The organism is Polaromonas sp. P1_F2 (assembly GCF_056405735.1).
Genome location: NZ_JBFUBN010000006.1, coordinates 165,514 through 278,781, shown reverse-complemented (window position 1 = coordinate 278,781; position 113,268 = coordinate 165,514). Strand labels below are relative to the sequence as shown.

Genomic DNA, 113,268 nt, shown 5'->3' with positions numbered 1-113,268 from the left:
GCGACCGGTTCCAGCCCGCGCTGGGCGCACAGCGCGCGGTACCAGTGGTTGCCGATGGCGACATGGCCTATCTCGTCGCGCAGGATGATGTCCAGGATATCCACGGCCCGCAGCGCCTCGGGCGTGCCGACCTTGCGCAGCTTGGCCTGCATGGGCGGGGTGGCGTCCAGGCCGCGGGCTTCCAGGGTGCGCGGCACCAGGGCCATGCGCGCCAGCAGGTCGCCCTCGGTCTTGCGGGTCATGTCCCAGAGGCCGGTATGGGCCGGGAAATCGCCGTAGTCGTAGCCCATGGACTGCAAGTGGGCGCGCAGCAGGCTGAAGTGCCGAGCCTCCTCGGCGGCGACCTTGAGCCAGTCCAGGTAGTAGGCGCGCGGCATGCCGGGAAAGCGCCAGACGGCGTCCAGGGCCAGGTTGATCGCGTTGAACTCGATATGTGTCACGGCGTGGAGCAGGGCGGCCAGGCCTTCCGGAGTGAAGGGCGAGCGCTTGGGCACGTTGAGGTGGGAGCGCAGCTCGGGCCGTTCAGGGCAGCCGGGCAGGCCGGGCGGGGCCTGGAGCGCCAGTTCGGCCGCTACCTCCAGCGTCTCTGCCTGGGCCATGGCTTGCTCGGCCAGGCGGACTTTTTGCGTGGGATCGGTTTCCAGCAGCGCCCGCAGCGCTTGCTGGCGCAGTTCGGCGGGAGGCGGCTCTGGGGTCATGGGGGAATTGTCGGCGATACGCCTGGGGGCCTCCTTACAATCGGGGTAGACGGGCAGCCTCGGGCTGGCCTTGGCTCCCGACCGTGTCCCCCTGAATAAAAGCGCAAAACCATGGCCCTCTACCAACTGGACAAGCTGACCCCCACCGTTCATGAATCCGCCTGGGTGGCCGACAACGCCCAGGTCATGGGCAATGTGCACCTCGCCGAGGACAGCAGCGTCTGGTTCGGCGTGGTGATACGAGGTGACACCGAAACCATTTCCGTGGGCCGGGGCTCCAACATCCAGGACAACAGCGTGCTGCACGCCGACATGGGCCTGCCGCTCACGATAGGCGAGAACGTCACGGTCGGCCACCAGGTCATGCTGCACGGCTGCACCATAGGCGACGGTTCGCTGATCGGCATTCAGGCGGTGGTGCTCAACGGCGCGAAGATCGGCAAGAACTGCCTGGTCGGCGCCGGCTCGCTGGTCACCGAGGGCAAGGAGTTCCCGGACGGCTCCATGATCTTTGGGAGCCCGGCCAAGGCTGTCAGGCAGCTGTCCCCGGAGCAGATCGAGGGTTTAAAAATGAGCGCGAAGCACTATGTAGACAATGCCCGGCGTTACAAGACCGGGCTCAAGAAGGTGGGCTGAGGCCCGCTTTCTTTTTTATTGGCCCGCCACCTTTACCCCTTCCAGCCATGTCTGAATTACATAAATTTATCTTTGACGGCCTGCCGGTGCGCGGCATGCTCGTGCGCCTGACCGGCTCCTGGCAGGAAATCCTCAAACGCAGGCAGGCGGGCGGCGGCTATCCGGCCGAGGTCATGCAACTGCTGGGGGAAATGACGGCTGCCGGCGCCCTGATGCAGAGCAACATCAAGTTCAACGGCGCGCTGATTTTGCAGATATTCGGTGACGGCCCGGTCAAGCTGGCGGTGGCCGAGGTCCAGCCCGACCTGAGCCTGCGCGCCACCGCCACGGTGACCGGCACGGTCGACCCGGGCAGTACGCTGAGCCAGCTGGTCAATGTGAGCAACCAGGGGCGCTGCGCGATCACGCTGGACCCGAAGGACAAGCTGCCGGGGCAGCAGGCCTACCAGGGCGTGGTTCCGCTCCACGGCGACCAGCGCGAGAAGATTGAAAACCTCGCGGAGGTGCTGGAGCACTACATGCTGCAGAGTGAGCAGCTGGACACCAAGCTGATCCTCGCGGCCGACGGCAAGGTTGCCGCGGGCCTGCTGATCCAGCGCCTGCCGGTCAAGGGCCAGGGCAACCTTGAGGGCCAGATAGACCGCGACGCCAATGAAGACCAGATCGGCGTGAATGAAGACTACAAGCGCATCGCCATGCTGGCCGGCACGCTCAAGCGCGAAGAGCTGCTGGGCCTGGATGCCGACACCATCCTGCGGCGCCTGTTCTGGGAAGAGCAGGTCACGCGCTTTGAGCCGGTGACGCCGAGTTTTGCCTGCAGTTGCTCGCGCGATCGCGTGGGCGGCATGCTGCGCAGTCTGGGCACGGGCGAAATCGAGAGCATTATTTCCGAGCGCGGCAAGGTGGCGGTCGGCTGCGAGTTCTGCGGCGCGCAGTACGAGTTCGACCCGGTGGACGCGGCGCAGCTGTTCACCAGCCAGACCAACCAGCAGCCGCCGACCTCGACGGTCCAATAAGGATCAGGGCGCGGCGGAAACGGCGCGTTGCGCCAGCAGGTCGCTGAGCAGGCGGTGCTCGCAGACGGGGTCGCTGCATTTGTCGCAGACCCATACCCAGGCTTTGTTGCCTTCCCTGCGGACAGGCGCTGGGTTTTGTTGCACCAGCGCCGGCAGCAGGCGTTCAACGGCGCCTAGCGCCTGGGCAAGACGCTGCGAGGCGCCTCCATAAAGGACACAGTAAGGCGCGCCTTCGGCTGCCAGGGCCGCGCGTATGGACTGGTCTGCCGCCTGCTGATGGGCTTGCGCGGCGGACTCCAGCCCGCACAGCAGTGTCAGGTCCACAGCGCCGCCTGGCGAGGCAGACGGGTCCGTCACGGCCACAAGCGCATCCCGGCCCGCGTCCTTGAGGGTGCTGGTCAGTGCGGATGCCAGCTGGTGTTTTCCGGTGGAGGGGGCGCCGGTGACGGCGATTTTCAGCACGATTAATTAATCAGCCAGCCGGGCCCGCGGACTTGCAGGGCTTACTTCGTGACCTGCACGAAGATTTCATTGGGCTTGACCATGCCCAGCTCGCTGCGGGCTTTTTCCTCGACCATCTCCAGGCCTTCCTTGAGGTCCCTGACTTCCGCCGTGAGCTGGTCGTTGGCGGCCTGGGCCTGGACGTTTTTGGCGAGCTGCTCGTTCAGCCGGTGCTGCATCTCGCGCACGCTGGGAATGCTGCCCCGGCCTATCCAGAGTTGCGCATGGAAGATCACCAGCAGCGCAATCAGGACGGCGGGGACGAGTCGCTTTCCCACGTTTACGCCAGAGGATGATGTTTCGTCGCCGGCTCTCCGCACCAGCAGGGGCCGCGGAACCGGCTTTGCCGGGCCGCGGGCGCAGCGGCCCCCTCGGGGGGCAGCGAAGTACGCGAAGCGACGAGCGTGGGGGCCATTACTTCAGGTTGTAGAAGGCCGCGCGGCCGGGGTACGAAGCGATGTCACCCAGGTCTTCTTCGATGCGCAGCAGCTGGTTGTACTTGGCCATGCGGTCCGAGCGCGAGAGCGATCCGGTCTTGATCTGGCCGGCATTGGTGCCCACGGCGATGTCGGCGATGGTGGAGTCTTCGGTTTCACCGGAGCGATGCGAGATCACGGCGGTGTAGCCGGCACGCTTGGCCATCTCGATGGCGGCGAAGGTCTCCGTCAGAGTGCCGATCTGGTTGATCTTGATCAGGATGGAATTGGCGATCTGCTTGTCGATACCTTCCTTGAGGATCTTGGTGTTGGTGACGAACAGGTCGTCGCCGACCAGTTGCACCTTTTTACCGAGCCGTTCGGTCAGGATCTTCCAGCCGTCCCAGTCTCCTTCGGCCATGCCGTCTTCAATGCTGATGATGGGGTATTTGTCGACCCAGGTGGCCAGGATGTTGGTCCACTCGGTGGCGTCCAGGCTCAGGCCTTCGGCGCCCAGGACGTATTTGCCGTCTTTGTAGAACTCGGATGCCGCGCAATCGAGGCCCAGGGCGATCTGTTCGCCGGCGACATAACCGGCGGCGTCGATGGCTTCCAGGATCATCTGGATGGCGGCTTCGTGGTTGGTCACGTTGGGAGCAAAGCCGCCCTCGTCGCCGACGGCCACGCTCATGCCCTTGTCATGCAGGATTTTCTTGAGCGCATGGAAGACTTCGGCGCCGTAACGCACGGCTTCGCGAAAGCTCGGTGCGCCCACGGGGATGATCATCAGTTCCTGCAGGTCCAGGTTGTTGTTGGCGTGCGCGCCGCCGTTGACCACGTTCATCATGGGCACGGGCATCTGCATGGCGCCGCTGCCGCCGAAGTAGCGGTACAGGGGCAAGCCGGCTTCCTCGGCCGCCGCGCGGGCCACGGCCATGCTGACGGCCAGCGTGGCGTTGGCGCCCAGGCGCGACTTGTTGTCGGTGCCGTCCAGGTCGATCAGGGTGCGGTCCAGGAAGGCCTGCTCGCTGGCGTCCAGGCCCAGCACGGCCTCAGAGATTTCGGTGTTGATGTGCTCGACGGCCTTGAGCACGCCCTTGCCGAGGTAGCGCGACTTGTCGCCGTCGCGCAGTTCAATCGCTTCGCGCGAACCGGTGGAGGCGCCCGAAGGGACCGCCGCGCGGCCCATGACGCCGGACTCCAGCAGCACGTCGCATTCGACGGTAGGGTTGCCACGGCTGTCGAGAATTTCGCGGCCGACGATATCAACAATTGCGCTCATTTAGGCTCTTTCAAAAATCAGAAAATAAAAGATAGAAAAACCAAATAGAAAACCAGAAATAGAAAAACTAAAAAGCTCAGACGCCTTCGACCAGCACCATGCGCATCACGGCGATACCTTGGCGCGACTGGCGAGCCGCTTCGTATTCGGTGGACTCGTTGAAAGCGCGTGCCTGCTCCATGCTGGGGAACTTGAGTATCACGATGCGACTGGGAGCCCAGTCGCCTTCCAGCACCTCGATCTTGCCGCCGCGCACGCACACCTCGGCGCCGTGCGCCTGCATGGCGATGCTAGACAGTTTTTTGTACTGCTCGTATTGTTCGGGGTTCGTAACTGTGACGTTGGCGATGATGTAGGCGCTGGGCATGTGTCGGGTTCCGATGTTGTTTCAAGGTTTCCACATGCCTTGCCGGCGCGGGACTGTGTTTTGCCGAAGGGCCCGGAGCTCCCCGGGTGCCAGATTCGTGGTCAGGCGGAAAAATTGTTTTCGAGATAGCCGTTTTTCTTGGTCACGCGGTCCAGCGCCAGCAGTGTTTCGAGCAGCGCCTTCATATGCTTGAGCGGCACGGCATTCGGGCCGTCGCTCATGGCCTTGGCCGGGTCGGGATGCGTTTCCATGAAGAGGCCCGCCACGCCGACCGCCACCGCGGCGCGCGCCAGCACCGGCACCATCTCGCGCTGGCCGCCGCTGCTGGTGCCGTTGCCGCCGGGCAGCTGCACCGAGTGGGTGGCGTCGAACACTACGGGGGCTTTGGTCTCGCGCATGATGGCCAGGCTGCGCATGTCGGACACCAGGTTGTTGTAGCCGAAGCTCGCGCCGCGTTCGCAGGCCATGAAGCTGTCTTCATCGAGGCCTTTTTCGCGCGCCGCGGCGCGGGCCTTGTCGATGACGTTCTTCATGTCGCCGGGGGCCAGGAACTGGCCCTTCTTGATGTTGACCGGTTTGCCTGATTGCGCCACCGCATGGATGAAGTCGGTCTGGCGGCACAGGAAGGCCGGGGTCTGCAGCACGTCGACGACGGAAGCGACCGTGGCGATGTCGGCTTCGGAATGCACGTCGGTCAGGATGGGCAGGCCCAGCTCACGCTTGACCTTGGCCAGGATTTCCAGGCCCTTGGCCATGCCGGGACCGCGAAAGCTGGTGCCGCTGGAACGGTTGGCCTTGTCGTAGCTCGATTTGAAAATGAAGGGAATGCCCAGCGAGGCGGTGATTTCCTTGAGGGCGCCGGCGGTGTCCATCTGCAGCTGCTCGGACTCGACGACGCAAGGGCCGGCGATCAGGAAAAAGGGTTGGTCAAGGCCAATGTCGAATCCGCAGAGCTTCATCAGGCAACCGCCTTCAGGGGCTTGGCAGCGGGCTTGCCGTCCTGGCCCGCCGTGGCGCGGAGCTGGAGCACAGCGGCGATGTAGGCGTTGAACAGCGGGTGGCCGTCCCAGGGCGTGGACTTGAACTCGGGGTGGAACTGCACGCCGACAAACCAGGGGTGGACGTCCTGCGGCAGCTCGACGATCTCGGTGAGCTGCTCGCGCTGCGTCAGCGCGGAGATGACCAGGCCCGAGGCGCGCAGGGCGTCGAGGTAGTTGACGTTGGCTTCATAGCGATGGCGGTGGCGCTCGGTCACCACGTCGCCGTAGATCTTGTGCGCCAGCGTGCCGGCGGCGACGTCGGAGCTTTGCGCGCCCAGGCGCATGGTGCCGCCCAGGTCGGACTTGGCGTCGCGCGTCTTGATGGTGCCGTCGGCGTCTTTCCATTCGGTGATGAGCGCGATGACAGGGTGCGGGGTGGCGGCGTCGAACTCGGTGCTGTTGGCGTCCTTCAGGCCCGCGACGTGGCGCGCGAATTCGATGGTGGCGACCTGCATGCCCAGGCAGATGCCGAGATAGGGCATCTTGTTCTCGCGCGCGAAGCGGGCCGCGCAGATCTTGCCTTCGACGCCGCGCACGCCGAAGCCGCCGGGCACCAGGATGCCGTCAAAACGCGCCAGGCGCGAGACGTTGTCGGGCGAGATGGTTTCGGAGTCGACGTACTCGATGACGACCTTGGCATGGTTTTTCATGCCGGCGTGGCGCAGGGCCTCGTTGAGCGATTTGTAGCTGTCGGAAAGGTCGACGTACTTGCCGACCATGGCGATGTGGACTTCGGTCTGCGGATGCTCGGTCTCGTAGACCAGGTCGTCCCAGCGCCTGAGGTTGGCCGGCGGCGTGTTCAGGCGCAGCTTGTCGCAGATCAGGCCGTCCAGGCCCTGCTCGTGCAGCATGCGCGGGACCTTGTAAATCGTGTCGACGTCCCACATGGAGATCACGCCCCATTCGGGGACGTTGGAGAACAGCGAGATTTTCTCGCGCTCTTCGTTGGGGATGCGGCGGTCGGCACGGCACAGCAGCACGTCGGCCTGGATGCCGATCTCGCGCAGCTGTTTGGCTGTGTGCTGGGTCGGCTTGGTCTTGAGTTCGCCGGCGGCGGCGATCCAGGGGACGTAGCTCAGGTGCACGAAGGCGGTGTTGTTGGCGCCCAGGCGCAGGCTCATCTGGCGCACGGCTTCCAGGAAGGGCAGCGACTCGATGTCGCCCACGGTGCCGCCGATTTCGACGATGGCGACGTCGACCGCGTCGGGGGTTTCGTAACCGGCGCCGCGTTTGACGAATTCCTGGATCTCGTTGGTGACGTGCGGGATGACCTGAACGGTCTTGCCGAGGTAGTCGCCGCGGCGCTCTTTTTCGAGCACGCTTTTGTAGATCTGGCCGGTGGTGAAATTGTTGGCCTTGCGCATGCGCGTTTCGATGAAACGCTCATAGTGGCCGAGGTCCAGGTCGGTTTCGGCGCCGTCGTCGGTCACAAAAACCTCACCGTGCTGGAAGGGCGACATCGTGCCCGGATCCACGTTAAGGTAGGGATCGAGCTTGATTAAAGTGACTTTGAGGCCTCGCGATTCCAGGATCGCAGCTAAGGAGGCTGAGGCGATTCCCTTGCCCAGGGAAGACACCACACCGCCGGTGACGAAGACAAATTTGGTCATGTCAGGTACGAACCGCAAGTTCGTAGAGGTGGTAAACGGAGATTATACGGGTTGCCCACCGGGATACCCTTTGCAGGGGCTACTGAATTTTGGCCAAAGCCATTCCGGACTTGCATGGCGGCTGACGGGCCGTGCATGGCCGGCCGTTAAGCGTGTGGGGGCTTGTCTAGCTGATACATTGCGCACATGACGAATCAAGTGAATCCCCTGGGAAGCGGCCTAGACGGCGGTGAAGCCCTGGACCTGGCCGGCAAACACCTCGTGCTGGGCCTGTCGGGCGGGATCGCCTGTTACAAGGCGGCTGAACTCTGCCGGGCCCTGATCAAGGCCGGCGCCACGGTGCAGGTGGTCATGACCGAGGCGGCCGAACAGTTCATCACGGCCGTCACGCTGCAGGCCCTGAGCGGCCGGCCGGTCTACACCAGCCAGTGGGACAGCCGCGAAGACAACAACATGGCGCACATCAACCTGTCGCGCGAGTCCGATGCCATCCTGGTTGCGCCGATGAGCGCCGATTTCATGGCCAAGCTGCTGCATGGGCGCGCCGACGACCTGCTCAGCCTGATGTGCCTGGCTCGCCCCATCGACAAGGTGCCGCTGCTGGTGGCGCCGGCCATGAACCGCGAGATGTACGCGCACCCGGCCACACAGCGCAATTTTGTGCAACTGGACGCCGATGGCGCCACGGTGCTGGGCGTGGGCAGCGGTTTCCAGGCCTGCGGCGAGACCGGCGACGGGCGCATGCTGGAGCCGGAGCAGATCCTGGAGGACCTGGTCGCTTTTTTCGCGCCCAAGGTGCTGGCCGGCCAGCGCGTGCTGGTCACTGCCGGCCCCACCTACGAAGCCATAGACCCGGTGCGCGGCATCACCAACCTGTCCAGCGGCAAGATGGGCTTTGCCATCGCGCGCGCGGCGCGCGAGGCGGGCGCCGAGGTGACCGTGGTCGCCGGCCCGGTGAGCCAGCCCACGCCGCGCGGCGTGACCCGCATCGACGTGCGGTCCGCGCAGCAGATGCTGGAGGCGGTGGCTGCGCGTGCCCAGGCCGCCGATGTGTTTATCGCCACGGCGGCGGTGGCCGACTGGCGGCCCGCCGTGCCTTCGGCCCAGAAAATCAAGAAAGACGGCTCCGGGCTGGCGCCACAACTCGCGTTTACCGAGAACCCCGACATCCTGGCCACCGTTGCCCAGTCGGCCGCCGCGCAGGCCGGCCGGCTTTTTTGCGTGGGTTTCGCGGCGGAAAGCCAGGACCTCGCGGAAAACGCCGAGGCCAAGCGCCTGCGCAAAAAAGTACCGCTGCTGGTAGGCAACATCGGCCCCGACACCTTCGGCCAGGACCATAACGCGCTGCTGCTGGTGGATGCGCAGGGCAGCACGGCGCTGCCCCGGGCCTCCAAGCTCTCGCTGGCGCGGCAATTGGTCAGGGAGGTGGCGGCCCGGATGGCGGCGGCGCCTTCCAAAGGAAAGGCGGCCGCACCGTGAACCTTCCCTCGAACACGCCGCCGGACGGCGATTTCGCCAGCTATGTGGAGCGCCTGACGCACGCGAATGCGTCGGCCGGCGCCCGTGAAGACCTGCTCAAGCCACAGGAAAAGGCTTCGCTTCGCGCCGCTTCTGCGGCAAGCTCCGCTGCGCCTCCCGTCAAACCCGCCTCTGCCGTTGCCACCGGCGCCGCCTTTTTGACCCACGTCAAATGGGTGGTCGTCCTGTGGATCGCCACCCAGGTGCTGGATGAAGTACTGCCCGGCGCCGGTTTCCTGTTTCTGCCCGCGCTGCTGGTGTACGGTGCGTGGGCGATCTTCCAGGCTAACCGCCGCTCATCCGGCGCGCTGGTCCAGCGCCTGCGCGAACTGGCGCGGCAAGCCGCCGAAGAAGCCCAGAAAAATCAACCACCGAAGAAAAAATAGTTCATGCACATCGACGTCAAGATCCTCGACCCACGCCTTCAAGACAATCTTCCCGCCTACGCCACACCCGGCAGCGCCGGCCTGGACCTGCGCGCCTGCCTGGACGCGCCTCTCACGCTGGCCGCCAACGCCTGGCAGCTGGTGCCCACGGGCATCGCCATCTATCTGCACAACCCGGGCTATGCCGCGCTGATCCTGCCGCGCTCAGGCCTGGGCCACAAACACGGCATCGTGCTCGGCAACCTCGTGGGCCTGATCGACAGCGATTACCAGGGGCAGCTGATGGTCAGCGCCTGGAACCGCAGCGACGTGCCTTTCACCATTGAACCCATGGAGCGCATCGCGCAATTGATGATCGTGCCCGTGGTGCAAGCCCAGTTCAACGTGGTTTCCGAATTCCCCGCCAGCGAACGCGGAGAGGGCGGCTACGGCTCCACCGGCAAGGCCTGAGCCCTCGGCGCGCTGCTCGCCGCCATGCGGGGAGGTGGTGGGGGTTTTCCTACAACCCCTGCAACAAGCCTCCCACGCCGCCACAGGCCCAATCCCCACCCGGGATGGCCTGGGTCCCGTCCTTAATGGGTCATGAGAGTCTCCGTGCATAGGCAGCATGTTGATGCCGGAATCTCATGAACTTATTAAAAGGAGAGACTCATGCGAAACACATCCCGTCTTATTTCATCCGCTTCGGTGGTGTTGGCGCTGGCAGCCCTGACTGCTTGCGCGCCCATGAACCCGCCGGTGTCCGACGCGAACTACCCGCCCGCCTACCCGAACACCGCCAGCTACCCCAACCAGACCTACCCGGCCGGAACCTATCCCGCCAACCAGCAGAACCGCTATATCGAATACGGGCGGGTCAGCAACGTCGAAGTGTTTCGTACCCCGGAGCAAGCCAGGAGTTCCGGCATAGGCGCCATCCTCGGCGGTGTGGCCGGCGCAGTGGTGGGCCACCAGATTGGCGGCGGCACCGGCAAGGACGTGGCGACGGTCGCCGGCGCCGTGGGTGGCGCCGTGGCCGGCAATGCGATCGAAAGAAACCGCAACACCACGGTGCGTGAAACCTACCGCGTCTCCGTGCAGCTCGACAACGGCACCGGCCGCGCCTATGACGTGCCGGCGACCGGCGACCTGCGTGTTGGCGACCGTGTGAGGATTGAGAACGGCCTGCTGTACCGGATGTAAGCAGCAAGCAGGGAGGGCGTAAAGGGCGGCTTCGTGCCGCCCTTGCGCTTTTGCCTTAATGCAAGGTGCCGCTGCCGGGCGTGAGCGGCTCCAGCTTGAAAAAGCCGGTGCCCAGCGAACCCTGGCCGATTTCCTCTTCGCTGGCTTCGCGCACGGACTCGACCTTGACAGCCAGCCGGATGGCGATGCCCGCCAGCGGATGGTTGCCGTCAAGCACCACATGGTCGGGGTAGATTTCGGTAACTGTGTAGATATGCTGCTGCGGCGCCGTCCCGCTGACGCCCTGCGGAAGGGCCGCTCCGTCGAAGGTCATGCCTTCTTCGAGCTCGGCGGGAAAGACCTTGCGGGGCTCAAGGAAAACCAGATCTTCATCATAGTCGCCAAAGGCGTTTTCGGGTTCCAGGTGCAGCTCCAGTTTGTCGCCGGCTTCGTGGCCTTGAAGTGCTTCCTCGACCTTGGCGAGGAGGTCATCGCCGCCCAGCAGGAACTCGATGGGCTCATCCAGTTCGTCCAGCACATCGCCCAGGGTGTCTTTCAGCGTCCATGTCAGGGCTACGACGCATTGCGGGGTGATTTTCATCCGACAATTGTCCCATGGATGTAAACCAATCTCTAGCGCTCCTTGCCGGCCTGAGCCCGGCGCAATTCATGCGCCGGCACTGGCAAAAAAAGCCGCTTCTCGTGCGCCAAGCCCTGCCCGGATTCCAGCCTTTGCTGAGCCGCGCGGCCTTGTTCAAGCTGGCCGCAAGCGAGCAGGTGGAGTCGCGGCTGATCGTCCAGCAGGCCAAGGGCTGGCGCATGAAGCGGGGGCCTTTAGCGCCGCGCAGCCTGCCGCCGCTGAGCCAGAAGGCCTGGACCCTGCTGGTGCAGGGTGTGGACCTGCATGACGCCGGGGCGTACGAATTGCTGCAGCAGTTCCGATTTGTGCCTGATGCGCGGCTCGATGACCTGATGGTCTCCTTCGCCACGGCGGGCGGCGGCGTGGGCCCGCACTTTGACAGCTACGACGTCTTTTTGCTGCAGGCCAGCGGGCGGCGGCGCTGGAAGATAGGACGGCAAAAAGACCTGAGCCTGCAGGAGGGCGTGCCGCTGAAGATCCTGCGGAACTTCGAGCCCGAGCAGGAGTTCGTGCTGGAAGCCGGTGACATGCTCTACCTGCCCCCGCGTTATGCGCATGACGGTATCGCAGAGGCAGCGGACTCTGGCGACGGCAAAGCGGGCGACTGCATGACCTATTCGATAGGCTTCAGGTCGCCGGGGCGCGGCGAACTGGCGGCGGAGCTGCTGCAGCGCCTGGCGGAATTCAACGAGGATGACGACGACGCGGATGCTCCGGCAGGCCGCGCCCCCAAGGCGCCCGACATGTACCGCGATCCCGGCCAGGACGCGACGGCCACTCCGGCGGCCTTGCCCGCAGCCCTGGCCGCCTTCGCGAGCCAGGCCGTGCAGGACGCGCTGAAAGACCCTCTGGCACTGGCCTGTGTCCTGGGCGAGTACATGACCGAGCCCAAGCCCTCTGTGTGGTTTGACGAAGCCGCGGATGAATGGGATGCCGACGCCGCCAAGGCCGGCCGCGCGGCGGTCAGGCTGGATGCGCGCACCCGGATGATGTATGACGCCGACCACGTGTTCATCAACGGGGAGAGTTACCGCGCCAAAGGCGCCGACGCAAACCTGATGCGGCGCCTGGCCGATGGCCGCGGCTTGGCGCCGCAAGACCTGCGCAAGGCCGGCGCCTCCGCTCTGGCGCTGCTGGGCGACTGGCACGATGCCGGCTGGCTAAGGCAGGAGCCGCCCGCGGATTTCTGACCCGACCCATCATCATCTGTTTGCCCCCAAGGAAGGAGATGCTCCATGGACACCGAAACCTCATTCACCCACCCGCAAGCCTTGCCGGAAGGCCGTTTCAGCGGGCGCACGGATTTCACGGACATGATTCGCCAGGCTTTTGCCGTGGCGGCACAGCAGGGCTGGCGTGAAATCATCGTCTGTGACCCGGATTTCGAAGACTGGCCCCTGGGTGAGCGCGCGGTGGCGCAGGCCCTGAACGACTGGTCCAAAACCGGCCGCACCTTCACGATGCTGGCGGGGAATTACGACGAAGTGCTTCGCCGGCATGCGCGCTTCGTCACCTGGCGGCGGACCTGGGCGCACATCGTGGAATGCCGCGCCATCACCTCCGCCCCGGTCGATGACATGCCCAGTGCCTTGCTGGGCCCGGGCTGGGTTTTCGAGCGCCTGGACTTACAGCGCTGCACCGGCATGGCCGGGTCCGAGCCGGCCCGCCGGGTGGCGCTCAGGGAGCGCATCCACGAGCGCCTGCTGAAAAGCTCACCGGCTTTTCCGGCCACAACCCTGGGGCTTTAGATGCACGAATCAGCAGGCCGCGGGCGCCATACGGTCGTGCTTCGTCGACTAAGGGTTTTCGGACTTGTAATATCCAGCATATAATTTAAAGCTGGGTAGAAAGAGCTCGAGTCCTTTCCCCGGTCAAAAATTACTTGAATTCCGGTTTGGGTTTTCTTTTGGCAATTTCCGGAAATTGTTTTCTTAAATATCACCAAGGATCGTAAAAATGAACAAGTCACTCGTTTTGGCAGCTATCGTCGCCGCTGTTGCTCTGGCTGCTTGCGGCAAGAAAGAAGAAGCTGCTGCTCCAGCCGCACCTGCACCAGCTGCTGCTCCAGCACCTGCTGCTGACGCATCTGCTCCAGCTGCCGCTGCATCCGCACCCGCTGCTGACGCTGCTGCCGCTGCCGCTACTTCTGCCGCCGCCGCTGCTACCGCACCTGCCAGCGCTGCAAAGTAATTTTTCAGCGAGTTGAAGAAAGCCGCCGCAAGGCGGCTTTTTTATGGCCGCTGCTTTTTCCTTCGGGCGTCTCGCAACCAGCTCAAAGCGAAAGCCAGGGTGTCCCGGTGTCGGGTTTTGCGACCACGATGTCATCCGCGCCGCAAGACAGCGCTTCGGCCATCAGCGCCTGCACCAGCGCCGGCCGGTTGTTCTGCGCGCTCAGGTGCGCGGCCACCAGGTGCCTGAACCGCCCATGAATGAGGCCACGGGCAATCTCCACCGCCGCGGCATTGGAGAGGTGGCCGTACTGGCCGCCCACGCGCCGCTTTAAAAAAGGCGGATACGACGATTGCGCCAGCATTTCGGTGTCATGGTTGCACTCCAGCATCAGGGCGTCGCATGCCATGAGGTGCGACATGACATGCGCCGTGGCGTGGCCCAGGTCGGTCAGGATGCCCAGCTTGGCCGAGCCGTCGGTGCAGCTGAGCTGCAAGGGCTCCCTGGCATCGTGGGGCACCGTGAAAGGCGTCAGTTGCAGGCCTCCCACTTCGATGGTTTTGCCGTCGCGCGCGATGTGCAGCAGGCCGTCAAAATCCGGCGCCCCGATGGCGGTATATGTGCCGTGGCTCATCCAGACCGGGATGCGGTAGCGCAGGGCGAGCGAGCGGGCGCAGCCGATATGGTCGCCGTGTTCATGCGTGACGAACACGGCATGTATGTCCTCAGGCTGCAGTTCGGCCTCGCCGAGCCGATAGAGCAAATGCTTGAGGCCCAGCCCGCAGTCGACGAGAACCCGCGAAGGCGCGATTCCCATTGCTTCGACGACGGCGGCATTGCCCGAACTGCCGCTGCCCAGGCTTTTGAACCTCAACATGGGCGTGGCAATTCGCGGCGTGGGCGGTCGGGCGGCAGGCCCGGATTACTTCAGGTCGTCGGCAATCACCTGCACGATGCGCTGGGCGTTTGCCGATGATTCTGCGGCGCCCTGGGCATTGAGGACGGACACCGTGGTGCTTTCGCCCTGGCTCTTGACGGCGATGCGGTATTTCAGGGGCGGCGTGGCGGCCGGCGAGCCGCTGAACAGCTTGCTGAAGAAGCCGGGTTCGGTCTTGTTGGCGACGGGTTCGACGTAGCGCACGAAGTAGGTGCCCTGGCTGCGGTCGCGATCTTCGACCGTGAAGCCCGTGCGGTCTAGCGCCAGGCCGACCCGGCGCCAGGCGCGTTCAAAGCCTTCGTCGATTTGCACGACTGGCACGTTGTTCACCGTGGCGATGCGCGAAGTCTGCTTGGCGACGCCCGCGGCCACCAGGGCCCTGGACTGCTCTTGCGTCACGCCCAGCTTGACCATCATGCGGCGCAGAAATTCAGCTTCGAGTTCCGGGTCGGCGGGACGGGGCTGCCAGACCGTGCTGTCACCCGACGCGGCGTTGCCGGTCTTTCCACCGGTGATCACTTCAATCATGCCGCGATGGCTCACGTAAATCTCGGTGCCGCCGTCGGGGCGGCGCTCCAGGCGCGTGCGGAACTTGTCGCGTTCGCCGGTGGAATACAGGCTGTCGAAGACCTTGCCCAGCGCGCTGCGGATGAAGTCCTGCGGCAGCTTGGCGCGGTTTTCCGCGAAGTCGGTTTCCATGATGCCGAGGTTTTCCTGGTCCTGCGCGAGCAGGAAACCGCTTTCAAGCCAGAAATCGCGCACAGGGCCCCAGAGTTTGTCGGCGGGCCGGTTCACGACCAGCCAGCGCTGGCTGCCCGCGCGCTCGATGCGCACGTCGCCGACAGTGGCGGCGGCCGTCTGCACAGCCTGCGTGGGCAGGCCCACCTGGTAGCTGTTGGCGGAGACCGCCGTGCCGGGTACCACATAGCGGGTGTCGCGGCTGAGCTGGGTCAGGTCGGGGGGGATGTCCAGAGAAGAGCCCTTGGCGCCGCTGGATTTGTAATCGACGCGTTCGCCGTCCATCACATCCCTGAGGGAGGAGCAGCCGGCGAGCAGGCCGAGAGCCAGCAGCGCGGATACAGCTGCGGCGCTCCGGGCTTTTGAAAATGCAGGACGTGTTGGCGATATCTTCACTTGGGTTCCCTTAAAAATCAGATCAGGCAAATCAAACCAGGCCGCAGGCGCGCAGGGCGCTTTCCACGGCCGCTTCGTTCGATGTCTCCAGCGGCGTCATCGGCAGCCGCAAGGTGCCGCCGCAAAGACCCATCCGGGCCATGGCCCATTTGACGGGAATCGGGTTGGCTTCGATAAACAGGTTTCTGTGCAGCGGCAGCAGCTTGAGCTGCAGTTCCATGGCGCGGCGGGTGTCGCCCGCCACGGCGGCCACGCACAGCTCGTGCATGAGCCGGGGCGCCACGTTGGCCGTCACGCTGACGTTGCCCTGGCCGCCGCAGAGCATGAGTGCCACGGCGGTTGGGTCGTCGCCCGAATACACCGCAAAGCCCTTGGGTACTTCCTTGATCAGCCACTGCGCGCGCTCGATGTTGCCGGTGGCTTCCTTGATGCCGACGATGCCGGGCACCTGGGCCAGGCGCAGCACGGTGGCATGCGCCATATCGGCCACGCTGCGGCCGGGCACGTTGTACAGCACGGTGGGCAGGTCGCCGACGGCTTCGGCGATCGCCTTGAAGTGCCGGTACTGGCCTTCCTGCGTGGGTTTGTTGTAATAGGGGACAACCTGCAGCTGGCAGTCGGCGCCCACCTGCTTGGCGAAGCGGGCGAGCTCGATCGCCTCGGCGGTGGAGTTGGCGCCGCAGCCGGCCATGATGGGCACGCGCTTTTTCGCTTGTTCCACCGAGACGCGGATGATTTCGCAGTGCTCTTCAACATTGACGGTCGGGGATTCGCCGGTGGTGCCGACCACGCCTATGCAGTCCGTGCCTTCGGCGATGTGCCAGTCCACCAGTTTGCGCAAGGTTGGGTAATCTACGCTGCCGTCATCATGCAAGGGTGTTGCCAGTGCAACGATGCTGCCAGTAATGGGTTTCATGCTTTGTTTGTAAACGTTCGCGGCCGGGAGCTTGGGAAGGGGACTGGCCGGAATACCGCCAGGCCGGCCCAAAACGGCCAATCCTGCATTCTACCCAGAGCCTAGGGCAGTCCATAGCGCGGCGGGGCGGGCAAACCCGCAGTTGCGGGAGCTTCGCGGACCGCGGCAATGCGCTGGACAAACCGCGGCGGGCTCTCATGGAAACCCTCCTCGAAGGCCACCACCCGCAGCCCCCGGCAGGTTTCCAGCAATTCGCCGGTGCGCAGCAAAAAATCCGGCCGGGAGGGCTTGCTCACCGTCTCATTGCCTTGCGTAAAAGTTTCGTAAATCAGCACCCCGCCGGGCGCCAGGGCGGCCAGCAGCGTGGGCAGCAGGGGGCGCCACAGGTAGTTGGTCACGACAATCGCGTCGAATTGCCGGCCCGCGAAAGGCCAGGGGCCGGCTTCAATGTCGGCCACCACGGCCTCGTGGGCGGAGGCGGGGATGGCGTCGGCGATGGCGTCCACGGCTTCCTGCGAGCGGTCCACCAGGACCACAGGGTGGTTTCGCTGGTGAAACCAGCGGGCATGGCGGCCGTAGCCGCAGGCGACGTCCAGCACCACGCCGCGCTCGCGCACCAAGTGCGACCAGCGCTGCACCCAGGCGGAGGGCTGCTCCATGCCGTGCGGAATGCTGCTCATATTAGAGGGGTTTCACGTCGTCCTTGAGCGCGGCCAGCGCCATGGACTCGACCCGGCCCGGCGCGATCAGCTTGAGCCAGCGGCCCAGCTTGCCCTTGGCCGTCATGACGACCTCGCGGTCGCGGCGCTCCATGCCTTGCAGGATCAGCCGGGCGCATTCTTCCACGCTCATCGCGTCGTCTTCTTTGAGCCCGCTGGAGCCAGCGGCCACGCCCGCCGCATTGAAGCCGCGGTGGCGGATGTGCGTGGCGACCACACCCGGGTAGGCGGTGGTCACGCTGACCCCGGCGCCCTTCATTTCGGCGCGCAGCGCCTCAAAAAATCCCACCATGGCGAATTTGGTGGCGCTGTAGGCCGTGCGGCCCGGCACGCCGATCAGCCCGGCCAGGCTGGAAACGGCCACGATGCTGCCGTGGCGCAGCTTCAGGTGGGGCAGGGCGGCGTGGGTGCACCAGACGCTGCCCCAGAGGTTGATGCGCATCAGCTGCTCATACCAGCCCAGGTCCTGGGCCTTGACGTCCTCGAATAGCGCCTGCGCCGACATGCCGGCGTTGTTGACCAGGGCGTCGATGTGCCCGAAGCGCCCGATGGTGGCATCCACCAGGTGGCGGCATTGGGCCTCGATGGACACGTCGGTCTTGACGATCAGGGTCTGCGCGCCGTGCGCGGCGCATTGGTGCGCGACCTCGTCAAGCAGCGTTTCATTGCGCGCCGCCAGCACCAGCGCGACCCCGGCGCCATGCGTTTTGGCCAGTTGCCGCGCCATTTCGGCACCTATGCCGTCGGAGGCGCCGGTGATGATGATGGTTTTCATGGTGTCCTCTTCCCGTCTTTTGGGGCGCGCGCCCGTCACTCGAAAAACCGCCGGGCAAGCCTTAAAAGCAGGCCCAGATCTGATTTGCGAGTGTGAGAAGAAATTCCGGCCGTGTGTAGAGGGCAAACACCCCCAGCGACGCGATGACCGCGAGCGCCCACAGGCCGGCTTTTTTGGCCATCTCAGGCTCCTTGCGGCACGCCGGCGCGTGCTATCGGCGCTTCGCGCACCGGCAGGTTCACCAGGGCGGCAAACACGCCGAGCGCGATGGCGATGTACCAGACGATGTCGTAGCTGCCGGTGCGGTCATATAAATAGCCGCCCAGCCAGACCCCCAGGAAGGAGCCGATCTGGTGGCTGAAGAAGATGAAGCCGCCCAGCATCGACAGATGCTGGATGCCGAAAATCTGCGCCACCACGGCGTTGGTCGGCGGGATGGTCGACAGCCACAGCAAGCCCATCAGGCTGGCGAAGATGTAGACGCTCAGCGGGCTCAGGGGCGCCGCGATGAACACGGCGATCACCACCGCGCGAGAGAGGTAAATCGTCGCCAGGATTTTCCGCTTGGCGATTTTTTGGCCCAGCGAGCCGGCGATGTAGGTGCCGAAGACATTGAACAGCCCGATCAGCGCCAGCGCATAGCTGGCCACCTGGGGCGACAGGCCCTTGTCCTTGAGGTAGCTGGGCATGTGCACGCCGATGAACACCACCTGGAAGCCGCAGACGAAGTAGCCCGCCATCAGCAGCTGGAAGCTCGGGTACTTGAAGGCTTCGCGCAGCGCCTGGGCGATGGTCTGCTCACGTTTGGCGGGCTGGCCACCGGTAAACCCGCCTTCACGCAAGCCCAGCGCCAGCGGCGCGATCAGCAGCACGGCGCCGCTGAGCACCAGCAGGGCCTCTTTCCAGCCCAGGCCGCTGATCAGCAGGCCTTCGACCGGCACCATCAGGAACTGGCCGAAGGAGCCCGCCGCCGCGGCCACGCCCATGGCCCACGAGCGTTTTTCCGCCGAAATGTTGCGGCCTATCACGCCGTAGATGACGGCATAGGTGGTGCCGGCCTGCGCGGCGCCTATCAGCACCCCGGCCGTCATGGTGAACAGGAAACCCGTAGGCGACAGCGCCATGCCCACCAGGCCCAGTCCGTACAGCAGGGCGCCGCCCACGATCACGCGGAAAGCGCCGAAGCGGTCGGCCGCCATGCCGGCGAAGATGCCGAACACGCCCCAGGACAGGTTTTGCACGGCCAGCGCGAAGGCAAAGGTTTCGCGCGTCCAGCCCTGGGCTTGGGTGATGGGCTGCAGCCACAGCCCGAAGCCGTGGCGAATGCCCATGGACAGCGTGACGATGGTGGCGCCGCAGATCAGGACCTGCAGCATGGAAAGTTTTTTGGTGTCGGTGGTCATGGGCGGTCGCCGTGAGCGGCGAAAAAGGAAAGGCCTGGGACGGCAGGAAAGCTCTCCGCCGACTGTAACGAAAATGGCGAAACACTGCCGCGCCCGCCCTTCGTTCCCGCGCCCGAATCGGGTGGACTGTATGTTTGTACAGTAACTTTCCCGGCCCGGACTACAATTGCGGCAATTCTTTCATCTGCCATGGCCGACAAACTACCCACCGAATATTCCGAAGGCTCGATCCGCGTGCTCAAGGGCCTGGAGCCCGTCAAGCAGCGCCCGGGCATGTACACCCGCACCGACAACCCCCTGCACGTCATCCAGGAAGTGCTGGACAACTCCGCCGACGAGGCCCTGGCCGGCCACGGCAAGAAGATCAAGGTCACGCTGCATACCGACGGCTCCGTCAGCGTCGACGACGACGGCCGCGGCATTCCCTTCGGCCTGCACCCGGAAGAACAGGTGCCGGTCATCGAGATCGTTTACACCCGGCTGCACGCCGGCGGCAAGTTCGACAAGGGCAAGGGCGGCGCCTACAGTTTCTCGGGCGGCCTGCACGGCGTGGGCGTCAGCGTGACGAACGCGCTGTCCAAACGGCTGGAGGTCACGTCCTACCGCGAAGGTATGGTGGCCCGCCTGGTGTTTTCGGGCGGCGACGTCATCGAAAAGCTGCACCTGCGCAAAAACGGCGAAGGCGATCGCAAGACCGGCACCACCGTGCGCGCCTGGCCCGACGCCAAATACTTCGAGTCGGCCGCGCTGCCCATGGCCGAGCTCACGCACCTGCTGCGCAGCAAGGCCGTGCTCATGCCCGGCGTCACCGTCACGCTGACCAACGAGAAGACCAAAGACACCCAGACCTGGTCTTATAAAGGCGGCCTGCGCGACTACCTGATGCAGACGCTGAACGGTGACCCCGTCATCCCGATGTTCGAAGGTGAAGGTTTTGCCGATTCCCAGCACGACAGCTTCGCCGAAGGCGAGGGCGCTCAGTGGTGCGTGGCCTTCACCGAAGACGGCCAGCCGGTGCGCGAAAGCTACGTCAACCTGATCCCCACCAGCGCCGGCGGCACCCACGAAAGCGGCCTGCGCGACGGCCTCTTCAACGCCGTCAAGAGTTTTATCGACCTGCATTCGCTATTGCCCAAGGGTGTCAAGCTGCTGCCCGAGGACGTTTTCGCCCGCGCCAGTTACGTCTTGAGCGCCAAGGTGCTGGACCCGCAGTTCCAGGGCCAGATCAAGGAGCGCCTCAATTCCCGCGACGCCGTGCGGCTGGTGTCCAGCTTTGTACGTCCGACGCTGGAACTGTGGCTCAACCAGCACGTCGACTACGGCCGCAAGCTGGCCGAACTCGCCATCAAGGCCGCGCAAACCCGCCAGAAGGCCGGCCAGAAGGTCGAAAAACGCAAGGGCTCGGGCGTGGCCGTGCTGCCCGGCAAGCTGACCGATTGCGAAAGCCGCGACCTGGCCCACAACGAAGTCTTCCTGGTCGAGGGTGATTCTGCCGGCGGCAGCGCCAAAATGGGTCGCGACAAGGAAAGCCAGGCCATCCTGCCGCTGCGCGGCAAGGTGCTCAATACCTGGGAGGTCGAGCGCGACCGCCTGTTCGCCAACACCGAAATCCATGACATCGCGGTCGCCATCGGTGTCGACCCGCACGGCCCGAACGACACGCCCGACCTCAGCGGCCTGCGCTACGGCAAGGTCTGCATCCTGAGCGATGCCGACGTCGACGGCTCCCACATCCAGGTGCTGCTGCTCACGCTGTTTTTCCGCCATTTCCCCAAATTGATTGAATCGGGTAATGTGTATGTCGCGCGGCCGCCGCTTTTCCGGGTCGATGCGCCCGCGCGGGGCAAAAAGCCGGCGTCCAAGGTCTATGCCCTTGACGAAGGCGAGTTGACCGCCATATTGGATAAATTGCGCAAGGACGGGGTGCGCGAAGGCGCCTGGAGCATCAGCCGCTTCAAGGGCCTGGGTGAAATGAGTGCGGAACAACTGTGGGAAACCACACTCAATCCGGATACCCGCCGTTTGTTGCCCGTGCAACTGGGCAACCAGGATTTCGGGCAAACCGAGAGCCTGATCACCAAACTGATGGGCAAGGGCGAAGCTGCGGCCCGCCGCGAACTGATGGAGTTGCACGGCGATGCCGTGGAGATTGATATTTGATGAAGCCTGAGACTTTTTTATCCTTTCTGCGGCGGCCCGCGCGCGCGCTGGGCCTGCCCCTGATGGTCATGGGCCTGGCAGCGCTGTTCACCTCTCCCGCCCACGCCGACATCTGGGGCTATGTGGACAAGGACGGCATCGCGCATTTTTCGGCGGTGCGGCTGGACGACCGCTATGAACTCTTTTTCCGCGGCAGCGAAAGCTTCAGCGCCGGCGACAACGTGGGCCGAAGCGGCAAGGCGGTCGGCAGCGGCGCCAATCGCGCCACCGGCGTGGCCGCCGCGCCGCCCAAGCTATTGGCCTACTTCGACGTTTCGCCCAATTACAAGGCCGTCAAGCACTTGCTGCGCGAAGCCTCCGTCACGCACGGCATCGACTACGAACTGCTGCAGGCGCTGATCGCCACCGAGTCGGGCTTCAACACCCAGGCCGTCTCGCCCAAGGGCGCAGTCGGGCTGATGCAGCTGATCCCGCCCACGGCCGAGCGCTATGGCGTGCGGGCCAGCAAGGATTCCACGGTCCACAAAAAGCTCACCGACCCCAAGACCAACATCCGGGCCGGTTCCAGCTACCTTAGCGACTTGATCGCCATGTTCCCGGGCCAGCTCGAGCTGGCGATCGCCGCCTACAACGCCGGCGAAGGCGCCGTGCAGCGCGCGGGCAACAAAATCCCCAACTACCCCGAGACCAAAAACTACGTCAAAACCGTGATGCAGCTCTACAACCACCTCAAGCCGCCCAGCATGATGAGCGCCAGCGGCGGCCGGGTGCGCATGGAGATGATGGGCGGCGCCACGGGCCGCAGCAACATGGTGCCGACCACGGTCGCGTCCACCGCCACGCCAGAGGCCCCACCCGAGCGGAACTGACGCCCATGCACCCGGAGTTTCGCCGGCAAGCCCGGCAGCCTGAAAGCGGCTCCTCTCTTTTTTCTTTCCATAATCCTGTACCGGCCGCGCCTGTGCGCACCGGCCCGGCATAACCTGACCCAGCCCAAGCCAAATCACGATGGATGATCTTTTCACACCGGACGCAGTCGCCCCCATTCCCGAACCCGCCGACCAGGATTCGCTGGCCGCGTACGCGCAGCGGGCTTACCTTGAGTACGCGCTGAGCGTCGTCAAGGGCCGGGCCCTGCCCGACGTCTGCGACGGCCAGAAACCGGTGCAGCGCCGCATTCTCTTCAGCATGTCGCGCATGGGCCTGGGCTTCGGCGGCACCAACGGCGCCAGCGGGGCCAAACCGGTCAAGAGCGCCCGCGTGGTCGGCGACGTGCTCGGCAAATACCATCCGCACGGCGACCAGGCGGCTTACGACGCCATGGTGCGCATGGCCCAGGACTTCAGCCAGCGCTACCCGCTGGTCGACGGCCAGGGCAATTTCGGTTCGCGCGACGGCGACGGCGCGGCGGCCATGCGCTACACCGAGGCGCGGCTGGCGCGCATCACCACGCTGCTGCTCGACGAGCTGGATGAGGGCACGGTCGACTTCGTGCCCAACTACGACGGCTCCTTTGAAGAACCCCGCCAGTTGCCCGCGCGCCTGCCCTTCACCCTGCTCAACGGCGCCAGCGGCATTGCCGTCGGCCTGGCCACCGAAATCCCCAGCCACAACCTGCGCGAGGTGGCCGACGCCTGCGTGGCCCTCATCAAGACGCCCAAGCTCAGCGATGAAGAACTGTTCACGCTGATCGCCGGGCCGGACTATCCGGGCGGCGGGCAAATCATCTCCAGCCACGCCGAAATCGCGGCAGCCTACAGCACCGGCCGCGGCTCGCTCAAGGTGCGCGCGCGCTGGAAGATCGAAGAACTGGCGCGCGGCCAGTGGCAGCTGGTGGTGCAGGAACTGCCGCCCGGTGTCAGCACCCAGCGTGTGCTTGAAGAAATCGAAGAGATCACCAACCCGAAGATCAAGGCCGGCAAAAAAGCCCTGAGCCAGGACCAGGTGCAGCTCAAGCAGACCATCCTGGCCGTGCTCGACGTGGTGCGCGACGAGTCCAGCAAGGACGCCGCCGTGCGCCTGGTGTTCGAGCCCAAGACCAGCAAGATCAGCCAGTCCGAACTCATCAACACCCTGCTGGCCAACACCAGCCTGGAAAGTTCGGCGCCCATCAACCTGACCATGGTCGGGCTGGACGGCAAGCCGACGCAGAAAAACCTGCGCCAGATGCTGACGGAGTGGATCGAATTCCGCCAGACCACGGTGCAGAGGCGTTCGCAGCACCGGCTCGACAAGGTGCTGGCCCGCATCCACATCCTCGAAGGGCGGCAGCTGGTGCTGCTCAACATCGATGAAGTGATCGCCATCATCCGCCAGTCGGACGAGCCCAAGCTTGCGCTGATTGCGCGCTTCAAGCTCAGTGAAATCCAGGCCGAAGACATTCTTGAAATCCGCCTGCGCCAGCTCGCGCGGCTTGAAGCCATCAAGATCGAGCAAGACCTCAAAAACCTGCGCGAAGAGCAGGGCAGGCTCGAGGAAATCCTCGGCAGCCCGGCGGCGCTCAAGCGCCTGCTGATCAAGGAAATCGAGGCCGACGCCAAGCAGTTCGCCGATGCGCGCCGCACCCTGATCCAGGCCGAGAAAAAAGCCGTGCTCGAAGTCAAGGTGCTGGACGAGCCGGTGACCGTGGTCATCAGCGACAGGGGCTGGGTGCGCGCGCGCAGCGGCCACGGCCATGACCCGGCGGGCTTTGCCTTCAAGTCCGGCGACGGGCTCTACGGCACCTTTGAATGCCGCACGATCGACACGCTGCTGGCCTTCGGTTCGCGCGGCCGCATTTATTCGGTGCCGGTGTCCGTGCTGCCCGGCGCGCGCGGCGACGGCCAGCCGCTCACCACCCTGATCGACCTCGAATCCGGCACGCAGCTGGTGCATTACTTCGCCGGCCCCTCCAATGCCGCGCTGCTGCTCAGCGCCAGCGGCGGCTACGGCTTCCTCGCGACGGTCGAGAACATGACGTCGCGCCTCAAGGCCGGCAAGGCCTTCATCAGCTGTGCCGAAGGCGAAACCATCTGCAGGCCGTCGCACGCCGCCTTCAACAGCGGCACGGCGCCGATGGTGCCCGCCACGCACGTGGCCTGCGCATCCACCGGCGGCCGCATCCTGACTTTTGAAATCGGCGAGCTGAAAATGCAGGCGGCCGGCGGGCGCGGCCTGATGCTGATAGACCTCGAAGCCAAAGACACCCTGGCCGGTGCGGCTGCCTACACCCGCAGCGTCAAGATCGAAGGCATAGGCCGCGGCGGCAAGGCACGCGAGGAAACGCTGGAGATCCGCACGCTGAACAACGCCCGCGCGGCACGTGCCCGCAAGGGCAAGGCCGCCGACCTGGGCTTCAAGCCTAGCGGCATTGCCCGCGTCGAATAAGGGCGACGCCCGCTTCCCTTGAGGGGGCGGGCGCCGGCCTCAGGCCGCCAGCAGCGACTCGAGCTTCTTCAGGCCCGCCACCGTCTCCAGGCAGGCCTGCGCCACTTCCTTGCCCTTGGTCAGGAAGTGCGCGGTGAAGAACTGGCGGTGCTCCTCGTGTTCGTGGAAATGCTGTGGCGTCAGCACCGCCGAAAACACCGGCACGCCGGTCTCCAGCTGTATGCCCATCAGTGCGCTGATCACCGCATCGGCGACGAACTCGTGGCGGTAGATGCCGCCGTCCACCACCAGCCCACAGCAGACCACGCCCGCATAGCGGCCCGACTGCGCGAGTTTTTTGGCGTGTAGCGGGATCTCGAAGGCGCCCGGCACCTCAAACGTGTCTATGGATTCAGGGCCCACGCCCTGCCTGGCCATTTCAGCCAGGAAGGCGCCGCGCCCCTGGTCCACGATGTCTTCGTGCCAGGACGACTGGATAAAGGCGAAACGCGCCTTGGGAGCGCCACCGGAATGGATGGCGGAAGGGGAAGCAACTGAACTGTTTGTCTGACTCATGGGTGGCCTCTGTAGGTATTACCAGAATCAGGGCGCACGAGCCTGCGGCCAGCCGGGGGCGCGCAGGCGCCCACGGCACAGCCGTTTGCATCGCGCTCTCTTTCATCCGGACTGTGACCGTCGGCTTCGGAGTTGAACCGAATCTGCTGACCCCGGCCTGCCGTGAGGAAAGCCGGGCGCTCGCGGGCTGATGCAGTTGCCTGCAAACACCGCCGGTGGGGAATTTCACCCCGCCCTGAGAACGCTGCCCCGGCGAAATGGCCGGGACACTCGGATCATAGGTCCCCTTGTCGCCGGTCCCGTCGCGGCGGGCCGACCACCCTGCGGCGCGCAGGGGAAAACAAGGGCTGCCCGATGATCGGGGCCCGGGTCTATTGCAGGCTGCCAAGAAATGGCACGATGTCCCCGAGGATATGCGCGAAAACCGGCGGCCAGAGAAGCTGGTAGCGAATGTAGTACAGGCCCAATACAAGACCGAAAAACAGGATGGACAGTGCGCCCATCGGCCCTTGGTACAGATGGCAGAGCACCCGGACCAGCAGCATGGCGCCCAGCGCGATTGAAAGCCCGTAGCCGCGCAGGCCGTTCAGAAGAAAACCCAGCAGGAATATTTCCTCGTAAACGCCGTTCACCATGGCCAGCATGATGACCACCGGCAAGGTCAGCCTCGCGTCCTGCACCATCAGCGCCACAGGCTGCTCTTGCGGGTCGGCGGCAAAGGGTGTGAGCAGCACAAGGTAAACACACCAGATCACAAAATAGAGCCCGATGCCGGCTACGGCACCCTTGGCCGTAGGCGCCGGGACCAGACTGGCGACCGCATAGCGCCGGGCATGGAGAAAGCCGAGCGCCACGGCGCCCAGTGTGAGTTCAATGCAAACCAGCCAGATAAATCCGGAATCGGAGAAAGCTCCCGTGGAGACCGGGAAGTTGCTCGCAACGGCCTGTAGCGAGGCGTAGATCGAAATGCCGAAGCATATGGCGGTGACTGCCAGCGCTTCCAGCGGCGTCGTCACGGTCCTCGCGGACGAGCGCGTCGGGAGCGTCATGCGAATCGGGCTTGGAATTCGAAATCGAACAATGGCTGAGTGCGCGTGTCAGCGGGGGTGGTATTCACTCGACTTCAGCGACCAGATCGATCTCCACACAAGCGCCCATGGGCACCTGCGCTACGCCAAACGCACTGCGCGCGTGCTTGCCGGCATCGCCGAAGATCTCGGCGAACAATTCGCTCGCGCCGTTGGTCACCAGGTGCTGTTCGGTGTACTCGCCGGTCGAGTTGACCAGGCTCATGAGCTTGACGATGCGTTTGACCTTGCCCAGGCCGACGGCGGCTTCCAGCGTGCCCATCAGGTCGATGGCGACCGAGCGCGCTGCCGCCTTGCCTTCTTCGGTCGTCATGTTTTTGCCGAGCTGGCCGACCAGGGGCTTGCCGTCTTTCTTGGCGATGTGGCCGCTCAGGAACACCAGCTTGCCGGTCTGCACAAAGGGCAGGTAGGCCGCGACGGGGATTGCCACGGGGGGCAGGGTGATGTTCAGTGCTTTCAGCTTGTCGTAGGCGCTCATGGTGTTTCCCTTTGGTTGAAGGCGGTTCCCGCAGGCGGGGTGTGCAGGGAATTGTAGGGCGGGCCCGCCAGGGGGCGGGCCTGTAGCGGCATGAAAGGAAGTGATGCAGCGGGGCTGGTTTATTCAGGCTTGATGCCGGCCTTGCGCACCACGGCGCCCCAGCGGTCCACTTCGCTGCGCATGAAGGCGCGCAACTCGTCGCGGCTCGAACCCTTGAGGTCTATGCCCAGCGTGGTGAGCCGCTCGCGCGTCGACGGGTGAGCCAGTGCCGCGACGGCTTCGTTGCGCAACCGCTCGACGATCTCGATGGGCGTGGTGGCCGGCGCCACCAGAGCCCACCACTGGTTGAACTGCATGCCTTCCATGCCGGCTTCGCGCGCGGTGGGAACGTCGGGCAGCGAGGCCAGGCGCGTGTTGCCGGTCACCATCAGGGCCGAAATCCTGTTCGCGCCCAACAGTGAGCTGGCGCTCGCCAGCGTGGCGAAATGCGCATCCACCTGGCCGGCCGCGACGTCGGTGAGCGCGGGCGCAGAGCCGCGGTAGGGAATCGCGTTGACCTTGATCCCGGTGGCGGTGGAGAACAGCTCGCTCGACAGGTGGCTGATGGAGCCGTTGCCGCTGTGGGCCAGGGCCAGCGGCACCTTGCTGTTACGGTGGGTTTTGAGGAAGCCCTTGATGTCGCCGTTCTTGTATTGCGGGCCGGCGAACAGCATCAGCGGTGAGGTGCCGACCATGGAAACCGGCGTGAAGTCGCGCAGCAGGTCATAAGGCATCTTGTTGAACACGGCCGGCGCGATCGCATGCGGCAACTCGACGATGGCGAAGGTGTAGCCGTCGGGCGCAGCCTTGGCCGCGGCCTCGGTGCCTATGCGGCCCGAGGCGCCGGAGCGGTTGTCCACCACCACGGTCTGGCCCATGGTCTCGCCCATGCGCTGTGCGATGGCGCGCGCGATCGCGTCCGTGCTGCCGCCGGGCGCCCAGGGCACGATGAGGCGCAGGGGCTTGTCGGGGTAGGCGGCGTGGGCGCTTGCGCTGATCAAGGCGGCGCCGGCCAAAAGCAGGGTGGTGAGCAGTCGGGTCTTCATGGGGAAATCCTTTGCGGTCTGGGGGGAGTTCAGGGGAGTCGTGGGAATTGGGGAGGTCAAGGCAAGGCTTCGAAGGTGTCGCGGTCGCCCTTGGCGGTCAGCAGCAGCAGGGCGTGTTCGGAAGGCGCGATTTCGCCGCGTGCGCGCAACTGCGCCAGCGCGCCCAGGCAGGCGCCCGCGCACAGCTCCACCCACAGGCCTTGCGCGCCCAGTTGCCTGCTGCCTTCCACGGCGGCGGCATCGTCGACCACGACCGCGCCGCCGCCCGAGCGTTTCACGGCCAGCGCCTGCTGCAAGGTGACGGTGCTGCCCGCTATGGAAAACTGCGCGGTGCTGCCGGCGAATTCGGACTGCGGCGATTCGCCGCCCAGCACGCGGGCAAGGCGCGGGAAAGGCTCGACCGCCCAGAGGCGCGGCATGCGCGCGACCAGCCCGGCCTGCAGCAGGTCGCGAAATCCGCTGTAAAGCCCCCAAAGCAAATCGCCGCGCGCCGTGGGCACCAGCACATGGTCGGGAATGCAGCCGTCGGCCACACATTCGAGCGCCACCGCGCGGTAGCCTTCGACACCGAAGGCCGGACTGCCGACGGCGGGCACGCTGTAGTTGGTCAGCGCGAAGGCTCCGTCCTGCTCGACGCGGCGGCGCAAATGTTCCCAGCGGCCGAAACCGCGCTCGAAGCTCAGGCGTTTGGCGCCCAGCCGGTGCAGCGCGCGCGCATAGGGCTCCGGCATGTCGTGATAGGTGGCGACTTCGCAGGCCAGGCCGGCGGCTGCGCAATAAACCGCGGCCGACACCGCCGCGTTGCCGCTGGAAGCCAACACCACGGTTTGCGCGCCCACCTCCAGCGCGCGGCTCACGGCCTGGGCCGACATGCGGTCTTTGTGCGAGCCCGTGGGGTTCATGCCCTCATGCTTGGCCGAGAGTTGCCGCAGGCCGAAAGCGCGTGCCAGGCGCGGCAGGTCCAGGCAGGGCGTGTCGCCTTCGCCCAGGGAAACGCCTTGGGTGTAGGGCAGCCAGCCGCCCCACTTATAACCCGCGCTGGCGGATTTGAGGGTTTTGGGCAGTTCGGCATAGACTGCCTCCAGGCTCGCGGGCATGCCCGCCGCCGCGCAATGCGGGCAGCCGGCTGGCAAGTCCTGCAGGGGGTATTCCCGGGCGCAGTGGATACAGTGCAGCCCGGACAGTTGCGGGTTGCGGACCACGATGGGCGGTCCCGCGAGGGCTTCGGAAACGAGGGAGTTCATGCGGCCAATGGTATGAAGGCCTGGCATTCCCGTGCGGCACTTGATGGCGATTTAGAATAAGTAAAACTTATAAGGAGCCGCCATGGCCGAAGCCAGCGCACGCCAGATCGAAGTGTTCCGCATGGTCATGCGCCTGGGCACGGCCAACCGCGCGGCGGCGGCCCTGCATGTGAGCCAGCCGGCGGTCACGCAGCTGCTGCAGCAGCTGGAGGCGCGCGCCGGCCTCAAGCTGTTTGACCGGCCCAAAGGCAAGCTCACGCCCACGCCCGAAGCCCATGCGCTGATGGAAGAGGTGGAGAGGGTCTACGAAGGCCTGGAGGCCGTGCAGCGAAAAATCGTGGCGCTGCAGTCGCATGAAGACACCGTGCTGCGCATAGGTTCGCTGCACGCCATGGCCGCCAGCGTCATGCCCTGGGCTTTGGCCGAATTCCAGCGCAGCTACCCGCGCACGCGCTGCCTGCTGCTGGTCGACAGCTCCAAGGTCTTGCGCGAGGCGCTGTTCCAGGGCGCGGTGGACCTGGCTTTCCTGGGCGACGAGGCCGACACCAGTGGCCTGGTATCTTCGCTGTTCTACCAGGCGCCCGCCGTCTGCATCATGCCGGCCGCCCATCCGCTGGCGCGCAAGCAGCTGCTGCATCCGCAGGACCTGCAGGAGGTGCCGCTGGTGGGCCTGTCGGCGTCCGACCCGGCGCAGCGGCGCCTGGAAGCGGCACTCGCGCAGGCCGGCGTGCAGGCGCGCTTTGTGATTGAAACGCCGTACAGCGCGACGCAATGCGCGCTGGTGCTGGCCGGCGCCGGGCTGGCCGTGACGAATCCGCTGGTGGCGCGTGAATACCTGGCGCTGGGCCTGCGCAGCGTGCCGCTGGCGGCCGATGTGTCGTTTCGCGCCTTGCTGGCCTTCAAGCCGCTGCAGGCCCAGTCGGGCGCGGCGCAGGAGTTTGTCGGCCTGTGCCGGCGCCGGCTGGTGGGCAGCCTGCCCGAGGGCTCTCTGCTGGGTGACGCCGCGCTCAGTTCCCCGTCGTAAGGGACTGGGCTTCGGTCTCAGGCAGCGGCTCCACCGTCACGGCCACGTCGAGGATGTGCTGCGCGCCGCCGCGTATCACGCCGCGCATGGGCGAGACGTCGAGGAAGTCGCGGCCTGTGGCCAGCGTGACGTAGTCTTCGCCCGGCGCGCGGTTGTTGGTGGGGTCGAAATCCAGCCAGGTGCCCAGGCCCGGGCAGTAGACCGAAGCCCAGGCATGCGAGGCGTCGCTGCCGACCAGGCGCGGCTGACCGGGCGGCGGGCTGGTCAGCAGATAGCCGCTCACATAACGCGCCGGCAGGCCCATGGCGCGGCAGCAGGCCACCATGATGTGGGCGAAGTCCTGGCACACGCCTTTGCCCTGTTTGAGCGCCTCGAGCGCCGGCGTGTTGACCTCGGTGCTTTCGCTCTCATAGGCCATGGTGTGGTGGATGCGCTCCATCAGATCGCGCGCGGCTTCGGGCAGCGGCCGGCCCGGCAGGAAGCTGGGGCGGGCGAATTCGACGAAGGCCTCGTCGCGCGGCACATAAGGCGAGGCAAACAGGAATTCGGAGGCGCTGTCGTAGGCCGCGCCGGCGCGGTAGCGGAACTGCTCGCGCACCTGCTCCCAGGGCGGCGACGCCGCCTGGCCACCGGCCAGCGAGGCCTCGGACTGCAGCGGGTTGAGGGCCGAAGTGGAGACCACGCTATCGGCCACCACGGTCAGGCTTTCATGCGCGGCCTGCAGCGAAAAATAGCTGCGCGTGTTGCCGTAGACGTCCACGGTTTCGCGCAACTGCACGGGCGCCGGATCGACATGCAGCGCATAGCTCAGCAGGCTCTGGCCGTTGCTGCTGGCGGGCTTGAGGTGCACCACGTGGTGGGCATTTTCCACCGCCGGCGCATAGCGGTAGCGGGTTTCGTGGACGACGTGCAGCAGCATGGGATGACTCCGCTCAGGCGCCCAGGCTCTGGCTACCGGAGGCCGCGTGGCTGAAGTAGCGGCGGCTCAGCGTGTCCGACAGGTCCAGCGCGGCATCGCAGCATTGCCGCAGCAGCTCGACCAGGCGGCCGTCATGGCAGTGGCCTTCGCCGTCACCTTCGGTCTGCATGTCCGCGCACAGGTCGGCCAGGGCCCAGCTGCCGGGATCGGGCAGTTCCATCGCGAGCTCTGGCATGTCGCCCGGCGCGCTGCCGGCCAGCTTGGCCAGGCGGCCGCGCAGGGTCTGCACCACCCAGCCCAGCGAGCGCGGGTTGTCGCGGTCAAGTACCAGTAAATCGAGCAGGGCCGGGATGTCGCGGCGTTGCTGGTATTGCGCGTGGAAGGTGATGGTGCTGTCGAACAGCGCCACCATGGCGTTGAAGCCGCCCTCCTCGAACACCGAACCGGTTTCAAAACCGCGCACCAGCGCGCCCGCCAGGGTGTTGAGCCGCTCGATGAGCCGGCCCATGCTGAGCAGGCGCCAGCCATCGTCGCGCGTCATGCGGTCGGTCTGCGCGCCCGTCATGGCCGAGAGGAAACCGCTCGCCGATTCGAGCGCGCGCAGCGCCTCGACCGATGAGTATTCAAGCAGGTACTGGCTGGTCTGCTGCTGGCTCTGTCCGCCCTGGCTTTGCGTCTGGCTTTGGCCCACGCTGCTGAAAATCGAGCAGCGCTGGAAAAAATCGGCCTCGGTGCGCACGATCATGTGCCACTGCTCCTGCGACAGGCGCTCGCGCACGGCCGAAGCCGCGCTCTTGAGCGCGCGCAGGTTGTAGCCCACGCTGGCGGCCTGTTCGGTGTCGGCCAGGTTGGCGATCAAGGCGCGTTCGAAGACCCGGCGCGCCTGCGTGGCCGGCGGCACGCTGTCGAGCACCAGCGCATTGCCGACGGCCATGCTGGTCAGCCAGGCCAGCAGCGGCTGCGAGGTCTGGTCCTCGCCGCCCAGGCATTGCAGCGTGATCTGCGCCAGGCGCGTGGAGTTTTCGGCGCGCTCGGTGTAACGGCCCAGCCAGAAAAGATTTTCGGCCGCGCGGCTGGTGACCGGCGGGCGATGGCGCAGCGGCGCCGCGGCCCAGGCCGGCGCGGGCTGCTCGGCGCGCGGGGCGGCATGCCCGGCCCTGGCCGCGAGAGGATCGCCCAGCACCCACACGTCGGCGCTGCTGCCGCCGTGCTGCATGGAGGACATGTTTTCGTTCTTGCCGGCCAGCCGCGCCAGGCCGCCCGGCAGCACCTGCCAGGAACCCTTGCCGTCGGCCACGGCGAAGACGCGCAGCATGGCCGAGCGCGGGGAAATCCGCTCACCCTGCCAGGTGGGGGTCTGCGGCAGCGGCAGGTAGGCCTGCACCGTGTAGTCTTCGCCGCGGCGCACGATGCGGCCTGCCCATTCGTCCAGCGCGCGGCGCGACAGCGTGTGGCCTATGACGGACTCCATGCCCGAGCCGGGGTAGGTCGGCTTGATCACGCAGTTCTTGAGCTGACCGAGCACGTCCTGCATGACGGCCTGCTCGCCGCACCACCAGGTGGCCAGCGAGGGCAAGGCCAGCGTTTCGCCGAGCAGGTGTTCCGACAGCGCCGGCAGAAAGCCCAGCAGCGCGCTGGATTCAAGGAAAGCCGAGCCCGGCGTGTTGACCACCAGCACATTGCCCGCGCGTATCACCTGCAGCAGGCCGGGCACGCCCAGCGTGGAATCGGACCGCAGCTCCAGCGGGTCGAGGAATTCGTCGTCCAGGCGCTTGAGCAGCCCGTGCACGGGCTCCAGGCCGCGCAGGGTCTTCAGGTAAAGCCTGTCGTCGCGCACCAGCAGGTCGCTGCCCTCGACCAGCGTCAGGCCCAGGAAGCGCGCGAGGTAGGCGTGCTCGAAATAGGTTTCGTTGTAAGGCCCCGGGGTCAGCAGCACCACGCGGCTTTCCTCGCTGCCGTCGGCCGGGCTCATGGCCTTGAGGCCGTCGACCAGCGCCTTGTACGAAGCGCCCAGGCGCTCGACTTGCATTTCGCGGAAGGCCTCGGGGAACAGCAGCGAGATGGTGAGGCGGTTTTCCAGCAGGTAGCCCAGGCCGGAAGGCGCCTGCGTGCGCTGCGAGACCACCGACCAGCGGCCGTCGGGGCCGTGGGCGATGTCGAAGGCTGCAATGTGAAGGTAGGTGCCGCCAGCCGGCTGCACGCCCTGCATGCCGCGCAGGTAGCCCGGGTGGGCATGCACCAGCGCGCTGGGCAAGAGGCCCTTGGAAAGCAGTTCCTGCGGGCCGTAGATGTCGGCCATGACGCGGTCCAGCAGGCGGGCGCGTTGCTGGATGCCGGCCTCGATCTGCGCCCAGTCGCCGGCCGAGACCATCATGGGGAAGAGGTCCAGAGCCCAGGGCCGCTGCGGGCCGTTGGCGTCGGCGTAGACGTTGTAGGTCACGCCGTTGTCGCGGATCTGGCGGCGCAGGTTGGCGGTGCGGTGGTTCAGGTCGTAAAACCCGTCGGTGCCCAGGAAGTTGAAAAAGCGCGTCCAGTCGGGCGACAGGCTGTCATCGGTGGCGGCGGCTTCGGGTTGGGGTGCGGCGGCTTCAGGGGCGCTGCCGGCTGCACGCAGCACGGGCTGGGCGGGCGAGGCTGCTTCCACGGGCGCGGGGCCTTCGGAGACACGGCCCCGCAACTCGTCGAAATGGCCGGCTGCCGCATGCGGCGCCAGCGCGGCGGCCAGGGCGCAGGGGGATTCGAGCGCCTGGGCGGCAAAAAGGGACTGGGTGTTATTTTCCACGTGCTGCAAGTATGCCTGCGGCCCAGGAGCGCAAAGACTCAATGAGGGGCTGGTTTCCGGCCAAAGCGGCTATTTATGCCGCTTGCGCATGCAATTGTTGCAGCCATAAGACAGGCTGATGGGCGCCGGGGAAGGGCCCCGGCCGCCCTCAACGCAGGTCCAGCGTGAACGGGAACTCCCGGCTGGCCTGCGCCGGCGCCACGCGCATCTTGCCCGCCGTGTGGCCCATGCGGAAAAAGCGCGTGAGGCGGCGGCTTTCGGCCTCGTACGAATTGACCGGCAAGGTGTCGTAGCTGCGCCCGCCCGGGTGCGCCACGTGGTATTGGCAGCCGCCCAGCGAGCGTTCCATCCAGGTGTCGACGATGTCGAAAGTCAGCGGTGCATGCACGCCGATGGACGGGTGCAGGGCCGAAGGCGGGTTCCAGGCCTTGTAGCGCACGCCGGCCACGTATTCGCCGACGCGGCCCGTGCTTTGCAGCGGCAGGGCGCGGCCGTTGACGGTGACCACGTAGCGGTTGTCGTTGAGGCCGGTGACGTGCACCTCGATGCGCTCCAGCGAGGAGTCGACGTAGCGCACGGTGCCGCCGGCCGAGCCTTCCTCGCCCATCACGTGCCAGGGTTCCAGCGCGCTGCGCAGCGTCAGCTCAATGCTGTTGGATTTGACCTGGCCGATCAGCGGGAAGCGGAACTCGAAATGCGGTTCGAACCAGGCCATGTCGAAGGGGTAGCCGGCTTCGCGCAGCTCGGTCAGCACGTCTTCAAAGTCCATGCGGATAAAGCCGGGCAGCAGGAAGCGGTCATGCAGTTCGGTGCCCCAGCGCGTGACGCGGCCGTGGTAGGGCTTGTTCCAGAAGCGTGCCACCAATGCGCGCAGCAGCAGCTGCTGGGCGATGCTCATGCGCGCATGCGGCGGCATTTCGAAGGCGCGCAGCTCCAGCAGGCCCAGGCGTCCGGTGGCGGAGTCGGGCGAATACATCTTGTCGATGCAGAACTCGCTGCGATGGGTGTTGCCGGTGACGTCGACCAGGATGTTGCGCAAGGTGCGGTCCACCAGCCAGGGCGGCATGTCGGCGCCGTACTTCTTGCGGTTGTTTTCGATCTCGCGCAAGGCGATTTCCAGTTCGTAGAGCTGGTCGTTGCGGGCCTCGTCCACGCGCGGCGCCTGGCTGGTCGGGCCTATGAACATGCCCGAGAACAGATAGCTCAGCGAAGGGTGGTTGTGCCAGTAGGCGATCAGGCTGCCCAGCACCTCGGGTTTGCGCAGGAAGGGGCTGTCGGCCGGCGTGGCGCCGCCCAGCACGAAGTGGTTGCCGCCGCCGGTGCCGGTGTGCCGGCCGTCGGTCATGAATTTTTCGGCCGACAGGCGCGTCTCGTGCGCGATCTTGTAGAGGAACTCGGTGTGTTCCACCAGTTCGCCCCAGTTGTAGGCCGGGTGGATGTTGACCTCGATGACGCCCGGATCCGGCGTGACCTGCAGCATTTTCAGGCGCGGGTCGCGCGGCGGCGGATAGCCTTCGAGCACGATGCTCACGCCCAGCGATTGCGCCGTGGCTTCCACCGCGGCCAGCAGGTCCAGGTAGTCTTCCAGCCGCTCCATGGGCGGCATGAAGACGTAGATCGCGCCGGTTTCGCCGCGGCCTGATTTGTTGGCCTTGCTGTCGGGGTCGGCCTTGGGTTTGTCCTTGGGGCCGTTGGCACGCTGCGGGTCGCGTACTTCGACGCACAGCGCGGTGCGCGTCAGCCAGGCGGCCGATTCAAAAGGCTTGGGCGCGCGGTCGTCCAGGGGCGCGGCTGCTTCGGGCGAGGCGCCGGCGGGTTTTCCGTCCGCGCCTTGGGCTCCGTTCGTACCGGCATTGCCCAGCGGGCGGAACTGCAGGATGCGGCTGGCCTGCGTCAGTGCTGTATTGCCGGCCATGTAGCGCGCCATGTATTGCGCGAGTGAACTGGCACTGCCGCCCGCGGAGGGCGCCACCGGCGTGGCGCCGCGGGCCGCGCTGAAGCTGCCGTTGTAGCGCGCGGCCAATGCCGAAGCGGCCGGCAGCTCCTGGCGCGGCGCAAACGGGTCGGCCTCGATCATGTAGGGGTAGTCTGTCTTGGACACCCAGGGCACGGAATCCAGCGGCAGCCGGTAGCCCATGGGCGAGTCGCCCGGCATCAAATACATGCGCTCCTCGCGGAAGAACCAGGGGCCTGTGGTCCATTTCGGGCCGGCCAGCGAAGGCGAGGCACCGGCGTTTCTCTGCTTGAGCTGCTCCTTGGTCTGCAGCGGCAGCACGTAACCCACGACGGAATCCAGGCCCTGCATGAAGACGCGGCGCAGGCGCTCGCGCTCCATGGCGTCGTCCAGCTTCGAATCAAAGGGGTCGACATTGACCGGCAGTTTGCGCTCGCGCCAGAGGTAGTACCAGGTGTCTTCATAGCCCGGCGTGATGTAGGTGGTGGCCAGGCCCAGCTTGCCCGCCAGGGTCTGCACAAAACGCTGCGCGTCGGCGCTGGTGTAGTGGCAAGGCTGGCGCTCGTCGGCGAACAGGTCGGGGTTTTGCCAGATCGGCTGGCCGTCCTTGCGCCAGAAGATGCTCAGCGCCCAGCGCGGCAATTGCTCGCCCGGGTACCACTTGCCCTGGCCGAAATGCAGGAAACCGCCTTCGCCGTATTCGGCGCGCAGCTTCTGCACGAGTTCGGTCGCATAGCCGCGTTTGGTCGGGCCCAGGGCGTCGATGTTCCATTCGGCCGCGTCGCGGTCGGTGGTGGCCACAAAGGTCGGCTCGCCGCCCATGGTCAGGCGCACGTCGCCGGCGGCGAGATCCTGGTCGACCTTTTCGCCCAGCGCCAGCACCTCCTGCCACTGCTCCTCGGTATAGGGCTTGGTCACACGCGGCGATTCGTAGATGCGTTGCACCGCCATCTGGTGCTCGAACTCGACCTCGGATTTGTCGACGCCGCCTTCGACAGGCGCGGCGCTCGAGGGCTCGGGCGTGCAGGCCAGCGGGATGTGGCCTTCGCCCGCCATCAGGCCCGAGGTCGGGTCCAGGCCCACCCAGCCGGCGCCGGGCAGAAAGACTTCGCACCAGGCGTGCAGGTCGGTGAAGTCGGCTTCGGCGCCGCTGGGGCCGTCGATGGATTTGACGTCGGCCTTGAGCTGGATCAGGTAGCCCGAGACAAAACGCGCGGCCAGGCCCATGTGGCGCAGCAGCTGTACCAGCAGCCAGCCGGTGTCGCGGCAGGAGCCGCAGGCCAGGCGCAGGGTCTCTTCGGGCGTCTGCACGCCGGGCTCCATGCGGATGGAGTATTTGATGTCCGACTGCAGACCCTGGTTCAGGCCCACCAGGAAGTCGATGGTGCGCTTGGGCGTGCGGTCGATTTTTTCGAGGTAGCGCTTGAGCAGCGGCGTCGCCGGCTGGGTGGCCAGGTAGGGTGCGAGTTCGCGGGCCTGCAGCGCGTTGTAGGTGAAGGGGAACTCCTCGGCGGCGGGCTCCAGGAAGAAGTCGAACGGGTTGAACACCGCCATCTCGACAACCAGGTCCACCGTCACCTTGAACTCGCGTGTCGGCTCGGGAAACACCAGGCGGGCCTGGTAATTGGCAAACGGGTCCTGCTGCCAGTTGATGAAATGCCCGGCGGGCTCGACCTTGAGGGAATAGGACAGCACCTGCGTGCGGCTGTGCGGTGCGGGCCGCAGGCGGACCACCTGGGGGCCGAGTTTCACCAGCCGGTCGTATTTGTAGTGGGTGATGTGGCTCAGGGCAACGTGGATGGACAAGGCAACCTCGCTTAAAAAAATAACAGGGCGCTACACACCGCCGGAAAAATAAACCCATCACAGGCCGCCACATCATGCAGCCTGGACATTAGGACGCGTAGACAGCTTACCCGGATTTGACGGCATTTCTGAAAGCAAGAGCTGCGCCATATGCGGAGTTTGCATGGCCCGCTGTCGGCTCTTTGCCTGGGCCTCCCGTTAAACAGGTTCAAAAAAAGCAAAAAAAGTAAGGGGAGGCGGCTTTGGGCTTAGCTGTATTCATCGTGTCACGGCCAGGTGCCATAAGCCCGGGGCCTGTTCTGGCCGGTTTCATCTCGGGCACGGCCCTGCAATTGCAGCAATCCGCGTTATGGCCGCAGCCTGGCTATGTCCTGTGTTCCCTGCTGGCTGCCGCGGCGGCCGGGCTTTTGTGGCGTTTTGGCAGGCGCGCGATAAAACCTCCATGGGGCAGGGCGATGCTCGCGTTTGCCCTGGCGGTGTTGCTGGGATGGGGCTCGGCCGGCTGGCGGGCCTGCGTTTTCCAGTCCACGGCGCTGGATCCGGCCCTGGAAGGCCGCGACATCGAGGTCACCGGCAGCGTGCTGGCCATGCCGCAGCCCGGCGAGGACGGCCTGCGCTTTCGCCTCGGCATCGAGTCCGCCCGCCTGGACGGCCGCAAGCTCACCCTGCCGCCACAAATCCTGCTGGGCTGGTATTCGGGCTTTGCCGGGCGCGAGCCTCGCCCCCTGGCCCAGGATGCGGACCCCTTCGAAGCGGCGCTGGCCCTGCAGCGCCAGCCGCAGGCCTTGCGCGCCGGCGAACGCTGGCGCATGACGGTGCGGCTCAAGGCGCCGCACGGCAACAGCAACCCGCACGGCTTCGACTACGAGCTGTGGCTGTGGGAGCAGGGCATACAGGCCACCGGCTATGTGCGTGCCGGCGTGCACGACGCGCCACCCGAAAAACTTTCCAGCAGCTGGCGGTACCCTGTGGAGCAAGCCCGGCAGGTGGTGCGCGAGAAAATTTTCGCGCGTGTGGAGAACCGCCAGTGGGCCGGCATCATCGCCGCGCTGGTGGTCGGCGACCAGAACGCCATTGAGCGGGCCGACTGGGATGTGTTTCGGGCCACCGGTGTCGCACACCTGATGAGCATTTCCGGCCTGCACATCACGATGTTCGCCTGGGCCGCCTCGCTGCTGGTCGGCGGCTTGTGGCGGCGTTCCGTGCGCCTCACGCCCCGGCTGTGCCTGGCGCTGCCGGCGGCAGGCGCCGGCGCGCTGGGCGGGCTCATGCTGGCGGTTCTGTACGCGCTGTTTTCAGGCTGGGGCGTGCCCGCGCAGCGAACCATCTGGATGCTGGCTACCGTGATCCTGCTACGCCAGGGCGGCCGGCAGTGGCCTTGGACGCAAACCTGGCTGCTGGCCATGGCTGTGGTGGTGGCCATAGACCCCTGGGCTTTGATGCAGGCCGGCTTCTGGCTCTCTTTTGTAGCGGTTGGCGTGCTGTTTGCGACGGACGCGGGCGCAGGCCATGCGCGGGATGAAGGGACGGACTCTTCGGGCGCATCGCGGACGGGATGGCGGCGGCTCGGCCCGCGCTGGCTGGCCGGCCTGGCACGCGCCGTGCGCGAGCAATGGGTGGTGACGCTCGCGCTCACGCCCTTGTCGCTGCTGTTGTTCAACCAGGTCTCGCTGGTCGGCCTGCTGGCCAATGCCGTGGCCATTCCGGCCGTGACCTTGCTGATCACGCCGCTGGCCCTGCTGGGCGTGCTTTGGGCGCCGGCCTGGGCTGCCACGGCGGGCTGTGTCAGCGTGCTGGCGCTGTTCCTGCAGTGGCTGGCGGCCTGGCCCATGGCCTCGATCAGTGTGGCCGCGGCGCCGCTGTGGTGCGCCGCCGCGGGTGTGGCGGGCGGCGGTTTGCTGGCCACACGCCTGCCCTGGCACTGGCGCGTGCTCGGCATGCCGCTGCTGCTGCCCGTGCTGCTGTGGCAGCCGCTGCGGGTCGCGCCCGGGCAGTTTGAACTGCTGGCGGCCGACATAGGACAGGGCAATGCGGTGCTGGTGCGCACCGCGGCCCACAGCCTGCTCTACGACGCCGGCCCGCGTTTTTCGCGCGAAAGCGATGCCGGCCACCGCGTGCTGGTGCCGCTGCTGCGCGCGCTCGGCGAACGGCTGGACGTCCTCATGATCAGCCACCGCGACATCGACCACATAGGCGGGGCGGCTGCGGTGCTGGCGATGCAGCCGGGAGCCCGGTTCCTCAGTTCGATTGAAGACACCCACCCGTTGCAGTCCCTGCGCAAGGCTGAACGCTGTATGGCCGGCCAGCGCTGGGAATGGGATGGCGTGCAATTCGAGCTGCTGCACCCGGCCGCCGCGGCCTACGATGCGGCCGCCAAGCCCAATGCCATGAGCTGTGTGCTGCGTATCTCCAACGGCAGCCGCACGGCCTTGCTGGTGGGTGACATCGAAGCGCCCCAGGAAGCCGCGCTCGTTGCCAGCGCGCCGGCCAGCCTCCAAGCCGACTTCCTGCTGGTGCCCCACCACGGCAGCAAGACCTCGTCGACCGCGGCCTTCCTCGATGCCGTGCAGCCGCAATGGGCCATGGCGCAGGCCGGCTACCGCAACCGCTTCGGCCACCCGGCAGAGGCCGTGGCGGCGCGCTACGAGGCGCGCGGCATACACCTTGTGAAGTCTGCACCCTGCGGCGCGGCGCTGTGGGACAGCCGGCATCCGGATGCCCTGCGTTGCCAGCGGGAGGAGGGCAAACGCTACTGGCATCATGTGCCTGGGCGTTAAATCTTAAAAATTGGTGGAGGCCTGCGCCGCCTTGGCGCATAACTTGCTAAGCTACGTCAAAACAGTGCCCTGAGCAAAAACTTGCTGGAGATCAAGCCAATGAGCCGACCGATGTTTGATGAAATGAATGCCACGGAATCCAGCGTCCGTGAACACTACCAGGGCTACCAGCGCTGGCTGGCCAAACAGCCGGCCGACGTGATGCAGGCGCGCCGCGCCGAAGCCGAGATGATTTTCCGCCGCGTCGGCATCACTTTTGCCGTCTACGGGGCCAAGGACGAGGACGGCGCCGGCACCGAACGCCTGATTCCCTTCGACCTGATCCCGCGCATCATTCCCGCGCACGAGTGGGCCAGCATGGAAAAAGGCCTGGTGCAGCGCGTCACGGCGCTCAACCGCTTCATCCACGACGTCTACCACGGCCAGGAAATCATCAAGGCCGGCGTCATCCCATCCGAGCAGATCTTCCAGAACGCGCAGTTCCGCCCCGAAATGATGGGTGTCGACGTTCCCGGCAACATCTATTCGCACATCAGCGGCATCGACATCGTGCGCGCGCCCAATGCCCAGGGCGAGGGCGAGTACTACGTGCTCGAGGACAACCTGCGCGTGCCCAGCGGCGTGAGCTACATGCTCGAAGACCGCAAGATGATGATGCGGCTGTTCCCCGAGCTTTTCAGCCAGAACCGTGTCGCGCCCGTTGCCCATTACCCCGACCTGCTGCTCGAAACCCTGCGCGGCATGGCGCCGCCGGCCACGGCCGAGCCCACGGTGGTGGTGCTCACGCCCGGCATGTACAACTCGGCTTATTTCGAGCATGCCTTCCTCGCGCAGCAGATGGGCGTGGAGCTGGTCGAAGGCCAGGACCTCTTCGTCAAGGACAACTTCGTCTACATGCGCACCACGCGCGGCCCCAAACGCGTCGACGTGATCTACCGCCGCGTCGACGACGACTTCCTCGACCCGCTGGCCTTTCGCCCGAATTCGACGCTGGGCTGCGCGGGCCTGCTCAACGTCTACCGCAGCGGCAATGTCTCGCTGTGCAATGCCATAGGTACGGGTGTGGCCGACGACAAGTCCATCTACCCCTATGTGCCCAAGATGATCGAGTTCTACCTCGGCGAAAAACCCATCCTCAAGAACGTGCCCACTTACATGTGCCGCAACAACGAGGATTTGCAGTACACCCTGGCCAACCTCAAGGACCTGGTCGTCAAGGAAGTGCACGGCGCCGGCGGTTACGGCATGCTGGTCGGCCCGGCCGCCACCAAGGCCGAGATCGAGGAATTCCGCGCCGCCTTGCTGGCCAATCCATCCGGCTACATCGCCCAGCCCACGCTGAGCCTTTCCACCTGCCCGACTTATGTCGAAAGCGGCATCGCGCCGCGCCACATCGATTTGCGGCCTTTTGTGCTGAGCGGCAAGGAAGTACAGATGGTGCCCGGCGGCCTCACGCGCGTGGCGCTGAAAGACGGCTCGCTGGTGGTCAACTCGTCGCAGGGCGGCGGCACCAAGGACACCTGGATTCTGGAAGGGCCGTCATCGCCCGTGGCGTTCCAGTCTCAATTGCAGTCGCAGTCGCAGTCATCGTCCAAAGTGGGAGGAGCGTAATCATGTTGTCTCGTACTGCCGATCACCTTTTCTGGATGTCTCGCTACACGGAGCGGGCCGAGAATACCGCCCGGATGCTGGACGTCAACTACCAGACCTCCTTGCTGCCGCAATCGGCCGCCGTCGTGCAGGGCGGCTGGCAAAGCCTGCTGAGCATCAGTGAGCTCAAGCCTTCCTATGCTGCCAAGTACGGCGACAGCATCAACCCGCGCGAGGTCATGGACTTCATGGTGCGCGACGAGCAGAACTCCTCGAGCATCGTCTCCTGCCTGCAGAACGCGCGTGAAAACGCCCGTGCCGTGCGCGGCACCTTGACCACCGAAGTCTGGGAAACCCAGAACCAGACCTACCTGGAAGTCATACGCATGCTGCGCAACGGCGACTTCGAGCGCGACCCCGGCCAGTTTTTTGAATGGGTCAAGTTCCGCTCCCATTTGTCACGCGGCGTCACGGCCGGCACCATGCTGCAGGACGAGGCCTTTCATTTCCTGCGCCTGGGCACCTTCCTGGAACGCGCCGACAACACCGCCCGTCTGGTCGACGTGAAATTCCACGCGGTGCAGAACGATTTTCTCGGCACCGACGGCGAGAAGGACCAGGAGTACGACTTCTACCACTGGAGTGCGATCCTGCGCAGCGTCTCCGGCTTCGAGGTCTACCGCAAGGTCTACCGCGACGTCATCAAGCCCGAACGCGTGGCTGAACTGCTGATCCTGCGGCCCGACATGCCGCGCTCGCTGCTGGCCTGCCTCAACGAGCTCATGAGCAACCTCGCCATGGTGACCAGCGACACGGCCAGCGAAACCCAGCGCCGCGCCGGCAAGCTGCGTGCCGACCTGCAGTACGCCCGCATCGATGAAATCCTCGCCACCGGCTTGCACGCCTTCCTGACCCAATTTTTGGACCGCGTCAACGAGATAGGCGCGCACATCAGCCGCGAGTTTCTTGTCCCGGCAACCCACTGAACACCGCATGCGCCGCAAGAGGCAGAAAGGCTAGCTGCCTATGAAACTGCATGTACGGCACATCACCGACTACCGGTACACCGAGCCGCTGCGCTATGCGCTGCAAACCCTGTGGCTCACGCCGCAGTCCGGCCCGGCGCAAACGGTGGACTACTGGAGCCTGGGCGCCCCCGAAAAGCTGTTCACCCAGCGCGACGCCTTCGGCAACACCATCAGTTCCTACACCTTTGTCGGCAAGGATGCCGACAACGTGCGCTGGAGCCTGGTCAATGCGGCCGGTGACGTTGAAACCCTGGGCGTGGCCGAGTTCAATGATGCGGAGACCCTGCCGCACCCTTATTTCTTTTTGCGTGCCACCCACCTGGCCGAACCGCACTGGGAACTCGCCGAATTCGGACGTCGCTTTATTCCGCAAAGCCTGGACGGCAGGGCTGACCTGCAGGCCTTGCTGGCCCTGAGCAAGGGCGTGGCCGACGCGGTGAGCTACCGCAAGAACAGCACCAGCGTGACCACCACCGCGCTCGAGGCCTTCAAGTCAGGGGCCGGCGTCTGCCAGGACCAGGCCCACGTGATGGTCGCCATCTGCCGCAGCCTGGGCTACCCGGCGCGTTATGTCAGCGGCTACTTCTACGCCGCCAACGAACCCGACCTGGCCAGCCATGCCTGGTGCGACGTCTGCCTGGACGTCGCCACCCGCCGCTGGGTCAGCATAGACGTGACCCACAGCTGCCTCATCGACCAGCGCCACGTGCGCCTGGCCATGGGCACCGACTACAACGCCTGCCCGCCCATCAAGGGTGTGCGCCAGGGCGGCGGGGAAGAGTCCATGACGGTGGAGATCACGATTCAGCCGGTTGTGGGAAACTAAAAGCTTTCCGATTCCACCAACCATCCAGAGCTTGAGGTGGCCTTCCTGCCTCGCGATGCGCGTAAAACTCCATGAAGACAGACAAAACGGTTTGCCCGGTCTGCAGTGCCAATTGCACACTGCTTGATCCCGTCGATTTCAACACCTCATGCCACCCCAATAACTTTGGGCTTTCCGGCGAGCCTGTGACTTACGCAATTTGCCAGAACTGTGCTTTTTGTTTCGCGCCGGAGATCTGCACGTGGAGCCTGCAGGAGTTCGAGGAAAAAATCTACAACGATCATTACGTTGCTGTCGACCCCGACTACCTCGAAGCCCGACCAAAAGCCAACGCAACCATGCTTCGCGCCGGATTCGGCAATCTGCATCCCGCCCTCAGGCATCTCGACTATGGCGGCGGCAATGGCACGCTGTCCAGGCTGTTGCGCGAAATCGATTGGCCATCCACCTCATATGACCCTTTTGTGGATAGAGACCTCAGGGTTGAGACGCTGGGCAAGTTCGACCTTATTACCGCCTTTGAGGTGTTTGAGCATGTTCCGGACGTCGGGGCGTTGATGGCCAACCTCAAGAAACTGATGTCACCGGAGAGTGTGCTTCTGTTCTCGACCTTGACGTCTGACGGGCATATCCAGGCCGGCCAGCCACTCAGCTGGTGGTATGCCGCACCACGCAATGGGCACATCAGCCTTTTCTCATCGCGCAGCCTGGCGCTCCTGGCGCAGAGCCATGGGCTTCACTTCGGCAGTTTTTCGGAAGGTTTCCATGCCTTCTACCAAGATATACCGCCTTGGGCCGTCCAGCCTCTCACCGAGCTTCAATGATGTGGTGTGATGTAAGTACGCTCTTCTTTGGAGCGCTGATGCGCGCGTCGCCATTCGGCTGACGTCCGGGTCAAGCCTGGCCTGTGCCCCTGGGGGCGACCATGCAGGATGCGCTTCATCAATTCCCATCCGTTGTGCTTGTCTTGCAACAATGCAGTACGCTTTCGCCATGACCGACATCAAGCCCGCAATCTTCCCCGACGACCTTGAGCATGTCGTCGCCATCCTTCGGGAGTACGTCGCCAGCCCCAGCGTGAGCCTGGCCTTCCAGAATTACGAGGCGGAATTCGCTGCCTTGCCCGGAAAGTACGCGGCGCCTGACGGCCGCCTGCTTCTCGCGTGGAAAGGGCCGGTTGTCGTCGGGTGTGCCGCGCTTCGCCGCGTTGACGCAAGCACCTGTGAAATGAAGCGCGTCTATGTGCGGCCGGATGCGAGAGGCGAAAGCCTTGGCCGGCGGCTCATAGAGCGCATCCTTGATGAAGCGCGGGCTGCGGGCTATTCCCGCATCTGCCTCGATGTCTTGCCGGAGTTCGCTGCGGCACAGCGCATCTACGAATCCCTGGGTTTTCAAGCTTCGGCACCCGTCACCTTCAATCCCGTTCCCGGCACCAAATACCTCGCCCTCGAACTTTCCCCGTCACGGCTTGCGGATGCTGCCTGAACCATCAGTTGAGAGTGCGCCTTGCGAGAGGCTTTGCCCGCCTGCAGGCGCTATACCCGCCAAAGAATAAACGTATACGTGCGGCTTTTCAGACAGGGCCAACGTTAGACCAAAATGCGCTACCCCGATTCACCACCTCCATGGACCGGCAGCTGCCTTTGCAAAAAGGTGCAGTATCAGCTGACCGCGCATCCGCTGACGTTCTACGCGTGTCATTGCACGGACTGCCAGCGGCGCTCCGGCAGCAGCATGCGACTGGCCATGTGGGTTGATCGTTCGGCGCTGGAGGTCACGCAGGGAAGCCCGCAGCTCCTGACGTTTGATATGGGAAATGGGCGCCAGCGCAGGGCGAGGGTGTGCATTGATTGCGATACCCGGTTGTGGGCGGAACCGGCCGACAAGCCAACCATGGCGACGCTGCTACCCGGCACATTGCATAACGCACGGGACTTTGAACCTGTTGCGCACATTTGGACAAAAAGTGCGCTTTCCTGGGTTGTGATTCCACCGGGCGTTGCCGTGTACGAAACCTACCCTGATCGACCGGGAGAACTTACCAGGCTGTGGCAGGAGGCGATGCAAGGGCGTGGCTCCGGCGATGCAAACTAAGCACTGGTCGAATCTGCAAATTGCGGCAGGCTGAATTTCCCCGTCCTCCAACATCTCAACATCAGACCTTGATCCATGACGACAACGGCGCTCTCCTTATCATCGACGTTCAGACGGCCCTTTGCTCCGGTGAGGGCGAGGCCTTTGAAAGCCGGCGCGTTATCGACAGAATCAACCAGGTGTCCGCCAAGGCGCGCGCCGCTCTTTGGGCCGAGAGCCACTCCGCAGCTTGCGTGCGAAATTGAGGTTACGGCTTGCGCCTGACTTTTATGCAGCAACCACCCTGGATCCCAATCGCCTTTGCCGAAGCCGGCGTTCGCACCTTTCCCGTGGGCCAGAGCAACCCCCGGGTCACCGAATACCACGCACTGACGAATATTCGCGGGTATGACGACAAGGCTTCCTGGTGCTCGTCCTTCGTCAACTGGTCGCTGGCCCAGGCCGGCATTCCCGGCACCGGCTCAGCGTTGGCGCGTTCGTGGCTGGAGTGGGGTGAACCCCTGGAGACACCCGTGCCCGGCTGCATCGCCGTGCTGTCGCGCGAAGACCCCGGCGGCTGGAAAGGCCATGTCGGCTTTTTCCTTCGCGCCGATGCGGAGTATGTGTATTTGTGGGGCGGCAACCAGCTGGATGAGGTGCGTGAGCATTTTTATCCGCTGTCGGCGGTGCTGGCTTATCGCTGGCCTTTGGGCAAGACGGACTGACGATTTCACTCCTGAGCGGAGCCGGACTGAGGTGTTTCGCTCTCAACCTTCGGTGAGTTTGTGATATCCGGCCCGGCCTGGCATCCATGTCGCACGGCGTATGTGGGACCTCGGGTCCCAACGGCTGCCCCCTACGGGAAACCACCAGTCCCCATTGGCAGCAGATTGACAGTTACGCACATTAAGGTCGGGGACACCACAGATATCAAGGATTCCCCATGAAACGCCGCCACCTCCTGCAAGCCACTTCGGTTGTCATCGCTCTGCCCTCGCTGGCCTGGGCCCAGGACAAATACCCCAGCAAACCCATCACGCTGATCTGTCCCTACTCGGCAGGCGGCAATGCCGACCAGCGCTCGCGCCAGATCGGCCGCTTCCTTTCCACGGCGCTGAACCAGCCGGTGCTTGTGGATAACAAGCCAGGCGCAGGCGGCAACATCGGGACCGAGGCCGTTGCCCATGCGAAACCGGACGGCTACGTTATCGGCATGGGAAATTTCGCTCCGCTGGCGGTCAACCCAACCATGTTCAAGAAAATGAACTTCGACCCCGCCAAAGAGCTGGTGCCGGTCTGCCTGATCGAAAAGGGGCCGCTGGTGCTGATGGTGCCCGCGAGCTCCCAGTTCAAGAGCGTGAAGGACATCATCGCCGCCGCCAAGGCCAACCCCGGCAAGCTGTCGTTTGCCTCCGGCGGCTTGGGCGGCTCGCACCATCTGTCGGGCGAGATGTTCAAGTCGCTGGCCGGCCTGTCCATCACCCACATTCCTTACAAGGGCGGAGCGCCCGCCACGACCGACCTGATGGGCGGCCAGGTGGACATGATGTTCGAGCAGATGTATTCGGCCGCACCTTCGATCCGCGCCGGCAAGCTGCGCGCGCTGGCCATCACCAGCAAGACGCGTTCGCCGCTGTTTCCCGATGTGCCCACCATGGCCGAGGCCGGCGTGCCGGGCTTCGAGGTGCAGAACTGGCAAGGGCTGGTAGCGCCGGCCGGAACGCCCGCGGCCCTCATCAAGTTGCTCAATGAAACCGTCAACAAGGCGCTCGCCGACCCGACCATCAAGGAGCAGATGCTGGGCCAGGGCAACGAACTCGGCGGCGGTACACCCGAGCAGTTCGCTGCCCTGATCAAGTCGGAGGCGGATCGCTGGGGCAAGCTGGTCAAGAGCGCAAACATCAGGCCCGAATAGCACGGCTGGGCCGGCGTGATCCTGATATGGCCGGCCTGCGCTAAGCCGGTCACGGCATCACTGCCTCACCCGCGCCGCCACTTCCCGCCCCAGCTCAATCACCGCCATCGCGTAATAGCTGCTCCAGTTGTAGCGTGTGATGGCGTAAAAGTTTTCGGTGCCGGCCACGTACTGCGGGGCGTCCTGGCCGTTGAGCAGTTCGATCAGCGCGAGCGGGCCGGGGTGTTGCAGGGCGGGGCCTTCGAGCACCGCGCCTTTGGCGCTGAAGCTGGCAACGCTGAAGGTCGGCAGGATGTCGGGCGCCATCAGTGCGACCATGTCGAGGTTGCTTTTGTCGAAGCTGACCGGGTAGTGCGTGGGCATGCCGGGCTGCCAGTTGAAGGCCTTGAAGTAGCTCGCGACGGAGCCGATCACGTCGGCGGGGCTGTTCCAGAGGTCGATGTTGCCGTCGCCGTCGAAATCGACGGCGTACTTGACCCAGCTCGAGGGCATGAACTGCGGCATGCCCATGGCGCCGGCAAAGCTGCCGCGCGCGTCGAAGGGGCTGGCTTCGCGCCGGCTTTGCAAGGTCAGGAACTGTTCGATCTCGCCCTTGAAGAATTCGCTGCGCTCCCTGGCGCGGGGATGATTGGCCGGGAAGTCGAAGGCCAGTGTGGTGAGTGCGTCCATTACGCGAAAGCTGCCTGTGTCGCGGCCGTAGATGGTTTCCACGCCGATGATGCCGACGATGATCTCGGCGGGCACGCCGTATTCCTTTTCGGCGCGCTCCAGGGTCTGCTGGTTTTCCAGCCAGAAGCGGCGGCCGGCATCAATGCGCACCGGGTCGATGAAACGGCTGCGGTAGACCCGCCAGTTCTTGACGAAAGCCTTGGTGGGCGGCTGCATCAGGCGCGCGACGGTGGCGTTGTAGCGCGACTGGCCTATGGCGTCGCGCACCCAGTCGGGGTCCAGGTCGCGGCGAGCGGCCATGTCGTCGGCGAACTGCATGGCCTCGGGCCGCGTCGAATACAAGGGGCCCTGGGTTTGCGCGGCGTTGGCCGAGACTTTTTTCCGGGCGGGCTGGGTGTCTCCGGCCCAGGCGGAGCAGGCCAGGGCCGCCGTCAGCAAAAGGGCAAGTCCGGAGCGGTGAAGGGGCATGGCGCGGCGATCAGGGAGGAGGTAAAGCAAGCCCGATTTTAAGAGCCATTCACAAAACCCGGCGAAGCGGTCCTGGCAAGGCGGCGCAACAACGCCAGGAGGGTTGTGTGAATGGCTCTACGCAGGCCATGCCAGCCGGCTGAACTCTTCCCGGAGTGCCTGAAGTTGCGGCGGTGCTTTGCCCGCAGCGGCCGGCGCGGCGGCGTAGCGCAGCTGCTCCAGGCGCAGCAGCCAATCGGCCAGGGCCTGGGCGGCGCTGCCTGGCTGCTGGCCGTAGCGGGCCAGCACCTCCTGTGCGAGCTGGCGCGGTGAACTGGCCGGCGTGCTGGGAATGCCGGCCTTGTCCAGCCGCTTGCGCGCGCGGGCCAGCAGGCGCACCCAGGGGTCGTGCTGGGCGCGGTCCCACAAGGTCCAGCCGGCACCCAGCAGGGCGGCTGTCACGATGATGGCAATCAGGACATAGCTCAGGTCTTCCCAGCTGGGCGACTCAAAGCCGAGGTTTTTCAGCAGGTCGAGCTGCCGGCCCTGGGTGTAGTTGAGCACCCACTGGTTCCAGTTGTTGTTGGCCGCTTCCCAGAACAGGCGTAACTGGGTCATGAACGTCGGGCTGAAGGAACCCAGGGCCCGCGCGACAGCGCCTTGCGGCACCACCAGCCGTTCGAACTCACCGATCCGCGCGGGCGCGACCACCGAGGTCGGGTCCACACGTATCCAGCCGCGGCCCGACTGCCAGACCTCGGCCCAGGCGTGGGCGCTGCTCTGGCGCACCACCCAGAAACCGTCGACGCTGTTGACTTCCCCGCCCTGGTAGCCGGTGACGATGCGTGCCGGAACGTCCATGGCGCGCATCAGGATGACAAAGGCCGAAGCGATGTGCTCGCAAAAGCCCTGCTTGCGGTCGAACCAGAATTCGTCGGCCGTGTGCTGGCCGTAAACACCAGGCTCCAGCGTGTAGGTGTAGCCGCCGGTGCGCAGGCGTTCCAGCACCACCTCCACCAGCCGGGCGGTGTCCGCGCCTCGCAGGCGCGGGTCGCCGCGTATTTCACTGGCCAGCGCCAGGGTGCGGGGATTGAATCCGGATGGCAGGTCCCTGAACTCCTGCAGGCCCGGCACGGATTGCAGCGGGCCGTGCTGGAAGGCGGGGTAGCTCTGGGCCTTGTAGCGCACGAGGTCGGTGAAAGGGCGGTTGGCCAGCCACTGGAGGTCGGGCTGCATCGCGCTTTGGTAGCCGGCCGGCAGCGCGGGGTTTTGCACCGCCGCTTCCATCACGAACAGCCAGGGGCGGTTGGTGGGCTCCAGCGTGACTTCGTAGTTGAGTGGTTCGCCCGAGACCGCCAGATCGGCCGTCACGCCGTAGCGCGCCGCCGCGTTCAGGCGCGCGGGCCGCCACTCGACGCCGTCGAAACTGGACAGCACCGGGCCGCGAAAGTACATGTCCTGCTTGCGCGGCGGCGCGCCCTCGAACTTGATGCGCAGGGCCACGCTTTCATCGAGCGCCAGTTTTGCGATGGTGCCCACCTGCATGCTGGAGCTCAGGCCGCTTCGCCCCGTCATGGCGTCGCCGGGCACTCCCCACAAAGGCGCCAACCGCGGGAACAGCATGAACAGCACCAGCATGATGGGCGTGCCCAGCAGTGCCATCCAGCCGGCGGTTTTGGCGGCCTGAGCCAGCGGCGGCCTGCCGACCGGCATGTGCGCGTTGACCAGCATGGTCAGCAGGCCCAGCAGGCCCACCACCATGCTGAAGGCCGTCAGCAGGGACTGCGAGTAGAAAAAATTGCTCAGCATGCAAAAGAAGCCGAGGAAAAACACAACGAACGCGTCGCGCCGCGCGCGCAGCTCCAGCGTCTTGAGCGTCAGCAGCACCACCAGCATGGTCACGCCCGCGTCGCGGCCCAGCAGCGAGCGATGCGAGATCCATGTCGCGCTGATGGTGAGGGCCAGCAGCGCCAGCAGCCAGTACTTGCCCGGCAGCGGCCGCGCCAGCACGGCCAGCCGGCCGCGCCAGAGCAGCACGGCGGCTGCGAGGGCGCTGCACCAGAGGGGGAGTTCGTTGACCTGCGGTAGGAGGATCCAGGCTATGACTGCCAGCAGGAATAGGGTGTCGCGGGCGTCGCGAGGCAGGGAGTTGAGGCGGCTCAGCATGGGTTCTCCTGCTGGCCGCCTGGCAAGGCGGGGACGTTGAAAGCTGTCGATTGCTTTGGCGGGTGTGCTCTTTGCTGAGGCTTGCTGGCCGGGGTTGCCCGGCGGCAAGTAACTTTCTTTTGCTTCGCCAAAAGAAAGTCACCAAAGAAAAGGCGACCCGCAGTCTGGGTCCCTGCGCTTCGCTCCGGGCAACCTGCGGTGCTCGACTCCGGCGGGGTCTCGCGCAAACTCGCTTCGCTCAGACAAGCGCGATCCCTGATCCGCCTACGTCTGCGCTCCTCGGCCCAGCCAGGACGGGGCAAKCGGGAWCGGGGACAGAAGGCAAATACCAAAGAACAAACCAAGACAAACAAGGACTCGCCAAGGCGAGTCCTTGTTTCTTCAGGTATTCGGTATTGGTATTCCTTCCCCACCCCTTGTGGATGCGCCGAGGAGCGGAGGTCCAGACGGATCAGGGATCGCGTTGTCTGAGCCGAAGGCGAGTTTAGCGAGACCCCGGCTGGACCGAGCACCGCAGGTTGCCCGTAGCGAAGCGTAGGGACGCAGCAACCAGGGTCGCCTTTTCTTTTGCTTACTTTTCTTTTGGCGAAGCAAAAGAAAAGTGAGTTGCCGCCGGGCAACCCCCGGCCAGCAGGCCTCAGCAAAGTGCGCTCCCGCCGAAAAGAAACAGAAGCAGAAAATCTCAACATACCGCCAGCGCCTCCAGGCACAAGCGCTTGTGTGCCTCACCACTGGAGGGCTTGATCTCCAAAGAAGGCAACCGCATCCCATAGTCCAGCGACAGCTTGTCCGCCAGCAGCACCCAGGCGCACAGCCTGGAAAGCTTCTGCTCGACGCCGGCCGAGCCGGCCTGCGCAAAGTCCAGCCAGAGTTCGTGCCGTTGCGCCTGCTGCGTGTCGCGCACCACCAGCCCGCTGCCTTGCCCGTCGTCCTTGGCAGCCTTCTTCCAGACCACCAGTTTCATCGGGTCGCCGCGCCGGTAACCCCGCACGCCGTCGAATTCGCCGCTGCTTTGCGCGCGCAGGGCGGCCGCGGCGCCGCCTGAGCGGGGTTCGCCGGGCGGCAGGGGCGGGGGGTGGGCTTCGGGCGCGGGGTAGACCAGGACCTGGGCGGCGGGCCGCCAGACGGTCCAGACGCGGAAAGTGCCCAGCGGAAAGCGGGTTTCGGCGGTCAGCGTGGGCAGCCTGTGCAGCCCGCGCTTTGGCGGCGTGAAGGCCACTTGCACCACGCTGCTGCCCTGCGCGGGCACGTCGGTCCAGGCCCAGTGCCGCTCGCGGCCTTTTTCGGCGTCTACGTCATGCGGGTTGAGCACGCTCAGGCCTATGCCGTGGCGCACAGTGCGCCGGGTGTTGGTCAGCTTGACCTCGAAAGCGGCGGTGGCACCCACATACTGGGCGTGCGGCGCGACCAGGTTCATGGACAGGCCGCGCAGCGTACCGTGGCAGACATGCATGCCGACGAGCGCGCTGCCGGCCAGCAAGAAGGTCAACAGGTAGCCCAGGCTCAGCTGGTAATTGATGGCGGCCACCAGCAGCACCAGCAGGGTGAGGCCCATCATCCAGCCCGGCCGGGTGGGAAGGATGTAAACGTTGCGCTGGGTCAGCGTCACGCTGTCGGTGAAAGGCAGCTTGCTTTGCCACCAGGCCTGGAAGCGGGCACGCACAAAGGCCAGGGGGTTGAGGGTGGATGCCAGCGCGGCCATAAGGAGAGGGAAGGGGCGGAAAAAGCGGATGACGTGATTTTTGGGGCCGTGCTCAGGGCAGGGGCACGGCTTCCAGCATGGCGCGTACCTGTTCCACCGAGCCGCGCCCGGCGTCACTGACGGGAATCAGCCGGTGCGCGGCGGTCTGGGGCAGCACCGCGGCGATGTCGTCGGGCGCAACGTAGTCGCGCTTGCTCAGAAAGGCCTGGGTCCTGGCGGCCCGCATGATGGCGATGCCGGCGCGCGGGCTCAGGCCTTGCAAAAACCAGCGGCCCGACCGTGTGGCCGCCACCAGGTCTTGCAGGTAGTTGAGCAGCGGCTCGGACGCATGCACCTTGGCCACCATCTGCTGCAGCTCCAGCAGGTCGTGCGGCGCCAGCAGCGCGGGCAGCTGTTCGACCATCTCGCGCCGGTCGGCGCCGCGCAGCAGCTCGCGCTCGGCGGCGCGGTCGGGGTAACCCAGCGAAATGCGCATGTGGAAGCGGTCCAGCTGCGACTCGGGCAGGGCGTAGGTGCCGAGCTGGTCGTGCGGGTTCTGCGTGGCGATCACAAAAAAGGGCAGGGGCAGGGGGCGGGTTTCGCCTTCGACGGTGACCTGTTTTTCCTCCATGGCCTCGAGCAGGGCGCTCTGGGTCTTGGGGCTGGCACGGTTGATCTCATCGGCCAGCAGCACCTGGGCGAACACCGGCCCGGGGTGGAACACAAAACTCTCCTTCTGGCGCTCGTAGATCGACACGCCCGACAGGTCGCTGGGCATCAGGTCGGCGGTGAACTGTACGCGCGAAAACTGCAGGCCGAAAGAGCGCGACAGCGCATGGGCCAGCGTGGTCTTGCCGACGCCCGGCACGTCCTCGATCAGCAGGTGGCCGCCGGCCAGCAGGCAGGCCACGCAATCCTGCACCTGGGCCGGCTTGCCGACGATGACCGTGTTAAGCTGATTCAGGAGCGCTTGAAGTTTTTCTGTGACATTCATGGCGTCAACCATACCGTAAATTTTCGTAAAACATTGCCCGATGGTTTCCCGATGAACGCGACCGGTTATTTCAGCCATCCCGACTGCCGCAAGCACGAAATGGGGGCCGGGCACCCGGAATGCCCCGAGCGGCTCGACGCCATCGACGACTGGCTGCTGGCCATCGGCGTCAAGGACGCGCTGGACGCCCGCGAGGCGCCGCAGGCGGCCCTGGGCGACATCGAACTCGCGCATGACCGCATGATGGTCGCTGCTCTGCGCGGCCTGAGCGACCACCTGGCTGACGACATCCGCGCGGGCGGTCCGGCCTATGCCCAGATCGACCCCGACACCGCCCTCAACGTGCACACCTGGAACGCCGCCCTGCGCGCCGCCGGTGCCGCGCTGGCCGCCACCGATGCCGTGCTTTCAGGTGAACTCGAAAACGCCTTTTGCGCCGTGCGCCCGCCCGGCCACCATGCCTGCCACAACAAGGCCATGGGTTTCTGTTTTTTCAACAACGTCGCCGTCGCCGCGCGATACGCGCTGGAGCGCCACGGCCTCAAGCGCGTGGCGATTGTCGACTTCGACGTGCACCACGGCAACGGCACCGAGGACATCCTGAGCGGCGACGAGAGGGTGCTGATGGTGAGCTTTTTCCAGCACCCGCTTTATCCCTACAGCGGCACTGAAAGCCACGCCGGCAATATGCTCAACCTGCCCGTGCCGGCCTACACCAAGGGCATGGACGTGCGCGAACTGGTCGAGATGATGTGGATACCGCGCCTGGAAGAGTTCAAGCCCGAGATGATTTTTATCAGCGCCGGATTCGACGCGCACCGCGACGACGACCTGGGCCAGATGGGCCTGGTCGAGCAGGATTACGCCTGGATCACCCAGCGCATCAAAGACGTTGCGAAACGCCACTCGCAGGGCCGGATTGTTTCGTCGCTGGAAGGCGGCTACAACCTGAACGCGCTGGCACGCAGCGTGGAAGCCCACATCCGCGTGCTGGCCGACCTGTAGGAGGTTTGTTTCATGAGCGCCGCATCCGCTGACCTTTCGGCACCCGTGCTGCATACCCAGGACGCGCGTGGCGTGCACCGGCTGGTGCTGAATCGCGCCGCGAGTTTCAATACCCTTAGCGAGGACGTGCTGGCCGCGCTGCAGGCCGCGCTCGATGCGGTCGCGGCCGACGGCGCGGCGCGCGCGGTGGTTATCGCGGCCGAAGGCAAGGCCTTTTGCGCCGGCCACAACCTCAAAGACATGCGCGCGCAGCCCGAACTGGCCTATTACCAGAAGCTCTTCGCCCAGTGCACGCGCATGATGCTCAGTATCCAGAAGCTGCCGGTGCCGGTCATCGCGCGGGTGCAGGGCCTGGCCACCGCGGCCGGCTGCCAGCTGGTGGCGCAGTGCGACCTGGCCGTGGCGGCCGGCAGCGCCAGCTTCGGCGTCAACGGCATCGACGTGGGCCTGTTCTGCGCCACGCCCAGCGTGCCGCTGGTGCGCAACATCCCGGCCAAGCAGGCCATGGAGATGCTGTTAACCGGCGGCTTCATCACGGCCGACGAGGCGCGCCTGCGCGGCCTGGTCAACCGTGTCGTGCCGCTCGAAGCGCTGGACGACGAAGTCGAAAAATTGCTGCAGTCGCTATTGTCCAAACCGCGCGAGGCACTGGCCATGGGCAAGGCGCTTTTTTACCAACAACGTGAAACCGGCATCGAGGCCGCCTACCAGCTCGCGGGCCAGTCCATGGCCCGCAACATGGCCCATGCCGTTGCACAGGAGGGCGTACAGGCCTTCATCGAAAAAAGGAAACCCCAATGGCCAGCGCCGGCGCCCTGACGACCCGACCCCCCGCCCGTATCGACAACCTGGACGGCTGGTTCGCCGCGCTGGCCCAGCCCACCACGCTGACGGAGGTGGCCGCGCTGATCGGCTGCGCGTTGCTGGCCTGGCTGGTGGTGCGCGTGGCGGGCCGCGCGCGCATGGCGGTCGACGACAGCTCTATCCTGTTCGGGCGGCGCGTGATCGACGGTGTGCTTTTCCCCCTGTTGCTGCTGTTCCTGGCCTACGCGGCCCAGGCTTTGCTGGAGCGCATGTTTCCGCTGGCGCTCTTCAAGGTGGCGATTCCCGTGCTGGTCTCGCTGGCCGCGATACGCCTGGGCGTCAAGGTGCTGCAGGTGGCCTTCAAGGATGCGCCGCTGGTGCGGGCGCTGGAGCGCACCATCTCCTGGCTGGCCTGGATCGCCATGGTGCTGTGGGTCAGCGGCCTGCTGCCCGTGGTGCTGGAAGAGCTAGACGGCATCAAGTGGAAGATAGGCAACAGCAACCTGTCGGTGCGCACCATGCTCGAAGGCGCGGTGACGGCCGGCGTGGTGCTGCTGATCACGCTGTGGATCTCGTCGGCCATCGAGTCACGCCTGCTGCGCAAGGCCACCGGCAACGAACTGTCCCTGCGCAAGGCCGTCAGCAACGCGGTGCGCGCCGTGCTGATGTTTGTGGGCCTGATGCTGGCGCTGTCCTCGGTGGGCATAGACCTTACGGCCTTGTCGGTGCTGGGCGGCGCGATAGGTGTGGGTGTGGGTTTCGGCCTGCAGAAGCTGGCCGCCAACTACGTCAGCGGCTTTGTCATGCTGGCCGAGCGCAGCGTGCGCATAGGCGACAACATCCGGGTCGACACCTTCGAGGGCCGCATCACCGACATCAACGCGCGCTACACCGTGGTGCGCGCGCCCTCGGGACGCGAGTCCATCGTGCCCAACGAGATGTTCATCAGCACCCGCGTTGAAAACCTCTCGCTGAGCGACCCGCAGGTGCTGCAGTCCACCGTGGTCTCGGTGGGCTATGACAGCGACGTGGAACTCGTGATGCGCCTGCTCAACGAGGCCGCGCTCAGGCAGGACCGTGTGCTGCGCGACCCGGCCCCCGGCACCAACCTGACCAACTTCGGCGCCGATGGGCTGGAGTTCACGCTCAACTACTGGATGGCCGACCCGGAAAACGGCCAGCAAAACCTGCGCTCCCGCATCAACCTCGCCATCCTGGAATCCCTTAGGGCGAACAACATCGACATTCCTTACCCACAGCGCGTGGTGCACACCCGTGTCACGGTGGACGGCGACGCCGCCAAACCCTCCTGAGCCGGCTGCTACCCGTGGAGGGCGCCTGGCCGCGGGGCAATTGGCGCCTGAAAGACACCTTTAGGACAACGGTTGGGCAGGATGCTCTAATTCCCCCTGTTCCGCCCTCTATAATGAAAAATAGAACGACCGTTCTTTTTCTGCCCGGCAGCGCTGGTTACCTTCCGGCCGCCGGCCCCGCAGCCCGCACCCGGCATGCCGCAGCATAGAATGCAAAGCTTACGTTTACGTCAACGTCAATCAATACATCTCATCAACAACTCTGGAGCCCTGTCATGAAGGTCTTGGTCCCCGTCAAGCGTGTAGTCGACTACAACGTGAAAGTCCGCGTCAAATCCGATGGCACTGGTGTCGACATCGCCAACGTCAAGATGAGCATGAACCCGTTTGACGAGATTGCCGTCGAAGAGGCCACCCGCCTGAAGGAAAAAGGCGTGGTCACCGAGGTCATCGCCGTCAGCTGCGGCGTGCTGCAGTGCCAGGAAACCCTGCGCACCGCCATGGCCATAGGCGCCGACCGCGCCATCCTGGTCGAAACCGCCGAAGAACTGCAGCCGCTGGCCGTCGCCAAGCTGCTCAAGGCCCTGGTCGAAAAAGAACAACCCCAGCTCGTCATCCTCGGCAAGCAGGCCATCGACGACGACTGCAACCAGACCGGCCAGATGCTGGCCGCGCTGCTGGGCTGGCCCCAGGCCACCTTTGCCTCCAAGGTTGAAGTTGAAGGCGGCATCGCCAAGGTCACGCGTGAAGTCGACGGCGGCCTGGAAACCCTCTCGCTCACGCTGCCGGCCATCATCACCACCGACCTGCGCCTCAACGAGCCGCGCTACGTCACCTTGCCCAACATCATGAAGGCCAAGAAAAAGCAGCTCGACAACATCAAGCCCGAAGAACTCGGTGTCGACGTCAAGCCGCGCATCAAGACCCTGAAGGTCAGCGAGCCGCCAAAGCGCAGCGCCGGCATCAAGGTGGCCGACGTGGCCGCCCTGGTGGACAAGCTCAAGAACGAAGCCAAAGTTATCTAAGGAGTTGATTGAAATGACCGCACTCGTAATCGCAGAACACGACAACAACTCCATCAAGCCCGCCACGCTCAACACCGTGACCGCGGCCGCCCAGTGCGGCGGCGACGTGCATGTGCTGGTGGCCGGCAAGGGCGCCGAAGCCGCCGCCAAGGCCGCCGCCGCGATTGCCGGCGTCGCCAAGGTCATCCACGTCGAAGGCGAACACTTCGCCCATGGCCTGGCCGAGAACATGGCCGCGCAGGTAGTCGCCATCGCTTCCGCCTATTCGCACATCCTGTTTCCCGCCACCGCTTCGGGCAAGAACATCGCCCCGCGCGTGGCCGCGACGCTGGACGTGGGCCAGATCTCCGACATCACCAAGGTCGACGCCGCCGACACGTTTGAGCGCCCGATCTACGCCGGCAACGCGATCGCCATCGTGCAAAGCCTGGACGCGACCAAAGTCATCACCGTGCGCACCACCGGCTTTGATGCCGCGGCTGCCACCGGTGGCTCCGCCGCCATCGAAACGCCTGCGGGCGTGGCCGACAGCGGCAAGTCGTCTTTCCTGGGTTCCGAGATCGCCAAGAGCGACCGCCCTGAGCTGACCGCCGCCAAGATCATCGTTTCGGGCGGCCGCGCGATGGGCTCCAGCGAGAAGTTCAACGAAGTGCTGACGCCGCTGGCCGACAAGCTGGGCGCGGCCCTGGGCGCCTCGCGCGCCGCCGTCGATGCGGGCTACGCCCCCAACGACTGGCAAGTGGGCCAGACCGGCAAGATCGTCGCGCCGCAGCTGTACATTGCTGCCGGCATTTCCGGCGCGATCCAGCACCTGGCCGGCATGAAGGACAGCAAGGTCATCGTGGCGATCAACAAGGATCCCGAAGCGCCTATCTTCAGCGTAGCGGACTACGGCCTGGAGGCCGACCTGTTCACGGCCGTGCCTGAGCTGGTCGCGGCACTGTAAAGAACTCCCTCCCCCACTGGGGGAGGGCAGGGGTGGGGGCCGGCGGCTGTTGAGCGAGCACTTTGCCACGGCCGCAGGCCCCCATCCCAAGCTTCCCCCAGCGGGGGAAGGAGCAAGAGAAATTCGGAGACAAGAACATGACGTACAAAGCCCCTCTCAAGGACATGCTGTTTGACATCCAGCACCTGGCCAACATCGAACAGATCGCAAAAATCCCGGGCTTTGAGGAAGCCGGCTTCGATACCGCGCAAGCCGTGCTCGAGGAGTGCGCCAAGTTCAACGAAGGCGTGCTGGCCCCGCTGAACCGCGAGGGCGACATCAACCCCTCAAGCTTTCAGGCCGGCGAAGTCACCACCACGCCCGGCTTCAAGGAAGCCTTCAAACAATACGTTGAAGGCGGCTGGCAGGGTTTGCAGCACCCGGCCGATTTTGGCGGCCAGGGCCTGCCCAAAACCATAGGCGCGGCCTGCGGTGAAATGCTCAACTCGGCCAACATGAGTTTTGCGCTGTGCCCGCTGCTCAGCGACGGCGCGATTGAAGCGCTGCTGACGGCCGGCTCGGACGAGCTCAAGGCGGTCTACCTCGAAAAACTCGTGAGCGGGCAGTGGACCGGTACCATGAACCTGACCGAGCCGCAGGCCGGCTCCGACCTCGCCATGGTGCGCAGCCGCGCCGAGCCGCAGCCCGACGGCAGCTACAAGATTTTCGGCACCAAAATTTTCATCACCTATGGTGAGCACGACATGGCCGAAAACATCGTGCACCTGGTGCTGGCCCGCGTCACGGGCGCGCCCGAAGGCGTCAAAGGCATCAGCCTGTTTGTCGTGCCCAAGTTCATGGTCGGCAAGGACGGCGCACTGGGCGCGCGCAACGACGTGCACTGCGTGAGCATCGAACACAAGATGGGCATCAAGGCCTCGCCCACCGCCGTGCTGCAGTACGGCGATAACGGCGGCGCCGTGGGCTACATCGTCGGCGAGGAAAATCGCGGCCTCGAATACATGTTCATCATGATGAATTCGGCGCGTTACGCCGTCGGCATGCAGGGCATCGCGATCGCCGAGCGTGCCTACCAGAAGGCCGTGGCTTTTTCCAAGGACCGCGTGCAGAGCCGCCCCGTCGACGGCTCCATCAAGGCCAGCGCGCCCATCATCCACCACCCCGATGTCAAGCGCATGCTGATGACCATGCGCGCCTACACCGAAGGCTGCCGCGCCATGGCCTCCGTGGCCGCCGCGGCTTATGACGCGACGCACCACCATCCTGATGCCGAGGTGCGCAAGCAGAACCAGGCGTTTTATGAGTTCATGGTGCCGCTGGTCAAAGGCTACAGCACCGAGATGAGCCTGGAAGTCACCTCGCTGGGCGTGCAGGTGCACGGCGGCATGGGTTTCATCGAGGAAACCGGTGCGGCCCAGTATTACCGCGACGCCAAGATTTTGACGATTTACGAAGGCACGACTGCCATCCAGGCCAACGACCTGATAGGCCGCAAGACCTCGCGCGACGGCGGCCAGACGGCCAAGGCGATTGCCGGCCAGATCGAAGTGACTGAAAAAGAACTCGTGAAGCAGGGCAGCGCCGACGCGCTGGCCGTGGCCAAGCGCCTGAAGGCCGCGCGCGAAGCTTTCATCGACGTGGTCGACTTTGTCGCGGGCAATACCAAAGCCAGCCCCAACGCGGTGTTCGCCGGCAGCGTGCCTTACCTCATGCTGGCAGGCAATGTGGTGGCCGGCTGGCAGATGGCGCGTTCGCTGCTGGTGGCGCAAGAGCAGATGGCGCGAGGCGTTGACACGGCCTTCATGCAGGCCAAGATCACGACCGCGCGTTTTTACGCCGACCACCTGTTGACCAAGGCTCCCGGCCTGCGCGACAGCATCGTCGAAGGCGCCGACAGCGTGACCGCGCTGGCGCTGGAAGCTTTCTAAGGCGGCACGATCCTCCCGGTTTTCCATCTCCAGCTGCCCCGCGTGGGCAGCGTGTTTTCCTGAATCCCTGAACTTCGGAGCCACCATGTCCAGACTGCCCGGCGCATTGAACCAGCTGCCCCTGCCCATCATCGGCTCGCCGCTTTTCATCATCAGCAATCCCAAGCTGGTCATCGCGCAGTGCAAGGCCGGCGTGGTGGGCGCCATGCCTGCGCTGAATGCGCGGCCCGCGTCGCAGCTCGACGAATGGCTGGCCGAGATCACCGAGGCGCTGGCCGCCCACAACAAGGCCAACCCCGACAAGCCGGCCGCGCCTTTCGCCATCAACCAGATCGTGCACAAGTCCAACGACAGGCTGGAGCACGACATGGAAATGTGCGTGAAGTACAAGGTGCCTATCTACATCACCAGCCTGGGCGCGCGCGAAGACATCAACGCGGCAGCGCACAGCTACGGCGGCGTGGTGCTGCACGACATCATCAACAACAAGTTCGCGCGCAAGGCGATTGAAAAAGGCGCCGACGGCCTGGTCGCCGTGGCCGCCGGCGCGGGCGGCCATGCGGGCGTCAAAAGCCCCTTCGCGCTGATCCAGGAAATCCGCCAGTGGTTCGACGGCCCGCTGGCGCTGTCCGGTGCGATCTCCACCGGCGGCGCCGTGTTGGCCGCGCAGGCCATGGGCGCCGACTTCGCCTACATAGGCTCGGCCTTTATCGCCACCGATGAAGCGCGCGCCACCGACGCCTACAAGCAGGCCATCGTCGACGGCAACTCCGACGACATCGTCTACAGCAGCCTTTTCACCGGTGTGCACGGCAACTACCTCGCACCCTCTATACGCGCGGCCGGCATGGACCCCGAGAACCTGCCCGAGGGCGACGTCAAGACCATGAACTTCGGCGGCGGCGAAGGCAGCAAGTCCAAGGCCTGGAAAGACATCTGGGGCTGCGGCCAGGGCATAGGCGCCGTCAGCAAGGTGCAAAGCGCCGCCGCCTTTGTGGAACAGCTCAAGCGCGAATACCTTGATGCGCGCCAGCGCGTCTGCGCCTGACAGCCGGCCGCGCGAATCCATGACCACGCCCCAGCGCCTTCAGGGCCTTGACGCCCTCAAAGGCCTGGCCTGCGTGTTGATCGTCTGGCACCACCTGGCTTTTTACGGACCCATGTCGGACGTGGTGTATTCATCCGCGCCCGGCCTCATGGACTGGCTTTACGACTACGGCCGTATGGCGGTGCAGTTCTTCCTGGTCGCGGCTGGTTTCCTGGCCGCCGCGTCGCTCGCGCCGCAGGGCGTCGCCGTGTTCGAGGCGCCCGGTCCCCTGGTTTTCCGGCGATATGCGCGGCTCGTCAAACCCTACCTGGCCGCGCTCGCCGTCAGCGTGCTGGTGGCCGCGCTGCTCAGGCCTTGGTTCGACCATCCTTCGGTGCCCGCGGCGCCCACGCTGTTCCAGCTACTGGCCCATGGCCTGTTGCTGCAGGATGTGTTGGGCGAGGAAGCGCTGTCGGCCGGCGTCTGGTATGTGGCGATGGACTTGCAGCTGTATGCAATGGTCGTGCTGGTGTTCGCCGTCGCGCGGCCGCTGCGTGGCAGCACGGCGTTGTCGGCGGGTGTCATGGCTGTGCTGCTGATTGCGCTGCTCTCATTGCTGATGTTCAACCGGAATCCGCTTTTTGACATCACCGCGCTGTATTTTTTCGGCGCCTACGCACTGGGCATGCTGGCCTTCTGGGCCTCGCGTGCAGCAGGTACGCGACGCGGATATTGGCTGGCCGCCATGGCGGTTCTGGGCGCACTGGCTCTGGCGCTGGATTTCAGGGGCCGGCTTGTGGTGGCCCTGGCGAGTGCCTTCGGCCTGGTGTGGCTGGCGGGCCTTGCGCAAGGCCACTGGCTGCTGCGCGGGCTGCGGCAGCGTCCGCTCCAGCATTTAGGCCGCATCTCGTACTCGGTGTTCCTGATCCACTTCCCGGTTTGCCTGCTGGTCAATGCGCTCGTCAGCCATTTCTGGCCCACGCAACTGGCTGCGAATGTGCTGGGCATGCTGCTGGCATTCGCGCTGTCATTGCTCGCGGGGCAGGCGCTGTACCGCTGGGTGGAATCCGCGCCCGCGCTTTTCGCGCCGGGGCGCTTTCGGCGTTTGTTCAGCCGCTGATGCGGCCGGAGCGAACTCAGCGCCGGAACATTTCCAGCTTCAGTTCCGCAGGCTCGCCCAGCCAGGAGGCGTGCGTCGTATGGTCCGCCAGGTCGTCGCCCGTGAGCCCGTGCACAAACACATCGAGGCCTTTGCGCTCGCTCTCCAGCCAGGGGATGATGCGTTCGAACTCCGCGCTGTCAAACGACAGCTGGCAACTCCAGCGCGGGTGCGGCCCGACCTCGCGCTCATGCACACGGCCCACGCCGACATGGAACAGCTCACCAGCCCGGGTGGCCAGCGCGCGCGCCTGCTCGACGGTGTCGGGGCCGAAATAGAGGTGGGCGTGGTAGCGGGCGTGGACGTTTTCGGGGCGCTGGATCATGTCGGACATGGGCATTCAGAAATAAAAGCGATGGCTGTCTAGAAGCCGTCGAGAAAAGTCATTTCGGGCAGGGGTACTTCGGGATTTTCAGCTCGGGCCTTCGCGTGCACTTCGCGCATGCGTTGCCGGCAATGCGCCAGGTCTTTCACCTGGAAAAGAAAAAACACCTCTTCGGAGTTTTCTGCGTTCTGCCACAGGTGTTCCAGGTACATGCCTTGCTCGGCATGCTCGGCCGCATCGTGCTCCAACTGCTGCTTGACGGCGGCCATCGGGGCGCCCGTGAGTTTTGCGAGTATGTGTGCCATGGAATGTCTCCCCTTGACTCGGCGTTGAGTCCATTATTGCGGGCTCCGCTTGATGGTGTTTGCAAAAGGGGTTTTGCTTGAATATACTGTATAAAAATACAGTATATATTCGACGCCCCAATTCCAACGGAACAGCATGTCCGACGCCATCATCCCCATCCACGCCATCAAGGGCCGCGGCACCGCCACGCGCATCGCGCACCGGTTCGAGAAAGATGTGCGAGAGGCCTGGGACGACGGCTGGGGCACGCTGGAAGAGGAGGCCGCGGGTGAGGCACCGCGGCCTGAGACCCAAGTTACCTTTGAAACCGCGCGCAGCGCCATCAGCAAAAACGATTCGCCTGACATCCATTTCGACTATTCGGTCAATCCCTACCGTGGTTGCGAGCACGGCTGCGTTTACTGCTACGCGCGGCCGACGCACAGCTACCTGAATCTTTCGCCGGGCCTGGATTTTGAAACGCGGCTGATCGCCAAGCGCAACATCGTCGAGGTGTTGCGCGCCGACCTGGGCAAGCGCAGCTATGTTCCCAAGCTGATCAACATCGGCTCGGCGACCGACTGCTACCAGCCGATAGAGCGCGAGCTCAAGCTGACGCGCAGCGTGATCGAATTGATGCAGGAAGTCGGGCAGCCGTTTTCCCTGGTCACCAAGTCCAGTGGCGTGGAGCGCGACCTGGACCTGATCGCGCCCATGGCGGCCGCAAAGCTGGCCGCGATCTACGTGACCATCACCACGCTGGACGGTGAGGTGGCGCGCAAGCTGGAGCCGCGCGCCGCCGCGCCGCACCGGCGCCTGCGCACCATACGTACGCTGGCGGAGCACGGCGTGCCGGTCGGCGTGAGCCTGGCGCCGCACATCCCCTTTGTCACGGAAGACATGGAACAGGTGCTGGAAGCGGCCTGGGAGGCCGGCGCGCGCTCGGCCTTCTACCATGTGATCCGCCTGCCCTGGGAGCTCGCTCCCATCTTCAAGGAGTGGCTGGAGCTGCACTACCCGCAGCGCGCGGCGCGCATCATGGCGCACATCCATGAAATGCGCGGCGGCAAGGACTACGACAGCGATTTCGCGACGCGCATGAAGGGCTCGGGCCTGTGGTCCGACCTGGTGCGCCAGCGTTTTGTCAAAGCCTGCAGGCGGCTGGGCTTTAACCGCGAGCGTGTGGAACTGGATTTGAGCCGCTTCAGGCCGCCGGGGGCGGCGGGGCAGGGCAGCCTGTTCTGAACGTATAGTGCAAGCCGTTTTGACGTAAACAGATTTTCAAGGAGTTCAGCGTGGCATTCGAATGGAGATATTCATCGGACGATGTGGACTGGGATGCTTTGTCGCATCTGTACCGCATCGCGCCGCTGGGCGAGAAGAAACCGGCGGACCTCAAAGTCGTGTTCTCCAACAGCCTGTTCAAATGCTTTGTGTATGAGGGCGAGCAGCTGATAGGCGCCGGCCGCGCACTGGCCGACGGTATGGACTGCTCCTACATCTGCGACATCGCGGTGCACCCGGACCACCAGGGCGTGGGCCTGGGCAAGGACATTGTGGCCGCGCTGGTCGGCCTGTCCAGGGGGCACAAGAAGATCATTCTGTATGCAGTGGCCGGCAAGGAGCCGTTTTATCGCAAGCTGGGCTTTCGGCGCATGCTGACTGCGATGGCGATTTTTGCGAACCAGGAGCAGGCGATGAAAAACGGTTTGGTTGGCGGCGACTGAATTGGTTTTTCTCCTTCCCCCTCTGGGGGAAGGCAGGGACGGGGGCTGGCGGCGCTGGATATTTCGCTGGCTTGCTAAGGCCGCTGGCCCTCACCCTAACCCTCTCCCAGGGGGAGAGGGGACAAACCGGAGAGAGGGGAACAAACCTAACGCAAGTAGCTGCGGTTCAAGCGTATCTCGAGTTTCTTCTGCAGCGTCTCAAACGACGCACTCATGGCCCAATAAATCCCCGCCGCCGCCAGGTAAAGCGGAAAGGGCTGGAAGGTGGTGGCGATCACTTCCTTGGTCGCCAGCATCAGCTCGCCGACGGCGATCACCGAGACCAGCGAGGTGTCCTTGATCAGGCTGATCAGGCTGTTGGACAGGCTGGGCACGGCCAGCCTCAGGGCTTGCGGGCCGATCACGTAACGCAGGGTCTGCGCCTGCGTGAGGCCCAGGCTGCGGGCCGCGTTCCACTGGCCGTGTTCCACGCCGTTGATGGCGCCGCGTATCGTTTCAGACAGGTAGGCGCCGACGTTGAGGCTCAGGCCCAGGATGCCGGCGCTGATGGGGTCGAACTGTATGCCTATGCTGGGCAAGCCGAAGTAGATGACAAAGAGCTGCACCAGCAGCGGCGTGCCGCGCATGCAGCTGACGTACAGTGCGGCGAGCTGCGACAGCCCGGGCACCTTGGCCAGCCGCGTGACGGCCACAACAGTGCCGATGATGGCGCCGAAGAAAACAGACGCCACCGCCAGCAGCAGCGTCCACGCCGCGCCTTTGAGCATCAGCGGCAAGGCATCGCGCAACAGGGAGGTCAAGCCGGACAGGTCCATAAGGGTCTCCACAAATAAAAACCCCGGCAGAGAGCCGGGGTTGTTTCAGGCGCCGAAGGATGGCGCGCGGCTGGTCGAATGTTACTTCGATTGCCTGAGTTACTTTGCGACAGGCGGCTTGCTCACGTCGCGGTCAAACCACTTGGTGGAGATTTTGGCGAAGCTGCCGTCGGCCTGCAGGTCGGCCAGCGCCTTGTCGAGGGCGGCCTTGAACTTGGGGTTGTTCTTGACGAAGGGGATGCCGGATTTTTCGAGTTCGCCGACAGGCGCGCCGGGCTTGAGCGGCAGCTTGGTCTGCTTGACGATGTAGGGAATCAGCAGGCTGTCGTTGAGCGCCGCGTCGATGCGGCCCAGGGCCAGGTCCTGCAGATACTCTTGCGCGCCGGGATAGGTCTTGACGTCGATGCCGCCGACTTTTTTGGCGATGTCGGCGTAGTTGGTGCCCTGGCCCAGGCCCAGCTTCTTGCCCTTGAGGTCGGCCAGCGACTTGAATTCGCGTTTTTCATCCTTGCGGATGATCAGCTGCGGGGCCGAGATGGTATAGGGCTCGGAGAAATCAAAGGTCTCCTTGCGCTTGTCGGTGATGCCGACCTGGTTGATGACCACGTCGTATTTACCGGCTTGCAGGCCCGCCAGGATGGCGCTCCATTCGCTGGTCGAAAATTCGGCCTTCACGCCGAGCTTTTGCGCCAGGGCATTGGCCAGTTCCACTTCAAAACCGGCGAGCTGGCCGCCTTCCTTGTAATTGAACGGAGGGTAGGTGCCTTCGAGTGCCACCTTGAGCGTGCCGCGCTGCTTGACGGTGTCCAGCAGGTCGGCGGCGCTGGCGCTGAAAGCGAGTGTGAGAAGGAGCGTGGAGGCCAGAGCCTTGCGGATATTCATATTCAGCCCTTGCATAAGAGAGTTGTTATTGAGATGCAGGTCGAATATTAAATCCGTTCGCCATGCTGGTGCATGCCGCCCCAAAAAAGCCCTACGTGGCATCCGGGTGCTCCCGGCGGACTCAGGGTTCAGGGCTTGGCGCAGCGCGCGTAGATGTCGAGCGCGGGCTTGTAGACGCCGGTCTGCACATTCATCAGGCCCAGCACCGAGTGGAAGTAGTTGTCGTGGCTCACGGGCGCATCGAGCTGCTGCTTGAGGCAGGCTGTCGTCAGCTTGCCGCGCTGCTCGAAGCCGGGCGACAGCCAGGTGATCCAGGGCACACGCTTTTGCACGTCGGGCGCGATGCCGTAGGGCATGCCGTGCAGGTAGAGGTTGTTCTCGCCCAGTGATTCGCCGTGGTCGGCCAGGTAGAGCAGGGCGGGTGCGCTGTGCGCTTCCTGTGCCTTGAGCCACTGGATGGACGAGGCCAGCAACTGGTCGGTGTAGACGATGCTGTTGTCATAGGCATTGAGCAGGCCTTCACGGCTGCAGCTTTGCAGCGCGTTGTCGGTGCACTCGGGCAGAAATTTTTTGGAGGCCTGCGGTGAGCGTTTGAAATAGGCCGGGCCGTGGCCGCCCATCTGGTGCATCACCACGACCACGCCTTTGGCGCGCCGCTCGGCCGGCAGCGCGGCGATGCGCTCGTTGATGCCGTGCAGCATCACCTCGTCAAAACATTCACCGCTGTCGCACAGGCCGGGTACCTTGAGCTGCACCGTGTTGACGCTGGGCACGCGGTCGCACACGCCCTTGCAGCCCGACTGGTTGTCTATCCAGAGCACGGCCAGGCCGGCGCGCTGCAACACGTCGAGCAGGCCCTCGTAATTGGCGGGCCGCGCGTCGTAGGCCTCGCGCCCGAAGTTGGAGAACATGCAGGGCACCGAGGCCGCCGTGCTGGTGCCGCAGGACCAGGCATTGCGCTGGCTCGCGACGTTTTCTTTGGCCAGCAGCGGGTTGGTGGGCCGGCTGTAGCCGTTGAGGGAAAAGTTGCCGCTGCGCGCCGTCTCGCCCAGCACCAGCAGCAGCAGCGGTGGTTTGTTTTGCGCCGTGTAGGTGGCGCCCAGCTTCGCGTCCTCGCCCAGCGGCAGCACAACGGACTCGTCGCGCTGGAAGGGCTTGGCCGCGATGGAGCCCAGCGCGTAAAAAGAGTTGAGCGGGTTGATCAGGTAGCGCACATGGGTGTAGTTGCGCATGACCGAGGCGATGCTCTGGAAGAACAGGAAGACCACCAGCACCAGCAGCACGCACGCGCCGGCCAGCGTGGCGAAATTGCCGAGCAGTTGCCGCGCGGCGCTGGCGCGCCTGACCTTCTGCCGCCACAGCAGCACCAGCGGCAGCACCGCCAGCACCAGCACCGTGGCCAGCAGCCGCCAGTTCAGCAGGTCGCGGGTCTCGCGCACGTCGGTCTGCAAGGTGTTGACCATCATGGTCTTGTCGATGACCACGCCGTAGGCCATCATGAAGTAGGCGCCGAAGGCGGCCGAGACCAGGAAGACCGTGATGGCCGGCTTGAGCGTCCAGCGCCAGGCCAGCAGGCTTAGCAGGGCGGCGGTGGCCAGCGCGATCACCAGCACCAGGGCAACGCTGATGACGGCGACCTGGCCTGCGCTCAGGCCGGGCAGGCGAGCCAGCTCGCGCCACAGCGCCACATTGCACACCGTGGCGATCCAGAGGCTGGCCAGCACCACCAGCCACAGGGGCCGCATGCCGCGAAGCTGCTGGTCGGAAGGACGGGGAGAGGTGGATGCGTCGGGCGCGGGTTGCAGCGGCATAGCGCTGCATTGTATTTGCCGTGCCTTAGGGCGGGCTTATGGCCTCAAACTGCCGCGGCCAGGCCCAGCTGCCGTGCATGGTGGCGCAGGTGTTCGGCCATGAAGCTCTCGATGAAATAGTAGCCGTGGTCGTAGCCCGCATGGCGGTGCAGCGCCAGCGGCTGGCCGGCCTTGGCGCAGGCGGCCTCAAACAGCTCGGGGTGCAGCTGTTCGGCGAGGAATTTGTCGGCCAGGCCCTGGTCTATGCGTATGCCGCCTGGGTAGGGCGCCGCGGGCATGAGGGCCATCAGGGCGGTGGCGTTGTGCTCAAGCCACTGCGATTCATCGCTTCCCAGGTAGCCGGTGAATGCCTTGTGTCCCCAGGGGCACCGGCTGGGCGCACAGATGGGCGCGAAGGCCGAGACCGACTTGAAAAGATCCGGATGCCTGAGCGCGAGTGTCAGCGCGCCATGGCCGCCCATCGAGTGCCCGAAGATGCCGATGCGGCTTGCATCAATCGGCAATGCACCCGCCAGCAGCGGCAGCAACTCCGCAGTGATGTAGCTTTCCATGCGGTAGTGCCGCGACCACGGGGCTTGCGTGGCATCGAGGTAGAAACCTGCGCCCACACCGAAGTCCCAGCTGTCGGCCTCGCCGGCAATGCCTGCCCCGCGCGGGCTGGTGTCGGGCGCGACCAGGGCCAGGCCCAGCTCGGCCGCCAGGCGCTGCGCCCCGGCCTTGACCATGAAGGTTTCTTCATTGCAGGTCAGGCCCGCAAGGTAGACCAGCGCGGGTACCTTGTTGCCGGCGGCGGCCTGCGGCGGCAGGTAGACCGAAAAGCGCATGGGCAGACCAATCTCGAGCGAATCGTGCTGGTAAAAGCGCTGCAGGCCGCCGAAGCAGCCGTGTTCGCTGAGAACTTCTGGGGCTGTGGTCATGGATCTCTTTCTGTTCAAGCAGGGGCCGCGGAACCGGCTTTGCCGGGCCGCAGGCGCAGCGCCCCCTCGGGGGGCAGCGCATTACACGAAGTGAAAAGCGTGGGGGCCCACGTTAATACAGGACCACGCCGCGGATCGACTCGCCGCTTTTCATTAAATCGAAACCCTTGTTGATGTCCTCCAGCGGCATGGTGTGCGTGATCAGGTCGTCGATGTTGATCTTGCCTTCCATGTACCAGTCGACGATTTTGGGCACGTCGGTGCGGCCGCGCGCGCCTCCGAAGGCCGAGCCTTCCCATTTGCGGCCGGTGACGAGCTGGAAGGGCCGTGTGCTGATCTCGGCGCCGGCTTCGGCCACGCCGATGATGATGCTGCGGCCCCAGCCTTTGTGCGTGCACTCCAGCGCCTGGCGCATGACCTTGGTGTTGCCTATGCATTCAAAGCTGTAGTCGGCGCCGCCGTCGGTCAGCTGCACGATGGCATCGACCACGTTCTCGGTGTCTTTCGGGTTGATGAAGTGCGTCATGCCGAACTTGCGCGCCATCTCCTGGCGCGCGGGGTTGATGTCCACGCCGATGATCTTGTCGGCGCCCACCATCTTCGCGCCCTGGATCACGTTGAGGCCGATGCCGCCCAGGCCGAACACCACGACGTTGGCGCCGGCTTCCACCTTGGCGGTGAAGAGCACCGCGCCTATGCCGGTGGTCACGCCACAGCCGATGTAGCAGACCTTGTCGAAGGGCGCGTCTTCACGGATTTTCGCCAGCGAGATTTCGGGCGCGACGGTGTAGTTGCTGAAGGTCGAGGTGCCCATGTAGTGGAAGATGGGCTTGCCGTCCAGGCTGAAGCGGCTGGTGGCGTCGGGCATCAGGCCCTTGCCTTGCGTGCCGCGTATCAACTGGCACAGATTGGTCTTGCGCGAGAGGCAGAACTTGCACTGCCGGCATTCGGGCGTGTAGAGCGGGATCACGTGGTCGCCCTTCTTGAGCGTCGTCACACCGGGGCCGACGTCGACCACGATGCCCGCGCCTTCGTGGCCCAGGATGGCCGGAAAGATGCCTTCCGGGTCGGCGCCCGAGAGCGTGTAGTAGTCGGTGTGGCAGATGCCGGTGGCCTTGATCTCGACGAGCACCTCGCCGAATTTCGGGCCTTGCAGGTCCACGGTTTCGATGGTCAGGGGCTGGCCTGATTTCCAGGCGACGGCGGCTTTGGTTTTCATGGTGCGGGTGCTTGCGTTAGGGGTGGGCGAAAGAGCATTGCGCTGCGTAAGGCACTATAAGCCAGTCCCTTCGCCCGCGGCCCGGAAGATGTTTCATTTTGAGAAAACCCCGGGGCGCCGGCCCGAATGAAAAAGCCGCCTGGCTCCCTGAAAGGAGCGCAGGCGGCTGGCGCTGCTCAAAAAAAAGCGCGGCGGGCTTTAGCGGCCGGCTTCTTTCAGGTACTGCATGCGCGCGGCAATGGCGGTATCGGTGAAGTCGGTGAACACACCGTCCACGCCGGCGCGGTAGAAGGCCAGGTACTCGGCCTTGGGGTCGCCCTGGTAGTCGGTGGCCAGGCGGCGCGACTCATTGCGGAAGGTGAAGGGGTGAACGAAGAGGCCGGCCCTGTGCGCGTCGGCCACCAGGCTGGTGGCGGGCTGCGAGTTGGAGTCCGCATCGTTGAGCTTGCCGTCGCGGTTGATGTCGACCTGCTTGCCGTCGGTGCCTATGGTGCCCTTGGTGCTGATGATGTAGCGCTTCCACGGGCCTATGCCGTCGGCATAGGTCTTGATCTCGGCCAGGCCCGCTGGCGTGACCATGGCGTCGAAGAAACGCTTGTCGCCGGCGATGGTCCAGTCATAGGGTCGGTCGCTGGGCAGCGCAAAGGTGACGCGGCCGGTTTTGGGGTCTATGCCGTCGCCGTCGATCAGCTGGATCAGGCGCGTGTTCAGGCCCTTGTTTTTCATGTACTTGAGGCTGCCCGGTTCGAAGGACTGCACGTAGATGGGCGCGGTCTTGCTGTTCCAGCCGGCGGCGTTGATGATGGCGATCAGCTTGTCTTCCATCGGCAGGCCGCGTTCACGGAAGTAGGTCGGGTTCTTGGTCTCGGGGTAGATCGCGATGCTGCGGCCGGTTTTGGCGGACTGGGCCTTGGCCAGGTCCACGACTTCCTGGAAGGTCGGCACCTTGTACTGGCCGTTGAACTGCTGGGGGCGCTCGGCATCGGTCGAGATGGCGCCCAGGGTGCGAATCTCGGCCAGCGTGAAGTCATCGCTGAACCAGCCGGTCTGTGTCTCGCCGTCGACCTTGATGGTTTTTTTGCGTGAGGCGAATTCAGGGTGTTTGGCCACGTCGGTGCTGAAGGCCAGGTTGGGGTCGTGGCGCGTCATCAGCACGCCGTCCTTGGTCACGATGAGATCCATCTCGATCACGTCGGCGCCGAGTTCGATGGCGCGCACATAGGCTTCCAGTGTTTCTTCCGGCACGTAGCCGGAAGCACCGCGGTGGGCGATGACCAGGGGCGCCTTGCCGTCGAGTGTGGAGAGGCCGGCTTGCGAGGGTGTGCCCGAGGAGGAGCAGGCGGCCAGCAGCATGCTGCTGCAAACGAGGGCGAGCAAGGCGCCTTGCTTGACGTTGAAGGCCTTGCGGGTCGAGACGGTCATGGGTGTTTCCCGGAGTTAAAGGGCTGATCGTAGGCACGCGATGACGACATCCATGTGACAAGGTGTTCGGCGACGTTCGCAAAACAACACCGGCCTCGCTTCATCCGGACAAAAAAAGCCTGAACAGCTCAGCATTTTGGCGTCTGAAGGAGGAGGGGATCGGGCGCTGAAGAAACCCTTCTGCTGCAATAATAGCCACGGAGGTCAGGGATGCAGCAAGGGAGTTCAATCAATATCTCGCCGGGAGCTGGCGCACTCGTGCCTCTTCCCTACCATGAGGCGGTGGTCGGCTACCTCAAGGAACACGAGCCGGAAGTCTGGGCCTGGGCCCGTTCCGCCAGATCGCGCGAAGAGCATGCCCAGGCGGTCCGCGAAGAATTGCTCAAGCAGGCCTATCGCCTCGACGCCGCCACCTACCCCGACCTGCACCAGGCCGCCACCGCGGCGGCGGCCCGGCTCGGGCTCGAGGTGCCGATCACGCTCTACCAGGGCAGTGACGGCCAGATCAATGCCTGCCTCTACTTTCTTGTCGGCGAGGCGCATGTGGTGTTCTCCGGGCCGCTGCTCGACCGTCTCACGGGCTCTGAGGTCGAGGCGGTGCTGGGACACGAGCTGGCGCATTACAAGCTCTGGAGCGAGGACGGCGGCATCTACCACGCGGCGGACCGCGTCCTCGAGGCGACCGCCGCCCACCCCGGCGCGACACCCTCGCAACTGCAGACCAACCGCCTGTTCCGCCTTTTCACCGAAGCCTATGCCGACCGCGGCGCGGTGGTCGCGAGCGGCTCGGTCGAAGCGGCCGTCGCCGCGCTCGTGAAGTCGGCGACGGGCCTCAGCACTGTGAGCGGCGCGAGTTATCTCGCGCAAGCGGCCGAGGTGGTTGCCAGGGAGTCGGCCGCGTCGTCCCAGGCCAGCCACCCTGAATCCTTTCTGCGCGCCCATGCGCTCGGTCTTTGGGCCAGCGGCGATCCGCAGGCCGAGTCCTGGCTCGACGCCGCGCTTCGCGGCCCGCTAAATCTTGACCAGGCCGATTGGGTTGCCCAGTTGCAACTCGAATCGCTCACCCGCCGCGCGCTCGCGGCGATGCTGCGGCCGGCCTGGATGCGAAGCGACGCCACCCTGGCCCATGCGCGCAGGTTTTTCCCCGACTTCGGGGCTGACGGCAAGGCGGACGACTCCCTCGCGCAGGAGCTGGCCGCGGCCCCGAGGTGTGCCGACTACCTCAGCGCCTTGCTGATCGACATCGCCACCAGCGACCGCGCGATGGAGGATGTCGCGCTCGCCTGGGTGCTCGAACTGGGCGATGCCTGGAAGGTCGGCGACCAGCTGCAGGCACGCATGCTGAAGGACCTCAAGATGCCGAAGCGGCAAATCAGCAAACTCAGGCAGGGCGCGCGTGCCCTGCTGGACAAGACCGAAAAAAACCATGTCGGATGACCTTCCCTTTATCCAGTTGCTCGAGGCGGGCGCCTCGCGTGGCGGACTCCAGACCGAGGACGTGCTTGCGCTCGTGCTGCCCCTGTTTCGGGAAGTCGCCGGCCTCCATGCCGACGAAAAAATAGCCGACCTGGGCGACCCGCGCAGCGTGGCGGTAAGTGAAGTCGGCACGCTGGGCCTGCGCGACCCGCAAGGCCATGCCGCTCGCGAACATCGCGACGCCGTGGAGAAGTTGCAGGCACCGGTGTCCTCCGTGCTGCAAGTGGTCGGGGAAAGCCGCGTCACGCAGGACCCGGTCGATTACACGTCCGAGGACCTCCTCGTCGCCAATGCGCCGACGGCTGAAGCGCTGACCCGGCCGGTGTACCTGCCGGGCTATCGTTGCTGGGAGCAGGTGGTGGGGCATCACGACGCCGTCACCGACATCTTCTGCCTCGGGCAGGTGCTCGCGAGCCTTTCCTGCGACCTCGACTTCACCGACGAGGACGATGTGCGCTCGTTCGCGCGCCACCGCAACAACCTGTTCGAGCTCCAGCCCCGGCTGCACCCGGTGGTCGCCAGCATCATCGTCGAGATGACGGAGCTGGACCGGCGGCGGCGCGCCAAGGACCTGGCCTCGCTGATCACCCGCCTGGAAACCTATCGCGAGCAACCGCAGGACCTGGCGATCGAGCGAGTGCTCGCGGGCCAGACCGGCGAGGCGCGCCAGCAGCGCGCCGTGCAGGCGCACCTGCGCGACCGCCTGTTCGACCTCTCGCGGCGCAACCGCCTGCTGCATTTCCGGCCGACGCAGTCTTCGGTGAACCTCACGGTCGCGAGTGTGCCGCTCGTGGTCGACATGAAAAATATCCGGCTCGACCAACTCTGCGTCTGGGGCGGAAAGTTCGCCGCGGCCGTCGGCGGCGGCGACAAGGTGTTGCTGGCCAACTGGCTGCGCTTCGAGGACCAGCCGTACTTGCCGAGCGCGCTCGACCGCATCATGCAGGAGGACCGCCGGGACCGCACTGAATACGGCCTTTCGCAGCTTTCGCTGGTGCTCGCTTTCTTTCGCTGGCACAACCTCAAGGAGGCGAAGGACGAGCGCATCGTGTCCCCCCTCCTGCTGCTGCCGGTCGAGCTGACGCGCAAGAAGGGTGTGCGCGACCAGTACGTGCTGCAGGCGCAGGCGCCGGACGCGGAGGTCAACCCGGTGCTGCGCCACCAGCTGCGCCTGGTCTATGGGATAGAGCTGCCCGAAACCGTGGATTTGACCGACGAGGCCCTCGCGGTGTTTCATCGCTCGCTGCAGGCCAGCATCGCGGCCAGCGAACCGGGGGTGCGGCTCAACCTGGTCGACAAGCCGGAGATCGAGCTGATCCACCAGCGGGCGCGCCAGCGGCTCGAACAATTCCGCCGCCGGCGCCGCAATGTGCCCGCGCGTGCCGCGGCGCCGTCCGCGCTCGACACCGACTACAGCTATGCCGAGGACGACTTCCGCCCGCTCGGGCTCAAGCTTTTCCACGAACGCGTGCGGCCCGCCGCGTTGCCGCTGCGCGATGCGCTCGGCGCCGCGCCGGTTCCGCGCCACCCTAACGTGGCGCCGGCCGCCGCCGGGGAGGACGAACGGACGACCTTCGCGCTGCGCGAGCGTACCGGCAATCCCTATGAATGGGACCTTGACCTCACCTCGGTGACGCTGGGCAACTTCAACTACCGGAAGATGTCGCTGGTGCGCGACTACAACGCACTGGTCGAAGGCGACATCGCCAACGAAGCATTCAAGCGCGTGTTCTCGCTCAAGCCGCGCGCCCTGGAAGACCGGCCGGTCGAGCCGATTCCGCTGCCCGACCGCTGGACGGTGGTGCCCGCCGATGCGACGCAGATGGCCGCCGTCGCGCTGGCCCGCTCGGGCGAGAGCTACATCATCCAGGGCCCGCCGGGCACCGGAAAATCGCAGACCATCACCAACCTCATCGCCGACCAGGTGGGGCGCGGCAAGCGCGTGCTGTTTGTCTGCGAGAAGCGCGCCGCCATCGACGTGGTGTTCCACCGGCTGCGGCAGCAACGGCTCGACGAGCTGTGCTGCATGATCCACGACTCGCAGACGGACAAAAAGGGCTTTGTGCTCGACCTCAAGCAGACCTACGAGCAGTGGCTCGCCAATGCCGATGTCTCCGAGGAGCTGATGCGGCAGCGCGCGCGGGTCGCGGAGCTGGTGCAGGAGGATCTGTCGGCACTCGAACGTTTCGACGCCGCGATGCGCTCGGGCGGCGATCCGGCAAGCCTCTCGGCGCATGCGCTGCTGCGGCGCCTGGTGGCGCTCGCGCCGTACGCGGCCGAACTGCCCGCCGCGGCCGCCGAGGCGCTGCCGGACTACGCGGCGTGGCAGGCCCATGCCGGGCTGGCGTTGCGAATCGGCCAGGTGCTGCAGGAGGTTTTTGGCGTATCCGCGCTGGCGGACCATGTGTTCGCGCGCCTGAGCGACGGGCTGGTGCGTGCGGAGCAGCCTTTGGGCACGGTGTTGCGCTTCGTCGACACGGCCGAGCCGATGATCGACGCGATTGCCGATGCGCTGGCTCCGCTCTGGCCCGAGGCGGAAAGCCTCGAGTGGGCGGCGTTGAAGCGGCTGGCGGATTTTTCGCGCCGCTTGACGGCGCTCGGCGACAGCGCGTTTCATGGCTTGCTGGATGCTCAAAGCGACGCGGCTAAGGCCTTCGAGAGCGAACGCGCCGGCATCAATGGGCATGCCCGGAAACTCGCTCAGGCGCAGGCGCTGACAGTCAATTGGCGGCGCAAACTCACATCGGCCGATACGGCGCAGGCGCTGGCCCAGGCGAGCGCGCAGGAAGCTTCCGCGCTGCGCTGGCTCTCACCGTCGTGGTGGCGCTTGCGCGGTGTGCTGAACGCGCACTACGACTTCAGCGCGCATGCGGTGAAGCCGAAATTCGCGCGGCTGTTGACTGAGCTCTCCCAGGAGCATGAGGCGGCAGAGCAACTGGATGCCGCTCGCGCCCGCTTCGCCGGGCACTATGGCACGCCCGAGGCCGACAGCTACGCCGATGAATTGCAGGCGCTGCGCACGGACATGCAGGCGCATGCGTCGCTGCGCGGTTTCTCGCAGGCGCTGGCGGCCACCGGTTCGCGGATCTCGCCTGAAGGCCTCACTGACCTGGTCACGAAGATCGACGGGCTCGGCTCGGTGCTGGCTTCATCCCTGCGCGACATCGACGCCCTGCCGCTCGACGGACTCGGCGAGCTGGTGCGCGACCTGCGCGAGTGCGCCGACAGCCTGCCCGAAGTCTTGCCGCTGCTGCGCGAGTTGACCGACGCCAACCCGGCGTTCGCCGCCGCCTTGCACCTCGTCGCGTTGCCGCCCGCCGGCATCGAATATGTCATCGCGCGCGAAAGCCTTGAGCGGATTTACCGCAAGGAGCGCTGGCTGCCGCGCTTCGACGCCGCCGCGCTGGCCCGCCATGCGGAACGCATAGGCCTCGGCGAAAAGCAGTTGCTGGAGCTCAACGCCGACGTGGCCCGGGCGCTGGTGCGCCAACGTTTTCGCGAGAACGTGCGGCGCTCTATGCTCGCGGCCTCGCAGCTCGACGAGGGCGGCAAGCAGTTCAAGAAGTCGTACTCCGCCGGCCGCCGCGAACTGGAGCATGAGTTCGGCAAGACGATGCGATACAAGTCCATTCGCGAACTGGCGAGCGGCGACACCGGCCGTGTCGTGCGCGACATGAAGCCGATCTGGCTCATGAGTCCGCTGTCGGTGTCCGACACCTTGCCCATGTCAGGCAAGGATTTTGACGTCGTGATTTTCGATGAGGCCAGCCAGATTCCGGTGGAGGAGGCGGTGCCGGCGCTGTACCGCGCGCCGCAGGTGATCATCGTCGGCGACGAGATGCAACTGCCGCCCACGAGCTTCTTCTCCTCGAACCGGGACGAGCAGGATGAAAGCGTTTCGGTGGATGGGGACGAAGGCGAGCGGCTCTCGGTCGTGCTCGACGCGGACAGCCTGCTCAACCAGGGCGCGCGCAACCTGCCCGCGACGCTGCTGGCCTGGCACTACCGCAGCCGCTCGGAATCGCTGATCGGTTTCTCGAACGCGGCGTTTTACGGCGGCAACCTGTACACGATTCCCGACCGGGCCTACACCGCCGCGGGCCAGTCGGATGTGGTCGTGCGCGACACCTCGTCAGCGGACGCGGCGCAAGCCGGCGCGGCCGCGCTGCTTTCGCGGCCGGTCAGCTTTCACCACCTGCCCGATGCCGTGTACGCCGAGCGCTCCAACCTCGACGAGGCCGGCTACATCGCGCGCATGACGCGCGATCTGCTCGCGCGCGAGGGACACCCGAGCATCGGGATTGTGGCCTTCTCCGAGGCGCAACAAAGTGAAATCGAGTCCGCGCTCGAGGCCTTGTCCGCCGACGATGCGGAGTTCGCCGCGCGGCTGGAAGCCGAGTATGTCCGCGAGGAAGACGACCAGTTCTGCGGACTCTTTGTGAAAAACCTCGAGAACGTGCAGGGCGACGAGCGCGACATCATCATCCTGAGTATCTGCTATGGGCCGGGCCCGGCACCCGCGCGCAAGATGGTGATGAACTTCGGCCCGATCAACCAGCGCGGCGGCGAGAAGCGCCTGAACGTGATCTTCAGCCGGGCGCGGCACCACATGGCGGTCGTCACGTCGATCCGGCACGAGTCGATCACCAACGATTACAACGACGGGGCCGCGGCGCTCAAGCAGTTTCTCCGGTATGCGGAGCATTTGTCGCACGGGCAGGCGCAGCTCGCGCAGAGCGTGCTCGAGGCGATGAACCCGGCGACACGCAGCGCGCTCGGCGGGCGGCGCCAGCCGGAGGATGTCATCGAGCAGCTCGCGCAGGCCTTGCGTGAGCGCGGGCATGTGGTGGATACGCATGTGGGGCAGTCGCGGTTTCGCTGCGAGCTGGCGCTGCGCGACGGCGAGAGCGGGCTTTATCGCCTGGGTGTGCTCGTCGACACCGAGGCGCAGTACGGCAGCGGCGACGTGCATGAACGTTATGTCTCGCGGCCGCGGATTCTCGGTTCGTTCGACTGGCACACCGTGCAGGTTCTCTCGAAGGACTGGTTCCACCAACCCGAAGCCGTGATCGAGCAGATTCAGCGGGCGCTGCGTGATGGGCCGTCCAGCGCGCATTCGGAGGCGGACCTTCAGCCGCTCACGGCGGCGTTGGCGGACGCGGCCGAGGGACAGGCTTTGCCGGCCGTGGCGCTGGCGCTTGCTGGCGAACCGGCGCCGGCTGCCTCGCCGCTGCCTTCAGTCCCCTCCGGTGGGCCGGTGATGCGGCGGTTCGAGCACACGGAGGGCGGCTCGCGCAAGTTCTGGTCGATAGGCCGAAAGGAAATGGACGTTGTGGTCTGCTATGGCCGCATCGATACCCGGGGCCAGACGCAGATCAAATGTTTCGACAGCGAGTCGCGCGCGGAGCGCGAGGTGCAGAAGCTGGTCGCGGAGAAGCTGCGCAAGGGCTATGCGGAGGTGGCAGGCTCCGCGTGAAGCCCTGCGGGCCTTCGTAACAGGGCCGGCCGGCGATATCCTCAGGAATCGCCGCCCCTTGCGCGGCCCGTCGAGACTGACCGTCCCGGCGGGCGCAAGGGCGCGCAAGATCAGGCGCTGAAGAAGCTCTTCAGCTTGTCGGCCCAGCCTTCTTCGCTGGGCGAATGCTTGGCGCCGCCTTTTTTCAGCGACTCGTCAAGTTCCTTGAGCAGCTTGCGCTGGTGCTCGGTGAGCTTGACCGGCGTTTCCACCGTGATGTGGCAGTACAGGTCGCCGGGGTAGCTGGAGCGCACGCCCTTTATGCCCTTGCCGCGAAGGCGGAACTGCTTGGCGGCCTGCGTGCCTTCGGGGATGTCGATGGCGGCCTTGCCGGCGAGTGTCGGCACTTCGATCTCGCCACCCAGCGCCGCCGTAGTGAAGCTGATGGGCACGGCGCAGTGCAGGTCGTCGCCGTCACGCTCGAAGATGTCGTGCTTCTTCAGGCGGATCTCGATGTAGAGGTCGCCGGGAGGGCCGCCGTTGGTGCCGGGCTCGCCGTTGCCGGTGGAGCGTATGCGCATGCCGTCGTCGATGCCCGCGGGGATCTTGACTTCCAGCGTCTTGTTGTTCTTGGTCTTGCCCACGCCGTGGCAGGTCACGCAGGGTTCGGGAATCAGCTTGCCCGTGCCCTTGCACTGCGGGCAGGTCTGCTGCACGCTGAAAAAGCCCTGGCGCATCTGCACCACGCCGTGGCCGTGGCAGGTGGTGCAGGTCACCACCTTGGTGCCGGGCTTGGCGCCGCTGCCGTGGCAGGTGTTGCAGTCGTCCCAGCTCGGGATGCGGATCTGTGCCTCTTTGCCGTGGGCCGCTTCCTCGAGCGTGATCTCCATGGCGTAGCTGAGGTCGCCGCCGCGGTAGACCTGGCGGCCGCCGCGCTGCTGGCCGCCGCCGCGCTGGCCGCCGAACACGTCGCCGAAGATGTCGCCGAAGGCCTCGGCAAAACCGCCGAAGCCTTCAGCACCCGGACCGCCGCGCATGTTGGGGTCCACGCCCGCGTGGCCGTACTGGTCGTAGGCGGCGCGCTTGTTCTCGTCGGAGAGCATCTCGTAGGCCTCTTTGGCCTCCTTGAATTTTTCCTCGGCGACCTTGGACGCATCCCCCTGGTTGCGGTCGGGGTGGTGCTTCATCGCGAGCTTGCGATACGCTTTTTTGATGTCCTCGTCGCTGGCGTTCTTGGGGACGCCCAGTGTGTCGTAATAGTCTTTTTTTGTTGCCATGGCAGCTCAGGGTCTTCGTCGTTGATCGGGTCGGCGTCAGCCGGCAGGCGCTTGCATTGGCGGTATAGGCAGATGTACAAAAGCGGAAAGCCGGGATCGCTCCCGGTTTCCGCCTTGTGCACCTGATTGTGCCGTCTGCGTGTGCATGCAGTTATCGCGCCAATGCAGGGCTTGTCGCCAACAGGTCCTTAACCCTTCTTGACTTCCTTGACCTCAGCGTCCACGACATTGTCGTCTGCCGGCTTGGCCTCGGCCTGTGCGGCACCCGCGGCGCCCGCGTCACCGCCGGCTGCCGCCTGCGAAGCCTGCATGTCGGCGTACATCTTTTCGCCGAGCTTCTGGCTGGCTTCCATCAGGGCCGTGTTCTTGGCGTCGATGGCGGCCTTGTCGTCGCCCTTGAGCGCTTCTTCCATGTCCTTGATGGCGGTCTCGATCTTTTCCTTCTCGCCGGCTTCGAGCTTGTCGCCGTATTCGCCCAGCGATTTCTTCACGCTGTGCACCATGGCTTCGGCGTTGTTCTTGGCGGTCACGAACTCGACCTTCTTCTTGTCTTCTTCGGCGTTCAACTCGGCGTCTTTCACCATCTGCTGGATTTCAGCTTCGGACAGGCCCGAGTTGGCCTTGATGGTGATCTTGTTTTCCTTGCCGGTGCCCTTGTCCTTGGCGCCCACGTGCAGGATGCCGTTGGCGTCGATGTCGAAGGACACTTCAATCTGCGGCGTACCGCGCGATGCCGGCGGAATGCCCTCGAGGTTGAACTCGCCCAGCGCCTTGTTGCCCGAGGCGATTTCACGTTCGCCCTGGAACACCTTGATGGTCACGGCCGGCTGGTTGTCTTCGGCGGTCGAGAAGGTCTGCGCGAACTTGGTCGGGATGGTCGTGTTCTTCTTGATCATCTTGGTCATCACGCCGCCCATGGTTTCGATGCCCAGGGACAGCGGGGTGACGTCGAGCAGCAGCACGTCGGTGCGGTCGCCGGACAGGACCTGGCCCTGGATGGCGGCGCCCACGGCGACGGCCTCGTCGGGGTTCACGTCCTTGCGCGGTTCCTTGCCGAACAGTTCCTTGACCTTTTCCTGCACCTTGGGCATGCGGGTCTGGCCGCCGACCAGGATCACGTCATGGATGTCGGCCGCGCTGACGCCGGCGTCCTTCATGGCCATGCGGCAGGGGGCCATGGTGCGCTCGATCAGTTCGTCGACCAGGCTTTCGAGCTTGGCGCGGGTCAGCTTGACCAGCAGGTGCTTGGGGCCGGTCGCGGGGTCGTGCGCGATGTAGGGAATGTTGACTTCGGTCTGCGGGCTGTTGGACAGCTCGATCTTGGCCTTCTCGGCGGAGTCTTTCAGGCGCTGCAGGGCGACCACGTCCTTGGACAGGTCGATGCCGCTGTCTTTCTTGAACTCGGCCACGATGTAGTCGATGACGCGCTGGTCGAAGTCTTCGCCGCCCAGGAAGGTGTCGCCGTTGGTGGACAGCACTTCAAACTGCTTTTCGCCGTCGACGTCGGCGATCTCGATGATGGAGATGTCGAAGGTGCCACCACCCAGGTCATACACGGCGATCTTGCGGTCGCCTTTTTCCTGCTTGTCCAGGCCGAAGGCCAAGGCTGCTGCGGTGGGCTCGTTGATGATGCGCTTGACTTCGAGGCCGGCGATGCGGCCGGCGTCCTTGGTGGCCTGGCGCTGCGCGTCGTTGAAGTAGGCGGGCACGGTGATCACGGCGTCGGTGACGGGTTCGCCGAGGTAGTCTTCGGCCGTCTTCTTCATCTTGCGCAGGATGTCGGCGCTGACCTGCTGGGCCGAGATCTTCTTGCCGCGCACTTCAACCCAGGCGTCGCCGTTGTCGGCTGCCACGATGGCGTAGGGCATCAGCGCGATGTCCTTCTGGACTTCTTTTTCGCTGAACTTGCGGCCGATCAGGCGCTTGACGGCGTAGAGCGTGTTCTTGGGGTTGGTCACGGCCTGGCGCTTGGCGGACGCGCCGACCAGCACTTCGCCGTCTTCCTGGTAGGCGACGATGGAAGGGGTGGTGCGCACGCCTTCCGAGTTCTCGATGACGCGGGGCGTGTTGCCCTCCATGATGGACACGCAGCTGTTGGTGGTGCCCAGGTCAATGCCGATGATTCTTCCCATGATGATTTACTCCTGCTTTTTTGATTCGTGAAAGATTGAAAGTGGGGTGGCCGGGGTTTCAGGCCCCTGGCCGCTGTGAACGACTATGTTGATAACTTGTGGGTAAGTTGGTGGGCTTCAAGGGCCTCAACATGGTTTTGCATTCAGTTTGTTGTGGATTATTTGGGGGCTGCCACCGTCACCAGGGCGGGGCGCAGCACGCGCTCGGCGATCAGGTAGCCTTTTTGCAGCACGCTGACCACGGTGTTGGCTTCCTGGTCGGCCGGTACCATGCTGATGGCCTGGTGCTGGGCGGGATCGAATTTGGTGCCGGCGGCGGGGTCGATTGCCACGACCCGGTTGCGCTCGAGCGCGCTTTTGAGCTGCTTGAGCGTGGCTTCGGCGCCTTCACGGATCTGCTCGGGCGAGGCTTCCTTGATGGCCAGGCCGGCTTCCAGGCTGTCGGCCACGGGCAGCAGGCTTTCGGCGAAGCTTTCGAGCGCGAACTTGCGGGCCTTGGCGACGTCTTCGTCGGCGCGGCGGCGGGCGTTTTCGGTCTCGGCCTTGGCGCGCAGGTAGCTGTCGGACAGCTCGGTGTTTTTGGCCTGCAGGGTGGCGACTTCGGCCTGCGCCACGGTCAGCGCGTCAAATTCGTTGGCGGCTTGCGCCGCTTCGAGTTCCTCGGGGCTGGGTTCGCCGCTAAGGGGTTGATTTTGTTCGGGTTGTTTGTTTTCAGACATGCGAAGCAACAGGGTTGGTGTTGGTAAGGTTCCCAACTGGGGATGGCAAAGCCCTTTTCAAGACAAGGGCTTCGGTTTGGATTACGAAATTTTTGGCAGCGCGGAGTACGGCGGCCGGATTGCTTATGCGTCCTGGGCGGCCCATTCTTCTGCCCACTGGTGGAGCGGTTTGAGCTTGTGCAGCAATCCGCTGCCCGTGGCGGTGAGGACGTAGCCGCCGCTTGCGAGTTCGACAAGCCGCGCCTCGCGCAACTCCTTGAGCCGGTCGTTCATGACCGAAGGTGACATGTTTCCGGCATTTGCTGCCAATTGCCGGAAGCTTTGCGCCTGCCCATCACGCAGTTCCCACAGCAGGCGCAGCGTGCCGCGCCGGCCCAGCAGGTCCAGCAGAGCCATCACGGGCCGGCCCGTGGCGGAGCCGCGAACCGGTTTGCCGGGAAGGGGGAGCGTGGACGTCATGCCCCGGATTGTAGGGGCTGCGCCTGTCGTGTCGGCGACGATTGCTACGGAATGCGTAGCGATATAGTTATCAATCGCTACGAAATCCGTAGCGATTGGAGTCCCTCAATCCATCCGAAAGCTTTGACACCATGACAAACACCGTGGCACCTCTTCCCCGCATCGCGCCGCTGCAGCCGCCTTACACCCCCGAGCAGGATGCGCTCCTCAAGAAAATCACGCCGCCCGCCGCACCGAATGTGCTGGCGCTTTTCCGGGTGCTCGCCGTCAACCCCAGGCTGCTGGAGCGCATGCCCTCCTGGGGCGGCTACCTGCTCGGCGCCAGCGCCAGCCTGTCCCTGCGCGACCGCGAGGTGGTGATCAACCGCGTCTGCGCGCGCTGCGGGGCGGAGTATGAATGGGGCGTGCACGTCACCGCCTTCGGCCGGGCTGCGGGTTTCAGCGACGCCGACAATGCTGCGATTGCCGACCCGGCCTCGGGCGGGCAGGGCCTGGCGCAGCGCGACGGCCTGCTGTTGCGGCTGGTCGATGAGCTGCACGACAGCAGCACGGTGAGCGACGCGCTGTGGCAGGAGCTGGCCGAGTTCTGGTCGGCGCCGCAACTGATTGAGCTGCTGATGCTGGCCGGCTGGTACCACGCGATCAGCTATGTATGCAATGCGGCCCGAGTGCCGCTGGAGCCCTGGGCGGCGCGCTGGCCGCGTTGATCAAAAAGCTCAGGCCGCAGGAAGTTTCTGCATGCGCGCCATCAGCTCGCGCTTGTTGTCGCGGCTGCGGTGGGCGTGCTCGCGCATCAGCGCTTCGGCGCGTGCGCCTTCGCCGGCCAGCAGCGCGGCCAGCACGTCTTCATGGTCGCTTTGGGCGCGCTGGATATAGCCGAACTCCAGCAATGGCAAGGCGCCATTCAGGCTCAGCGCGCCGGCGCCGGCCATCGGGGTCTTGCTGACATGCGCCAGCGCCGAGGCCAGCGTGCTGTTGCCGGCGGCCTCCACCAGCGCGGCGTGAAAGCGCGCGTTCATGGGCACCCAGCGGGCCGCGTCGATCACGTGGCCCGCGGCTGCGGCCTTCTTCAGCAGCAAGCGGCCTTCATCAATGCAGGCCTGCAGTTCGGCCCGGGTGTCGGGGCTGAGGCCGCGCTCGGCCGTCTGCCGTGCCGCCATGCCTTCGAGCACGCCGCGCACGTCGACCGCATTGGCGATCTCGTCCACGCTGAACTGGCGCACGCGAAAGCCCCGCGTCGGCAGGCGTTCCAGCAGGCCTTCCTTTTCAAGCTCGCCAAGCGCGATGCGTATGGGTGTGCGCGACACGGCCAATTGGGCCGAAAGCTCCAGCTCCACCATGCGCTCGCCGGGCGCCGCCTGGCCGCTGAGGATTCGTCGCCTTAATTCATTTGTGGTGTAGTCGATCTGTGAGGACATGCGGTAGATGTAAAGTTGATTGATTATTGCATGCAATATTTTGGTTAATAAGGGTTAACTAGAGGATTGTTGGTGCTATTGCGTGCAATAAAATAAGATCACTAAGAATTTTAAATGCCATCGAGCATGCCCCCTTCCCCCAGGAGACACGATGAATTCGCCTTTTCCCCACCTGCGGCCGGTTGCCGTAGCCCGCCGCATGTTGCTTGCCGCGACGGCTGCTTTAGCCCTGATCGCGCCCACCGTCCACGGCCAGCCAACCGCGGCCTATCCCAACAAGCCCATCAAGCTGATCGTGCCCTTTCCAGCCGGCGGCGGCGGTGACACGCTGGCTCGCCTGGTCATGCTGCGCGCGGCCAAAGAGTTGGGCCAGCCCATCGTGGTCGAAAACCTGGGCGGCGCCGGCGGCAATGTCGGCAGCGCGGCCGCGGCCAGGTCACCGGCCGACGGCTACACCGTGCTCTACGGCACCAACGGCACGCATGCCATCAACCATGCGATCTACAAGTCGCCGGGTTTCAGCGTGCGCGACTTCGAGCCGGTGAGCCAGCTCACGCGCATCGCGGCCATGGTGGTGGTGCGGCCCACGCTGCAGGTCAACTCCATGGCCGAGCTCACCAAACTGCTCAAGGCCAATCCGGGCAAGTACACCTTCGGCTCGGCCGGCAACGGCACGACCTCGCACCTGGCCGGGGAGATCTACAAATCGCGCGCCGGCCTGGCGGTGGTGCACATTCCGTATCGCGGCGGCGCGCAGGCCATGACCGACCTGATGGGCGGGCAGATCGACATGATGATCGAGGTGATGCCCAATGCCGCGCCGCAGGCCAAGGGCGGCCGCGTCAAGCCGCTGGCGGTGACGACGGCCACACGGGTCGCGGGCTGGCCCGACTTGCCCACCATCGCGGAGTCCGGCCTGGCCGGATTCGACGTCAGCGCATGGGACGCGATTTTTGTGCCGGCCGGAACACCGCGCCCCATCGTCAATCGTTTGAACGAGGCGATCCACAAGGCGCTGGCTGATCCCGAGTTGCGCGCACAGCTGCAGTCGCGTGGCGCCGAAGTCGCGCCCGGCACGCCGGAAGAACTCGCCAAACACATCGCGAGCAACATGACGCTGTGGGGTGATGCGGTGAAACGTTCGGGCGCCGCGGTGGATTAGGGCGCCTGGTCGGGTCATAAAAAAAGCGACCTGAGTAGTCGCTTCTTTTTTGCCTGGCCGGTGAGTCGGCCAATCCGCTTTTCAGGGCTTGGGTTTTTTCGTCTGGCTGATCACCCATTTGCCGGCGAAGGCCTGCAGGTCGTTCAGGCGCTTGAGCAGGTCGGCGCCCAATGTGGTGACGATGTAGCCGTCGCTGCCATGGCCGATCAGGCCGGCGGCGCGCAATTCCTTGATGCGGGTGTTGAGGGTGTTGGGCGTGATGTTGCCGACGCTGTCTTGCAAGAGGCGAAAGGTCTGGGGGTGGCCGTCCTTCAGAGCCCACAGCACGCGCAATGCATAGCGTGCTTCCAGCAGTTCAAGTAGTTGACCTACCGCTGCATTTTCTTTGGCACTCATCAGCTCGTCTCCTCGGTCACGATTCGGTCACAGGTGTTTATTAAGCAAAAAGCTCTATCGGCGGGAACCAAATATAACGCAATTTCCTGGCTGCTACGAGTTTTATAGCTGAACATGCCCGCCACGTCTGGACGAGGGACTATCGCCTTACATCACGGGAAGCAGGGCCGCCGGATGCAGGGGCACCGTGCCGCCCGACTGTGACGATGCCATGACGGCTTCTATGAGTTGCTGCACGCCCAGCGCCGAGCGCCCTGTGACAGCGGGCGCCGTGCCGGTTTTTACCGCGCGTATGAAATCCTGCAGCACGGCTCTATGCGCCGCGTGGTCGAAAGCCATCGGGTCGGCGCCGCCGCCCGAGGCTTGGCGCGCACCGGAACTCACGGTGCGGCCGTCCTGGAAAGCCGCCCGCATCTCGCCGCCTTCCAGTGTCGCCGTGCCGCGCGTGAAATTGAGTTCTATGCGCTCTGGAAAGCCCGGGTAAGCCGCTGTCGTGGCCTGCACCACGGCCACCGCGCCGCTGTCATAGTGCAGCAGCGCGGCCGCGGTATCTTCGCCTTCCATGCGGTGCACGGTGCTGGTATTCGCGACGCCCGTCACGCGCACCGGCATGCCGATGAGGCTCAGCAACAGGTCCAGGGTGTGGATGGCCTGCGTGATCAGCACGCCGCCGCCATCCCGCGCCAGAGTGCCGCGCCCGGGCTCGTCGTAATAACTCTGCGGCCGCCACCAGCGCACAGCGGCGGTGGCGCTGACCAGCTGCCCCAGTTCGCCCGACACAATCAATCCGCGCAGCGCCACAGCCGCTTCGCGCAGGCGATGCTGCAGCATGACGGCCAGCGTGACGCCGGCTTGCTCGCAAGCCTCCACCAGCGCGTTGGCGCGGTTCAGGTCGATCTCCAGCGGCTTTTCGACCAGCACGTGTTTGCCCGCGCGCGCAACGCGCTGCACGATGTCCAGGTGGGTGTTGGGCGGTGTCAGCACCAGCACGGCCTGGATGCCAGCATCTTCGAGGATGTCCTCGAGGCGCGTGGTCTTTTTTGCACCGGCCGGCGTGTTCACACCCGCCAGCCGTTCGGCGCTGCGGCCGTAGATGTACACAAGCTCGGCTTCGCCGGCCAGGTCCCGCAAGCTGTTGAAATGGGGAGCGGACCCGAGGCCCGCCCCTATGGCGGCGATGCGCAGCCGTTGGGGATGAAGTGAGGACATGTCTTGTTCGAGAGGGTGGGTGCCGGCCGCAAGTGGGCGGCCGCTGGTTTCTGAACGCGATGCGGAAATAAAGGCGAATGGATAGGGGGAGGGCAGGGCAGCCTGCGCAGCCCTCCCGCTTGTTCGCGGGCTTTTACTTGATGGCCTGGATGCGCTCGTACAGGCTCTTGGGCCAGGGTGCATCGGCGGCGGTCAGCGAAGGCAGCACGGCTGCGGCGAAGGGCGCGCGGTCGACCTTGTTGACGGTCTTGCCCTTTTTCTCGAACTCGGCGACCAGGCGGTTTTCCGCGTCGACGATGTCCTGGCTGGCGCGGCTGGAGGCTTCCCACAGCACCTGGTCGAAGATTTTCTTGTCGGCGTCGCTGAGCTTGGACCAGACCGAGCCCGACACGGCGGTGACCAGCGATTCGGTGATGTGGCCCGTCAGCGTGATGTACTTCTGCACTTCGTAGAACTTCTTGGCCTCGATGGTGGGCAGCGGATTTTCCTGCGCGTCGACCGTGCCGTTCTGCAACGCCAGGTAGACCTCGGCAAACGCGATGGGCGTCGGGTTGGCGCCGACCGCCTTGGGGAACATCACGAACAGCGGCGCATCGGGCACGCGCAGCTTGAGCCCCTTCATGTCCTCGGGCTTGAAGATGGCCTTGTTCGAGGTCATGTGGCGCAGGCCGTAATAGGTGTAGCCCGCGATGTGCTGGCCGCCGGTCTTGCTCGCATAGCCTTGCGCCAGTTCCTGGAAGATGGGGCCGTTGCGGAAGGCCTGGAAGTGGTTGTAGTCGCGGAACACAAAAGGCGCGGCGGCGATGGACAGCGGCGGATAGGCGCGGCCGGCAAAGGCGGCGCCGGTGTAGATGATGTCCACGGTGCCCAGGGTCAGGCCCTGGTTGATTTCGGTTTCCTTGCCCAGCGACGAGGCCGGGAAGACTTCGACGATGTAGCGGCCGTTGGTCTTCTTCTTGATTTCGTCGGCGGCCCAGACGGCCTGCTTGTGAAAGGACTCCGACGTCTCGTAGACGTGCGCCCATTTGAGTTTGGTTTGCGCGGCGGCGCCGCCCGCGCCCAGCGTGCCGGCCAGCGCCAGGAGCGTTGCGCCCGCAAGGCTGCAAAGGGTTCTGCGTTTCATGTCTTGTCTCCGGGTGTTTGTATTGGTGGTGAACGGGTATCGCTGGTGAAAAAAGCGCCGGGGTATACCGCCCCTCGGCGCTTGCTGGGCCGCTGACACGCCCCATGACAAAAAACAAAAAACAAGAAGCCTCCGGGAGCCTCTAAATCCCGGGGAGCTGCCGGCTTTACCGGACCATGCAGGGCATCTTGTTGTTGAAGGTCCAGCCGGGGATCAGGTACTGCATGGCCACGGCATCGTCGCGCGCGCCCAGGCCGTGCTTGAGGTAGAGCTGGTGGGCTTTTTCCACCTCGGCCATGTCCAGTTCCACGCCCAGGCCGGGCTGCTTGGGAACGGCGACTTCGCCGCCTACGATTTGCAGCGGCGCCTTGGTCAGGCGCTGGCCGTCCTGCCAGATCCAGTGCGTGTCGATCGCGGTGACCTTGCCCGGCGCGGCGGCGGCCACGTGCGTGAACATGGCCAGGGAAATGTCGAAGTGGTTGTTGGAATGCGAACCCCAGGTGAGGCCCCAGGTCTGGCAGATCTGTGCCACGCGCACCGAGCCCTGCATGGTCCAGAAGTGCGGGTCGGCCAGCGGGATGTCCACCGACTGCAGGTGGATGGTGTGCGACAGCTCGCGCCAGTCGGTGGCGATCATGTTGGTGGCGGTCGGCAGGCCCGTGGCGCGGCGGAACTCCGCCATCACCTCGCGGCCCGAGAACACGCCTTCAGCGCCGCAGGGGTCTTCGGCGTAAGCCAGCACGTCGCCGCGGCCCTGGCAGATGCGGATGGCGTCCTTGAGCAGCCAGCCGCCGTTCGGGTCCAGCGTGATGCGCGCGTCGGGAAAGCGCTCAGCCAGCGCGGTGATGGCTTCCATCTCTTCTTCGCCGCGCAGCACACCGCCCTTGAGCTTGAAGTCCTTGAAGCCGTAGCGCTTGTAGGCCGCTTCGGCCAGCGCGACGATGCCGTCGGCGTCCATCGCCGCCTCGTGGCGCAGGCGCAGCCAGTCGTCTTTCTCGTCGGGCGCCGACGCATAGGCCAGGCCGGTCTGCTTGCGGTCGGCGACATAAAACAGGTAACCCAGCATGGCCACCGAATCGCGCTGCTGGCCGTCACCCAGCAAGGCTGCGACGGGCACGCCGAGGAACTGGCCCAGCAGGTCGAGCAGGGCGCTTTCCACGGCAGTCACGGCGTGGATCGCCACGCGCAGGTCAAAGGTCTGGTTGCCGCGGCCGCCGCTGTCGCGGTCGGCAAAGTTGGTCCGCAAGGTGTTGAGGATCTGGTTCCACGCGCCTATCGACTGGCCTTCGATGAGGGGGGCTGCATCTTGCAGGGTGTTGCGGATCTTCTCGCCGCCCGGCACCTCGCCCACGCCCGTGCGGCCGGAGCTGTCGGTCAGGATCAGGATGTTGCGGGTGAAGAAGGGGCCGTGCGCGCCGCTCAGGTTCAGCAGCATGCTGTCCTGGCCGGCCACGGGAATCACCTGAACGCGGGTGATGCGGGGCGTTTGCGAAGCGGCGGGTGGGGAGACAGGGGTGGCTTGGGAGGCTGGCATACCGGCGTGTTGTAGAGGGTTGATAAAGTCGATTTATCAGTTATCGTACAACTCGCCGATTCTTTATGCAACCAGGTTTGTACCCAGGGGATGGGCCAGCGGTGCTTCCGCGGGCTCCCCGGGCGGCTGCATGGTGTGCACATTGCTGCCGCGGCGCAGCCGTTCGCGGCTGTTGGACAGGTGGGTGCGCATGGCGGCGCGCGCGGCCTCGGCGTCCTGGTTGCGGATGGCGTTGTAAATGCTCTCGTGTTCGCTGTTGACCCGCTGCAGGTAGTTGAAGCGTCCCTCGGGCGCGGAGTGCGCCGTGTTCACGCGGGTGCGCGGGATGATCATGGTGCCCAGGTAGGTCATCAGGTCGGCGAAGTGGCGGTTGCCGGTGGAGCGGGCCACTTCCATGTGGAACTGGAAGTCCGGCGGCACCGCGTCCGAGTCGAGGCTGATGGAGTCGTGAAAGGCGCGCAGGGCGTTTTCCATGGCGATGAGATTTTCAGGTGTCCGCCTCTGGGCGGCCAGGCCCGCAGCCTCGGTTTCCAGGCTGATGCGAAGCTCCAGCACCGAGATCACGTCGGCCACGGTGGCGAAGTCCTCGGCCGTGATCTTGAAGTTGCCGGCGCTCTGCGGCTGCAGCACAAAAGTGCCTATGCCGTGCCGGGTTTCGACCAGGCCCGAGGCCTGCAGCTTGGACAGCGACTCGCGCACCACGGTGCGGCTGACGTCGAAGCGGGCCATGATTTCGGCCTCGGTGGGCAGTTTTTCGCCCGGCTGCAGGCGGCCTTCGCGGATGCTGGTAGCCAGGCTTTCGACGATTTCACCCACCAGCCCGCGGGGCCGGCGCATGCGCGGCAGCTCCTCGTGAAAGGCAGGCGTAAGGCCTGCTTCCGGGCGACTAGGGGTTTTCCTTGGGTCCATTAAAAAACCATTGACAAGCTGGGGGGCGAAACCGAGAATTCCAAGTCATCAGACAACCTATGACTGATGCATTTGTAGGTTGACTTTAACAAACTCCAAAAAAAAGTCCAGTGTTTGTCAGTGTTTATGACGACACCGGGCCCAGACGTAAAAAATGACCATCAAAGTTCATGAAAAACTGTTGCTGACCGGCGCTGCCGGCGGTTTGGGCAAGGCCTTGCGTGAGCGCCTGAAGGCTAATTGCTCGGTGCTCCGCTTGTCCGACGTGCAGGCTTTCGGCGCCGCCGCGGCCGGCGAGGAGGTCGTCCTGGCCGACCTGGCCGACTCCGCCGCGGTGCACACCATGGTCCAGGGCGTGGACGCCATCGTCCACCTGGGCGGTGTCTCGGTGGAGGGGCCTTTCGGCCCCATCCTGCAGGCCAACATCCTGGGCGCCTATAACCTGTATGAAGCGGCGCGCAAGAACGGCGTCAAGCGCATCGTCTTCGCCAGTTCCAACCACGTCACCGGTTTTTACCGCCAGGACCAGACCATCAACGCCGACCACCCGCCGCGCCCCGACGGCCTGTACGGCCTGAGCAAGGCCTTCGGCGAAGACCTCTCGCGCCTTTATTTCGATCGCTACGGCATTGAAACCGCCTGCGTGCGCATAGGCTCCTCCTTCGCCGAGCCCAAGGACCGCCGCATGCTGGCCACCTGGCTGAGCTTTGACGACCTGCACCGCCTGATCACCGCCTGCCTGACGACGCCGGTGCTGGGCCACAGCATCGTCTTCGGCATGTCCGACAACGCCGTGACCTGGTGGGACAACAGCCGCGCGCGCCACATCGGCTACGTGCCCAAAGACAGCTCCGACATCTTCCGCGAGGCGGTCTATGCCCGCACGCCCGCGCCCGACCTGAAGGACCCGGTGGCCCAGTACCAGGGCGGCGGTTTTGTCGTGGCCGGCCCCTTCGGCGACTGAGCATTTCTATATCTCTATATATATGAGTGAAGCTCAAGCCGAACTGGTCCTGGATGCGCGCAACGGCGTGGGCGAAAGCCCCGTCTGGGACGCGGCTGAACAGGCGCTTTATTGGGTCGACATTCCCGCGCGCCGGCTGTGCCGCTGGAGCGTGGCCGACGCCGCGCTGACCGAATGGCTGGCGCCTGAAATGCTGGCCTGCATAGGCCGCCTGGGTGCGAAGGACTGGATCGCCGGCGCCGAGAGCGGCGTGTTCCGCATCAGCCCGAAGGCCGGCGGTGAGCTTGGCTTTGACCGGCTCGCCAGCGTGACCCATGCCCAGGCCGGCATGCGCTTTAACGACGGCCGCTGCGACCGGCAGGGGCGTTTCCTGGCCGGCACCATGCAGATGAACATGGCAGCCGGCGCGCGCGTCGGCAGTATCTACAGCTACCAGGGCAGCGGCCTCAAACTGCTGCTCGAGGGTTTCATCACCCCCAACGGCATGGCCTTCAGCCCGGACGGCCGCACCATGTACCTGTCGGACTCGCACCCTTCGGTGCAGTCAGTCTGGGCGTTTGATTACGACACCAAAACCGGCATCCCGTCGAACCGCCGCCTTTTCATCGACATGAACCCGCTGCCCGGCCGGCCCGACGGCGCGGCTGTCGACGCCGACGGCTGCTACTGGATCTGCGGCAACGACGCCGGCCTGGTTCACCGCTTCACGCCCGCCGGCAAGCTGGACCGCTCGCTGGCCGTGCCCGTGAAGAAGCCCGCCATGTGCGCCTTCGGCGGCGCCGGGCTTGACACCCTGTTCGTGACATCGATACGCCCTGAAGGTGTCGATCTATCTGACCAGCCGCTGGCCGGCGGTGTGTTCGCGTTGCGCCCCGGCGTTCGCGGGCTGCCCGAAACCGCGTGCCTGTATTAAAAGTTCCCGCTACCCCTTTCCCGCTACCCGCTTTCCACCACCAACCTAGAGGATGAGACATGAAGATTAAAAAAACATTGTTTGCCGTAGCCGCCGCCCTGGCGCTGATGCCGATGGCAAGCTTTGCCACCGAGTTCCGCTCGTCGGACATCCACCCCGACGGTTATCCCACTGTCGAGGCCGTCAAGTTCATGGGTGAGCGCCTCAAGGTGCTGACCAACGGCAAGCACAGCATCAAGGTGTTCAACAACAGCGCACTGGGCAGCGAAAAAGACACGATCGAGCAGACCAAGATCGGCGCCCTGGCGATGACACGCGTGAACATCGCGCCGATGAACAACATCTGCCCCGAAACGCAGGTTCCGACCATGCCTTTCCTGTTCCGCTCCAAGGATCACATGCGCCATGTGCTTGACGGCCCCATCGGCGAACAGATTCTGGCTTCGTGCGCGCCTCAGGGCTTTATCGGCCTGGCGTATTACGACAGCGGTGCGCGCAACTTGTACACGGTCAAAAAACCGGTTCGTTCGCTTGCCGATGCGAAAGGCCTGAAAGTGCGTGTTCAGCAGTCGGATCTGTGGGTCTCGTTGCTGGAAGCCATGGGCGCCAACGCGACGCCCATGCCGTTTGGCGAGGTCTACACCGCGCTGAAGACGGGCCTGGTTGACGCCGCCGAAAACAACTACCCGTCGTATGAAAGCTCGCGCCATTTTGAAGTGGCGAAGTTTTACTCCATCACCGAGCATTCGATGGCGCCTGAGATGCTGCTGTTCTCCAAGCGCACCTGGGACGGCCTGAGCGCTGATGACCAGAAGGCCATTCGCCAGGCGGCCAAGGAGTCGGTGCCTTACATGCGCAAGCTGTGGGATGAGCGCGAGGAAAAATCGCTGGCGACTGTCAAAGCCGGTGGTGCCGAGATCATCCAGGTTGATAAGGTGTCTTTCCAGAATGCCATGAAGCCTGTTTATGACAAGTTCATCACCGACGCGGCGCTGAAGAGCCTGGTCAAACGGATTCAGGACACCAAGTAAGTCTTGATCCCGCGCCGGCCTGTTTGCGGCCGGCGCGTTTTACGGCGGTTCCTGCCGCTTGCAAAATTTTTTCTGGTCCTTTCTGGTCCTTTTTGGTTTTCTCTGGGGCGGCTTTTACGTCCGCACTTTATTTATGTACACAAAAATTTGTCGCGGGCTCGCCCGGACTTGCATGTGGCTGGGAATTCTCGGCCTTGTGGCGGTGATTTGTGCCGTCAGCTGGCAGGTCTTCGGCCGTTATGTCCTGAATAACACCCCAACCTGGGCGGAGAGCCTGGCCTTGCTGCTGGTGCTGTATGTCACGATGTTCGGCACGGCTGTGGGCGTTCGCGACGCCGGCCACATCGGGCTGGAATCTTTTCTGGTTCTAGCGCCGGAAAGCCTTCGCCTGAAGATGGAATACCTGATCCACGCACTGGTCATGCTGTTCGGCGCCGCCATGGCCTACAACTGCGCCTCGTTGGCGGAGTCCGTGTGGAGCTACCGCCTGCCCACCCTGTGGATTTCCGAGGGATGGCGCTATGTTCCCGCAACGATTGCGGGCGTTCTCATCGTGATGTTCTCCATTGAACACATCATCGCGCTCGCCAAGGGCCAAGAAGTCGAACCGGCCTGGGGCTAAGCAACATCATGACAATTCCATTACTCATTCTCTGTATTTCGTTCACGCTGTTCCTGCTGCTCGGCGTGCCGGTGGCGTTTTCCATCGGCCTGTCCGCACTGGCCACATTGCTGTATGAAGGCCTGCCGCTGGCGGTCGGCTTCCAGCAGATGACCTCCGGCATGGGGATTTTTTCCTTTCTTGCGATCCCGTTTTTCATCTTCGCCGGTGAACTGATGCTTTACGGCGGGATTGCCGACCGCATCGTGAACCTGGCCCGCAACCTGGTCGGCCATGTACGCGGCGGCCTGGGCATGTCCAATGTGGTGGCCTGCACCTTGTTCGGCGGCGTTTCGGGTTCTCCGGTGGCCGACGTGTCCGCCATGGGCGCCGTGATGATCCCGATGATGAAGAAAGAGGGCTACCACGCCGACTACGCCGTCAACGTGACGACGCATGCGGCCCTGGTGGGCGCGTTGATGCCGACCAGCCACAACCTGATCATCTATTCGCTGGCCGCCGGCGGCAAGGTGTCGATCGCGGCGCTGATTCTGGCCGCGCTGGTGCCCGCCGCGATCCTGACCATCTGCAACCTGGCGGCGGCGTACCTGGTCGCCGTGAAACGCGGTTATCCAGCCGGCAGTTTTCCGGGATGGGCGATTGTTGCGCGCTCGCTCGCCGCGGCGCTGCCGGGCCTGATGATTGTCGTGCTGATTCTCGGCGGCATTCTTTCGGGCATCTTCACCGCCACCGAATCCGCAGCCGTGGCTGTCCTGTACGCGCTGGCCCTGACCATCTTTGTTTACCGCACCCTGAAGTGGGAACACTTCATCAAGGCCGCCTCCAAAGCCGTCAAGACGACCGGCGTCATCCTTCTGCTGATCGGCATTTCCAGCACCTTCGGCTACCTCATCAGCCTTTACGGTGTCGCGGAACTGACGGGGCAGATGCTGTCGCAGGTCACCACCACCCCGTGGGTGATCTTCCTGCTGATCAACATCATCCTGTTCGTGCTGGGCACCTTCCTGGACATGGCGGCCACCATCCTGCTGTGCACGCCGATTTTCCTGCCGATCGCCCAGCACTACGGCATGAGCTCGGTGCAGTTCGGCATCGTGCTGCTGATCAACTGCGCGCTGGGACTGAACACGCCGCCGGTGGGCACCACCCAGTTCGTGGGCTGTGCCATAGGCGGGGTGTCCGTGGGCACCGTGATGCGCACCATCTGGCCTTTCTACGGCGCGCTGATTTTCGCGCTGGCGCTGGTCACGTTTATTCCCGCGTTCTCCATGTGGCTCCCGAGCCTCTATATGGTGGTCGGTAAATAAAGGAATCGCACGCCATGGCCGCACCGCTTCACATCCGCATGCATCCTCGCGACAACGTTGCGATCGTCGCCAACGACGGCGGCCTGCCCGAGGGCAGCGCCTTCGCGGACGGCCTGCGGCTGGTGGAACGTGTACCCCAGGGCCACAAGGTGGCGCTGGTGGATTTGCCGCAGGGCGCGGCGGTGCTGCGCTACAACGTGCCCATCGGCTATGCGCTGAAAGACATTCCCGCCGGCAGCTGGGTGCATGAGCGCCTGCTGCAGATGCCCGACGCGCGTTCGCTGGACAACCTGCCCAAGGCGACGGTCCGGCCCGAGCCGCTGCCGGCGCTGGAAGGCTATACCTTCGAGGGCTACCGCAACCCGGACGGCTCGGTCGGCAGCCGCAACATCCTGGCCATCACCACCACGGTGCAGTGCGTGGCCGGCGTGGTGGACTTCGCCGTCCAGCGCATCAAGACCGAACTGCTGCCGCGTTTTCCCAACGTCGACGACGTGGTGGGGTTGGAGCACACCTATGGCTGCGGCGTGGCGATCGATGCGCCCGACGCCATCATCCCGATACGCACCCTGCGCAACATCAGCCTGAACCCCAACTTCGGCGGCGAGGTCATGGTGGTCAGCCTGGGCTGCGAAAAACTGCAGCCCGAGCGCCTGCTCCCGCCAGGCAGCATACAGATCATCGACGAGCGCAACGTGGCCGACGTGGGCACGAGCGCCGAAGCCGCGCTGGACGTGGTTTGCCTGCAGTCCGAGAACCACGTCGGTTTCATGTCCATGATCGACTCGATCATGGAGACCGCCTTGCTGCACCTGGAGCGGCTCAACGCGCGCAGGCGCGAGACGGTGCCCGCCAGTGAACTGGTGGTGGGCGTGCAGTGCGGCGGCAGCGACGCGTTTTCCGGCGTGACGGCAAACCCGGCGGTGGGTTTTGCCACCGACCTGCTGGTGCGCGCCGGCGCGACGGTGATGTTCTCCGAGACCACCGAAGTGCGCGACGGCATAGACCAGCTGACCTCACGGGCCAGCACGCCGGAAGTGGCCGAGGCCATGATCCGCGAGATGGCCTGGTACGACGCTTACCTGCAAAAGGGGCGGGTGGACCGCAGCGCCAACACCACGCCGGGCAACAAAAAGGGCGGCCTTTCCAATATCGTTGAAAAGGCCATGGGCTCCATCGTGAAATCCGGCAGCGCGCCCATCAGCGGTGTGCTCTCGCCGGGTGAAAAGGTCAAACAAAAAGGCCTGATCTACGCCGCGACGCCCGCCAGCGACTTTATCTGCGGAACGCTGCAGCTGGCCGCGGGCATCAACATCCACGTGTTCACCACCGGCCGCGGCACGCCTTACGGGCTGGCGGAAGTACCGGTGATCAAGGTGGCCACGCGCACCGACCTGGCGCGGCGCTGGCACGACCTGATGGACATCAACGCCGGCCGTATCGCCGACGGCGACGCCACGATTGAAGACGTCGGCTGGGAGCTGTTCCAGTTCATGCTGGATGTGGCCAGCGGCCGCAAGAAAACCTGGGCCGAGCACTGGAAGCTGCACAACGCGCTGGTGCTGTTCAACCCGGCGCCTGTGACCTGAGCCGCCCATCAACAACAAAAGGAGACAGACCATGAACATCGTTCCATCAAATTCCCGCGCGCTGCGCCTGGCTTTTCGGCTACTGGCGGCGGCAGGCCTCGCGGCCGCCGCCGGTGCTGCTTCCGCCGCCACCTGGGTGTACGTGTCGAATGCCGACAGCCAGGAAATCTCGGTGCTCGAACTGGACCGTGCCCAGGGCACGCTCAAGCCGGTGGAGACGGTGAACGTGGGCGGGGCCGTGATGCCCATGGCCGTGAGCCCGGACAAGCGCTTCCTGTATGCCGCGCTGCGCTCGCAGCCCTTCCGTGTCGTGAGCTTCGCCATTGACGGTGCCAGCGGCAAGCTGCGCAAGCTCGGCGAAGCATCGCTGGCCGACAGCATGGCCAACATCGACACCGACCTGACGGGGCGCTGGCTTTTCGCGGCGTCCTATCCCGGCCACAAAATCACCGTCAACGCTATCGACAAGGAAGGCAAGGCCGGCGCCATCCAGCAGTTGATCCCCGGGATCGCGAATGCGCACGCCATTCATGCGGATTCGGCCAACCGCTTTGTGCTGGCCACCAGCCTGGGCAACGACAACGTGACCAGCTGGCGCTTTGATGCCGCGACCGGCGTGCTTTCACCCAATGACCCGGCGCTGACCACCTCCGCCGCAAAATCCGGCCCGCGCCATTTTGTCTGGGACAAGGCGCAGCGCTTTGCCTACCTGCTCAACGAACTGGACGCGCAGCTCCAGGTGTTCGCCTGGGACGGCAGCCGCGGCACGCTCAAGCTGCTTCAGACCCGGACCACGCTGCCGGCGGGTTTTACCGGCAAGCCCTGGGCGGCCGACCTGCACCTCACGCCCGACGGCCGTTACCTCTACGCGTCGGAGCGCACCTCCAGCACCCTCTCGACTTTCCGCGTCGACGCGGCCACCGGCCTGCTCGAGCCTCTGGGCCAGACGCCCACGGAAAAGACCCCGCGCGGCTTCGCCATCGACGCCGCGGGACGCTACCTGATCGCGGCGGGCCAGGACTCGCACAGCGTGTCCGTGCACGCCATCGACGCCGCGACGGGCGCGCTGGGTACCCCCAAGCGGCTGCCCGTCGGCAAGAACCCGAACTGGATTGAAATCGTCGAGATGCCCTGAGAGGCCGAACAGTCCATCCACTCACCCCGACACAACACACCTGAAGGAGACACCCTCATGCAACGCCGTATCCTGCTCACTACCGCGCTGGCCGCCGTGGCCGGCCTTTCAACGCTGACCGCATTCGCCCAGGGCAACTGGCCTACCGGCAAGCCCATCACCTACCTGGTGCCCTTCGCCGCCGGCGGCACCACCGACGTGCTGGGCCGCCTGATCGGGCAGAAGCTCGGTACGGTGCTGGGCACCACCATCATTGTCGACAACAAGCCCGGGGCGGGCGGCAGCGTCGGTTCGGAAGTCGGCTCACGCGCCGCGCCGGATGGCTTCACACTGGTGGGCGGCACGGTCAGCTCGCATGCGATCAACGTGAGCCTGTATCCCAAGATCGGCTATGACCCCATCAAGTCTTTTGTGCCCATCACGCTCATCGGCACCAACCCGCTGGTGCTGGTGGTCAACCAGGCCAGCCCCTACAAGACCCTGAAGGACGTGCTGGAGGCCAGCAAGGGCAAGTCCGGCGGCCTGTCGTCGGCCTCGGCCGGCACCGGCACCTCGCAACACCTTTCGCTGGAGCTGCTGGCCTTCCGGTCCGGCGTGAAGTTCACGCACATCCCCTACAAAGGCAGCGGCCCGGCCATCCAGGACGTGATCGGCGGGCAGGTGGACATGATGTTCGACACCACCGTCGTGGCGGCGCCGCACATCCAGAGCGGCAAGCTGCGCGCGATCGCGGTGACCTCCGCCAGCCGGCTGGCCTCCATGCCGGACGTGCCGACGGTGGCCGAGTCCGGCTTGCAGGGCCTGGCCAACTTTGAAGTGCTGTCCTGGCAGGCCATCTTTGCGCCGGCGGGAACGCCCGCGCCGGTGGTCGACCGCCTGCACACCGAGATCGCCCGCATCCTGGCCGAACCCGAGATGCAGGGGAAACTCAAGGGCTTCGGCATGGAGCCGGCCAACCTGACGACGGCGCAGATCGCCGCTTTCCAGCGCGCCGAAGTCGCCAAGTGGGCGCAGGTCATCAAGGCGGCGAACATCAAGGCCGAATAACGCGGCATGCCCGCACGCTGATTCCAACAGAAACGTAAAAGCACATCACCATGACACAAGCAACTCCCTACCAACCGTTTCCCAACAGCTTCAAGCGCGACCTGTTGGCCGGAAAAAAGCTGATCGGCTGCTGGTCGTCGCTGGCCAATGCCATCACCACCGAGGTGCTGGGCGTGGCCGGCTTCGACTGGATCCTGCTTGACGGCGAGCATTCGCCCAACGATGTGGGCACCTTCATCCCCCAGCTGATGGCGCTCAAGGACAGCTCCAGCGCGCCCTTTGTGCGGCCCACCAGCAACAACGAGGTCGAGATCAAGCGCCTGCTGGATGCCGGCTTCTACAACTTCCTGGTCCCCTTCGTCGAAAGCGCGGACGAGGCGCGGCGTGCGGTGGCCGCCACGCGCTACCCGCCGCAAGGCGTGCGCGGCGTGTCGGTATCGCAGCGCAGCAACCGCTACGGCACGGTGCCGGATTACTTCAAGGGCATCAACGACCAGATCTGCGTCGCGTTGCAGATCGAAAGCAGCGCCGGTGTCGCGGCGTCGCGCGCGATTGCCGAGGTCGAAGGCGTGGACTGCATTTTTGTCGGCCCCTCCGACCTGGCGGCCGGCCTGGGACACTTGGGCAACGCCGGCCATCCGGATGTGCAAAAAGCCATTGCCGCCGTGTTTGCGAACGCCAAGGCCAGCGGCAAACCCACGGGCATCCTGGCGCCGGTGGAAGCCGACGCGCGGCGCTACATGGAAATGGGCGCCACCTTTGTGGCCGTGGGCAGCGACCTCGGTGTGTTCCGCTCCGCGACGCAAGCCCTGCACGACCGTTACCGCGCCTGATGGGCGCCATCGCTTCCGACTGAATTTTTGACTGGAGTATTTTGAAATGAGCAAGCTTGGATTTATCGGCCTGGGCATCATGGGCAACCCGATGGCGGCGCACCTGATCGCCGCAGGGCACGAAGTTTTCATGACCACCCTGGGCAAGGTGCCCGCGGAACTGTTGACGGGCAAGGGCAAGGCCTGCGATTCCATCCCCGACGTGGTGAAACAGGCCGACATCATTTTCCTGATGCTGCCTGATACCCCCGACGTGGCCAAAGTGCTGTTCGGCGAAGGCGGCGTGGCCGGCGCGCTGACCAAGGGCAAGACGGTTGTCGACATGAGCTCTATCTCGCCGATGGACACGAAAGAGTTCGCCAAAAAAATCAATGCCCTGGGCTGCGACTACCTTGACGCCCCGGTGTCGGGCGGCGAAGTCGGCGCCAAGGCGGCCAGCCTCACCATCATGGTGGGCGGCCCGCAAGCGGCCTTCGACCTCGTCAAGCCGCTGTTCGAGCTGATGGGCAAGAACATCACGCTGGTGGGCGGCAACGGCGACGGCCAGACCTGCAAGGTGGCCAACCAGATCATCGTGGCGCTGAACATCGCGGCCGTCGGCGAAGCCCTGCTGTTCGCCAGCAAGGCCGGCGCCGACCCGGCCAAGGTGCGCCAGGCGCTGATGGGCGGCTTTGCCTCCTCGCGCATCCTGGAAGTGCACGGCGAGCGCATGATCAAGCGCACCTTCGCACCCGGTTTCCGTATCGGCCTGCACCAGAAGGACTTGAACCTGGCGCTCAGCGGTGCGCGCACCCTGGGCCTGGCCCTGCCGCAGACGGCGGGCGCCGCCCAGCTGATGCAGGCCTGCGCCGCCAACGGCATGCAGGACCTTGACCACTCTGCGCTCGTGCGGGCGTTGGAGCTGTTGGGCAACCACGAAGTCGCGAAGTCGGCCTGAGCAGAAAGACAGGCGCGTGCGAGGAGCCCGAAAGAGGCTCCCGGCGCGGCGGAGGGGTAACCGCTTTTTGAGAACTTTCAGGAGACAAGCATGGCTATCAATCGACGAGAACTTATTGCGGCTTCTTTGGCCGTGGGTGTGGGCGCCGGCACCGGCACCGCCAACGCCCAGGCCGGATGGCCGTCCAAACCGATACGCCTGGTGGTTCCTTACCCACCGGGCGGCTCTTCGGACATCATTGCCCGCGCCATCGCGCAGCCTTTATCCGAAGCGCTCAAGCAGTCGGTCATCGTGGACAACAAGGCCGGCGCCAACGGCAACCTCGGCGCAGACATCGTGGCCAAGTCCGCGCCCGACGGCTACACGCTGCTGCTGTGCGACACCGGCGCGCTGGCCATCAGCCCCTCGGTCTACCCCAAGCTGAGCTTCGACCCGTCCAAGGATTTGCGCGGCGTCACCATGCTGGCGTATTCACCGCACCTGCTGGTGGTCCATCCCTCGGTGCCTGTCAGCAACCTCAAGGAACTTGTGGCGTTGTCGCAGAAGACCGAGTTGAATTTCGCGGTGACGGCCATGGGTAGCGCGCCGCACCTGGCCGGCGTGGCGGTCGAACGGGCCAGCAAGGCCAAGTGGCAGTACATCCCCTACAAGGGCGGCTCGCAAGCCGTCAGCGACACCATCGCCGGGCAAACGCAGATCCTCATGAACGGCATGCTGGCCACCTTGCCGCATGTGCAAAGCGGCAAGCTGAAAATCCTGGGCGTCTCCAAGAGCACGCGCATGCCACTGATCGGCAATGTGCCGACGCTGGCGGAGCAAGGCCTGGCGAACTTCGAGTCCGGCACCTGGCAGGGCCTGCTGGTGGCCAACGGCACGCCGGCGGCCATCATCAACCGCCTCAACAATGAGCTCATCAAGATCATCCGCAGCCCGGACATACGCGCCAAGCTGGCGGGGCAGGGCGCAGAGGTCGTGACCATGACGCCGGCGCAGCAGGATGGCTTCTTCAACCAGGAACGCAGCCGCTGGGCCAAGGTCGTCTCGGACGCCAACATCAAGTTAGACTGAAGAGTGTTTGCGTGAATTAGTGGTGATATCGCCGCTTGTCTTTGGACGGCGGCGAGTCATCCGTGTGAACATCCGTGAAGGGATTCAAACACTGACAAAATACGAGCCAGCCCGTCAGAGGCAGCCGTTACGACCTATCCAGGAGACAAAATTGCGTATTTCTTTCAAGGGGCTTTTATGCCTCTCCTTCGCGCTATGCGCGAGCACCGCGATGGCCCAGACCAAGCTGCGGGCCTGGAACATTCACCCCGACGGCTACCCGGTTTCGGAAGCCCTGAAGAGCTTTGTGGAACAGGTCGGCAAAAGCACCGGCGGCCGCTACAACATTGAGCTCTTCAACAACGGCTCGCTGGGCGACCAGCCCAAGGCGGTGCAGATGCTCAAGAGCGGCGAAATCGACGTAGCCGAGTTCAGCTCGGGGCCCCTGTCGGACGCCGTGCCCGGTATCAAGGTGCTGAACCTGCCTTTCCTGTTTACCGACTCCGCCCACATGTTCCGCCACCTTGACGGCAAGCTCGGCGAGCGGTTTTCCGCCAACCTGAAAACCGCCGGCTTCGTGGTGCTGGGCTGGTATGACGGCGGTGGCCGTTCGTTTTACTGCGTCAAGCCCGTGAACAACATCCGCGACCTGGCCGGCATGAACATCCGGGTGCAGCAGTCCGAGGTCTACATCGAGATGGTCAAACTCATGGAAGCCAAACCGGTGGCCCTGCCTTTCAAGGAAGTGCTGGGCGCCCTGGAGCAGGGCAAGGTTGATTGCGCCGAGAACAACCTGCCTTCGTATGAATCCACCGGGCATTACAAGGTCGCCAAAAACGTCTACATGACCAACCACGTGATCTCGCCCGAGGCACTGGTGGTATCGACCAAACTCTGGGACAAGCTCAGCAAGGAAGACAAGGCCGCCTTCACCGAGGCCGGCGCCAAATCCGCCATCCTGATGCGCGAGCTCTGGAACAAGCGTGTCGCCGCGGCGCTGGAGACCACCACCAAGCAGGGCTCGCAGTTCGTCAAGGTCCGGGATGCCTCGCCCATGGTCAGGCGCATGGGGCCGCTGTACGGCAAGTACATGGCCGATCCGACCACGCGTGAAGAACTGCTGACCATCATTGCAAAGTGAGCGGCGAAGACTTTCCCTTGTTGCTGGATCCCGCGCGCTTCGCGCGCGAGATCGACGGCAAGCCGGTCAGGCTGTTCACGCTGCGCAACCGCAGCGGCATGGTGGTGTGCGTGACCAACTACGGCGCCAAGATCGAACAACTGCTGGTGCCGGACGGCGAAGGCCGCCTTGACGACGTGGTGCTGGGTTACGACAGCATCGAAGGCGTGGTGGGCGGCTCGCCCTCCGTGGGCGCCTTTGTCGGGCGCTACGCGGGGCGTATAGAAAATGCGCGTTTCAAACTGGGCGGTGTGGAACACCAGCTGGCCGCCAACAACGGCCCGCACTGCCTGCACGGCGGCCTGCGCGGCTCACGCTTCCAGGTGTTCGATGCGGTGCAGCACAACGATTCCAGCGTGGAGATGCGCTACGTGTTTGCCGACGGCGAGGAAGGTTTTCCCGGAACACTGGCCTTGAACCTGACGTACAGCGTGACGGAAGAGGACGAACTGGTGCTCGATTACGAGGCGGTGGCGCTTGATGCGCCCACCGTGGCCAATTTCACCACGCATGCCTTCTTCAACCTCGAAGGCCTGAACAGCACGCGGAGCGGCAGCGCGCTGGGGCATGAAGTCACGATTTGCGCGAGCCGTTATTTCGGGATGACGCCCGAGCTGATCGCCACGGGTGAGCTGTTGCCGGTGGAAGGGACACCGTTTGATTTCCGGCAACCGGTGGTGCTGGATACGCGTGTGCACAGTCCGCAAGCGGCGGGCGGTGTCGCGGGCTACGACGACTGCTTCGCGATCGACCGCGGCACCGCCGGTGAGCTGGCGATGTGTGCGCGCGTGCGCGCACCGGCCGGCTGCCGCGTGATGGAGGTCTGGTCGACCGAACCCACGATGCAGTTCTATACCGGCATGGTGCCCGGTGAAGCGCTGGCCGGCGGCCCGGGCAAGGGCGGCAGGCGCTATGTGCAGCAGCAGAGCCTGTGCTTTGAGCCACAGGGCTACCCAAACGCGCCCAACATAACCGCCTTTCCTTCGGCCGTCCATGCGCCGGGGCAGGGCCGCCAGGGCCGCACGCTGTACCGCTTCAGCACCTCCTGAAAAGCTTGCGCATGTCAGAATGCACCGGCAACAAACAACAAGGAGCCGGACATGCAAGGGTGGAAACTGGGATGTTGGCTTGGGGTGATGTGGCTGGCGCAGGTCGCCGGCGGGCCTGCCTGGGCCCAACAGCCCGAGCGTGTGCCGCCGCAGGTCGTCAAACTGCCGCTGCTGGTCGACGGCAAGCAGTTTGAGGTCGTCACCCATGTCTACAAACCCCTCGGCGAAGGCCCGTTTCCGCTGGTGATCTTTTCCCATGGGCGAGCCCCGTCGCGTGTCGACAGAGCCAAGCTCGAATACCCGGTGCTGGTCGGGCATGCCAACTACTGGCTTCACAAGGGCGTTGCGGTGATTGCCCCGGTGCGGCCGGGTTATGGCGATACCGGCGGGCTGGACCGGGAAGACTCGGGCGCGCGCTGGAACGGCAATGTCTGCAGTGGCGAGCCCGACTTCACGCGCGTGGCCAGCCGGGCCGGCCAGACGGTGGTCGCGCTGCACCAGTGGGCGCTGCAGCAGCCCTGGGTGCGCAAGGACAGGCTGCTGCTGGAGGGGCAGTCGGTGGGCGGCATGACCACGGTGTCGGTCGCCGCGCTCAACCTGCCGGGCGTTATTGGCGCCGTCAATTTCGCCGGGGGCTCGGGCGGCAATCCCGAGTCATCGCCGACCAAAAGCTGCGGGCCTGAAACCCTGCGCAAGACCTACGGCGAACTCGGCAAGCTGGTCAAGGTACCCAACCTGTGGCTGTATGCCGAGAACGACCAGTACTGGGGGCCCGAAGCACCCCGCCAGTGGCACGAAGCCTTCAAGGCCGGCGGCAGCGACACGCAGCTTGTCCAGACCGGGCCGGTGCAGGGGCATGACGGGCATTTGCTGCTAACCTACGGCGGCAAGATGTGGTCTGTGCCGCTGGACGCCTTTGTGCGCAAGGTGGGGCTGACCGCGCCCTGACTGACCGCGCCTTGAGTTTGCGCCAGGCGTAAAAAAGCCCGGCGCCTTGCGGGGCCGGGCTTTTTCGAGGAGAGCAGCGCGCTTACAGCGTGTCGATAAAGCTGCGCAGCTTGTCCGAACGCGAAGGGTGCTTGAGCTTGCGCAGCGCCTTGGCTTCGATCTGGCGGATCCGCTCGCGCGTCACGTCGAACTGCTTTCCGACTTCTTCCAGCGTGTGATCGGTCGACATCTCGATGCCGAAGCGCATGCGCAGCACCTTGGCTTCGCGCGGCGTCAGGCTGTCGAGGATGTCCTTGACCACGTCGCGCAGGCCGGCCTGCATCGCGGCCTCCAGCGGCGCGGTGTTGGCGCTGTCCTCGATGAAGTCGCCGAGGTGCGAATCGTCGTCGTCGCCGATCGGCGTTTCCATGGAGATCGGCTCTTTGGCGATCTTCATGATCTTGCGGATCTTGTCTTCCGGAATCTCCATCTTGGCGGCCAGGATGCTGGCGTCCGGCTCGAAGCCGAATTCCTGCAAGTGCTGGCGCGACAGGCGGTTCATCTTGTTGATGGTTTCGATCATGTGCACCGGGATGCGGATGGTCCGCGCCTGGTCGGCGATGGAGCGCGTGATCGCCTGGCGGATCCACCAGGTGGCGTAGGTCGAGAACTTGTAGCCGCGGCGATATTCGAATTTATCGACGGCCTTCATCAGGCCGATGTTGCCTTCCTGGATCAGGTCGAGGAACTGCAGGCCGCGGTTGGTGTACTTCTTGGCGATCGAGATCACCAGGCGCAGGTTGGCCTCGATCATCTCTTTCTTGGCGTCGCGCGAGTTGGACTCGCCTTCGTTCATGCGCTTGTTGATGTCCTTGAGCTGGGCCAGCGGCACCACCACGCGGGCCTGCAGTTCGCCCAGCTTGGTTTGCAGTTCCTGGATGGGCGGCACGTTGCGGGCCATCACCACCGACCAGGGCTTGCCGGATGCGACCTGTTTTTCAACCCATTTCAGATTCAACAGGTTGGGCGGGAAATCCTTGATGAAGATTTCCTGGGGCATGCCGCATTTCTCGACGATGATGCGGCGCAGTTCGCGCTCTTTCTTGCGCACGTCCAGCACCTGGCCGCGCAGCATGTCGCAGAGCTTTTCAATGGTCTTGGCGGTGAAGCGCACGGTCATCAGCTCGTCGCTCAGGGCTTTTTGCGACTTCACGTAAGTGGGTGTGCCGTAGCCTTCCTTGTCGTAGGTCTTATGGACCTTCTCGAACAGGGTGGCGATCTTGTCGAAGCGGCTGAGCGCTTCCTTCTTGAGTTCTTCGAGCTTTTTGGTCAGGGCCTTGGAGCCGCCCTTGCCGTCGTCGTCGTCTTCCTCGTCGAATTCGTCGAAGTCTTCCTCGGCCACGTAGTCATCGGCCTCGTTGGGGTTGGAGAAGCCGTCGACCACGGTGGAGATGACGATCTTGCCTTCGCGGATTTCCTCGCCCAGGCGCATGATTTCAGCGATGGTGGCGGGGCTTTCCGAGATGGCTTCCATCATCTTCATGAGGCCGCCCTCGATGCGCTTGGCGATTTCGATTTCGCCTTCGCGCGTGAGCAGCTCGACCGTGCCCATTTCACGCATGTACATGCGGACCGGGTCGGTGGTGCGGCCGAATTCGCTGTCGACGGTGGACAGCGCGGCTTCGGCTTCTTCTTCGGCTTCCTCTTCGGTCGCGACCGTGGGGCCGGTGTTGTTCAGCAGCAGGGTTTCGGCGTCGGGCGCCTGCTCGTACACGGCCACACCCATGTCGTTGAGCATGTTGACCACGACTTCCAGCGTTTCGGCATCAACCAGCTTGTCGGGAAGGTGGTCGGAGATTTCGCCGTGCGTGAGGTAGCCGCGGGTTTTACCGAGCTTGATCAGGGTCTTCAGGCGCAGGCGGCGCTTGAGCATGTCTTCTTCGGAGAGGACGGTCTCGTCCAGGCCGAATTCCTTCATCAGGGCGCGTTCCTTCGCCTTGCTGATCTTCATGCGCAGCGGCTTGACCTTCTCGGTCGTTTCCGCCACGGGTTCGCCGACCAGGTCGTCTTCAATGTCGGACAGGTCGAGGTCTTCGCCGTCCTTGGGCGCGGCGCTGGCGTTCTTGGGCTTGCGGCCGCGCTTGGCGCCGGTGGTGGCGGCAGGCGCGCTGCCGTCGGCCGCGGGGTTCTTGGGCGGGCGGCCGGGCTTCTTTTTCACGGGCACGTCGGCAGGGGCGGCGAGAGGTTTGGATTCAGGGCTGGACTTGGTCGGCACGGCAGGAGCTTTCTTCAGGGGCAAATCGGAAACCACGGATTTCACGGTTTTCAAGGGGACTTTGCTCACCAGGGCATTGGGTTTGCTGGGTTTGACAGAGATGGCGGTTTTTCCCGGTTTTTCAACCTTGGCGCTTTTGGCGGCAGGTTTTGCGGCGGCTTTGGCTGCTGCTTTGACTGGAGGCTTGCCTGCGGGCCGGGCAGCGGCTTTCGGCGCTGTCTTGGCTTTGGGCTGCGCGCTTTGCGGCTTCTTGGACGTGCTCGGCTTCGTTGGCTTGGCAGTAGGCATGGAACCTCCAGTTATCGGGAATTGTTTTAAATATCTATCAGCTACCAGTAAACAAAAATGCGCCTTGGCGCCTGCGCAAAACACAGGCACGGTGACAAGGATTCAGGGTCAGGAACGGGAGAGCGGAAAAACAGGCCGGCAGCGCCAGAGGCACGGTGCGGTTTATTTTTCCGGGCAAGCTGTTTGGGCGAACATTTGGTGTGCAGTCCTTGCGGAATTCCCTGGGGGAAGTGGCCGTCTCATCTGTGAGTTCCCCGAAGTTTCGGGGTGGCCGGGCCGGAGGTGCTGCTGTCGCGCTTGCCGTCGAAAATCGGATTATACCCTGTTGCCTGTTTTTTGGGCGTTTTTTTTGCCGTCAAAAACAGGTATTTTCCCGGTGCTTGCTGGAGCCTAGCGGGAAGTGTCGACCGGGGCTTTGAGGCTGGCGGCCAGTTCCATGTAGCGCTGGCGGGCGTCCGGGTCGGTGGCGGCCCGGGCGGCCAGCTCGCTCATTTCCTGCTGGCGGCGCAGGCGCAGCAGCTGGTCCAGGATGCTGCGGACCTCGGTCCAGTCGCTTTCTATGCCTTCGGGGATCTGCGCGATCTGCGCGGTGGCGTGCCTTTCGTGGGCATGGCCGCGTAGGCCCTCGCGCAGGGCTGCCCAGGGCTGGGGCCCGTGTTCGTGGAGCTGGCTCTCCAGCCAGACGAACAGCGGGCCGTGGGGCTCGGGCAGTTCGACCAGCAGATGGTGCTCTTCGGTGCTGAGCCGGTCCCAAGTCTGGGCTTCGGTCAGCAGCAGCCTGAGCACGCGGTCTTCGCGGCTGGCCGGCAGTATGCGCCCGGCCACGCGGCGCGGCGCCCGGGCGCTGCCGCTGCGTTCGCCAAAACTGCGCCCGGGAGCTGACGGGGGCGGGTAATAACCGGAGGGCTCGGAGGCGCTGTAGTCGCGCTCTTCGGGGTAATCGGGCGGGTAGCCCCCGGGGTCGGGCATCTCCGCGTGGTGCACGGGGGCCGGCGCGGCGTCCTGCCTGTGGCCCTTGCCGGATCCGCGCGGCCCGCCGCTGTTCTTGTTGCCCGATTTGTAGCCCGTGGCGGCCGGCTGCCACAGCTGCAGCAGCTCGCGGCTGTCGATCAGCACCTTGTCGGCGATCTCGGCCAGCAGCTGGCGTTTGAGGGCGCCGTCGGGCATGAGGTTCCACAGCGGCCGGGCATTGCTGGCCATGTGGGCACGGCCCTCGGCGGTGTCCAGGTCGCAGCCCTCGGCGGCGGCCTCGAGCAGGAAGCGGCTCAGCGGCACGGCCTTGCTGACATAGGCCGCGAAGCCTTCCTTGCCGTGTTCACGGATGTAGCTGTCGGGGTCGTGCTCGGCCGGCAGGAACAGGAACTTGACGGTGCGCACGTCGGTGGCAAAGGGCAGGGCGGCATCCAGCGCCTTGCGGGCGGCACGGCGGCCGGCGCCGTCGCCGTCGAAGCTGAACACCACCGAGTCGGTGAAGCGGAACAGCTTTTGCACGTGGTCGGCGGTGCAGGCGGTGCCCAGCGTGGCCACCGCATTGGCAAAACCCAGCTGGGCCAGCGCCACCACGTCCATATAGCCCTCGGTGACCAGTGCATAGCCGTGCTCGCGCAGGGCGCTGCGAGCCTCGAACAGGCCGTAGAGTTCGCGTCCCTTGCTGAAGACCGGGGTTTCGGGCGAATTGAGGTATTTGGGCTTGTCGTCGCCCAGCACGCGGCCGCCAAAGCCTATGCATTCGCCCTTGACGTTGCGGATCGGGAACATGACCCGGTCGCGAAAGCGGTCATAACGCTTGGCTTCGCCGGCCTGGTTTTCCTCGCCGGGTTCACCGGTGATGACCAGCCCGCTTTCGACCAGCAGCGGGTCGTTGTAGTCGGGGAACACGCTGGCCAGGCTGCGCCAGCCTTCGGGCGCGTAGCCCAGGCCGAAGGTCTTGGCGACTTCGCCCGAAACGCCGCGGCCCTTGAAGTAGTCGATGGCGCGCTCGGAGTTGCGCAAGGCCTTGATGTAGGCGATGCCGGCTTTTTCGAGCACGCTGGTGAGCGTGGCCTGCTGCTCGCGCATCTGCGCGGCCCGGGCGCGGTCCTGCGGCGAGACGTCGTCTTCGGGCACTTGCAGGCCGTATTGCTGCGCCAGGTCTTTCACGGCCTCGACGAAGTTCATGCCCCCATGCTCCATCAGGAAGCTGATGGCATTGCCGTTCTTGCCGCAGCCGAAGCAGTGGTAGAACTGCTTGGAGGGGCTGACGCTGAAGGAGGGCGATTTTTCGCCGTGGAAAGGGCACAGGCCCATGAAGTTGGCGCCACCCTTTTTGAGCTGCACGTAGCGGCCCACGATGTCCACCACGTCAGCGCGCGCGAGCAGTTCCTGGATGAATGTTTGAGGGATGGCCATGGGGGGGAGGGGGTCAATTTAGCACACGCGTCCCGGCGATGGGCCGCCGGTGCCCAAGGTGCCTATGGCCCTGGAGGGGAATGGGCGCTGGGCTGACACGCATTGGCGGCATCCGGCGGCAGCAGGGCACCTCCGGCGCTTCCCACAATGGACTTTTCCTTGCCGCCCCGGGAGCGGGGCCATTCCATGACGCTGTCTCCCAATCTTGCCTATGTTGCCAGCCATCCCGGCGCCTTCGCGCTGCGGGTGCTCAAGGGTTTTCGCGCCAACCAGGGTTTGCTGCTGGCCGGTGCGGTGGCCTATTACGCGCTGTTGTCCGTCGTTCCGCTGCTGATCCTGGTCGCGATCGCGCTGTCGCATGTGGTGGACCAGCAGGCCTTGCTGCAGGCGCTGGGCCGCTACATCGGCTGGCTCGCCCCGGGCCAGGGCGGCTACATCACGGCCGAGCTGGCCTACTTCCTGGCGCACCGGGAGGTGCTGGGCTGGGTCTTGCTGGCCACCATGCTGTTTTTCAGTTCGCTGGCCTTCACGGTGCTGGAGAACGCGATGTCGGTGATCTTTCTGCACCGCGTGGCGATCCGCCGCCGCCATCTGCTGGTGTCGGCCATCCTGCCTTATTGCTACATCCTGTTTGTGGGCCTGGGCTTGCTGCTGGTGACGCTGGTGTCGGGAAGCCTGCAGGCGCTGGGCGAAAAAAGCCTGGACTTCCTGGGCTGGGAATGGTCGCTCAGCGGTTTTTCCGGCGTGCTGCTGTATTTGCTGGGCCTGATGGGCGAGGTGCTGCTGCTCACGTCGCTGTACATGGTGATGCCGGTGGGCCGGCTGCAATGGCGGCACGCGCTGCTGGGCGGCGTGACCGCCGCGCTGCTGTGGGAGCTGACGCGCCACCTCCTGGTGTGGTACTTCTCCACGCTGTCGCAGGTCGGCCTGGTGTACGGCTCGCTCACCACCGCCATTGTGGTGCTGCTGAGCCTGGAAGTCGCGGCCGCCTTGCTGCTGCTGGGCGCGCAGGTGATCTCGGAATACGAGCGCCTGGGCACGGCCCGGCAGGACCAGCCCGCCAGGCCCATGCGGCTGGATTAGTCTCCCAGCACCAAACCCTCGCGCCGCGGGTCGGCGCCGCCGAAGAAGCCCTCCGGCGTTTTCTGGATGGCCTGCAGGCCGCTGGTCATGGTCTGTTCGCGCACCTCGGCGCCGCGGCTGCGCAAGGCCTCGACAGTGGCCGGCGAGAAACGTTTTTCTTCCAGGATGCTGGGGCCGTTGAGCGAGCCGAAATTGGGCAGGTCGATGGCCTGCTGGGCATTCAGGCCCCAGTTCAGAGTGCCGTACAAGGTCTTGGCCGTGAAGTGGATGATGAGCGCGCCGCCAGGGCTGCCGCCGCTCATGACGAGCTGGCCGGAGTTCTTGTCGAACACCAGCGTGGGCGCCATGGATGAACGCGGGCGCTTGCCGGGCTGCACGCGGTTGGCCACGGGCTTGCCTTCGGCGTCCGCCGGGGCGAAGCTGAAGTCGGTGAGTTCGTTGTTGAGCAAAAAGCCGCCGGCCTTGCCGGTGCCGCCGTCGGTCATCAGGCGCGAGCCGAACTGGTCTTCAATCGTGGTCGTCATGGCGATCGCGTTGCCGTAGCCGTCGACGATGCTGATGTGCGAGGTGCCGTACTCGGGCTGGTCGGGCATGGGCGCGTAAGCCGTCTTGACGGCGCCCGGCACGCCGGGTTTGGCGGTCTTCATGCTGGGGCCGGCGGGCTGTATCAGTTTGGCGCGCTCGCTCAGGTAGGCCGGGGCCAGCAGGCTCATCCAGCTGCCGCCGGGCGGCTGCACGAAGTCAGGGTCGCCCAGGTACTGGCCGCGGTCTGCGAAGGCCAGGCGTGATGCCTCGGTGTACAGGTGCAGCCAGTCGGCCGAGG

Annotated in this window: 100 protein-coding genes and 1 riboswitch (2 of these 101 cut by a window edge); of the genes, 53 read left to right on the top strand and 47 right to left on the bottom strand. The window is 65.0% G+C overall.

Annotated features, from left to right (window positions below):
* Positions 1-698: the 5' portion of a ferritin-like domain-containing protein gene (locus AC1D0O_RS14615; protein ID WP_477654223.1), read on the bottom strand. The gene continues 133 nt to the left of window position 1, outside the view; 698 of the gene's 831 nt are visible here — the first part of the coding sequence; its start codon is at positions 696-698; its stop codon lies beyond the left edge, outside the window.
* 111 nt (positions 699-809) lie between these two features.
* Between AC1D0O_RS14615 and AC1D0O_RS14610 the strand changes: the two genes are divergently transcribed.
* Positions 810-1,334, top strand: coding sequence for a gamma carbonic anhydrase family protein (locus tag AC1D0O_RS14610; RefSeq protein WP_477654222.1), 525 nt, complete (start codon positions 810-812; stop codon positions 1,332-1,334).
* A gap of 47 nt (positions 1,335-1,381) precedes the next feature.
* Positions 1,382-2,350 (top strand): Hsp33 family molecular chaperone HslO, encoded by a 969-nt coding sequence (hslO, locus tag AC1D0O_RS14605; protein ID WP_477654221.1) that lies wholly within the window; start codon positions 1,382-1,384, stop codon positions 2,348-2,350.
* Between the two features lie 3 nt (positions 2,351-2,353).
* Here the strand turns inward: hslO and AC1D0O_RS14600 are convergent, their stop codons facing one another.
* The 6 genes from AC1D0O_RS14600 to AC1D0O_RS14575 all read right to left on the bottom strand — a co-directional run bounded on the left by AC1D0O_RS14600 (position 2,354) and on the right by AC1D0O_RS14575 (position 7,566).
* Positions 2,354-2,812, bottom strand: coding sequence for a hypothetical protein (locus tag AC1D0O_RS14600; RefSeq protein ID WP_477654220.1), 459 nt, complete (start codon positions 2,810-2,812; stop codon positions 2,354-2,356).
* A 41-nt stretch (positions 2,813-2,853) separates the two neighbouring features.
* Complete coding sequence (locus AC1D0O_RS14595; protein ID WP_477654219.1) at positions 2,854-3,129, bottom strand: septum formation initiator family protein; 276 nt, start codon at positions 3,127-3,129, stop codon at positions 2,854-2,856.
* 136 nt (positions 3,130-3,265) lie between these two features.
* Complete coding sequence (gene eno, locus AC1D0O_RS14590; RefSeq protein WP_477654218.1) at positions 3,266-4,549, bottom strand: phosphopyruvate hydratase; 1,284 nt, start codon at positions 4,547-4,549, stop codon at positions 3,266-3,268.
* 76 nt (positions 4,550-4,625) lie between these two features.
* The gene (locus AC1D0O_RS14585; protein ID WP_477654217.1) at positions 4,626-4,916 is read right to left on the bottom strand and encodes a DUF1330 domain-containing protein; all 291 of its coding nucleotides are present in this window, start codon (positions 4,914-4,916) and stop codon (positions 4,626-4,628) included.
* A 101-nt stretch (positions 4,917-5,017) separates the two neighbouring features.
* A complete protein-coding gene (kdsA, locus tag AC1D0O_RS14580; protein ID WP_477654216.1) occupies positions 5,018-5,875 on the bottom strand; it encodes a 3-deoxy-8-phosphooctulonate synthase in 858 nt (285 codons plus the stop codon).
* Entirely contained in the window at positions 5,875-7,566 is a 1,692-nt protein-coding gene (locus AC1D0O_RS14575; protein ID WP_477654215.1) for a CTP synthase, read from the bottom strand. Before AC1D0O_RS14575 ends, kdsA begins: the two co-directional genes overlap by 1 nt.
* Positions 7,567-7,752: 186 nt before the next feature.
* Between AC1D0O_RS14575 and coaBC the strand changes: the two genes are divergently transcribed.
* The 4 genes from coaBC to AC1D0O_RS14555 all read left to right on the top strand — a co-directional run bounded on the left by coaBC (position 7,753) and on the right by AC1D0O_RS14555 (position 10,652).
* Complete coding sequence (gene coaBC / locus AC1D0O_RS14570; protein ID WP_477654214.1) at positions 7,753-9,045, top strand: bifunctional phosphopantothenoylcysteine decarboxylase/phosphopantothenate--cysteine ligase CoaBC; 1,293 nt, start codon at positions 7,753-7,755, stop codon at positions 9,043-9,045.
* A complete protein-coding gene (locus AC1D0O_RS14565; RefSeq protein ID WP_477654213.1) occupies positions 9,042-9,470 on the top strand; it encodes a hypothetical protein in 429 nt (142 codons plus the stop codon). Before coaBC ends, AC1D0O_RS14565 begins: the two co-directional genes overlap by 4 nt.
* Positions 9,471-9,473: 3 nt before the next feature.
* Complete coding sequence (gene dut / locus AC1D0O_RS14560; RefSeq protein WP_436155214.1) at positions 9,474-9,920, top strand: dUTP diphosphatase; 447 nt, start codon at positions 9,474-9,476, stop codon at positions 9,918-9,920.
* 201 nt (positions 9,921-10,121) lie between these two features.
* Positions 10,122-10,652, top strand: a complete 531-nt coding sequence (locus AC1D0O_RS14555) for an outer membrane lipoprotein (protein ID WP_477654212.1) — start codon at positions 10,122-10,124, stop codon at positions 10,650-10,652.
* A gap of 55 nt (positions 10,653-10,707) precedes the next feature.
* Here the strand turns inward: AC1D0O_RS14555 and AC1D0O_RS14550 are convergent, their stop codons facing one another.
* A complete protein-coding gene (locus AC1D0O_RS14550) occupies positions 10,708-11,232 on the bottom strand; it encodes an FKBP-type peptidyl-prolyl cis-trans isomerase (RefSeq protein ID WP_477654211.1) in 525 nt (174 codons plus the stop codon).
* A gap of 14 nt (positions 11,233-11,246) precedes the next feature.
* On the opposite strand from AC1D0O_RS14550, the gene AC1D0O_RS14545 reads away from it, so the two are divergent.
* The 3 genes from AC1D0O_RS14545 to AC1D0O_RS14535 all read left to right on the top strand — a co-directional run bounded on the left by AC1D0O_RS14545 (position 11,247) and on the right by AC1D0O_RS14535 (position 13,461).
* Positions 11,247-12,461, top strand: a complete 1,215-nt coding sequence (locus AC1D0O_RS14545; protein ID WP_477654210.1) for a cupin domain-containing protein — start codon at positions 11,247-11,249, stop codon at positions 12,459-12,461.
* A gap of 45 nt (positions 12,462-12,506) precedes the next feature.
* Positions 12,507-13,019 (top strand): hypothetical protein, encoded by a 513-nt coding sequence (locus AC1D0O_RS14540; protein ID WP_477654209.1) that lies wholly within the window; start codon positions 12,507-12,509, stop codon positions 13,017-13,019.
* A 208-nt stretch (positions 13,020-13,227) separates the two neighbouring features.
* Entirely contained in the window at positions 13,228-13,461 is a 234-nt protein-coding gene (locus AC1D0O_RS14535; protein WP_477654208.1) for a hypothetical protein, read from the top strand.
* 82 nt (positions 13,462-13,543) lie between these two features.
* On the opposite strand, the gene AC1D0O_RS14530 is transcribed toward AC1D0O_RS14535, so the two are convergent.
* The 6 genes from AC1D0O_RS14530 to AC1D0O_RS14505 all read right to left on the bottom strand — a co-directional run bounded on the left by AC1D0O_RS14530 (position 13,544) and on the right by AC1D0O_RS14505 (position 19,324).
* Complete coding sequence (locus AC1D0O_RS14530) at positions 13,544-14,317, bottom strand: MBL fold metallo-hydrolase (RefSeq protein ID WP_477654207.1); 774 nt, start codon at positions 14,315-14,317, stop codon at positions 13,544-13,546.
* Between the two features lie 45 nt (positions 14,318-14,362).
* Positions 14,363-15,511 carry an outer membrane protein assembly factor BamC gene (bamC, locus tag AC1D0O_RS14525; protein WP_477654206.1) on the bottom strand — a complete coding sequence of 383 codons (1,149 nt, stop codon included), beginning with the start codon at positions 15,509-15,511 and terminating at the stop codon, positions 14,363-14,365.
* 31 nt (positions 15,512-15,542) lie between these two features.
* Positions 15,543-16,427 (bottom strand): 4-hydroxy-tetrahydrodipicolinate synthase, encoded by an 885-nt coding sequence (dapA, locus tag AC1D0O_RS14520; protein ID WP_477654205.1) that lies wholly within the window; start codon positions 16,425-16,427, stop codon positions 15,543-15,545.
* 101 nt (positions 16,428-16,528) lie between these two features.
* Positions 16,529-17,107: a class I SAM-dependent methyltransferase gene (locus AC1D0O_RS14515; RefSeq protein ID WP_477654204.1), complete on the bottom strand. Its 579-nt coding sequence runs from the start codon at positions 17,105-17,107 to the stop codon at positions 16,529-16,531.
* A gap of 1 nt (position 17,108) precedes the next feature.
* Positions 17,109-17,921, bottom strand: coding sequence for an SDR family oxidoreductase (locus AC1D0O_RS14510; RefSeq protein ID WP_477654203.1), 813 nt, complete (start codon positions 17,919-17,921; stop codon positions 17,109-17,111).
* A 182-nt stretch (positions 17,922-18,103) separates the two neighbouring features.
* Positions 18,104-19,324: an MFS transporter gene (locus AC1D0O_RS14505; RefSeq protein ID WP_477654202.1), complete on the bottom strand. Its 1,221-nt coding sequence runs from the start codon at positions 19,322-19,324 to the stop codon at positions 18,104-18,106.
* A gap of 189 nt (positions 19,325-19,513) precedes the next feature.
* Here AC1D0O_RS14505 and AC1D0O_RS14500 point away from each other — a divergent pair, with 189 nt between their 5' ends.
* From AC1D0O_RS14500 to parC, 3 genes are all read left to right on the top strand, one after another.
* The gene (locus AC1D0O_RS14500; protein ID WP_477654201.1) at positions 19,514-21,484 is read left to right on the top strand and encodes a DNA topoisomerase IV subunit B; all 1,971 of its coding nucleotides are present in this window, start codon (positions 19,514-19,516) and stop codon (positions 21,482-21,484) included.
* Entirely contained in the window at positions 21,484-22,353 is an 870-nt protein-coding gene (locus tag AC1D0O_RS14495; protein ID WP_477654200.1) for a lytic transglycosylase domain-containing protein, read from the top strand. Before AC1D0O_RS14500 ends, AC1D0O_RS14495 begins: the two co-directional genes overlap by 1 nt.
* 139 nt (positions 22,354-22,492) lie before the next feature.
* Entirely contained in the window at positions 22,493-24,850 is a 2,358-nt protein-coding gene (gene parC, locus AC1D0O_RS14490) for a DNA topoisomerase IV subunit A (RefSeq protein ID WP_477654199.1), read from the top strand.
* A gap of 39 nt (positions 24,851-24,889) precedes the next feature.
* Here the strand turns inward: parC and AC1D0O_RS14485 are convergent, their stop codons facing one another.
* From AC1D0O_RS14485 to AC1D0O_RS14465, 5 genes are all read right to left on the bottom strand, one after another.
* On the bottom strand, positions 24,890-25,405 hold the full coding sequence (locus AC1D0O_RS14485; RefSeq protein ID WP_477654198.1) for a 6,7-dimethyl-8-ribityllumazine synthase: 516 nt from the start codon (positions 25,403-25,405) through the stop codon (positions 24,890-24,892).
* Between the two features lie 90 nt (positions 25,406-25,495).
* Positions 25,496-25,652, bottom strand: a riboswitch (FMN riboswitch).
* 124 nt (positions 25,653-25,776) lie between these two features.
* Positions 25,777-26,454: a CPBP family intramembrane glutamic endopeptidase gene (locus AC1D0O_RS14480; RefSeq protein ID WP_477654197.1), complete on the bottom strand. Its 678-nt coding sequence runs from the start codon at positions 26,452-26,454 to the stop codon at positions 25,777-25,779.
* A 64-nt stretch (positions 26,455-26,518) separates the two neighbouring features.
* Positions 26,519-26,971, bottom strand: coding sequence for a RidA family protein (locus AC1D0O_RS14475; protein ID WP_477654196.1), 453 nt, complete (start codon positions 26,969-26,971; stop codon positions 26,519-26,521).
* A 119-nt stretch (positions 26,972-27,090) separates the two neighbouring features.
* Positions 27,091-28,056 carry a tripartite tricarboxylate transporter substrate binding protein gene (locus tag AC1D0O_RS14470; RefSeq protein ID WP_477654195.1) on the bottom strand — a complete coding sequence of 322 codons (966 nt, stop codon included), beginning with the start codon at positions 28,054-28,056 and terminating at the stop codon, positions 27,091-27,093.
* Positions 28,057-28,112: 56 nt separating this feature from the next.
* Positions 28,113-29,300 (bottom strand): pyridoxal-phosphate dependent enzyme, encoded by a 1,188-nt coding sequence (locus AC1D0O_RS14465; RefSeq protein ID WP_477654194.1) that lies wholly within the window; start codon positions 29,298-29,300, stop codon positions 28,113-28,115.
* An 82-nt stretch (positions 29,301-29,382) separates the two neighbouring features.
* Here AC1D0O_RS14465 and AC1D0O_RS14460 point away from each other — a divergent pair, with 82 nt between their 5' ends.
* Complete coding sequence (locus AC1D0O_RS14460) at positions 29,383-30,324, top strand: LysR substrate-binding domain-containing protein (protein WP_436155194.1); 942 nt, start codon at positions 29,383-29,385, stop codon at positions 30,322-30,324.
* Here the strand turns inward: AC1D0O_RS14460 and AC1D0O_RS14455 are convergent.
* From AC1D0O_RS14455 to AC1D0O_RS14445, 3 genes are all read right to left on the bottom strand, one after another.
* The gene (locus AC1D0O_RS14455) at positions 30,308-31,243 is read right to left on the bottom strand and encodes a transglutaminase family protein (protein WP_477654193.1); all 936 of its coding nucleotides are present in this window, start codon (positions 31,241-31,243) and stop codon (positions 30,308-30,310) included. The two genes, AC1D0O_RS14460 and AC1D0O_RS14455, sit on opposite strands and share 17 nt — an antisense overlap.
* A gap of 13 nt (positions 31,244-31,256) precedes the next feature.
* Positions 31,257-34,025 carry a circularly permuted type 2 ATP-grasp protein gene (locus AC1D0O_RS14450; protein ID WP_477654192.1) on the bottom strand — a complete coding sequence of 923 codons (2,769 nt, stop codon included), beginning with the start codon at positions 34,023-34,025 and terminating at the stop codon, positions 31,257-31,259.
* Between the two features lie 148 nt (positions 34,026-34,173).
* On the bottom strand, positions 34,174-37,785 hold the full coding sequence (locus AC1D0O_RS14445) for a transglutaminase family protein (protein ID WP_477654190.1): 3,612 nt from the start codon (positions 37,783-37,785) through the stop codon (positions 34,174-34,176).
* Between the two features lie 281 nt (positions 37,786-38,066).
* Here AC1D0O_RS14445 and AC1D0O_RS14440 point away from each other — a divergent pair, with 281 nt between their 5' ends.
* The 10 genes from AC1D0O_RS14440 to AC1D0O_RS14395 all read left to right on the top strand — a co-directional run bounded on the left by AC1D0O_RS14440 (position 38,067) and on the right by AC1D0O_RS14395 (position 47,994).
* Entirely contained in the window at positions 38,067-40,562 is a 2,496-nt protein-coding gene (locus AC1D0O_RS14440) for a DNA internalization-related competence protein ComEC/Rec2 (protein ID WP_477654281.1), read from the top strand.
* Positions 40,563-40,661: 99 nt separating this feature from the next.
* Positions 40,662-42,173: a circularly permuted type 2 ATP-grasp protein gene (locus AC1D0O_RS14435; RefSeq protein ID WP_477654189.1), complete on the top strand. Its 1,512-nt coding sequence runs from the start codon at positions 40,662-40,664 to the stop codon at positions 42,171-42,173.
* A 2-nt stretch (positions 42,174-42,175) separates the two neighbouring features.
* The gene (locus tag AC1D0O_RS14430; protein WP_436155163.1) at positions 42,176-43,138 is read left to right on the top strand and encodes an alpha-E domain-containing protein; all 963 of its coding nucleotides are present in this window, start codon (positions 42,176-42,178) and stop codon (positions 43,136-43,138) included.
* 40 nt (positions 43,139-43,178) lie between these two features.
* Positions 43,179-44,006, top strand: coding sequence for a transglutaminase family protein (locus tag AC1D0O_RS14425; RefSeq protein ID WP_477654188.1), 828 nt, complete (start codon positions 43,179-43,181; stop codon positions 44,004-44,006).
* A gap of 71 nt (positions 44,007-44,077) precedes the next feature.
* On the top strand, positions 44,078-44,830 hold the full coding sequence (locus AC1D0O_RS14420; RefSeq protein WP_477654187.1) for a class I SAM-dependent methyltransferase: 753 nt from the start codon (positions 44,078-44,080) through the stop codon (positions 44,828-44,830).
* Between the two features lie 169 nt (positions 44,831-44,999).
* Positions 45,000-45,491, top strand: coding sequence for a GNAT family N-acetyltransferase (locus AC1D0O_RS14415; RefSeq protein WP_477654186.1), 492 nt, complete (start codon positions 45,000-45,002; stop codon positions 45,489-45,491).
* Between the two features lie 114 nt (positions 45,492-45,605).
* Positions 45,606-46,100, top strand: coding sequence for a GFA family protein (locus AC1D0O_RS14410; RefSeq protein WP_477654185.1), 495 nt, complete (start codon positions 45,606-45,608; stop codon positions 46,098-46,100).
* A gap of 68 nt (positions 46,101-46,168) precedes the next feature.
* On the top strand, positions 46,169-46,345 hold the full coding sequence (locus tag AC1D0O_RS14405; protein WP_477654184.1) for a hypothetical protein: 177 nt from the start codon (positions 46,169-46,171) through the stop codon (positions 46,343-46,345).
* Positions 46,346-46,369: 24 nt separating this feature from the next.
* A complete protein-coding gene (locus tag AC1D0O_RS14400; protein ID WP_477654183.1) occupies positions 46,370-46,804 on the top strand; it encodes a TIGR02594 family protein in 435 nt (144 codons plus the stop codon).
* Between the two features lie 218 nt (positions 46,805-47,022).
* The gene (locus AC1D0O_RS14395; RefSeq protein WP_477654182.1) at positions 47,023-47,994 is read left to right on the top strand and encodes a Bug family tripartite tricarboxylate transporter substrate binding protein; all 972 of its coding nucleotides are present in this window, start codon (positions 47,023-47,025) and stop codon (positions 47,992-47,994) included.
* Positions 47,995-48,051: 57 nt separating this feature from the next.
* Here AC1D0O_RS14395 and mltB read toward each other — a convergent pair whose 3' ends face one another.
* The 4 genes from mltB to AC1D0O_RS14375 all read right to left on the bottom strand — a co-directional run bounded on the left by mltB (position 48,052) and on the right by AC1D0O_RS14375 (position 53,951).
* Entirely contained in the window at positions 48,052-49,131 is a 1,080-nt protein-coding gene (mltB, locus tag AC1D0O_RS14390) for a lytic murein transglycosylase B (RefSeq protein WP_477654181.1), read from the bottom strand.
* 117 nt (positions 49,132-49,248) lie between these two features.
* Complete coding sequence (locus AC1D0O_RS14385) at positions 49,249-51,276, bottom strand: transglutaminase TgpA family protein (RefSeq protein WP_477654180.1); 2,028 nt, start codon at positions 51,274-51,276, stop codon at positions 49,249-49,251.
* 682 nt (positions 51,277-51,958) lie between these two features.
* Positions 51,959-52,978: a DUF58 domain-containing protein gene (locus tag AC1D0O_RS14380; RefSeq protein ID WP_477654179.1), complete on the bottom strand. Its 1,020-nt coding sequence runs from the start codon at positions 52,976-52,978 to the stop codon at positions 51,959-51,961.
* 52 nt (positions 52,979-53,030) lie between these two features.
* On the bottom strand, positions 53,031-53,951 hold the full coding sequence (locus tag AC1D0O_RS14375) for an AAA family ATPase (protein ID WP_477654178.1): 921 nt from the start codon (positions 53,949-53,951) through the stop codon (positions 53,031-53,033).
* Between the two features lie 51 nt (positions 53,952-54,002).
* Between AC1D0O_RS14375 and AC1D0O_RS14370 the strand changes: the two genes are divergently transcribed.
* From AC1D0O_RS14370 to AC1D0O_RS14335, 8 genes are all read left to right on the top strand, one after another.
* The gene (locus tag AC1D0O_RS14370) at positions 54,003-54,956 is read left to right on the top strand and encodes a histone deacetylase family protein (protein ID WP_477654177.1); all 954 of its coding nucleotides are present in this window, start codon (positions 54,003-54,005) and stop codon (positions 54,954-54,956) included.
* A 12-nt stretch (positions 54,957-54,968) separates the two neighbouring features.
* Complete coding sequence (locus AC1D0O_RS14365; protein WP_477654176.1) at positions 54,969-55,775, top strand: enoyl-CoA hydratase; 807 nt, start codon at positions 54,969-54,971, stop codon at positions 55,773-55,775.
* Positions 55,754-57,073 carry a mechanosensitive ion channel family protein gene (locus AC1D0O_RS14360; protein WP_477654175.1) on the top strand — a complete coding sequence of 440 codons (1,320 nt, stop codon included), beginning with the start codon at positions 55,754-55,756 and terminating at the stop codon, positions 57,071-57,073. The genes AC1D0O_RS14365 and AC1D0O_RS14360 overlap by 22 nt, the downstream gene beginning before the upstream one ends.
* 275 nt (positions 57,074-57,348) lie before the next feature.
* Positions 57,349-58,098, top strand: a complete 750-nt coding sequence (locus AC1D0O_RS14355; protein WP_477654174.1) for an electron transfer flavoprotein subunit beta/FixA family protein — start codon at positions 57,349-57,351, stop codon at positions 58,096-58,098.
* Between the two features lie 13 nt (positions 58,099-58,111).
* Entirely contained in the window at positions 58,112-59,044 is a 933-nt protein-coding gene (locus tag AC1D0O_RS14350; RefSeq protein WP_477654173.1) for an electron transfer flavoprotein subunit alpha/FixB family protein, read from the top strand.
* A 137-nt stretch (positions 59,045-59,181) separates the two neighbouring features.
* On the top strand, positions 59,182-60,972 hold the full coding sequence (locus AC1D0O_RS14345; protein ID WP_477654172.1) for an acyl-CoA dehydrogenase: 1,791 nt from the start codon (positions 59,182-59,184) through the stop codon (positions 60,970-60,972).
* Between the two features lie 85 nt (positions 60,973-61,057).
* Positions 61,058-62,020, top strand: coding sequence for an NAD(P)H-dependent flavin oxidoreductase (locus AC1D0O_RS14340; protein ID WP_477654171.1), 963 nt, complete (start codon positions 61,058-61,060; stop codon positions 62,018-62,020).
* 19 nt (positions 62,021-62,039) lie between these two features.
* Complete coding sequence (locus AC1D0O_RS14335; protein ID WP_477654170.1) at positions 62,040-63,119, top strand: acyltransferase family protein; 1,080 nt, start codon at positions 62,040-62,042, stop codon at positions 63,117-63,119.
* Between the two features lie 16 nt (positions 63,120-63,135).
* On the opposite strand, the gene AC1D0O_RS14330 is transcribed toward AC1D0O_RS14335, so the two are convergent.
* Both AC1D0O_RS14330 and AC1D0O_RS14325 read right to left on the bottom strand, forming a co-directional pair.
* Positions 63,136-63,483, bottom strand: coding sequence for a DOPA 4,5-dioxygenase family protein (locus AC1D0O_RS14330; protein ID WP_477654280.1), 348 nt, complete (start codon positions 63,481-63,483; stop codon positions 63,136-63,138).
* 38 nt (positions 63,484-63,521) lie between these two features.
* A complete protein-coding gene (locus AC1D0O_RS14325; RefSeq protein WP_477654169.1) occupies positions 63,522-63,788 on the bottom strand; it encodes a hypothetical protein in 267 nt (88 codons plus the stop codon).
* Positions 63,789-63,924: 136 nt separating this feature from the next.
* Between AC1D0O_RS14325 and AC1D0O_RS14320 the strand changes: the two genes are divergently transcribed.
* Positions 63,925-65,013: a PA0069 family radical SAM protein gene (locus tag AC1D0O_RS14320; protein WP_477654168.1), complete on the top strand. Its 1,089-nt coding sequence runs from the start codon at positions 63,925-63,927 to the stop codon at positions 65,011-65,013.
* A gap of 50 nt (positions 65,014-65,063) precedes the next feature.
* Positions 65,064-65,495, top strand: a complete 432-nt coding sequence (locus AC1D0O_RS14315) for a GNAT family N-acetyltransferase (protein WP_477654167.1) — start codon at positions 65,064-65,066, stop codon at positions 65,493-65,495.
* 146 nt (positions 65,496-65,641) lie between these two features.
* Here AC1D0O_RS14315 and AC1D0O_RS14310 read toward each other — a convergent pair whose 3' ends face one another.
* From AC1D0O_RS14310 to AC1D0O_RS14285, 6 genes are all read right to left on the bottom strand, one after another.
* On the bottom strand, positions 65,642-66,310 hold the full coding sequence (locus AC1D0O_RS14310) for an amino acid ABC transporter permease (RefSeq protein ID WP_477654166.1): 669 nt from the start codon (positions 66,308-66,310) through the stop codon (positions 65,642-65,644).
* A 99-nt stretch (positions 66,311-66,409) separates the two neighbouring features.
* Complete coding sequence (locus AC1D0O_RS14305) at positions 66,410-67,192, bottom strand: transporter substrate-binding domain-containing protein (RefSeq protein ID WP_477654165.1); 783 nt, start codon at positions 67,190-67,192, stop codon at positions 66,410-66,412.
* A gap of 128 nt (positions 67,193-67,320) precedes the next feature.
* Positions 67,321-69,003: a phosphoethanolamine transferase gene (locus tag AC1D0O_RS14300; RefSeq protein ID WP_477654164.1), complete on the bottom strand. Its 1,683-nt coding sequence runs from the start codon at positions 69,001-69,003 to the stop codon at positions 67,321-67,323.
* Positions 69,004-69,047: 44 nt separating this feature from the next.
* On the bottom strand, positions 69,048-69,920 hold the full coding sequence (gene fghA / locus AC1D0O_RS14295) for an S-formylglutathione hydrolase (protein WP_477654163.1): 873 nt from the start codon (positions 69,918-69,920) through the stop codon (positions 69,048-69,050).
* A gap of 112 nt (positions 69,921-70,032) precedes the next feature.
* Positions 70,033-71,139, bottom strand: a complete 1,107-nt coding sequence (locus AC1D0O_RS14290) for an S-(hydroxymethyl)glutathione dehydrogenase/class III alcohol dehydrogenase (RefSeq protein ID WP_007868626.1) — start codon at positions 71,137-71,139, stop codon at positions 70,033-70,035.
* Positions 71,140-71,337: 198 nt separating this feature from the next.
* Positions 71,338-72,492: a glycerophosphodiester phosphodiesterase gene (locus AC1D0O_RS14285; RefSeq protein WP_477654279.1), complete on the bottom strand. Its 1,155-nt coding sequence runs from the start codon at positions 72,490-72,492 to the stop codon at positions 71,338-71,340.
* 327 nt (positions 72,493-72,819) lie between these two features.
* Here AC1D0O_RS14285 and AC1D0O_RS14280 point away from each other — a divergent pair, with 327 nt between their 5' ends.
* Together AC1D0O_RS14280 and AC1D0O_RS14275 are read left to right on the top strand one after the other, a co-directional pair.
* Entirely contained in the window at positions 72,820-73,998 is a 1,179-nt protein-coding gene (locus tag AC1D0O_RS14280; protein ID WP_477654162.1) for a M48 family metalloprotease, read from the top strand.
* A complete protein-coding gene (locus AC1D0O_RS14275; RefSeq protein ID WP_477654161.1) occupies positions 73,988-79,513 on the top strand; it encodes an AAA domain-containing protein in 5,526 nt (1,841 codons plus the stop codon). The genes AC1D0O_RS14280 and AC1D0O_RS14275 overlap by 11 nt, the downstream gene beginning before the upstream one ends.
* Before the next feature lie 110 nt (positions 79,514-79,623).
* Here the strand turns inward: AC1D0O_RS14275 and dnaJ are convergent, their stop codons facing one another.
* The 4 genes from dnaJ to AC1D0O_RS14255 all read right to left on the bottom strand — a co-directional run bounded on the left by dnaJ (position 79,624) and on the right by AC1D0O_RS14255 (position 84,079).
* The gene (gene dnaJ, locus AC1D0O_RS14270) at positions 79,624-80,769 is read right to left on the bottom strand and encodes a molecular chaperone DnaJ (protein WP_477654160.1); all 1,146 of its coding nucleotides are present in this window, start codon (positions 80,767-80,769) and stop codon (positions 79,624-79,626) included.
* Between the two features lie 188 nt (positions 80,770-80,957).
* Positions 80,958-82,901, bottom strand: coding sequence for a molecular chaperone DnaK (gene dnaK, locus AC1D0O_RS14265; protein WP_477654159.1), 1,944 nt, complete (start codon positions 82,899-82,901; stop codon positions 80,958-80,960).
* Between the two features lie 158 nt (positions 82,902-83,059).
* Entirely contained in the window at positions 83,060-83,620 is a 561-nt protein-coding gene (gene grpE, locus AC1D0O_RS14260; protein ID WP_477654158.1) for a nucleotide exchange factor GrpE, read from the bottom strand.
* A gap of 123 nt (positions 83,621-83,743) precedes the next feature.
* A complete protein-coding gene (locus AC1D0O_RS14255) occupies positions 83,744-84,079 on the bottom strand; it encodes a winged helix-turn-helix transcriptional regulator (protein WP_477654157.1) in 336 nt (111 codons plus the stop codon).
* Between the two features lie 131 nt (positions 84,080-84,210).
* On the opposite strand from AC1D0O_RS14255, the gene AC1D0O_RS14250 reads away from it, so the two are divergent.
* Complete coding sequence (locus AC1D0O_RS14250; protein ID WP_477654156.1) at positions 84,211-84,786, top strand: carboxymuconolactone decarboxylase family protein; 576 nt, start codon at positions 84,211-84,213, stop codon at positions 84,784-84,786.
* 9 nt (positions 84,787-84,795) lie between these two features.
* On the opposite strand, the gene AC1D0O_RS14245 is transcribed toward AC1D0O_RS14250, so the two are convergent.
* On the bottom strand, positions 84,796-85,497 hold the full coding sequence (locus tag AC1D0O_RS14245) for a GntR family transcriptional regulator (RefSeq protein WP_477654155.1): 702 nt from the start codon (positions 85,495-85,497) through the stop codon (positions 84,796-84,798).
* 151 nt (positions 85,498-85,648) lie between these two features.
* Between AC1D0O_RS14245 and AC1D0O_RS14240 the strand changes: the two genes are divergently transcribed.
* Positions 85,649-86,659 (top strand): Bug family tripartite tricarboxylate transporter substrate binding protein, encoded by a 1,011-nt coding sequence (locus AC1D0O_RS14240; RefSeq protein WP_477654154.1) that lies wholly within the window; start codon positions 85,649-85,651, stop codon positions 86,657-86,659.
* 81 nt (positions 86,660-86,740) lie between these two features.
* Here the strand turns inward: AC1D0O_RS14240 and AC1D0O_RS14235 are convergent, their stop codons facing one another.
* The 5 genes from AC1D0O_RS14235 to AC1D0O_RS14215 form a co-directional block, all read right to left on the bottom strand.
* Complete coding sequence (locus AC1D0O_RS14235; RefSeq protein ID WP_436155132.1) at positions 86,741-87,055, bottom strand: winged helix-turn-helix transcriptional regulator; 315 nt, start codon at positions 87,053-87,055, stop codon at positions 86,741-86,743.
* A 147-nt stretch (positions 87,056-87,202) separates the two neighbouring features.
* Positions 87,203-88,264 (bottom strand): Gfo/Idh/MocA family protein, encoded by a 1,062-nt coding sequence (locus AC1D0O_RS14230; RefSeq protein WP_477654153.1) that lies wholly within the window; start codon positions 88,262-88,264, stop codon positions 87,203-87,205.
* A gap of 133 nt (positions 88,265-88,397) precedes the next feature.
* A complete protein-coding gene (locus tag AC1D0O_RS14225) occupies positions 88,398-89,387 on the bottom strand; it encodes a sialic acid TRAP transporter substrate-binding protein SiaP (protein WP_477654152.1) in 990 nt (329 codons plus the stop codon).
* Positions 89,388-89,553: 166 nt separating this feature from the next.
* Entirely contained in the window at positions 89,554-90,921 is a 1,368-nt protein-coding gene (gene gudD, locus AC1D0O_RS14220; RefSeq protein ID WP_477654151.1) for a glucarate dehydratase, read from the bottom strand.
* A 63-nt stretch (positions 90,922-90,984) separates the two neighbouring features.
* Positions 90,985-91,758 carry a FadR/GntR family transcriptional regulator gene (locus tag AC1D0O_RS14215; RefSeq protein WP_477654150.1) on the bottom strand — a complete coding sequence of 258 codons (774 nt, stop codon included), beginning with the start codon at positions 91,756-91,758 and terminating at the stop codon, positions 90,985-90,987.
* A 226-nt stretch (positions 91,759-91,984) separates the two neighbouring features.
* Between AC1D0O_RS14215 and AC1D0O_RS14210 the strand changes: the two genes are divergently transcribed.
* The 14 genes from AC1D0O_RS14210 (at position 91,985) to AC1D0O_RS14145 (ending at position 106,432) form a co-directional block, all read left to right on the top strand.
* Complete coding sequence (locus tag AC1D0O_RS14210; protein ID WP_436155126.1) at positions 91,985-92,794, top strand: NAD-dependent epimerase/dehydratase family protein; 810 nt, start codon at positions 91,985-91,987, stop codon at positions 92,792-92,794.
* Between the two features lie 22 nt (positions 92,795-92,816).
* A complete protein-coding gene (locus AC1D0O_RS14205) occupies positions 92,817-93,707 on the top strand; it encodes an SMP-30/gluconolactonase/LRE family protein (protein WP_477654149.1) in 891 nt (296 codons plus the stop codon).
* Between the two features lie 59 nt (positions 93,708-93,766).
* The gene (locus AC1D0O_RS14200; RefSeq protein ID WP_477654148.1) at positions 93,767-94,738 is read left to right on the top strand and encodes a TRAP transporter substrate-binding protein; all 972 of its coding nucleotides are present in this window, start codon (positions 93,767-93,769) and stop codon (positions 94,736-94,738) included.
* Between the two features lie 133 nt (positions 94,739-94,871).
* Positions 94,872-95,360 carry a TRAP transporter small permease gene (locus AC1D0O_RS14195; protein WP_477654147.1) on the top strand — a complete coding sequence of 163 codons (489 nt, stop codon included), beginning with the start codon at positions 94,872-94,874 and terminating at the stop codon, positions 95,358-95,360.
* A gap of 8 nt (positions 95,361-95,368) precedes the next feature.
* Entirely contained in the window at positions 95,369-96,667 is a 1,299-nt protein-coding gene (locus AC1D0O_RS14190) for a TRAP transporter large permease (protein WP_477654146.1), read from the top strand.
* 14 nt (positions 96,668-96,681) lie between these two features.
* A complete protein-coding gene (gene garD / locus AC1D0O_RS14185) occupies positions 96,682-98,256 on the top strand; it encodes a galactarate dehydratase (protein WP_477654145.1) in 1,575 nt (524 codons plus the stop codon).
* A 31-nt stretch (positions 98,257-98,287) separates the two neighbouring features.
* The gene (locus AC1D0O_RS14180; RefSeq protein WP_477654144.1) at positions 98,288-99,391 is read left to right on the top strand and encodes a lactonase family protein; all 1,104 of its coding nucleotides are present in this window, start codon (positions 98,288-98,290) and stop codon (positions 99,389-99,391) included.
* Between the two features lie 57 nt (positions 99,392-99,448).
* Positions 99,449-100,438 (top strand): Bug family tripartite tricarboxylate transporter substrate binding protein, encoded by a 990-nt coding sequence (locus AC1D0O_RS14175; protein WP_477654143.1) that lies wholly within the window; start codon positions 99,449-99,451, stop codon positions 100,436-100,438.
* 50 nt (positions 100,439-100,488) lie between these two features.
* Positions 100,489-101,271 carry a 2-dehydro-3-deoxyglucarate aldolase gene (gene garL / locus AC1D0O_RS14170; RefSeq protein WP_477654142.1) on the top strand — a complete coding sequence of 261 codons (783 nt, stop codon included), beginning with the start codon at positions 100,489-100,491 and terminating at the stop codon, positions 101,269-101,271.
* A gap of 46 nt (positions 101,272-101,317) precedes the next feature.
* The gene (glxR, locus tag AC1D0O_RS14165; protein WP_477654141.1) at positions 101,318-102,208 is read left to right on the top strand and encodes a 2-hydroxy-3-oxopropionate reductase; all 891 of its coding nucleotides are present in this window, start codon (positions 101,318-101,320) and stop codon (positions 102,206-102,208) included.
* A gap of 90 nt (positions 102,209-102,298) precedes the next feature.
* Positions 102,299-103,276, top strand: coding sequence for a Bug family tripartite tricarboxylate transporter substrate binding protein (locus tag AC1D0O_RS14160; protein WP_477654140.1), 978 nt, complete (start codon positions 102,299-102,301; stop codon positions 103,274-103,276).
* A gap of 151 nt (positions 103,277-103,427) precedes the next feature.
* The gene (locus tag AC1D0O_RS14155) at positions 103,428-104,396 is read left to right on the top strand and encodes a TRAP transporter substrate-binding protein (protein ID WP_477654139.1); all 969 of its coding nucleotides are present in this window, start codon (positions 103,428-103,430) and stop codon (positions 104,394-104,396) included.
* A complete protein-coding gene (locus tag AC1D0O_RS14150) occupies positions 104,393-105,484 on the top strand; it encodes an aldose epimerase family protein (protein WP_477654138.1) in 1,092 nt (363 codons plus the stop codon). Before AC1D0O_RS14155 ends, AC1D0O_RS14150 begins: the two co-directional genes overlap by 4 nt.
* 51 nt (positions 105,485-105,535) lie before the next feature.
* Entirely contained in the window at positions 105,536-106,432 is an 897-nt protein-coding gene (locus AC1D0O_RS14145) for a dienelactone hydrolase family protein (protein WP_477654137.1), read from the top strand.
* An 82-nt stretch (positions 106,433-106,514) separates the two neighbouring features.
* Here the strand turns inward: AC1D0O_RS14145 and rpoD are convergent, their stop codons facing one another.
* Complete coding sequence (gene rpoD, locus AC1D0O_RS14140) at positions 106,515-108,686, bottom strand: RNA polymerase sigma factor RpoD (protein WP_477654136.1); 2,172 nt, start codon at positions 108,684-108,686, stop codon at positions 106,515-106,517.
* Between rpoD and AC1D0O_RS14135 the strand changes: the two genes are divergently transcribed.
* Positions 108,658-109,368, top strand: a complete 711-nt coding sequence (locus tag AC1D0O_RS14135; RefSeq protein ID WP_477654135.1) for a hypothetical protein — start codon at positions 108,658-108,660, stop codon at positions 109,366-109,368. The two genes, rpoD and AC1D0O_RS14135, sit on opposite strands and share 29 nt — an antisense overlap.
* On the opposite strand, the gene dnaG is transcribed toward AC1D0O_RS14135, so the two are convergent.
* Positions 109,365-111,362, bottom strand: a complete 1,998-nt coding sequence (dnaG, locus tag AC1D0O_RS14130) for a DNA primase (protein WP_477654134.1) — start codon at positions 111,360-111,362, stop codon at positions 109,365-109,367. The genes AC1D0O_RS14135 and dnaG overlap by 4 nt on opposite strands.
* A gap of 186 nt (positions 111,363-111,548) precedes the next feature.
* On the opposite strand from dnaG, the gene AC1D0O_RS14125 reads away from it, so the two are divergent.
* On the top strand, positions 111,549-112,445 hold the full coding sequence (locus AC1D0O_RS14125) for a YihY/virulence factor BrkB family protein (RefSeq protein ID WP_477654133.1): 897 nt from the start codon (positions 111,549-111,551) through the stop codon (positions 112,443-112,445).
* Here the strand turns inward: AC1D0O_RS14125 and AC1D0O_RS14120 are convergent.
* Positions 112,442-113,268, bottom strand: partial view of a gamma-glutamyltransferase family protein gene (locus tag AC1D0O_RS14120; protein ID WP_477654132.1) — the 3' end only. 1,042 nt of this gene lie beyond the right edge of the window; only the last 827 of its 1,869 coding nucleotides appear in the window; the start codon falls outside the window, past its right edge; its stop codon occupies positions 112,442-112,444. The two genes, AC1D0O_RS14125 and AC1D0O_RS14120, sit on opposite strands and share 4 nt — an antisense overlap.

Excerpts from the sequence above, each read along its gene's own strand:
- AC1D0O_RS14610 (WP_477654222.1), top strand. The coding sequence starts at position 810 with ATGGCCCTCTACCAACTGGACAAGCTGACCCCCACCGTTCATGAATCC.
- hslO (WP_477654221.1), top strand. The coding sequence starts at position 1,382 with ATGTCTGAATTACATAAATTTATCTTTGACGGCCTGCCGGTGCGCGGC.
- eno (WP_477654218.1), bottom strand. The coding sequence starts at position 4,549 with ATGAGCGCAATTGTTGATATCGTCGGCCGCGAAATTCTCGACAGCCGT.
- AC1D0O_RS14585 (WP_477654217.1), bottom strand. The coding sequence starts at position 4,916 with ATGCCCAGCGCCTACATCATCGCCAACGTCACAGTTACGAACCCCGAA.
- kdsA (WP_477654216.1), bottom strand. The coding sequence starts at position 5,875 with ATGAAGCTCTGCGGATTCGACATTGGCCTTGACCAACCCTTTTTCCTG.
- AC1D0O_RS14575 (WP_477654215.1), bottom strand. The coding sequence starts at position 7,566 with ATGACCAAATTTGTCTTCGTCACCGGCGGTGTGGTGTCTTCCCTGGGC.
- coaBC (WP_477654214.1), top strand. The coding sequence starts at position 7,753 with ATGACGAATCAAGTGAATCCCCTGGGAAGCGGCCTAGACGGCGGTGAA.
- dut (WP_436155214.1), top strand. The coding sequence starts at position 9,474 with ATGCACATCGACGTCAAGATCCTCGACCCACGCCTTCAAGACAATCTT.
- AC1D0O_RS14555 (WP_477654212.1), top strand. The coding sequence starts at position 10,122 with ATGCGAAACACATCCCGTCTTATTTCATCCGCTTCGGTGGTGTTGGCG.
- AC1D0O_RS14550 (WP_477654211.1), bottom strand. The coding sequence starts at position 11,232 with ATGAAAATCACCCCGCAATGCGTCGTAGCCCTGACATGGACGCTGAAA.
- AC1D0O_RS14545 (WP_477654210.1), top strand. The coding sequence starts at position 11,247 with ATGGATGTAAACCAATCTCTAGCGCTCCTTGCCGGCCTGAGCCCGGCG.
- AC1D0O_RS14540 (WP_477654209.1), top strand. The coding sequence starts at position 12,507 with ATGGACACCGAAACCTCATTCACCCACCCGCAAGCCTTGCCGGAAGGC.
- AC1D0O_RS14535 (WP_477654208.1), top strand. The coding sequence starts at position 13,228 with ATGAACAAGTCACTCGTTTTGGCAGCTATCGTCGCCGCTGTTGCTCTG.
- AC1D0O_RS14530 (WP_477654207.1), bottom strand. The coding sequence starts at position 14,317 with ATGTTGAGGTTCAAAAGCCTGGGCAGCGGCAGTTCGGGCAATGCCGCC.
- dapA (WP_477654205.1), bottom strand. The coding sequence starts at position 16,427 with ATGAAACCCATTACTGGCAGCATCGTTGCACTGGCAACACCCTTGCAT.
- AC1D0O_RS14515 (WP_477654204.1), bottom strand. The coding sequence starts at position 17,107 with ATGAGCAGCATTCCGCACGGCATGGAGCAGCCCTCCGCCTGGGTGCAG.
- AC1D0O_RS14510 (WP_477654203.1), bottom strand. The coding sequence starts at position 17,921 with ATGAAAACCATCATCATCACCGGCGCCTCCGACGGCATAGGTGCCGAA.
- AC1D0O_RS14505 (WP_477654202.1), bottom strand. The coding sequence starts at position 19,324 with ATGACCACCGACACCAAAAAACTTTCCATGCTGCAGGTCCTGATCTGC.
- AC1D0O_RS14500 (WP_477654201.1), top strand. The coding sequence starts at position 19,514 with ATGGCCGACAAACTACCCACCGAATATTCCGAAGGCTCGATCCGCGTG.
- AC1D0O_RS14495 (WP_477654200.1), top strand. The coding sequence starts at position 21,484 with ATGAAGCCTGAGACTTTTTTATCCTTTCTGCGGCGGCCCGCGCGCGCG.
- parC (WP_477654199.1), top strand. The coding sequence starts at position 22,493 with ATGGATGATCTTTTCACACCGGACGCAGTCGCCCCCATTCCCGAACCC.
- AC1D0O_RS14485 (WP_477654198.1), bottom strand. The coding sequence starts at position 25,405 with ATGAGTCAGACAAACAGTTCAGTTGCTTCCCCTTCCGCCATCCATTCC.
- AC1D0O_RS14480 (WP_477654197.1), bottom strand. The coding sequence starts at position 26,454 with ATGACGCTCCCGACGCGCTCGTCCGCGAGGACCGTGACGACGCCGCTG.
- AC1D0O_RS14475 (WP_477654196.1), bottom strand. The coding sequence starts at position 26,971 with ATGAGCGCCTACGACAAGCTGAAAGCACTGAACATCACCCTGCCCCCC.
- AC1D0O_RS14470 (WP_477654195.1), bottom strand. The coding sequence starts at position 28,056 with ATGAAGACCCGACTGCTCACCACCCTGCTTTTGGCCGGCGCCGCCTTG.
- AC1D0O_RS14465 (WP_477654194.1), bottom strand. The coding sequence starts at position 29,300 with ATGAACTCCCTCGTTTCCGAAGCCCTCGCGGGACCGCCCATCGTGGTC.
- AC1D0O_RS14460 (WP_436155194.1), top strand. The coding sequence starts at position 29,383 with ATGGCCGAAGCCAGCGCACGCCAGATCGAAGTGTTCCGCATGGTCATG.
- AC1D0O_RS14455 (WP_477654193.1), bottom strand. The coding sequence starts at position 31,243 with ATGCTGCTGCACGTCGTCCACGAAACCCGCTACCGCTATGCGCCGGCG.
- AC1D0O_RS14435 (WP_477654189.1), top strand. The coding sequence starts at position 40,662 with ATGAGCCGACCGATGTTTGATGAAATGAATGCCACGGAATCCAGCGTC.
- AC1D0O_RS14430 (WP_436155163.1), top strand. The coding sequence starts at position 42,176 with ATGTTGTCTCGTACTGCCGATCACCTTTTCTGGATGTCTCGCTACACG.
- AC1D0O_RS14425 (WP_477654188.1), top strand. The coding sequence starts at position 43,179 with ATGAAACTGCATGTACGGCACATCACCGACTACCGGTACACCGAGCCG.
- AC1D0O_RS14420 (WP_477654187.1), top strand. The coding sequence starts at position 44,078 with ATGAAGACAGACAAAACGGTTTGCCCGGTCTGCAGTGCCAATTGCACA.
- AC1D0O_RS14415 (WP_477654186.1), top strand. The coding sequence starts at position 45,000 with ATGACCGACATCAAGCCCGCAATCTTCCCCGACGACCTTGAGCATGTC.
- AC1D0O_RS14410 (WP_477654185.1), top strand. The coding sequence starts at position 45,606 with ATGCGCTACCCCGATTCACCACCTCCATGGACCGGCAGCTGCCTTTGC.
- AC1D0O_RS14400 (WP_477654183.1), top strand. The coding sequence starts at position 46,370 with ATGCAGCAACCACCCTGGATCCCAATCGCCTTTGCCGAAGCCGGCGTT.
- AC1D0O_RS14395 (WP_477654182.1), top strand. The coding sequence starts at position 47,023 with ATGAAACGCCGCCACCTCCTGCAAGCCACTTCGGTTGTCATCGCTCTG.
- mltB (WP_477654181.1), bottom strand. The coding sequence starts at position 49,131 with ATGCCCCTTCACCGCTCCGGACTTGCCCTTTTGCTGACGGCGGCCCTG.
- AC1D0O_RS14385 (WP_477654180.1), bottom strand. The coding sequence starts at position 51,276 with ATGCTGAGCCGCCTCAACTCCCTGCCTCGCGACGCCCGCGACACCCTA.
- AC1D0O_RS14380 (WP_477654179.1), bottom strand. The coding sequence starts at position 52,978 with ATGGCCGCGCTGGCATCCACCCTCAACCCCCTGGCCTTTGTGCGTGCC.
- AC1D0O_RS14375 (WP_477654178.1), bottom strand. The coding sequence starts at position 53,951 with ATGAATGTCACAGAAAAACTTCAAGCGCTCCTGAATCAGCTTAACACG.
- AC1D0O_RS14370 (WP_477654177.1), top strand. The coding sequence starts at position 54,003 with ATGAACGCGACCGGTTATTTCAGCCATCCCGACTGCCGCAAGCACGAA.
- AC1D0O_RS14365 (WP_477654176.1), top strand. The coding sequence starts at position 54,969 with ATGAGCGCCGCATCCGCTGACCTTTCGGCACCCGTGCTGCATACCCAG.
- AC1D0O_RS14360 (WP_477654175.1), top strand. The coding sequence starts at position 55,754 with ATGGCCAGCGCCGGCGCCCTGACGACCCGACCCCCCGCCCGTATCGAC.
- AC1D0O_RS14355 (WP_477654174.1), top strand. The coding sequence starts at position 57,349 with ATGAAGGTCTTGGTCCCCGTCAAGCGTGTAGTCGACTACAACGTGAAA.
- AC1D0O_RS14350 (WP_477654173.1), top strand. The coding sequence starts at position 58,112 with ATGACCGCACTCGTAATCGCAGAACACGACAACAACTCCATCAAGCCC.
- AC1D0O_RS14345 (WP_477654172.1), top strand. The coding sequence starts at position 59,182 with ATGACGTACAAAGCCCCTCTCAAGGACATGCTGTTTGACATCCAGCAC.
- AC1D0O_RS14340 (WP_477654171.1), top strand. The coding sequence starts at position 61,058 with ATGTCCAGACTGCCCGGCGCATTGAACCAGCTGCCCCTGCCCATCATC.
- AC1D0O_RS14335 (WP_477654170.1), top strand. The coding sequence starts at position 62,040 with ATGACCACGCCCCAGCGCCTTCAGGGCCTTGACGCCCTCAAAGGCCTG.
- AC1D0O_RS14330 (WP_477654280.1), bottom strand. The coding sequence starts at position 63,483 with ATGATCCAGCGCCCCGAAAACGTCCACGCCCGCTACCACGCCCACCTC.
- AC1D0O_RS14325 (WP_477654169.1), bottom strand. The coding sequence starts at position 63,788 with ATGGCACACATACTCGCAAAACTCACGGGCGCCCCGATGGCCGCCGTC.
- AC1D0O_RS14320 (WP_477654168.1), top strand. The coding sequence starts at position 63,925 with ATGTCCGACGCCATCATCCCCATCCACGCCATCAAGGGCCGCGGCACC.
- AC1D0O_RS14310 (WP_477654166.1), bottom strand. The coding sequence starts at position 66,310 with ATGGACCTGTCCGGCTTGACCTCCCTGTTGCGCGATGCCTTGCCGCTG.
- AC1D0O_RS14305 (WP_477654165.1), bottom strand. The coding sequence starts at position 67,192 with ATGAATATCCGCAAGGCTCTGGCCTCCACGCTCCTTCTCACACTCGCT.
- AC1D0O_RS14300 (WP_477654164.1), bottom strand. The coding sequence starts at position 69,003 with ATGCCGCTGCAACCCGCGCCCGACGCATCCACCTCTCCCCGTCCTTCC.
- fghA (WP_477654163.1), bottom strand. The coding sequence starts at position 69,920 with ATGACCACAGCCCCAGAAGTTCTCAGCGAACACGGCTGCTTCGGCGGC.
- AC1D0O_RS14290 (WP_007868626.1), bottom strand. The coding sequence starts at position 71,139 with ATGAAAACCAAAGCCGCCGTCGCCTGGAAATCAGGCCAGCCCCTGACC.
- AC1D0O_RS14285 (WP_477654279.1), bottom strand. The coding sequence starts at position 72,492 with ATGCTGCTGGCCGCCTGCTCCTCCTCGGGCACACCCTCGCAAGCCGGC.
- AC1D0O_RS14275 (WP_477654161.1), top strand. The coding sequence starts at position 73,988 with ATGTCGGATGACCTTCCCTTTATCCAGTTGCTCGAGGCGGGCGCCTCG.
- dnaJ (WP_477654160.1), bottom strand. The coding sequence starts at position 80,769 with ATGGCAACAAAAAAAGACTATTACGACACACTGGGCGTCCCCAAGAAC.
- dnaK (WP_477654159.1), bottom strand. The coding sequence starts at position 82,901 with ATGGGAAGAATCATCGGCATTGACCTGGGCACCACCAACAGCTGCGTG.
- grpE (WP_477654158.1), bottom strand. The coding sequence starts at position 83,620 with ATGTCTGAAAACAAACAACCCGAACAAAATCAACCCCTTAGCGGCGAA.
- AC1D0O_RS14255 (WP_477654157.1), bottom strand. The coding sequence starts at position 84,079 with ATGACGTCCACGCTCCCCCTTCCCGGCAAACCGGTTCGCGGCTCCGCC.
- AC1D0O_RS14250 (WP_477654156.1), top strand. The coding sequence starts at position 84,211 with ATGACAAACACCGTGGCACCTCTTCCCCGCATCGCGCCGCTGCAGCCG.
- AC1D0O_RS14245 (WP_477654155.1), bottom strand. The coding sequence starts at position 85,497 with ATGTCCTCACAGATCGACTACACCACAAATGAATTAAGGCGACGAATC.
- AC1D0O_RS14240 (WP_477654154.1), top strand. The coding sequence starts at position 85,649 with ATGAATTCGCCTTTTCCCCACCTGCGGCCGGTTGCCGTAGCCCGCCGC.
- AC1D0O_RS14235 (WP_436155132.1), bottom strand. The coding sequence starts at position 87,055 with ATGAGTGCCAAAGAAAATGCAGCGGTAGGTCAACTACTTGAACTGCTG.
- AC1D0O_RS14230 (WP_477654153.1), bottom strand. The coding sequence starts at position 88,264 with ATGTCCTCACTTCATCCCCAACGGCTGCGCATCGCCGCCATAGGGGCG.
- AC1D0O_RS14225 (WP_477654152.1), bottom strand. The coding sequence starts at position 89,387 with ATGAAACGCAGAACCCTTTGCAGCCTTGCGGGCGCAACGCTCCTGGCG.
- gudD (WP_477654151.1), bottom strand. The coding sequence starts at position 90,921 with ATGCCAGCCTCCCAAGCCACCCCTGTCTCCCCACCCGCCGCTTCGCAA.
- AC1D0O_RS14215 (WP_477654150.1), bottom strand. The coding sequence starts at position 91,758 with ATGCGCCGGCCCCGCGGGCTGGTGGGTGAAATCGTCGAAAGCCTGGCT.
- AC1D0O_RS14210 (WP_436155126.1), top strand. The coding sequence starts at position 91,985 with ATGACCATCAAAGTTCATGAAAAACTGTTGCTGACCGGCGCTGCCGGC.
- AC1D0O_RS14205 (WP_477654149.1), top strand. The coding sequence starts at position 92,817 with ATGAGTGAAGCTCAAGCCGAACTGGTCCTGGATGCGCGCAACGGCGTG.
- AC1D0O_RS14200 (WP_477654148.1), top strand. The coding sequence starts at position 93,767 with ATGAAGATTAAAAAAACATTGTTTGCCGTAGCCGCCGCCCTGGCGCTG.
- AC1D0O_RS14195 (WP_477654147.1), top strand. The coding sequence starts at position 94,872 with ATGTACACAAAAATTTGTCGCGGGCTCGCCCGGACTTGCATGTGGCTG.
- AC1D0O_RS14190 (WP_477654146.1), top strand. The coding sequence starts at position 95,369 with ATGACAATTCCATTACTCATTCTCTGTATTTCGTTCACGCTGTTCCTG.
- garD (WP_477654145.1), top strand. The coding sequence starts at position 96,682 with ATGGCCGCACCGCTTCACATCCGCATGCATCCTCGCGACAACGTTGCG.
- AC1D0O_RS14180 (WP_477654144.1), top strand. The coding sequence starts at position 98,288 with ATGAACATCGTTCCATCAAATTCCCGCGCGCTGCGCCTGGCTTTTCGG.
- AC1D0O_RS14175 (WP_477654143.1), top strand. The coding sequence starts at position 99,449 with ATGCAACGCCGTATCCTGCTCACTACCGCGCTGGCCGCCGTGGCCGGC.
- garL (WP_477654142.1), top strand. The coding sequence starts at position 100,489 with ATGACACAAGCAACTCCCTACCAACCGTTTCCCAACAGCTTCAAGCGC.
- glxR (WP_477654141.1), top strand. The coding sequence starts at position 101,318 with ATGAGCAAGCTTGGATTTATCGGCCTGGGCATCATGGGCAACCCGATG.
- AC1D0O_RS14160 (WP_477654140.1), top strand. The coding sequence starts at position 102,299 with ATGGCTATCAATCGACGAGAACTTATTGCGGCTTCTTTGGCCGTGGGT.
- AC1D0O_RS14145 (WP_477654137.1), top strand. The coding sequence starts at position 105,536 with ATGCAAGGGTGGAAACTGGGATGTTGGCTTGGGGTGATGTGGCTGGCG.
- dnaG (WP_477654134.1), bottom strand. The coding sequence starts at position 111,362 with ATGGCCATCCCTCAAACATTCATCCAGGAACTGCTCGCGCGCGCTGAC.
- AC1D0O_RS14125 (WP_477654133.1), top strand. The coding sequence starts at position 111,549 with ATGACGCTGTCTCCCAATCTTGCCTATGTTGCCAGCCATCCCGGCGCC.